The sequence below is a fragment of the Ensifer sp. 2TAB8 genome (genome assembly GCF_052115125.1).
Taxonomy (GTDB): domain Bacteria; phylum Pseudomonadota; class Alphaproteobacteria; order Rhizobiales; family Rhizobiaceae; genus Ensifer.
Map to the genome: position 1 here is coordinate 57,672 of NZ_JBFRGB010000017.1, position 108,248 is coordinate 165,919.

Annotated in this window: 97 protein-coding genes (1 of these 97 only partly in view); 42 read left to right on the plus strand and 55 right to left on the minus strand. The window is 62.7% G+C overall.

Annotated features, from left to right (window positions below):
* The 4 genes from AB4Z53_RS24530 to AB4Z53_RS24545 all read right to left on the minus strand — a co-directional run.
* Window positions 1-611: the 5' portion of an ABC transporter permease gene (locus AB4Z53_RS24530; RefSeq protein ID WP_223729687.1), read on the minus strand. The gene continues 208 nt to the left of window position 1, outside the view; the window shows 611 of its 819 coding nt (coding positions 1-611); the start codon lies at window positions 609-611; its stop codon lies off the left edge, out of view.
* Complete coding sequence (locus tag AB4Z53_RS24535; protein ID WP_113539530.1) at window positions 608-1,552, minus strand: ABC transporter permease; 945 nt, start codon at window positions 1,550-1,552, stop codon at window positions 608-610. The genes AB4Z53_RS24530 and AB4Z53_RS24535 overlap by 4 nt, the downstream gene beginning before the upstream one ends.
* 235 nt (window positions 1,553-1,787) lie before the next feature.
* On the minus strand, window positions 1,788-2,690 hold the full coding sequence (locus AB4Z53_RS24540; protein WP_441598226.1) for a LysR family transcriptional regulator: 903 nt from the start codon (window positions 2,688-2,690) through the stop codon (window positions 1,788-1,790).
* Between the two features lie 155 nt (window positions 2,691-2,845).
* Window positions 2,846-3,232, minus strand: a complete 387-nt coding sequence (locus tag AB4Z53_RS24545) for a hypothetical protein (RefSeq protein WP_113539529.1) — start codon at window positions 3,230-3,232, stop codon at window positions 2,846-2,848.
* A 395-nt stretch (window positions 3,233-3,627) separates the two neighbouring features.
* Here AB4Z53_RS24545 and AB4Z53_RS24550 point away from each other — a divergent pair, with 395 nt between their 5' ends.
* The 5 genes from AB4Z53_RS24550 (at window position 3,628) to AB4Z53_RS24570 (ending at window position 11,450) form a co-directional block, all read left to right on the plus strand.
* The gene (locus AB4Z53_RS24550; protein WP_441598089.1) at window positions 3,628-4,845 is read left to right on the plus strand and encodes an SfnB family sulfur acquisition oxidoreductase; all 1,218 of its coding nucleotides are present in this window, start codon (window positions 3,628-3,630) and stop codon (window positions 4,843-4,845) included.
* A 78-nt stretch (window positions 4,846-4,923) separates the two neighbouring features.
* On the plus strand, window positions 4,924-6,321 hold the full coding sequence (locus AB4Z53_RS24555) for an LLM class flavin-dependent oxidoreductase (RefSeq protein ID WP_441598091.1): 1,398 nt from the start codon (window positions 4,924-4,926) through the stop codon (window positions 6,319-6,321).
* Window positions 6,322-6,636: 315 nt separating this feature from the next.
* Window positions 6,637-7,839, plus strand: a complete 1,203-nt coding sequence (locus tag AB4Z53_RS24560; protein ID WP_441598093.1) for an HlyD family secretion protein — start codon at window positions 6,637-6,639, stop codon at window positions 7,837-7,839.
* A 48-nt stretch (window positions 7,840-7,887) separates the two neighbouring features.
* Window positions 7,888-9,498 (plus strand): DHA2 family efflux MFS transporter permease subunit, encoded by a 1,611-nt coding sequence (locus tag AB4Z53_RS24565; protein ID WP_441598094.1) that lies wholly within the window; start codon window positions 7,888-7,890, stop codon window positions 9,496-9,498.
* A gap of 158 nt (window positions 9,499-9,656) precedes the next feature.
* Complete coding sequence (locus AB4Z53_RS24570) at window positions 9,657-11,450, plus strand: PAS domain S-box protein (protein ID WP_441598096.1); 1,794 nt, start codon at window positions 9,657-9,659, stop codon at window positions 11,448-11,450.
* A 41-nt stretch (window positions 11,451-11,491) separates the two neighbouring features.
* Here the strand turns inward: AB4Z53_RS24570 and AB4Z53_RS24575 are convergent, their stop codons facing one another.
* Window positions 11,492-11,998 (minus strand): invasion associated locus B family protein, encoded by a 507-nt coding sequence (locus AB4Z53_RS24575; RefSeq protein WP_441598098.1) that lies wholly within the window; start codon window positions 11,996-11,998, stop codon window positions 11,492-11,494.
* A gap of 32 nt (window positions 11,999-12,030) precedes the next feature.
* On the minus strand, window positions 12,031-15,051 hold the full coding sequence (locus AB4Z53_RS24580) for an autotransporter domain-containing protein (protein WP_441598100.1): 3,021 nt from the start codon (window positions 15,049-15,051) through the stop codon (window positions 12,031-12,033).
* A gap of 647 nt (window positions 15,052-15,698) precedes the next feature.
* Between AB4Z53_RS24580 and AB4Z53_RS24585 the strand changes: the two genes are divergently transcribed.
* Both AB4Z53_RS24585 and AB4Z53_RS24590 read left to right on the plus strand, forming a co-directional pair.
* Window positions 15,699-16,793, plus strand: coding sequence for a sensor histidine kinase (locus AB4Z53_RS24585; protein WP_441598102.1), 1,095 nt, complete (start codon window positions 15,699-15,701; stop codon window positions 16,791-16,793).
* A complete protein-coding gene (locus tag AB4Z53_RS24590; protein WP_113539521.1) occupies window positions 16,790-17,593 on the plus strand; it encodes a LytR/AlgR family response regulator transcription factor in 804 nt (267 codons plus the stop codon). Before AB4Z53_RS24585 ends, AB4Z53_RS24590 begins: the two co-directional genes overlap by 4 nt.
* Before the next feature lie 53 nt (window positions 17,594-17,646).
* Here the strand turns inward: AB4Z53_RS24590 and AB4Z53_RS24595 are convergent, their stop codons facing one another.
* Window positions 17,647-18,540 (minus strand): LysR family transcriptional regulator, encoded by an 894-nt coding sequence (locus AB4Z53_RS24595; RefSeq protein WP_441598103.1) that lies wholly within the window; start codon window positions 18,538-18,540, stop codon window positions 17,647-17,649.
* 147 nt (window positions 18,541-18,687) lie between these two features.
* Here AB4Z53_RS24595 and AB4Z53_RS24600 point away from each other — a divergent pair, with 147 nt between their 5' ends.
* From AB4Z53_RS24600 to AB4Z53_RS24610, 3 genes are all read left to right on the plus strand, one after another.
* The gene (locus AB4Z53_RS24600; RefSeq protein WP_113539519.1) at window positions 18,688-19,299 is read left to right on the plus strand and encodes a glutathione S-transferase; all 612 of its coding nucleotides are present in this window, start codon (window positions 18,688-18,690) and stop codon (window positions 19,297-19,299) included.
* A 58-nt stretch (window positions 19,300-19,357) separates the two neighbouring features.
* On the plus strand, window positions 19,358-21,424 hold the full coding sequence (locus tag AB4Z53_RS24605; protein ID WP_441598105.1) for an FAD-binding oxidoreductase: 2,067 nt from the start codon (window positions 19,358-19,360) through the stop codon (window positions 21,422-21,424).
* A 68-nt stretch (window positions 21,425-21,492) separates the two neighbouring features.
* Window positions 21,493-22,713, plus strand: a complete 1,221-nt coding sequence (locus AB4Z53_RS24610; RefSeq protein ID WP_441598107.1) for an adenylate/guanylate cyclase domain-containing protein — start codon at window positions 21,493-21,495, stop codon at window positions 22,711-22,713.
* Between the two features lie 12 nt (window positions 22,714-22,725).
* On the opposite strand, the gene AB4Z53_RS24615 is transcribed toward AB4Z53_RS24610, so the two are convergent.
* Window positions 22,726-22,986 (minus strand): DUF6074 family protein, encoded by a 261-nt coding sequence (locus AB4Z53_RS24615; RefSeq protein ID WP_244495613.1) that lies wholly within the window; start codon window positions 22,984-22,986, stop codon window positions 22,726-22,728.
* 375 nt (window positions 22,987-23,361) lie between these two features.
* On the opposite strand from AB4Z53_RS24615, the gene AB4Z53_RS24620 reads away from it, so the two are divergent.
* The 3 genes from AB4Z53_RS24620 to AB4Z53_RS24630 all read left to right on the plus strand — a co-directional run bounded on the left by AB4Z53_RS24620 (window position 23,362) and on the right by AB4Z53_RS24630 (window position 27,606).
* Window positions 23,362-25,080, plus strand: coding sequence for an ABC transporter ATP-binding protein (locus AB4Z53_RS24620; RefSeq protein WP_441598109.1), 1,719 nt, complete (start codon window positions 23,362-23,364; stop codon window positions 25,078-25,080).
* 99 nt (window positions 25,081-25,179) lie between these two features.
* The gene (locus AB4Z53_RS24625; protein ID WP_441598111.1) at window positions 25,180-26,742 is read left to right on the plus strand and encodes a D-aminopeptidase; all 1,563 of its coding nucleotides are present in this window, start codon (window positions 25,180-25,182) and stop codon (window positions 26,740-26,742) included.
* Window positions 26,743-26,820: 78 nt separating this feature from the next.
* On the plus strand, window positions 26,821-27,606 hold the full coding sequence (locus AB4Z53_RS24630) for a pseudouridine synthase (RefSeq protein ID WP_441598113.1): 786 nt from the start codon (window positions 26,821-26,823) through the stop codon (window positions 27,604-27,606).
* 61 nt (window positions 27,607-27,667) lie between these two features.
* On the opposite strand, the gene AB4Z53_RS24635 is transcribed toward AB4Z53_RS24630, so the two are convergent.
* Window positions 27,668-29,512, minus strand: coding sequence for a TPR end-of-group domain-containing protein (locus AB4Z53_RS24635; protein WP_441598115.1), 1,845 nt, complete (start codon window positions 29,510-29,512; stop codon window positions 27,668-27,670).
* Window positions 29,513-29,846: 334 nt separating this feature from the next.
* Between AB4Z53_RS24635 and AB4Z53_RS24640 the strand changes: the two genes are divergently transcribed.
* The 6 genes from AB4Z53_RS24640 to AB4Z53_RS24665 all read left to right on the plus strand — a co-directional run bounded on the left by AB4Z53_RS24640 (window position 29,847) and on the right by AB4Z53_RS24665 (window position 34,677).
* On the plus strand, window positions 29,847-30,824 hold the full coding sequence (locus AB4Z53_RS24640) for a tripartite tricarboxylate transporter substrate-binding protein (protein ID WP_441598117.1): 978 nt from the start codon (window positions 29,847-29,849) through the stop codon (window positions 30,822-30,824).
* A gap of 225 nt (window positions 30,825-31,049) precedes the next feature.
* A complete protein-coding gene (locus AB4Z53_RS24645; protein WP_441598119.1) occupies window positions 31,050-31,511 on the plus strand; it encodes a tripartite tricarboxylate transporter TctB family protein in 462 nt (153 codons plus the stop codon).
* 10 nt (window positions 31,512-31,521) lie between these two features.
* The gene (locus AB4Z53_RS24650; RefSeq protein WP_113539511.1) at window positions 31,522-33,027 is read left to right on the plus strand and encodes a tripartite tricarboxylate transporter permease; all 1,506 of its coding nucleotides are present in this window, start codon (window positions 31,522-31,524) and stop codon (window positions 33,025-33,027) included.
* A 187-nt stretch (window positions 33,028-33,214) separates the two neighbouring features.
* The gene (locus AB4Z53_RS24655) at window positions 33,215-33,613 is read left to right on the plus strand and encodes a hypothetical protein (RefSeq protein ID WP_441598121.1); all 399 of its coding nucleotides are present in this window, start codon (window positions 33,215-33,217) and stop codon (window positions 33,611-33,613) included.
* 90 nt (window positions 33,614-33,703) lie between these two features.
* Window positions 33,704-34,408, plus strand: coding sequence for a Crp/Fnr family transcriptional regulator (locus AB4Z53_RS24660; protein WP_441598123.1), 705 nt, complete (start codon window positions 33,704-33,706; stop codon window positions 34,406-34,408).
* Between the two features lie 53 nt (window positions 34,409-34,461).
* A complete protein-coding gene (locus AB4Z53_RS24665) occupies window positions 34,462-34,677 on the plus strand; it encodes a hypothetical protein (RefSeq protein ID WP_113539508.1) in 216 nt (71 codons plus the stop codon).
* A gap of 31 nt (window positions 34,678-34,708) precedes the next feature.
* Here AB4Z53_RS24665 and AB4Z53_RS24670 read toward each other — a convergent pair whose 3' ends face one another.
* From AB4Z53_RS24670 to repA, 4 genes are all read right to left on the minus strand, one after another.
* Window positions 34,709-35,872, minus strand: a complete 1,164-nt coding sequence (locus AB4Z53_RS24670; RefSeq protein ID WP_441598125.1) for an RHE_PE00001 family protein — start codon at window positions 35,870-35,872, stop codon at window positions 34,709-34,711.
* Between the two features lie 1,289 nt (window positions 35,873-37,161).
* Entirely contained in the window at window positions 37,162-38,451 is a 1,290-nt protein-coding gene (gene repC / locus AB4Z53_RS24675) for a plasmid replication protein RepC (protein WP_441598126.1), read from the minus strand.
* 156 nt (window positions 38,452-38,607) lie between these two features.
* Window positions 38,608-39,621, minus strand: coding sequence for a plasmid partitioning protein RepB (gene repB / locus AB4Z53_RS24680; RefSeq protein WP_441598128.1), 1,014 nt, complete (start codon window positions 39,619-39,621; stop codon window positions 38,608-38,610).
* A gap of 3 nt (window positions 39,622-39,624) precedes the next feature.
* The gene (repA, locus tag AB4Z53_RS24685; RefSeq protein ID WP_419195889.1) at window positions 39,625-40,821 is read right to left on the minus strand and encodes a plasmid partitioning protein RepA; all 1,197 of its coding nucleotides are present in this window, start codon (window positions 40,819-40,821) and stop codon (window positions 39,625-39,627) included.
* A 320-nt stretch (window positions 40,822-41,141) separates the two neighbouring features.
* On the opposite strand from repA, the gene AB4Z53_RS24690 reads away from it, so the two are divergent.
* Window positions 41,142-41,318, plus strand: coding sequence for a hypothetical protein (locus AB4Z53_RS24690; protein ID WP_441598130.1), 177 nt, complete (start codon window positions 41,142-41,144; stop codon window positions 41,316-41,318).
* A gap of 132 nt (window positions 41,319-41,450) precedes the next feature.
* A complete protein-coding gene (gene hutC / locus AB4Z53_RS24695; protein ID WP_441598228.1) occupies window positions 41,451-42,230 on the plus strand; it encodes a histidine utilization repressor in 780 nt (259 codons plus the stop codon).
* Window positions 42,231-42,283: 53 nt separating this feature from the next.
* Here the strand turns inward: hutC and AB4Z53_RS24700 are convergent, their stop codons facing one another.
* The 4 genes from AB4Z53_RS24700 to AB4Z53_RS24715 all read right to left on the minus strand — a co-directional run bounded on the left by AB4Z53_RS24700 (window position 42,284) and on the right by AB4Z53_RS24715 (window position 46,296).
* A complete protein-coding gene (locus AB4Z53_RS24700; protein ID WP_441598132.1) occupies window positions 42,284-43,537 on the minus strand; it encodes an adenylate/guanylate cyclase domain-containing protein in 1,254 nt (417 codons plus the stop codon).
* A 139-nt stretch (window positions 43,538-43,676) separates the two neighbouring features.
* Entirely contained in the window at window positions 43,677-45,143 is a 1,467-nt protein-coding gene (locus tag AB4Z53_RS24705) for a sensor histidine kinase (RefSeq protein ID WP_441598134.1), read from the minus strand.
* The gene (locus tag AB4Z53_RS24710) at window positions 45,140-45,814 is read right to left on the minus strand and encodes a response regulator transcription factor (protein WP_113539501.1); all 675 of its coding nucleotides are present in this window, start codon (window positions 45,812-45,814) and stop codon (window positions 45,140-45,142) included. Before AB4Z53_RS24710 ends, AB4Z53_RS24705 begins: the two co-directional genes overlap by 4 nt.
* Window positions 45,815-45,915: 101 nt before the next feature.
* The gene (locus tag AB4Z53_RS24715; RefSeq protein WP_441598137.1) at window positions 45,916-46,296 is read right to left on the minus strand and encodes a hypothetical protein; all 381 of its coding nucleotides are present in this window, start codon (window positions 46,294-46,296) and stop codon (window positions 45,916-45,918) included.
* Window positions 46,297-46,330: 34 nt separating this feature from the next.
* Here AB4Z53_RS24715 and AB4Z53_RS24720 point away from each other — a divergent pair, with 34 nt between their 5' ends.
* Window positions 46,331-46,831, plus strand: a complete 501-nt coding sequence (locus tag AB4Z53_RS24720) for a hypothetical protein (RefSeq protein ID WP_441598138.1) — start codon at window positions 46,331-46,333, stop codon at window positions 46,829-46,831.
* A 3-nt stretch (window positions 46,832-46,834) separates the two neighbouring features.
* On the opposite strand, the gene AB4Z53_RS24725 is transcribed toward AB4Z53_RS24720, so the two are convergent.
* Window positions 46,835-47,239, minus strand: coding sequence for a hypothetical protein (locus AB4Z53_RS24725; RefSeq protein WP_441598140.1), 405 nt, complete (start codon window positions 47,237-47,239; stop codon window positions 46,835-46,837).
* Window positions 47,240-47,748: 509 nt separating this feature from the next.
* Between AB4Z53_RS24725 and AB4Z53_RS24730 the strand changes: the two genes are divergently transcribed.
* A complete protein-coding gene (locus AB4Z53_RS24730; RefSeq protein ID WP_441598142.1) occupies window positions 47,749-48,855 on the plus strand; it encodes a hypothetical protein in 1,107 nt (368 codons plus the stop codon).
* Window positions 48,856-48,863: 8 nt separating this feature from the next.
* Here AB4Z53_RS24730 and AB4Z53_RS24735 read toward each other — a convergent pair whose 3' ends face one another.
* The 14 genes from AB4Z53_RS24735 to AB4Z53_RS24800 all read right to left on the minus strand — a co-directional run bounded on the left by AB4Z53_RS24735 (window position 48,864) and on the right by AB4Z53_RS24800 (window position 63,678).
* Window positions 48,864-49,946, minus strand: coding sequence for an ABC transporter ATP-binding protein (locus tag AB4Z53_RS24735; RefSeq protein ID WP_441598144.1), 1,083 nt, complete (start codon window positions 49,944-49,946; stop codon window positions 48,864-48,866).
* Window positions 49,947-49,949: 3 nt separating this feature from the next.
* Window positions 49,950-50,996, minus strand: coding sequence for an NAD(P)-dependent alcohol dehydrogenase (locus AB4Z53_RS24740; protein WP_113539495.1), 1,047 nt, complete (start codon window positions 50,994-50,996; stop codon window positions 49,950-49,952).
* 47 nt (window positions 50,997-51,043) lie between these two features.
* Complete coding sequence (locus AB4Z53_RS24745; RefSeq protein WP_441598146.1) at window positions 51,044-51,865, minus strand: carbohydrate ABC transporter permease; 822 nt, start codon at window positions 51,863-51,865, stop codon at window positions 51,044-51,046.
* Entirely contained in the window at window positions 51,865-52,725 is an 861-nt protein-coding gene (locus AB4Z53_RS24750; protein WP_113539493.1) for a carbohydrate ABC transporter permease, read from the minus strand. The genes AB4Z53_RS24745 and AB4Z53_RS24750 overlap by 1 nt, the downstream gene beginning before the upstream one ends.
* Before the next feature lie 94 nt (window positions 52,726-52,819).
* Window positions 52,820-54,097, minus strand: a complete 1,278-nt coding sequence (locus AB4Z53_RS24755) for an ABC transporter substrate-binding protein (RefSeq protein ID WP_441598148.1) — start codon at window positions 54,095-54,097, stop codon at window positions 52,820-52,822.
* A gap of 228 nt (window positions 54,098-54,325) precedes the next feature.
* Entirely contained in the window at window positions 54,326-55,258 is a 933-nt protein-coding gene (locus tag AB4Z53_RS24760) for an AraC family transcriptional regulator (RefSeq protein ID WP_441598150.1), read from the minus strand.
* Between the two features lie 96 nt (window positions 55,259-55,354).
* Window positions 55,355-56,587 (minus strand): peptidase T, encoded by a 1,233-nt coding sequence (gene pepT, locus AB4Z53_RS24765; protein WP_441598152.1) that lies wholly within the window; start codon window positions 56,585-56,587, stop codon window positions 55,355-55,357.
* A gap of 133 nt (window positions 56,588-56,720) precedes the next feature.
* Window positions 56,721-57,527: a 4-hydroxy-2-oxoheptanedioate aldolase gene (hpaI, locus tag AB4Z53_RS24770; protein ID WP_441598154.1), complete on the minus strand. Its 807-nt coding sequence runs from the start codon at window positions 57,525-57,527 to the stop codon at window positions 56,721-56,723.
* 8 nt (window positions 57,528-57,535) lie between these two features.
* On the minus strand, window positions 57,536-58,339 hold the full coding sequence (gene hpaH / locus AB4Z53_RS24775) for a 2-oxo-hept-4-ene-1,7-dioate hydratase (protein ID WP_441598158.1): 804 nt from the start codon (window positions 58,337-58,339) through the stop codon (window positions 57,536-57,538).
* A gap of 3 nt (window positions 58,340-58,342) precedes the next feature.
* Window positions 58,343-59,212, minus strand: coding sequence for a fumarylacetoacetate hydrolase family protein (locus AB4Z53_RS24780; RefSeq protein WP_113539487.1), 870 nt, complete (start codon window positions 59,210-59,212; stop codon window positions 58,343-58,345).
* Window positions 59,209-60,645: a pyridoxal phosphate-dependent decarboxylase family protein gene (locus AB4Z53_RS24785; RefSeq protein ID WP_441598160.1), complete on the minus strand. Its 1,437-nt coding sequence runs from the start codon at window positions 60,643-60,645 to the stop codon at window positions 59,209-59,211. Before AB4Z53_RS24785 ends, AB4Z53_RS24780 begins: the two co-directional genes overlap by 4 nt.
* A 44-nt stretch (window positions 60,646-60,689) precedes the next feature.
* Entirely contained in the window at window positions 60,690-61,670 is a 981-nt protein-coding gene (gene hpaD / locus AB4Z53_RS24790) for a 3,4-dihydroxyphenylacetate 2,3-dioxygenase (protein WP_441598162.1), read from the minus strand.
* Between the two features lie 31 nt (window positions 61,671-61,701).
* A complete protein-coding gene (gene hpaE / locus AB4Z53_RS24795; RefSeq protein WP_441598164.1) occupies window positions 61,702-63,219 on the minus strand; it encodes a 5-carboxymethyl-2-hydroxymuconate semialdehyde dehydrogenase in 1,518 nt (505 codons plus the stop codon).
* 66 nt (window positions 63,220-63,285) lie between these two features.
* On the minus strand, window positions 63,286-63,678 hold the full coding sequence (locus tag AB4Z53_RS24800; RefSeq protein WP_441598165.1) for a 5-carboxymethyl-2-hydroxymuconate Delta-isomerase: 393 nt from the start codon (window positions 63,676-63,678) through the stop codon (window positions 63,286-63,288).
* 108 nt (window positions 63,679-63,786) lie between these two features.
* Between AB4Z53_RS24800 and hpaR the strand changes: the two genes are divergently transcribed.
* Window positions 63,787-64,275: a homoprotocatechuate degradation operon regulator HpaR gene (gene hpaR, locus AB4Z53_RS24805; RefSeq protein WP_113539482.1), complete on the plus strand. Its 489-nt coding sequence runs from the start codon at window positions 63,787-63,789 to the stop codon at window positions 64,273-64,275.
* A 20-nt stretch (window positions 64,276-64,295) separates the two neighbouring features.
* Here hpaR and AB4Z53_RS24810 read toward each other — a convergent pair whose 3' ends face one another.
* The 6 genes from AB4Z53_RS24810 to AB4Z53_RS24835 are packed head-to-tail and all read right to left on the minus strand — an operon-like array spanning window position 64,296 to window position 70,666.
* On the minus strand, window positions 64,296-65,306 hold the full coding sequence (locus AB4Z53_RS24810; protein WP_441598167.1) for a phosphotransferase: 1,011 nt from the start codon (window positions 65,304-65,306) through the stop codon (window positions 64,296-64,298).
* A 7-nt stretch (window positions 65,307-65,313) separates the two neighbouring features.
* Window positions 65,314-66,597: an aspartate aminotransferase family protein gene (locus AB4Z53_RS24815; RefSeq protein WP_441598169.1), complete on the minus strand. Its 1,284-nt coding sequence runs from the start codon at window positions 66,595-66,597 to the stop codon at window positions 65,314-65,316.
* 4 nt (window positions 66,598-66,601) lie between these two features.
* Window positions 66,602-67,957 carry an aspartate aminotransferase family protein gene (locus tag AB4Z53_RS24820; RefSeq protein ID WP_441598171.1) on the minus strand — a complete coding sequence of 452 codons (1,356 nt, stop codon included), beginning with the start codon at window positions 67,955-67,957 and terminating at the stop codon, window positions 66,602-66,604.
* Window positions 67,958-67,959: 2 nt separating this feature from the next.
* The gene (locus AB4Z53_RS24825; RefSeq protein WP_113539567.1) at window positions 67,960-68,622 is read right to left on the minus strand and encodes an HAD-IA family hydrolase; all 663 of its coding nucleotides are present in this window, start codon (window positions 68,620-68,622) and stop codon (window positions 67,960-67,962) included.
* A gap of 8 nt (window positions 68,623-68,630) precedes the next feature.
* A complete protein-coding gene (locus AB4Z53_RS24830; protein ID WP_441598173.1) occupies window positions 68,631-69,884 on the minus strand; it encodes a Tm-1-like ATP-binding domain-containing protein in 1,254 nt (417 codons plus the stop codon).
* Window positions 69,884-70,666 carry an IclR family transcriptional regulator gene (locus AB4Z53_RS24835; protein ID WP_441598174.1) on the minus strand — a complete coding sequence of 261 codons (783 nt, stop codon included), beginning with the start codon at window positions 70,664-70,666 and terminating at the stop codon, window positions 69,884-69,886. Before AB4Z53_RS24835 ends, AB4Z53_RS24830 begins: the two co-directional genes overlap by 1 nt.
* 298 nt (window positions 70,667-70,964) lie before the next feature.
* On the opposite strand from AB4Z53_RS24835, the gene AB4Z53_RS24840 reads away from it, so the two are divergent.
* Together AB4Z53_RS24840 and AB4Z53_RS24845 are read left to right on the plus strand one after the other, a co-directional pair.
* A complete protein-coding gene (locus tag AB4Z53_RS24840; protein ID WP_441598176.1) occupies window positions 70,965-72,416 on the plus strand; it encodes an APC family permease in 1,452 nt (483 codons plus the stop codon).
* Between the two features lie 97 nt (window positions 72,417-72,513).
* Window positions 72,514-73,992, plus strand: a complete 1,479-nt coding sequence (locus AB4Z53_RS24845; RefSeq protein WP_441598178.1) for an aldehyde dehydrogenase — start codon at window positions 72,514-72,516, stop codon at window positions 73,990-73,992.
* A 42-nt stretch (window positions 73,993-74,034) separates the two neighbouring features.
* Here the strand turns inward: AB4Z53_RS24845 and AB4Z53_RS24850 are convergent, their stop codons facing one another.
* Window positions 74,035-74,937, minus strand: coding sequence for a LysR family transcriptional regulator (locus AB4Z53_RS24850; protein WP_441598180.1), 903 nt, complete (start codon window positions 74,935-74,937; stop codon window positions 74,035-74,037).
* Window positions 74,938-75,114: 177 nt separating this feature from the next.
* Between AB4Z53_RS24850 and AB4Z53_RS24855 the strand changes: the two genes are divergently transcribed.
* A complete protein-coding gene (locus AB4Z53_RS24855) occupies window positions 75,115-76,842 on the plus strand; it encodes an amidohydrolase family protein (protein WP_441598182.1) in 1,728 nt (575 codons plus the stop codon).
* 163 nt (window positions 76,843-77,005) lie between these two features.
* Window positions 77,006-77,713, plus strand: a complete 708-nt coding sequence (locus AB4Z53_RS24860; protein ID WP_223729745.1) for a YczE/YyaS/YitT family protein — start codon at window positions 77,006-77,008, stop codon at window positions 77,711-77,713.
* A 76-nt stretch (window positions 77,714-77,789) separates the two neighbouring features.
* Here the strand turns inward: AB4Z53_RS24860 and AB4Z53_RS24865 are convergent, their stop codons facing one another.
* From AB4Z53_RS24865 to AB4Z53_RS24875, 3 genes are all read right to left on the minus strand, one after another.
* On the minus strand, window positions 77,790-79,043 hold the full coding sequence (locus AB4Z53_RS24865) for a sensor domain-containing diguanylate cyclase (RefSeq protein WP_441598184.1): 1,254 nt from the start codon (window positions 79,041-79,043) through the stop codon (window positions 77,790-77,792).
* A gap of 161 nt (window positions 79,044-79,204) precedes the next feature.
* Window positions 79,205-79,717 carry a flavin reductase gene (locus tag AB4Z53_RS24870; protein ID WP_223729747.1) on the minus strand — a complete coding sequence of 171 codons (513 nt, stop codon included), beginning with the start codon at window positions 79,715-79,717 and terminating at the stop codon, window positions 79,205-79,207.
* Window positions 79,718-79,725: 8 nt separating this feature from the next.
* On the minus strand, window positions 79,726-81,288 hold the full coding sequence (locus AB4Z53_RS24875) for a 4-hydroxyphenylacetate 3-hydroxylase N-terminal domain-containing protein (RefSeq protein ID WP_441598186.1): 1,563 nt from the start codon (window positions 81,286-81,288) through the stop codon (window positions 79,726-79,728).
* A gap of 95 nt (window positions 81,289-81,383) precedes the next feature.
* Here AB4Z53_RS24875 and AB4Z53_RS24880 point away from each other — a divergent pair, with 95 nt between their 5' ends.
* Window positions 81,384-82,256 (plus strand): helix-turn-helix domain-containing protein, encoded by an 873-nt coding sequence (locus tag AB4Z53_RS24880; protein ID WP_441598188.1) that lies wholly within the window; start codon window positions 81,384-81,386, stop codon window positions 82,254-82,256.
* 44 nt (window positions 82,257-82,300) lie between these two features.
* Here the strand turns inward: AB4Z53_RS24880 and AB4Z53_RS24885 are convergent, their stop codons facing one another.
* Genes AB4Z53_RS24885 through AB4Z53_RS24900 form a run of 4 tightly spaced genes read right to left on the minus strand, consistent with a single transcriptional unit; the run spans window position 82,301 to window position 86,265 of the window.
* Window positions 82,301-83,425 (minus strand): DmpA family aminopeptidase, encoded by a 1,125-nt coding sequence (locus AB4Z53_RS24885; protein ID WP_441598190.1) that lies wholly within the window; start codon window positions 83,423-83,425, stop codon window positions 82,301-82,303.
* A gap of 2 nt (window positions 83,426-83,427) precedes the next feature.
* Entirely contained in the window at window positions 83,428-84,258 is an 831-nt protein-coding gene (locus AB4Z53_RS24890) for an ABC transporter permease (RefSeq protein ID WP_441598192.1), read from the minus strand.
* A gap of 8 nt (window positions 84,259-84,266) precedes the next feature.
* Window positions 84,267-85,169 carry an ABC transporter permease gene (locus AB4Z53_RS24895; RefSeq protein ID WP_441598194.1) on the minus strand — a complete coding sequence of 301 codons (903 nt, stop codon included), beginning with the start codon at window positions 85,167-85,169 and terminating at the stop codon, window positions 84,267-84,269.
* A gap of 1 nt (window position 85,170) precedes the next feature.
* Window positions 85,171-86,265: an ABC transporter ATP-binding protein gene (locus AB4Z53_RS24900; RefSeq protein ID WP_113539464.1), complete on the minus strand. Its 1,095-nt coding sequence runs from the start codon at window positions 86,263-86,265 to the stop codon at window positions 85,171-85,173.
* Between the two features lie 162 nt (window positions 86,266-86,427).
* On the opposite strand from AB4Z53_RS24900, the gene AB4Z53_RS24905 reads away from it, so the two are divergent.
* The gene (locus AB4Z53_RS24905; RefSeq protein WP_441598196.1) at window positions 86,428-87,507 is read left to right on the plus strand and encodes a polyamine ABC transporter substrate-binding protein; all 1,080 of its coding nucleotides are present in this window, start codon (window positions 86,428-86,430) and stop codon (window positions 87,505-87,507) included.
* Window positions 87,508-87,583: 76 nt separating this feature from the next.
* Window positions 87,584-88,441: a MurR/RpiR family transcriptional regulator gene (locus AB4Z53_RS24910; RefSeq protein WP_113539463.1), complete on the plus strand. Its 858-nt coding sequence runs from the start codon at window positions 87,584-87,586 to the stop codon at window positions 88,439-88,441.
* 19 nt (window positions 88,442-88,460) lie between these two features.
* On the opposite strand, the gene AB4Z53_RS24915 is transcribed toward AB4Z53_RS24910, so the two are convergent.
* The 6 genes from AB4Z53_RS24915 to AB4Z53_RS24940 all read right to left on the minus strand — a co-directional run bounded on the left by AB4Z53_RS24915 (window position 88,461) and on the right by AB4Z53_RS24940 (window position 95,153).
* Window positions 88,461-89,759 carry an amidohydrolase family protein gene (locus AB4Z53_RS24915; protein WP_441598198.1) on the minus strand — a complete coding sequence of 433 codons (1,299 nt, stop codon included), beginning with the start codon at window positions 89,757-89,759 and terminating at the stop codon, window positions 88,461-88,463.
* Window positions 89,760-89,814: 55 nt separating this feature from the next.
* Window positions 89,815-90,774, minus strand: coding sequence for a GlxA family transcriptional regulator (locus tag AB4Z53_RS24920; RefSeq protein WP_441598200.1), 960 nt, complete (start codon window positions 90,772-90,774; stop codon window positions 89,815-89,817).
* Entirely contained in the window at window positions 90,774-91,769 is a 996-nt protein-coding gene (locus tag AB4Z53_RS24925) for an SLAC1 anion channel family protein (protein ID WP_113539460.1), read from the minus strand. Before AB4Z53_RS24925 ends, AB4Z53_RS24920 begins: the two co-directional genes overlap by 1 nt.
* A 226-nt stretch (window positions 91,770-91,995) precedes the next feature.
* Entirely contained in the window at window positions 91,996-92,757 is a 762-nt protein-coding gene (locus AB4Z53_RS24930; RefSeq protein ID WP_441598230.1) for a sulfite exporter TauE/SafE family protein, read from the minus strand.
* A gap of 28 nt (window positions 92,758-92,785) precedes the next feature.
* Entirely contained in the window at window positions 92,786-93,661 is an 876-nt protein-coding gene (locus AB4Z53_RS24935) for an MBL fold metallo-hydrolase (protein WP_441598202.1), read from the minus strand.
* On the minus strand, window positions 93,654-95,153 hold the full coding sequence (locus AB4Z53_RS24940) for an aminotransferase class V-fold PLP-dependent enzyme (protein WP_441598204.1): 1,500 nt from the start codon (window positions 95,151-95,153) through the stop codon (window positions 93,654-93,656). Before AB4Z53_RS24940 ends, AB4Z53_RS24935 begins: the two co-directional genes overlap by 8 nt.
* 101 nt (window positions 95,154-95,254) lie before the next feature.
* Here AB4Z53_RS24940 and AB4Z53_RS24945 point away from each other — a divergent pair, with 101 nt between their 5' ends.
* Window positions 95,255-95,737 carry an Lrp/AsnC family transcriptional regulator gene (locus tag AB4Z53_RS24945; RefSeq protein ID WP_113539456.1) on the plus strand — a complete coding sequence of 161 codons (483 nt, stop codon included), beginning with the start codon at window positions 95,255-95,257 and terminating at the stop codon, window positions 95,735-95,737.
* Between the two features lie 31 nt (window positions 95,738-95,768).
* Here the strand turns inward: AB4Z53_RS24945 and AB4Z53_RS24950 are convergent, their stop codons facing one another.
* Together AB4Z53_RS24950 and uxuA are read right to left on the minus strand one after the other, a co-directional pair.
* Complete coding sequence (locus AB4Z53_RS24950; protein ID WP_113539455.1) at window positions 95,769-96,461, minus strand: RraA family protein; 693 nt, start codon at window positions 96,459-96,461, stop codon at window positions 95,769-95,771.
* An 8-nt stretch (window positions 96,462-96,469) separates the two neighbouring features.
* Entirely contained in the window at window positions 96,470-97,660 is a 1,191-nt protein-coding gene (gene uxuA, locus AB4Z53_RS24955; protein ID WP_441598232.1) for a mannonate dehydratase, read from the minus strand.
* 201 nt (window positions 97,661-97,861) lie between these two features.
* Between uxuA and AB4Z53_RS24960 the strand changes: the two genes are divergently transcribed.
* The 10 genes from AB4Z53_RS24960 to AB4Z53_RS25005 all read left to right on the plus strand — a co-directional run bounded on the left by AB4Z53_RS24960 (window position 97,862) and on the right by AB4Z53_RS25005 (window position 107,886).
* A complete protein-coding gene (locus tag AB4Z53_RS24960; RefSeq protein ID WP_291161419.1) occupies window positions 97,862-98,605 on the plus strand; it encodes a FadR/GntR family transcriptional regulator in 744 nt (247 codons plus the stop codon).
* Window positions 98,606-98,716: 111 nt separating this feature from the next.
* The gene (locus AB4Z53_RS24965) at window positions 98,717-99,676 is read left to right on the plus strand and encodes a substrate-binding domain-containing protein (RefSeq protein ID WP_441598206.1); all 960 of its coding nucleotides are present in this window, start codon (window positions 98,717-98,719) and stop codon (window positions 99,674-99,676) included.
* A gap of 74 nt (window positions 99,677-99,750) precedes the next feature.
* Entirely contained in the window at window positions 99,751-101,295 is a 1,545-nt protein-coding gene (locus AB4Z53_RS24970) for a sugar ABC transporter ATP-binding protein (RefSeq protein WP_441598208.1), read from the plus strand.
* Window positions 101,292-102,284 carry an ABC transporter permease gene (locus AB4Z53_RS24975; RefSeq protein ID WP_441598210.1) on the plus strand — a complete coding sequence of 331 codons (993 nt, stop codon included), beginning with the start codon at window positions 101,292-101,294 and terminating at the stop codon, window positions 102,282-102,284. The genes AB4Z53_RS24970 and AB4Z53_RS24975 overlap by 4 nt, the downstream gene beginning before the upstream one ends.
* A gap of 107 nt (window positions 102,285-102,391) precedes the next feature.
* Window positions 102,392-103,177, plus strand: coding sequence for an SDR family NAD(P)-dependent oxidoreductase (locus tag AB4Z53_RS24980; protein WP_441598212.1), 786 nt, complete (start codon window positions 102,392-102,394; stop codon window positions 103,175-103,177).
* 19 nt (window positions 103,178-103,196) lie between these two features.
* The gene (locus AB4Z53_RS24985) at window positions 103,197-104,309 is read left to right on the plus strand and encodes a mannonate dehydratase (protein ID WP_441598214.1); all 1,113 of its coding nucleotides are present in this window, start codon (window positions 103,197-103,199) and stop codon (window positions 104,307-104,309) included.
* Between the two features lie 9 nt (window positions 104,310-104,318).
* Window positions 104,319-105,212: an SMP-30/gluconolactonase/LRE family protein gene (locus AB4Z53_RS24990; protein WP_441598216.1), complete on the plus strand. Its 894-nt coding sequence runs from the start codon at window positions 104,319-104,321 to the stop codon at window positions 105,210-105,212.
* Complete coding sequence (locus tag AB4Z53_RS24995; protein ID WP_441598218.1) at window positions 105,209-106,231, plus strand: hypothetical protein; 1,023 nt, start codon at window positions 105,209-105,211, stop codon at window positions 106,229-106,231. The genes AB4Z53_RS24990 and AB4Z53_RS24995 overlap by 4 nt, the downstream gene beginning before the upstream one ends.
* A gap of 42 nt (window positions 106,232-106,273) precedes the next feature.
* Window positions 106,274-107,116, plus strand: coding sequence for a fumarylacetoacetate hydrolase family protein (locus tag AB4Z53_RS25000; RefSeq protein WP_441598220.1), 843 nt, complete (start codon window positions 106,274-106,276; stop codon window positions 107,114-107,116).
* 20 nt (window positions 107,117-107,136) lie between these two features.
* Window positions 107,137-107,886: an SDR family oxidoreductase gene (locus tag AB4Z53_RS25005; RefSeq protein ID WP_441598222.1), complete on the plus strand. Its 750-nt coding sequence runs from the start codon at window positions 107,137-107,139 to the stop codon at window positions 107,884-107,886.
* A 116-nt stretch (window positions 107,887-108,002) separates the two neighbouring features.
* Here AB4Z53_RS25005 and AB4Z53_RS25010 read toward each other — a convergent pair.
* On the minus strand, window positions 108,003-108,248 hold a 246-nt coding region (locus AB4Z53_RS25010), incomplete at its 5' end, for an isocitrate/isopropylmalate family dehydrogenase (protein WP_441598224.1).

Consider the following 108,248-nt stretch of genomic DNA (forward strand, 5'->3'; position numbering starts at 1 on the left):
TCCGAGAGGATCGCCCAGCCGAACATCGAGGTCGCAAGCACCGTGATCGGCGCCACGCAGTTCGGCAGGATGTGGCGCAGCATCGTATAGATCTCACCATTGCCCATGACCCGCGACGCCTCGATGAACTCGCGCTCCCGCAGCGACAACACGGCGCCGCGCACCACGCGCGCCATCGACGGCGTGTAGGCGATGCCGAGCGCGAAGATGATGCCATACTGGTTGGCGCCGAAGACGGCGAGCAGACCGAGCGCAAGCAGGATGCCGGGGAACGCCAAAAGGGCGTTGTTGATCGCCATGATCACGCCATCGACCCAGCCACGCGCATAGCCGCTGACGATGCCGATGAACGTACCGAAGACGACCGCAAAGGTGACGGTCAGGAAGCCGATCCAGACGCTGGCGCGCGCGCCGACCATGAGCCGGCTCGCGACATCGCGGCCGAACTCGTCGGTTCCGAGCCAGTGCGCCGCACCGGGTGCTGCAAGGCGCGACGTGAAGCCGAGGGCCATCGGATCATAGGGCGTCCAGAACAGGCCGACAGCTGCGACGAAGACGAGCAAGCCGATCAGGCCGCCACCGATGACGCCGTTGAAAGTGAACTTTCTCATTCTGCCACCACCCGCGGATCGAAGAGAGGATAGAGAAGGTCGACCACGAGGTTGACGACGACATAGGAGAAGGCGACGAGCAGCAGGCAGCCCTGGATGACCGGATAGTCGCGCTGGAAAATGCCGTCGACCATCAGTCGGCCAAGCCCGGGGATGGTGAAAACCGTCTCGATGACGGCGATGCCACCGAGCAGATTGCCGAGGATCAGGCCGATCATCGTCCAGGTCGGGCCGAAGGCATTCTTGAAGGCGTGGCGCCAGAGAACAGCACTCTCCGAGAGACCTTTGGCACGGGCATGGGTGATGTAGTCGAGCCGCAGCACTTCGAGCGTTGAGGCACGCGCCATGCGGATGATCACGCCCATCTCGTGGATGACGAGCGTCATCACCGGCAGCACCAGATAGAGAAGGCCGGCCTTCCAGTTCTCCGAGATCGGCACGTAGCCGAGCACGGGCAGCCAGCCAAGCTTCAGGCCGAAGGCGAGCAACAGGAGGAGACCGAGCCAGAAGGTCGGGATCGACAAAAGCACGGTGGCCGTACCGACAAGCGCGAGATCCGTCAGGCTATTTTGCCGCCAGGCGGCAATGACGCCGGCCGGCACCGCGATGAGGCTCGCCAGGAACACGGCGATGACGACGATCTCGGCGCTGACGAAGAAACGGCTGACGACCAGATGCAGCACCGGCTCGCCGGTGACGATCGAGGTGCCGAAATCCCCGGAGAGGATGTTGCCGGCCCAGATGACGAATTGCTCCGGGATGCTGCGGTCGAGACCGAGCTCCGTGCGCAATGCGGCAATCTGCTGCGGTTCGGCCATATCGCCGAGCATCAGTGCTGCCGGATCACCGGGAATGAGGCGGATAAGCGTGAAGACGGCAACCGAGACGATAATGATCGTCGGTATCGCCATCACGAGGCGATTGAGAATGAACTTGATCATGGGTTCCCCGTACTGAGGCTGGCCACACGCGTTACCGCGATTCTCCAGCCCGCCGGCTTTTGTTATCGAAACTATGACCGAATGAAAAAAATGGCGCAATATTATGAGTAAACGTCATACGTCTATGACAACGACATGACACGCCGGACGAGCATCAAAGGGGCATTCGATGCGCAGTATAAAATAACTAAAGCAAAGGGTTACACGCCTCAGGCGCGCCGATCCGCCCAGCCGCTCACAGCTCGTGAACGGCAGCGACCTGGCGCTTCAGGCGGTCGATCATCGCCTGGGCGGCAAGCGACAAGGGAATGCCGGCCGCAGTCGCAACACCAAAATCCTGGGTCAGGTGCGGCGAGAATGGCCGAATCTCGATCGGCAGATGGCGGTGCAGATTGGCAAAGAAGCTGCTGATAATGGCGACCCCAAGACCATAGGCAGCGTAGGCGCAGGCGGAACTGTTGCTGTGGGTCTCGATCTTGACCTTCTGCGGCACGCCGGCCTTGCGGAAGATCTCGTCGAGCATGACGCGCGTCGGCCGGCGGCGGCCGATCAGGATCAGAGGGACGCCACGCAGTTCCTTGGGCGTGACCGTGTCGAGCGCTGCGAGCGCATGCCCCTTCTCCATCACACAAACGCTGACGCCCGTGGCGACCGCCTGCATTTCGATGCCGGCGCTCAATTGCCCCTCATAGCGCAGGAAACCGAAGTCGATGACGCGTTGCTCGACGAGGCGGGCGATCGCGACCGTCGTGTCGAAGAATGTCTCGATGCGCACGCCCGGAAAATCCTTGGCATAGTCGGCCAGCATCGCCGGCGCGAAGGTTTCGGACATGCTGTTCGGCAGGCCGATGCGCACGACCTCAGGGCCCACGGCGCCACTGCGCAGGTCCTGCGCCAGGTTGGTGAAACGGTCGATCCCGAGCAGAATGTGCTCGGCATCCTCGGCGAGTTTCATCGCCTCAGGCGTCGGGATCAACCGGCCCTTGTCGCGCGCGAAAAGCGTCAGCGAGAGGTCTTCCTCAAGCTGTTGCAGCAGCCGGCTGACACCGGACTGGCTGAGCCCCATGGTCTTGGCGGCGGCAATCGTCGACCCGGTCGCCAGAAGCGTGCGCAGCACTTCCAATTGTCGAAAATTCACGCCGCCCCCGGTTCGTTCGAACATCCGCTAGCTCCCGTATTTACGGGAAGCCGATCCAGCACGGAAGAGGTGTGAAAACAAGCGCGGCGAAATCGATCGCAGAACGGTTCGCTATGGGTGAGGAGCGCGCGAACGCGCTCCCCGTGGATCAGTGATCAGGCGTTGACGCGCACCGGATGGTTGAAACGCTCGGCGAAAACCTCGATCGAGCCGCGACCGAAGTCGCGCAACTGGCGCCTGGTCAAGACAGCCATGACCCGTGCCGCAGTCGACACGGTCATTTCATCGAGCGGACCGTCACCGCTCCAGGGCTTGTTCAGCCGATCCGTGACGATGCCGATAAGGTTTGCCGGCATGATGTCGGTGCAAGGTTTCATCCATTCGAAGACATCGCTGATCGGAAGCAGCTTGCCTTCGAACGCAACGAGCGGCTCGGGCATGCTTGCGCCCCAGTCGTCATAGGCCTCCAGAGCATCGCGAAACAGGTTCTGCAGCGTGATGGAGGCGTGCCCTTCATGTAGAGCAGGCAGGAAATTCGTCATTTGTGTCTCCTTCAGTGGTAAAGGCCGGGAAACGCGAATGGCCAATTCTGTCAGCATGTATTTGTGTTCATGCCGGGTGGCCGATACTCTGAGGCCACGCGACTGGTTAAACTGCAGGCGAAGACGCAATGCGCAAATCGGGTAATAGTTCCCTGAGCCGCAGCCAATTTTGGCGGGAAATTGGCGCGCATACCCGTCGCGTGCCTCGACCAAGGTGTTGTTCCACGGTCTCCCCCCGACTCGATATTACCGATCCAGCCCCGAAGGTAAACACCGGGTCGACATCGCGGCAGGAACGAAATACTCAAATCGATAATTTCTATAGAATATACTATCTTACCTGATCTGGCCAGATATTTCACTGATATGCACCTCAATCGACAGGGAGCAGTCACATGGGAACGATCTCGCGGCTATCCGAGAAAACACGAGCCCCGGCGCACCGGATCGAAAGCGAGGAAGAAGCGCTGTCGATCGCCCGCGCACTGGCGGCCGAGTTCGCAAAGCACGCCAACGAACGGGATACCGATCGTATCCTGCCCTTCGACGAGCTCGATGCGCTGGCGCAATCCGGCCTGCTCGCGATCACAGTGCCGCCGGAATATGACGGCATAGACGTCTCCAATGCGGTGCTGGCGGAAATCACCGCCATCCTCTCAGAAGCCGATTCCTCGATCGGGCAGATCCCGCAGAACCATTTCTACATTCTGGAGGCGTTGCGCACCGACGGCACCGGAGAACAGAAGGCCTTCTTCTTTGGCCGTGTGCTGGCCGGCGACCGTTTCGGCAACGCCCTTTCCGAGCGCGGCACGAAGACCGTCGGCGACTATGCGACACGGCTGACGCCCGATGGGCCCGGCTTTCGCCTGAACGGCCGCAAGTATTATTCGACCGGCGTGCTGTTTGCCGAATGGATCGTGGTCTTCGCCCTCGATCCGAACGAGAAGCTGACCATGTCCTTCTTGCCGCGTGGCGTCGAAGGATTGCAGATCATCGATGACTGGGACGGCTTCGGCCAACGCACCACCGGCAGCGGCACGACCGTGCTGCAAAACGTCTATGTCGCCGCCGATGCCGTTGTGCGCCACCATCGCGGCTTCGAGCGCCCGACGACGATCGGCTCCGTCGGCCAGATCATCCATGCCGGCATCGACCTCGGTATCGCCAGGGCAGCCTTCGCCGAAACGCTCGATTTCGTACGCAATCATGCGCGCCCCTGGATGGACAGCGGCGTCGAGCGTGCTGCCGACGATCCCCTGACGATCGCCCGCATCGGCCAGCTTGCCATCCGCCTGGATGCAGCAACGGCAACGGTCGAGCGCGCCGGCAAGAAGGTCGACGTCGCCCAGATCAACGGCACCGAGGAAAGCGTCGTCGAGGCGACGCTTGCCGTGGCCGCGGCGAAGGTTCTGACGACCGAGATCGCGCTGGAAGCGAGCAACACACTGTTCGAACTCTCAGGAACCGCATCGACCAAGATCGGCCTCAATCTCGACCGGCATTGGCGCAACGCCCGCACCCACACGCTGCACGACCCGGTGCGCTGGAAACATCACGTCGTCGGCAACTACCACCTGAACGGCGTCAAGCCGCCGAAGAACGGCGCGCTTTGATCCCATCGACCGCGCATGATCGGCCCGAAGCGCATCTGCGTTTCGGGCGATGCCCAACCTTGTCCGCAGGAGAGCTCCATGAGTCGCGAAATTCGGCTGAATGCCTTTGACATGAACTGCGTCGGCCATCAGTCGCCGGGGCTCTGGACCCACCCTCGCGATCAGTCCTGGCGCTACAAGGATCTCGATTACTGGGTGCATCTGGCAAAGACGCTCGAGCGCGGCAAGTTCGATGGGCTGTTCATCGCCGACGTGCTTGGGGTCTACGACGTGCTGAACGGCAACGCAGACGCGGCTCTTCGCCATTCGGCCCAGGTCCCGGTCAACGATCCATTGCAGCTCGTGCCGACGATGGCCTACGAAACCGCGCATCTCGGCTTCGGCCTGACGGCTTCGCTTTCCTTCGAGCATCCCTACACCTTCGCCCGCCGCATCTCGACACTCGACCATCTGACCAAGGGGCGGATCGGCTGGAACATCGTCACCTCCTACCTGAACAGCGGCGCCCTCAATGTCGGCCAAGCGCAGCAAGCGCGCCATGACGACCGGTATGATCTGGCCGAGGAATATCTGGAGGTTTGCTACAAGCTCTGGGAAGGGAGCTGGGAAGACAGTGCTGTCGTGCGCGACCGGGCAACCGGCATCTTCACCCATCCCGACAAGGTGCACCCGATCAATCACCGCGGCCGCCATTTCACCGTTCCCGGAATCCACCTGAGCGAACCATCGCCGCAACGCACGCCAGTGCTCTACCAGGCGGGCTCCTCAAGCCGGGGCAAGGACTTCGCCGGGGCACATGCCGAATGCATCTTCGTCGCCGCGCCCTCGAAGGCGGTGCTCAAGCGTTACGTCGCCAACGTCCGGGACGCGGCCCTACGCGCCGGCCGCAACCCGCGCGAAATCCTCGCCTTCAATCTGCAGACGGTGATCCTCGGGGAAACCGATGCCGAGGCGAAGAAGAAGTTCGACGAGTACCGCAGCCACGTCTCCTACGAGGGCGCGTTGGCATTGATCTCCGGCTGGACGGGCATCGACTTTGGCCAGTTCGCTCCGGACGAGCCTCTGCGCCACCGTTACACCAACGCGGTGCAATCGGCTGTCGAAACATTTACGACCATCGATCCGGACCGGGTCTGGACCGTGCGCGAGATGGCCGAATGGGTGGGCATCGGCGGCTTCGGACCGGTCTTTGTCGGCTCACCTTCGACGGTTGCCGACCTCTTGCAGGAATGGGTCGAGGACACCGATGTCGATGGTTTCAACCTCGCCTATGCGGTAACGCCCGAGACCTTCGAAGACGCCGTCGATCTGCTGGTGCCGGAGCTGCAGAAGCGCGGCGTCTACAAGACCGGTTACCGGGAAGGCACGCTCCGTGAAAAGCTCTTCGGCGCCGGGCCAAGGCTCGCGGCGCCGCATCCGGGTGCGGGTTACCGGGACCTTGCCGAAACGAGTGCGGCAATCGCGACATCGGCGTAGGGCAACTCGCAGACATGATCTCCGCCGGAGGCGGAGATTTGAGACGCCAAGTTGCTCGCTAGGTTTAAAGAGGTCGGCAAAGCCGGTAGCTTTGCCGACCTTGCTTGGCTGTCGCACCCCGATTCCGCTTGGGTCAGGTCAGGCCGCACGCGCTCTCACAGACGCCGCACCGGAGCTTTCGAATTAAGGAATACCGCTGCTTTCCAAATTTTATTGACAAGCAGGTTTCTTGCGCGCATTTTAGAAAGCAATAGTTTTCCTAATTTTGCGAACGGCGTTTTGGAGCGCCTGCCACACCGGCAAAAGGAACCTGCCATGAACCAGCACACGCCAGTCGCCATCATCGAAAGCCCCTCGCCGGCCGCGGAGGCAGTGCCGGCCATCCGGCTGCCGGAGCAGCTGCCGGCGATCCCGCCTGCGGTAGCGCCAGCCGAAAACATGCCCGGGAAGCGGCGGTTGCGTGGGCTGCTCTTCGCCTCCGTGGCCGTCGCCGCCCTGGCCGCTACCGCCGATTTCGGGTGGGGGTACTGGACGACAGGCCGCTTCCAGGTGTCGACCGACGACGCCTATGTGAAGGCTGACAGCACGACGATTGCGCCCAAGGTCTCCGGCCACATCGCCGAAGTCCTCGTGGCCGACAACGAACGGGTAAAGGCAGGGCAGATCCTCGCCCGCATCGACGATCGCGACTTCAAGGTGAGCCTCGAGCGGGCCATGGCCGAGGTCGAAGCAGCAGAAGCCAACATCGCCAACAAGCGGTCGGCCCTGGTGGCTCAGCAATCCGCTATCGACGCCGCAAAGGCGACCGTCGAGGCCGACAAGGCCGACCAGACCTTTGCCGAGCAGGACGACAAGCGCTACTCCGAGCTTGCCAGACAGGGCTTCGGCACCATCCAGAATGCCCAGCAGGCGGCCTCGCGCATTACGGCCGCCCGTGCCGCGGTCACGCGTGACACGGCGGCACTTGCCAATGAGACCAAGCAACTCGACGTGATCAAGGCCGAGGTCGCGCAGGCGAAGGCCGCACTCGACAGCGCCAAGGCGACGCAGAGCCAGGCCCGCCTGAACCTATCCTACACCGCGCTTTCCGCCCCCATCGACGGCGTGATCGGCAATCGCACCCTGCGGGTGGGCCAATATGTGCAGGCCGGCACCCAACTGATGGCGGTCGTTCCCACGGAGGCGGCCTACATCGTCGCCAACTACAAGGAAACCCAACTCACCGACGTCCATCCCGGCCAGGCGGTGACGATCGAAGTGGACACTTTCCCCGGACAGGTCTTCGAGGGTCACGTCGACAGCATCTCGCCGGCGAGCGGGCAGGAATTTGCACTGCTGCCGCCCGACAATGCGACGGGCAACTTCACGAAGGTGGTGCAGCGCATCCCGGTCAAGATCGTTCTTGACCACGGCGGCGCGCGATCGGTGACCTTGCGCCCGGGCATGTCGGTCTATCCGACGATCGATATCAAGCAGACCGCCGCCGAGGTCGCATCGACAACGCCAGGCACCTATTGAGGGCGGCGAGCCGCCCATCGCACCGGCCAGACATGGCAGGAGGGTATGATGTCCACCATTGCACACACGGCATCTTCCGGCGTGCTGCCGGTTGCTGATGTCCGGTCCGAAAAAGCAGGCACGACGGCCTGGATCGCAGTGCTTGCGGGGCTGATCGGCGCGTTCATGGCGATCCTGAACATCCAGATCACCAACGCCTCGTTGCTGAATATCGAGGGCGGCATCGGCACCGGTGTCGACAACGGCGCCTGGATATCGACCTCCTATCTCATCGGCGAGATCGTGGTGATCCCGCTTACCGACTATCTGAGCCGCGTGTTTTCGTTCCGACGCTACATCCTGGCGAATGCCGTCCTGTTCCCCATCTTTTCCGCGGCCTGCGCCTTCGCCCATGACCTCGGCTCGATGATCGTTTTGCGCGGTCTGCAGGGCTTTGCCGGCGGCGTGCTCATCCCCATGGCCTTCACCATGGTGCTGACCCGGCTACCGAAGGCGCAGCAGCCATTCGGCCTGGCGCTGTTTGCGCTGTCCGTCACGTTTGCACCGGCGATCGGCCCCACCATCGGCGGCTATCTCACCGAGAACTACGGCTGGCAGTCGATCTTCTTCGTCAACACGCCGCCGAGCATCGTCATGGTGGTTGCGCTCTACCTCACGCTCGAAAAGAAGCCCATGAACCTGCCGCTGCTGCGGCACGGCGACTGGGCCGGTATCGTCACCATGGCGATCGGGCTTGCGGCGCTGCAGACCGTGCTCGAGGAAGGCAACAAGGATGACTGGTTCCAGTCGCCGTTCATTGTCAAGCTCGCCCTGATCGCAGCCGTGTTTCTGGCCGCCTTCGTCGTCATCGAGCTCAAGGTCGAAAGGCCACTGGTCCAGCTGCGCCTGCTGAAACAGCGCAACTTCGGCGTCGGCGTTCTCGTCAACGTTCTGGTCGGCGTGGCGCTGTTCGGCACCGTCTACATCCTGCCGCAGTATCTGGGTCAGGTTCAGCGTTACAATGCCGAACAGATCGGTTTCGTATTGGCCTGGACCGGCTTGCCGCAGCTCCTCATCATTCCGCTCGTGCCGGCGCTGATGAAGCGCTTCGACGCCCGCTACATCGGCTTCGTCGGCATCAGCATCTTTGCGGCCAGCTGTTTCATGAACACCACCCTGTCACTCGACAGCGCCGGCGATCAGCTCTTCCTGCCCAATATCGTGCGCGCTATCGGCCAGGCGCTGGTGCTAACGCCGATCACGGTGATCACGACCGCCGGCATCGCGCCGAGCGATGCAGCCGCGGCCTCCGGCCTGTCGAACATGCTGCGCAACCTCGGCGGCGCGGTCGGCACGGCGATGCTCGCGACGGTGCTGACCAAGCGGGAACAGTTTCACTCCAACATCATCGGTCAGAACGTGACGCTCTACCGCGACGAGGTGCGCGACAGGATCGGCGATCTGACGCAGCATTTCATGGCCCATGGAGTCTCCGATGCCGCCGTCGCGCAACACAAGGCGATCGCAGCGATCGGCGCGACGGTCCACCGTCAGGCCCTGATACTGGGGTTCAGCGATACCTTCGCGGTCATCGGCACCGTGTTGGCACTCGCCGCAATCGCCCTGCTCTTTACCCGGAAGATCCAGCTTGGCGGCCCCGGGGCAGGGGGCGCCCATTGAGAAGCCGGTGCCCGCTATAGATGCATAGCGCCAGCTGCGCCTGCAGGCATTTCACTTTGCGTATTGACCCAGGTTTCTCAAAGGGTTGAAGTGCGCGGGCCATTCAAGCGAGGAACCTGACCCTGCACAGCAGCGCCCCTTCCATAGCAACGGGAGAGATGGATCGATTGATCCACTTTTACCGCTGGGTCGATAGCCCGCTCGGCCCGATCGAGGACTGGCCGCCATGCCTGGCGGCCGCCGTCGACATCATGTTGCCGGCGCAAGCGCAGATCGTGATGTTCTGGGGCGAGGAGTTCGTCGCTCTCTATAACGACGCCTACGCGCCCACCATCGGAGACAAGCACCCGCGGGCGCTGGGGCGGCCGGCCCGCGAAAACTGGGGCGAACTCTGGAGCGACCTCGAACCTTTGTTGCGGCGCGTGCTGGAGCGCGGCGAAACGGTGGTCGCGAAAGATCGCCCCTTCTACATCGAACGTCATGGCTATCCCGAAACTGCCTATTTCGATATTTCCTATTCGCCCGTTCGCGACGAGGAACAGAAGGTCCGGGGCGTTTTCTGCATCGTCAACGAAACGACGGAGCGCGTGAGGTTCGAAGGCGCGCTGCAGGCCAACGAGGAGCGGCTGCGCGCCATCTTCTCGCAGTCGGCCGCCGGCATCGGCCAGATGGACCTGACCGGCCGCTTCCTGCTGGTCAACAATCGCTTCTGCGAAATCGTCGGCTATAGCGAAGCCGAACTGCTGACGATGCGGATGCACGACATTACCTTTCCCGAAGACGTCGCCGAAAGCGCCCGCCGGTTCAAGACGATGGCGAGCACCGGCCAAAGCTACGAAATCGAGAAGCGCTACTTGCGCAAGGACGGCAGTCTCGTCTGGGTAACGAGTTCGGTCTCGGCGCTTCGCGACGAGCGCGGCAATTTTCGCGAAGCGGCAGCCGTCATCGTCGACATCACCGAGCGCAAGCGGGCCCAGGAGGTCGAGCGTCGCCTGGCGGCGATCATCGCGTCCTCCAACGACGCCATTCTCGGCATCGATCTCAGGATGAAGATTACGACGTGGAATGCCGGGGCCGAAAGGCTCTACGGCTATTCGGCCGAGGAAATGGTCGGCCGCTCCGTCATGACGCTCGTTCCCGAGGATCGCATCGACGAAGAACCCGCCATCCTCAGGCAGGTCAACGCTGGCCTCAAGGTCGAACCATACGAGACCAAACGCCTCCACAAGGACGGTCGAAGCGTCGATGTCCTGCTCAGCGTCTCGCCGATATACGACGCCTATGGCAGCATCGTCGGCGCCTCGAAACTGGCCCACGACATAACCGTGCGGAAGGAGGCAGAGCGCCTTCAGACCGTCCTGGTCGGCGAACTGAACCACCGCGTCAAGAACGTGTTTGCGACCGTGCTGGCCATTGCCCGACAGACGCTCGGTCGCAGCGATGCGACCGACGCCGAAGAGGTGCAGGCCTTCGAAGCGCGGCTGGTTTCGATGGCACGAGCCCACGACCTTCTAACCCACGGAAACTGGGAACGGGCGGAGCTGCAGGCGATCATCAACCAGGCGATCTCCCCCTACTCGCAGGAACGTTTTGTCGTCTCCGGCCCGCAGATTCAGGTACCGCCGCGGATGGTCGTGTCGCTGTCCCTGGCGCTGCACGAACTCGCCACGAACGCCGCGAAGTACGGCGCCCTTTCGACCGGCGATGGGCAGGTCTCAGTCACGTGGTCGCTGCAGGCCGGAACGACCACCCGGTTGTCGCTGCGTTGGCAGGAATCCGGCGGTCCGTTGGTAAAGCAACCATCGCGCAAGGGATTCGGTTCGCGGCTGATTCAAACCCTGTTGGCAGCCGAACTGAATGGCCAGGTGGAGATCAACTATCACCCCACAGGCCTGGTGTGTACGGTCGACGCAGCCCTGAAAGGCGGGTGGGACGAACCCACCGCGCCCTGACTGCGCATTGGCAGCCATCGAGCATCACGCAAGGTCGCGGCTTACGCCTTGCCGGTGAGCGCAAGCACGCGATCCAAAGCTGCGGCAAACCCCTTGAGCGATACCGAGAACGTCACGTCCTTCTCTGTATCGCTCGCAAAAGCGCCGATCTTCAAGGCCGTTCCGCTGCGCAGCAATGCGACCGTCCCTTCGGTAAACGTCAACGACACGATGCAGCCGATGGGCAGGCAGGTGCGGAAAGGCGTCGGCTTGCCGCCGGTCGCATCATCGACGCCGAGGGTGACGCCCTTTTCGAGATAAAGGCCAAAGGGAAGCGCGAGGCTCCCCGCCAGACCGGCGTTTTCCGCCGGCCGAAGCTCGAGTGTCAACACGTGCTGGCCACTCTTGTGGAACTGTCGCTGCGACAGGATGCAATGCTTCTTGCCCTCGATCTCGGCGCAGGCGACGCTCCAGTCCTCATAGGTTTCGGAAAGCTCGGATGGCGCGGCAGCCTTCCCGGCCGCCGCGTCCTCTCCGTAAAGCGGGCTGATGGCGACAAATGTCGCCATCAGCATTGTCGATAGCCAGACGAGCCGGCGCATCAGAAGCGCACATCAAGCTTGGCATCGACCGCGTTCTGCGTCGTGCCGGAGCCGAACTGTCCGGTATAGGTGATGCCGAGGCTCGCATTGCCGGTCAGCGCGAAATCGATGCCAGCCTCGATGATCGCCGCGTCTTCGGCAATCGGTGTGCCGGCAACCGAGAAGGCGCTGCCCGTACCGAACGCCATGGTCGAGAACGGCGTCGTGTCGCCGAAGGCGTGCTGCCAGCCGAGTATGCCGCGCACCTTCGCATCCGTCGCGCCGAGGGCGAGCGGTGCGGAGGCACGAAGACCGAGCGTGGTGAAGGTCGTGTCGGTCGTGTTGCTCTTGCTCGAGAGTGCCGCCGCAGCACCGCGCTCGGTGAAGCCATCAGTGTGCAGGCTGACATAGGCGAGATTCGCAAATGGCTCGAGCGCGACGCTCGGCAGGTCGATGCGGTAGCCCACTTCGCCGAAGGCCTGGAAGGTGCCCGCGTCATAGTCGGCCTTCAGCTGATCGCTGAAGCCGGGGAAAGCGACGCTGCGCGACGTGTTGATCGAGTGCCAGGTGTAGGCGAGGCCAGACCGTAGCGCGACATCGCCCCAACGACCGCCACTGTAGACACCGAGGTGGTAGTTGTCGCTGTCGCCGCTGGAAGCACGGTTGTCGACATCAAAGTTGGTTCGGCTGTAGCCGGCCATGATGCCGACGAGCGCATTATCCGAAACCGCTGCATCGAAGCCGGTGATGAAGCCGCCGGTCGACTGGTCGAGGCCGCCGGCATTGCCGTTGCCGTCCGTGTTGGTCCAGGAGCCGAACACCTGACCCCAGCCGACCATCGCCGGCGGCGCGGCGGGAACGGCGTTGACGGCAGCAACGGCACCGGTGGTGATCTTGTCTTCCGGGCCGTAGGCAAGAACCGGAACGCTCGCGGCCCCGACATCGCCGAAAGCGTCGCGAATGCGGTTGTTGGCGGCATTGCGCAGCAGGCTGCTGTCGTTGATCAGTGCCGTCTGCGCCGAAGCGTGGACTTCGCCGGACAGGAGGTCGAAGGCACGGCGTGCAGCATCGCCATCCTGCAGAATGAGGGCGTTGTAGAGCGCGAGCGACGGACCGCTCTGGCCGAGGGTGTTGAGGGCGAGTGCCGTCCGCCGCTGATTGCCTGTCGAAGCTTCGCCTTCGAAGACGCCGGGTTCGGGCTCGCCGGGCTTTGGCTCTCCACCCGGCTCGCCCGGCTTGGGTTCTTCACCCGGCTTCGTGCCGCCGTTCTTGACCTTGATCTTCAGGTCGACCTGCTTTTCCTTCTGGTCGAGCGAGACTTCGAGGAAGGCAGACTTCGAGATCGCATCGGCGAACTTGCCTTCGATCGCCCGGTCGGCGGTCAGGATGGTATAGGTCTGGCTGGTCTTGTAGCTGGTGTTGGCGTCAAGCGCCGTTACCTGGACATTGGTACCGCTGCCGATCTTGGCGATGCCGCTGTTCTCGTTGGTGCCGATGCTCTTGACGACGATCCGGTCGGAGCGGCCGTCGCCGGCGATGTCGGCCTCGTAGATCGAACCGCCGGCCATATCCAGCCGGCCCATGATCGTCAGCGTGCCGGTCGAATTGTTGCCGGGCGAAATGATCGCATTCTTGTCGATAAACGTGTCGCCAACCGTGCCGGAGCCACCGAGCCTGCCGAAAGAGGTCGAGTTCGGATCGCGGATGCGGTTCATCTCGCCGAACACGTTCACCTCGTTGGTATAGAAGCGATCGCCCTCTACCCGTCCCGTCTCGCCATCGACGATCAAGGTGCCGCCGCTCACTTCGAAGCGGGTCTCGCTGTAGTCCACCGGGCCGTTGTCCGGATCGTTGTCGATCGTGTCGAGGTTGCTTTTCAGGACCAGCTTGCCGCCGGAGACGTTCACCTTGCCGTAGAACTTCGACAGGTCGCCGCCAACGATGGTCTCACCGGAGAAGTTGGTGATCGTGCCCTTGCCGACCATGGTGTTGGCGAACTCGTAGCCCGTGTTCGTATGGTTGAAATTGACGTAGCCCCTGCGCGGGCCGAAATCGATCTTGGCCGAGGAATTCACCGTGCCTGCCGCCTGCGCCTGCTGGGCGATGGGCTCGGCGATGTTGTTGAGATCGACCTTTCCGCCGATCGTCAGATTGCCCATGCCCTCATTGTTGATGCCGCCGACGCCCGAAAGCACGATGTCGCCGCCAACTGAAAGCTTGGCGCCGTTGGCGACCGAAAGATTGGCGCGACCAGCCTCGCCGATCGTCAACGTGTCGGCAACCTTGAGCTCGCTGCCCGCGCCATCGATGACGGCCTGGATGGTGTCCGTGCTCTCGTCCTCACGCAGGATCGCGGTGTTGGTTGAAACGACAGCGCCCTTTTCGACGGTAAAGCTGTCGCCGATCGTGAGTTCACCGGTGTTGACCCAGCGCGTATTGTCGCCGGTGACGAGCACCGTGCCGTTTTCGAAATAGGCCTTCTTGGTGTTGACGAGACCGCCATCCTCGAACCGGACCGCGGCGGTGTTAAGCGTCAGCCCACCAACTGCTATGCCGAGATAGTCGGTGGCGAGAATGGAGCCGGCGCCGCGCACCACAAGCGTTCCATCACCCTCCTGCAGGGAGCCGACATAGGTCTCCTTGGCAGAAACTTTGCCGCCGTTCTCGATGATCAGCGTGCCCTTGCCGCCATAGATACCGCCTTCGAAGCCGCCGATGAAGAGCATGCGGTCGCCGTTGGGATTGGCATCGACGATGTCCCAGGTCGAGCCCGGTCCGGAGACGACCACCGTGCCGATGCTGCCGCGACTGTCTGCGATGTAGCCATCGGTGCTTTCAACCTTGGCGCCATTGTTGATCGTCAGCGTCGCGCCGCCAGGCCCGCCGCGGATCACGAGATTGCCGTTGATCGTATGGTCGCTGGACCACGTCGTGTCGTTTGGAACCAGCAATCCGGCCGCCTTTGCCGGCGACGCTGCGAACGGCGCCGCCGCCAGCAGCATCGAGACAAGGCCGGCCCGGCCGAGCGCGGTCGAGCTCAAAAGGTTGATCCTCAAAACGTCCGCCTTCGCACAGGTATTCAATGTCTGCCCCTTTTCCTTTGCATCGATGGGCGCGCCACTCCCAAGCGAACGGATTCGCCGGGAAGGCGCGGGTCATGGGCCGGCTATAGCAAGCTCGCGAAGAGGGAGAATTCGGCTTTCTGCAAACGGCAAATTGCAGCGCTGAAGGGCTGTGGCTTTCTGCAAACGGCTTGATTTTGCCGACGAGCGTCAATCGACAAGCGTACCGCCCTGGCGGATAAAACCTTGCATGGCACGAACGAATGGCACGGTTTCAACGGATGAAGCCGAGTATGCCGCAGGTGTTCACCAGGCGACGCTTTCCTTCGGCCGGCAACGGCACCGGGCTCAAGAACGTCGCCGACCGCATCAATGCGCGTTTCCCGAAAATGGGCCCTTCACATCCGGACTTGTAGCTCCGTGCCGGTGTCGCGCATCTGCCCCAGGCCCTTGCGGGTCCCATGCCCTGAGCCTGGTTCGAAGCAGCAACCGCGCATGCCAACCGACACTCGCATCCCGCGAACGGCGCGCAATCGCGACCGAAGCGCCGGGGCTTTCTGCAAACGGCTCGAATTCGCCGACGAACGGCAATCGACATCGGCGCCCGCTTGAACCATAAAAATGGCATGAAACCAGAGGATGAACCGAAATCAGCAGGCGAAAGCGCCTATGTCGCCAGCGTCCGGCGCGCAACGCTCTGGCTCGGCTTCCTCTACTGGTTCGTCGAATTCCTCATCAGCAGCATCCTGTGGGGCATACTCGGGATCGATCCGATCATGTCGGCGCCGGGCAAACTGCTGCTGATGATCTGCGGCATGACGCTTTCCTATGGCATCGCTGCGGCGATGTTCAGCGTCCGGCATCAGCACATCGCCATCAAGATCGTCGTCGGCTTTGCGACCTCCCTCGTGGCCGCCTTTGCCAATACCGGCGTCGACTTCATGCTCTATCTTCTCATCCTGCGCCCCGATCCGATCACGATCGACTGGACCAGCATCGGCTATACGCTCGTCTACAGCATGGCGACGTTCGTGGGGTGGTCGTTCTTCTTCGTCGCACTGCTCTACAGTTTCGAGCTGCGCGAACGCGAGCGCCGCCTGGCGATCACGCGCGAAGAGGCACTCGCCGCGCAAATGCGGGCGTTGCGCTACCAGGTCAATCCGCACTTCCTGTTCAACACGCTGAACTCCATCACCGGGCTGATCGAGGAAGGACAGACCGTTGCGGCAACCCGCATGGTGATGTCGCTTTCGAACTTTCTGCGCACAACGCTGGAACTCGATCCCTTGCACGACGTGCGGCTTGCGGATGAGCTTGCCCTGCAAGCCGGCTACCTTCACATCGAAGGCGAGCGTTACTCCGACCGGATGAAGCTCAGGATGGACATTGCCAGCGGCCTGGAAGAGGCACTGGTGCCGAGCCTGATCCTGCAGCCGCTCATCGAAAACGCCGTCAAGCATGGTGTCGGCCGTTCGCCCGAACAGGTCGAGATCGTCATCAGCGCGGCCAAGGTCGGCCACGCCCTCGAAATCACCGTCGAGAACGATATCGCTGCAGAGGCCGATGCGGTGCGGCGCCAGACCTCCAGCACCGGGATCGGCCTCAAGAATGTCGCCGATCGCGTCCAGGCGCGCTTTCCCKGGGTCGGCGCCTGTGTATCCGGACTCGTGACGCCGAGGCGTTTCAGAGCTGCAATCACAATGCCGCTGAGGCTTGCATGAACGAAATACAGACAATTCCTCTCTCGGTCCTCATCATCGACGATGAGCCGCTCGCCAGGCGACGCTTGCTGCGGTTGCTCGGCGCATTGCCAGGTGTCGAAGTGCTGGGAACGGCCGGAAACGTCCAGCAGGCCTGCGGCCTGATCGCCGAACTGCAGCCGGACGTGATCCTGCTCGATATCCAGATGCCCGGCGGCACCGGCTTCGACATCCTGGAGCAGGTGGGCAGCAACGCGCCCGCGGTCGTCTTCGTGACCGCCTTCGATCACTATGCGCTTCGCGCCTTTGAAGCGGCCGCCGTCGACTATGTCACCAAGCCGATCGAGACCAGTCGCCTGCGCACCGCGATCGAGCGGGCACGCGTGGCGATCGCGGCACGGACCAGCAGCGAGCGCGTGATGGAGCTGAATGAAACCGTGCAGTCTCTACGGCAGGCGCTGCGCAAACACGAAACCCAATCGGCCGATCTCTGGATCAAATCCCGCGGGGAATTCGTCCGCATCGCGCTCGACCGGGTCGTGCGCTTCCAGGCGGAGCGCGACTATGTGCGCATCCACATCGAAGGCCGGTCCTATCTGCATCACGAAAGCCTGGCTTCGCTGGAACGCCGCCTCGACCCGGCGGCGTTTCTACGGCTTCACCGCAGCTCGATCGTGCGACGTGACTGTATCGTCGGGTTGAAACAGGCCCCCTTCGCAGCCCTCATCGCTCTCCTCTCCGACGGCAGCGAAATTCGCGTTGGACGAACCTATGCGCGCCATGTCCGACCAACCGCCGGTGAGCGTCCGCAAGGGGACTGAAGACGGCGCGGAACCAGCGGCTGGTCTGTGTGGCGCAAAGAGCGTAGCGCGCTTCAGCGCAGGACCCCGCGCAGCCGCGGCGCCGCGAAATCCACGAAGGCCCTGAGCTTCATCGGCACCAGGCCCTGCGGCAGATAAACCAGCTGCACCGGCAACGGCGGGTGCTCGAACACCTCCAGCAAGGGAACGAGCAACCCTTCAGAAACCGGACGCGCCACCTGATAGGAAAGCACCCGTGTCAGGCCGAGGCCGGCGATGGCGGCATCGACTGCCGATTCCGCCGTGTTGACAATCAGCCGCGACCGGATCGGCACCGCCAGTTCGCGCCCATCGTCGAGGAAGCGCCAGACATGGGCGGCGGTGACGTTTTCGAAGGTGATGCAGTCGTGCTCGGCGAGCGCGTTCGGATGGCCGGGCGCGCCGTGCCGCGCCACATAATCCGGGCTTGCATAGACCACACGGCGGACCGTACCGAGCTTGGTCGCCACCAGATTGCTGTCGGGAAGATTGCCGATGCGGAGCGCCACGTCGATGTGGTCGTCGACGAGATTGGCAAATCGGTCGCCCAGCGCCAGCCGCATGTCGATCTGGGGATGGGCCTTCAGGAAGTCCACGACGACGGGAAGGACGTGCAGGCGGCCGAAGACGATCGGCGCGGAGATGGTCAGATCGCCCTTCACGGCACTGTATTCGCCGGCAGCCACTCGTTCCGCCTCCTCGACCCGCGCCAGGATTTCCTTGGCGGCCTCGACATAGGCGCGGCCGGCTTCGGTCAAGAGGATCTTGCGGTTCGTGCGGGTGATCAGCTGGGCGCCCAGATGCGCCTCGAGCTCCGAGACCTTCCGGCTGACCGTGGCAAGCGGCATCTTGAGCTGCCGCGAGGCCGCCGACAGGCTGCCGCTGTCGACGACGGTCAAAAGAACCGTCATGGCGTCGAGACGATCCATTCTTCCTTCCAAAAAACGGGAATCAGACTATCAATTCCGCAGTCTACTGCCAAAAATTGGAAAGTCATAGATTGATCTCGAAGGCGGTTCATCCCGAACCGTCGGAGGGCCGCGACGGTTCTCACGCTCTTCGAGGGACATCTTCCAATGAAACTCTATCGCCATCCGCTGTCCGGCCACTCGCATCGGGCTCAGCTCTTCCTGTCGCTGCTCGGCGTGCCGCACGAGCTGGTCGACGTCGACCTCAAGGCCCGGGCGCACAAGGAGCCGGAGTTCCTGAAGCTCAACCCCTTCGGCCAGGTTCCGGTTCTCGACGATGACGGCACCGTCATTGCCGACAGCAACGCCATCCTCGTCTATCTCGCCAAGAAGCTCGGCCGCATCGATTGGCTGCCGGAAGATCCGGCCTTGGCCGCCAAGGTGCAGAAATGGCTCTCGGTTGCCGCCGGCGATATCGCCTTCGGTCCGGCGGCTGCCCGGCTCGTCACGGTGTTCGGTGCCAATCTGCGGGCGGAAGAGGCCATCGCCCGGGCGCATCGCGTTCTGGCGCAGATCGATGCGGAACTGAACGGCCGCGACTTCCTGCTCGGCGCCCGGCCGACCATCGCCGACGTTTCCCTCTACAGCTACGTCTCCGCCGCCCCAGAAGGCAATGTCGATCTTTCCGATTACCCCCAGGTCCGCGCCTGGCTTGCCCGTATCGAGCGTCTGCCCGGCTTCGTCGGTTTCCAGAAGACGGCCGTCGGCCTCGCCGCCTGATGAACCGGCCCGGGGCGACCACGGTGCCCCGGGCCTTCCCCCAACGAGGTTTCAGATCATGCCGGACAATGCACAACAGAAGCGGCCGGACTCTCCCTGGCACGAAGGCGAGCTCGCGATCCAGCGCAGCCTCGGCGTCGCCGAGCGCATGGACGCGACGGGGCGCAATTTCGTTCGCAGCTTCATGCCCGAGCAGCACCAGCAGTTTTTCCCGATGCTGCCGTTCGCCGTCTTTGGCGCCGTCGATGCCAAGGGCGACGTCTGGGCGACAATGCGCGCAGCAGGCCCCGGCTTCATGCAGGCACCCGATGCCTGGAACCTTGACGTCCGTCTACCCCGTGATCCCGATGATCCGGCAGATGCCGGCATGGAAGATGCACACTCGATCGGCATGCTTGGAATCCAGCTTGAAACCCGGCGTCGGAACCGGCTCAACGGCGCGATCCTGCGCGATGGCGACGACGGTTTCACCATTCGCGTACGCCAGAGCTTCGGCAACTGCCCGCAATATATTCAGCTTCGGCAGTTTTCCTTTTCCCGCGATCCTCATCAACCGGCATCGCAACGGCCGATCCGCAGCGCGGCTCTCGATGAGCGCGCCCGGACGATCATCGCCAATGCCGACACCTTCTTCGTCGCCTCCTATGTCGATCTTGACACCGGCGAGCGGCAGGTCGATGTCTCCCATCGCGGCGGCAAGGCCAGCTTCGTCGAGATCGGCGAGGAGGACGTTCTGACGATCCCCGATTTCTCCGGCAACCTGTTCTTCAACACGCTCGGCAACTTCATGGTCAATCCGCGCGCCGGCCTGCTGTTTGTGGACTTTGCGACTGGCGACATGCTGCAGCTGACCGGTAGCGCCGAGGTCATCCTGTCTTCGCCCGAGGTCGCCGCATTCCAGGGCGCAGAACGCCTGTGGCGATTCCGGCCAGAACGGGTCGTCTATCGCCAGGATGGCCTGCCGCTTCGCTGGGCCTTCGATCAGGACGGTTGGTCGCCCAGTCTGCTGACGTTGGGCGATTGGGGACAGGCGAAGGTGCGCCTGCAGGCCGCAGCCCTGGCCGAAGAATGGCGGCCATTCCGGGTTGCGCGCATTGAAGAGGAAAGCTCGACGATCCGTTCGCTCTACCTCGCGCCTGACGATGGTCTCGGCCTGATGACGCATCAGGCCGGCCAGCACCTGCCAATCCGGCTGAAGATCGATGCAAACGGCAAGGCTGTTGTCAGAAGCTATACGCTCTCTTCCGCCCCGACCGATGCGCTCTATCGCATCAGCGTCAAGAAGGACGGCACCGTCTCTCAGCACCTGCACGAGCTGAAGCCGGGCGACCGGATCGAGGCGCGCGCACCGGCCGGCAGCTTCACCATCGATGGCACGCAGCGGCGTCCGGCGGTGTTGATCGGCGCCGGCGTCGGCATCACCCCGATGATTGCGATGCTGCAGCATATTGTCCATGAGGGGCGCCGCAAGCGCCGCACCCGTCCAACCTGGCTTTTCCAGGCCGCCCGCACGCGTGAGGAGCGCGCTTTCGACCGGGAGATCGCCGCACTGGTCGAGGAGGGCCAAGGCAATATCCGTTTCATACGCGCCCTCAGCCAGCCGGAGACCGCGACCGAGGGACAGGACTATGACGTCGCCGGCCGCATCGACCTCACCCATCTCAAGGCCACCCTGCCCTTCGACGACTACGACTTCTATCTCTGCGGCCCAGCAGCCTTCACGCAGGCGCTCTATGACGGTCTGCGTGCGCTCAACATCGCCGATGCCCGCATCCATGCGGAAGCCTTCGGGCTGTCGTCTCTGACCCGGCGGCCGGACGGCGGTTCTGCCCCGGCGATGGAACCGGCGGCAAGTGCCCCCGTTCACGTCGTCTTTGCCAAGTCGAGCAAGGAGGCGCGCTGGCTGCCGGGTGAAGGCACCTTGCTCGATCTGGCGGAGGCGCGAGGGTTGAACCCGGAATACGGCTGCCGCAACGGCAGTTGCGGCACCTGTCGGACACCGGTGCTGGAGGGCAAGGTAACCTATCCCTCGCAGCCCTCCTTCCCGGTCGCCGAAGGCGAAGCGCTCATCTGTTGCGCCGTGCCGGCGGAAAGCGAGGCGGGCAAACTGCATCTTTCGCTCTGAGCCCTGGTTCGGCTATGGATGTTGCACCACATCATCATGCAATCGACCTCGGCCGAGCGGGATGCGCCATGAACGACCAACAGCTACGCGATATCGTGCTCTGGCTTTCAGAACAGGGCCTGAAGGGACTGGACGAGCCGGAGCTGTTTGCCGGCTTCTGCGAGCAATGCCGGGCAGCCGGTCTCGATCTGGCCCGCGCACTCGGCCTGATCGACACGCTGCACCCCGAATTCGAGGGACGCGCCTTTCAGTGGAACGATGAAAGCGACATCACCCCGGAAGTCATCCAATATGGTTCGACCACCACGGGCGAGGCGCTGCTGAACTGGCAGAACTCGATCTTCTACCACATGCTGCGCGACCGGACCGCCGAGCGCCGCATCCGGCTTTCCGCCGACGAAGGCACGACCTACAACATCCTCAACCGGCTGAAGGACGAGGGCCACACCGACTGTGTCAGCATGATCCACCACTTCACCGACCAGGGCCGCGTCGGCGAGATGGACTGTTTCTATTCCTATTGGACGACGCGGAGCGACGGCGGCTTCAGCGAGGATGACATCGCAGCGCTCCGGATCCTGTTGCCGACGCTTGCGCTGGCGGTGAAGGCCGGCTCATGCGTGCGCATCATCAGCACGCTTGCCGATGTCTATCTCGGCGCTGACGCCGGCCAGCGCGTCGTCAAGGGCAGCATTGCCCGCGGTTCGGCCGAGCGCATCGAAACGGTCATGTGGTTTTCCGACCTGCGCGGATATACGCGCATCTCCGACACCGCCGCACCCGACGAGATCATCCCGCTTCTCAACGATTATTCGGGAACCGTGATCACCGCCATTCACGACCATGGCGGCAGCGTGCTGAAGCTGATCGGCGACGGTGTTCTGGCGATCTTCAATGCCGACGATCCGGGAACCGCCTGCGCTAACGCAATCGCCGCCGAACGGCAGTTGCGCCGTATGCTCGCGGAACTCGATACCCGCCGGCAGGACGAGGGCAAGCCGACCACCGAGGTCTATCTTGGGCTCCATATCGGCGAAGTCTTCTATGGCAATATCGGCAGCCAGACCCGCCTCGATTTCACCGTGGTCGGGCCCGCGGTCAATGAGGTAAGCCGCATTTCCTCGATGTGCCGTTCGGTCGAGCGGCACATGATCATGTCGTCTGATTTCGTCGAAGCCTGCCCGCCGGAACATCAGGTCCATGCGGTGTCGCTGGGCCGATTCGCGCTGCGCGGCATCGCCCGGGCAAAGGAACTCTTCACCTGGGATCCGGAACTGCCGATCAACTGAAGAAGCGAGCCGTTACTGGCTCATCACTCCCTGAGAGACGCGCGAGAGGTGGCGGTGCTGTAGCTCGGCCTGAACCTCACCCTGGAAGTCCATCACCTGCCGGCGAACCTCGTCTTCCGAGCAGCCGCAGGCAAACAGTTCGTCGGCGAGAGCGCGGCAGCGGCGGCGCCAGAATTGCAGGGCTTCGGCACCATGCAGGTCTTCAAGCTCGGCGGCGGCGGTGCGGATAGCGGTCAATCTCCTTGCCACCGGAAACGGAACGATCGTACTCACATCGGATTCCGTGGCTTTTACTGATTGATTGGCTGCCATCGTCTCATTCGCCCCCTAGAGCTTCGTGCGTTGACGCGAACGCATGAAGACGCCTCACGCTTGTCGATATGTCGAGCGCCCCACACGCCTCCGATGTCCCCGATCGAAGGCGAAGCACTCTGCTGATTTCCTTTTCTACGAAGCTTATGGTTAACGTTTCCTTCCCGCCGACCCCGACAAATGCCGATTGACCTTTTACGAGACGGAAGATGTCGCCCTCGTCAAATACACGACACGGTTTTCCGCTTTTCTGGGTTGGTTTCCGGCACAAAACATGACATTGGAATTCATGTTTATACCGGCCCTTGGTCGCCGCCCCCCAGTGAGTGCACCTCCATGTTGAAGCGTTTCTTCGCGTTTTACCGCCCCTATCGCGGCCTGTTCATTCTCGATTTTTCCTGCGCAGTACTGTCCGGCCTGCTTGAACTCGGCTTCCCAATCGCGGTGAAGCTGTTCGTCGACCAGCTCTTGCCGAGCCAGGAATGGACGCTGATCCTCTTGTCCTCAGCCGGCCTTCTGCTCGTCTATCTGCTCAATACGGGCCTGATGGCGACGGTCACCTATTGGGGCCACATGCTGGGCATCAACATCGAAACGGACATGCGACGGATGGCCTTCGACCATCTGCAGAAGCTCTCCTTCTCGTACTTCGACAACCAGAAGACAGGCCATCTGGTCGGCCGCCTGACGAAGGACCTGGAAGAAATCGGCGAAGTCGCCCACCACGGGCCGGAAGACCTGTTCATCGCGATCATGACCTTCATCGGCGCGCTGTTCTTGATGCTGATGGTGCACTGGCAGCTGGCGCTGATCACCGCCGCCGTGGTGCCGCTGACGGCCTGGGTCACCAGCCGTTATGGCGGGCGAATGACCCGCAATTTCCGCAGCCTCTACGGCCGGATCGGCGACTTCAACGCCCGCATCGAGGAGAATGTCGGCGGCATGCGGGTGGTGCAGGCCTTCGTCAACGAGGCGCATGAGCGCAGCTTGTTTGAGACCGACAACCAGAACTACCGCCGTACCAAGCTCGAAGCCTATCGCATCATGGCTGCCAGCACGTCGCTCAGCTACATGAGCATGCGGCTGACGCAGCTGATCGTGATGATCACCGGCTGCTATTTCGTGCTGACGGGCGAACTGACGAACGGCGGCTTCGTCAGCTTCCTGCTTTTGGTCGGCGTGTTCTTCCGCCCGGTCGAGAAGATCAATTCGGTCATCGAGACCTATCCCAAGGGCATCGCCGGCTTCAAACGCTTCCTCGAACTGATGGAGACCGAACCCGATATCGAGGACCGGGCGGGTGCTGCCGACGTCGCCGGCCTCAAGGGCGACATCACCTATCGCGGCGTCTCGTTCGGCTACAGCGCCGAAAAGCCGATCATCCAGGACATCGACCTGACGATCCATGCCGGCGAGACCATCGCCTTCGTCGGCCCCTCGGGCGCCGGCAAGACGACGATCTGCTCGTTGCTGCCGCGCTTTTACGAGGTCAGCGAAGGTTCGATCACGGTCGATGGCACCGACATCCGCGACATCACGCTTTCGTCGCTGCGCGGCCAGATCGGCATCGTTCAGCAGGACGTGTTCCTCTTTGCCGGCACCATCCGCGACAACATCGCCTATGGACGGCTCGGGGCCAGCGAAGAGGACATCCTGGATGCCGCGCGGCGTGCCAAGCTCGACGGCATGATCCAGGCCTTGCCCGAGGGCATGGACACCGTGATCGGCGAGCGCGGCGTAAAGCTTTCCGGCGGGCAGAAGCAGAGGCTGGCAATCGCCCGCATGTTCCTCAAGAACCCGGCGATCCTCATCCTCGACGAAGCGACCTCGGCGCTCGATACCGAAACGGAAAGGGCGATCCAGCAGTCGCTGGCCGAACTCTCCAAGGGCCGGACCACGCTGATCATCGCGCACCGGCTGGCTACGATCCGCGATGCCGATCGCATCGTCGTCGTCGACAGCAGCGGCATTCGCGAGCAGGGGCCGCACGACACGCTGCTTGCCGCCAAGGGCGCCTATAGCCGCCTCTATCACGCGCAGGCAGGCGCCGGCTGATACGACCGTGGAGCCGCAGGCATTGCATGCGGAAGGAGGGGGCGATACGAACGATGTAAATTCGCCCCCTGCCCTCCGTCCGATCGATCCTTCAGCGCCATGAACACTCCTGATCTTTCCGTCCTTGAACGCGCCATCGCGGCCTTGCCGCAACACTACCCGGGACCGGGCGGCGTTGCCGGCGTGGTCAGGGATGGCGAGGTCCTCTTCCGACATGCCTGGGGCTATGCCGACTTGGCGGCCCGCAAGCCGATGACGATGGCGACGCGGATCCCGATCTGCTCGGTCACCAAGCAACTGACCTGCGCTGTTCTGCTGGATACGATCGGCCATCCACAAAAGCTCGACCGCGCACTCGACGCCTATCTGCCCTTGCTTGAAGGCAAGCGTCCGACCGCTGCGCACCTCTGTCACAACCAGTCCGGACTTCGTGACTACTGGGCGTTGACGGTGCTCCAAGGCGCCAGCCACGACGGCATCTTCCGGCGCGAGGATGCCCGACCGCTGCTCTCCAAGGCGCGCTCGACGCATTTCGAGCCCGGCACCCGTTATTCCTATTCCAACGGCAACTTCCGCATTCTCGCCGACCTGATCGAGGAGCATACCGGCCGCTCGATGGCGGAACTCTATCAGCGCTCGGTCTTCGATCCCGCGGCGATGCAGACCGCCGCCCTGACACCGGACACGAGCCTGCCGCCGGACGGTATCGTCGGTTACGAGGGTAACGAGACGACGGGCTATTTCGAGGCGCTCAACCGCATCTACTGGGCAGGCGACGCCGGTGTTTCCGCCTCGCTTGACGACATGCTGGCCTGGGAGCGTTTCGTCGACAGGACACGTGACGATGCGGACGGGCTCTACCGCCGCCTCGCTGCCCCGCAGACCTATGCGGATGGCCGCCCGGCACCGTACGGTTTCGGCCTCGCACACGAGACGATCGGCGATGCCGTCATCAGCGGCCACGGTGGCGCGCTCCGCGGTTTCCGCTGCCGCAGGCTCTATGCCCCCGCGGAACGCCTCTCGGTCGTGGTAATGTTCAATCACGAAGGCGATGCCCATGCGGCGGCCGTGGCGCTGATGAAGGTCGCTCTCGGYCACACGGATGCCGAGGCCGCGTCAGGAAGCTGGGACGCTGAGGACACCGGAAGCTATCTCGATCCGGAAACGGGCCTCGCCCTGGTTGCCAGAGCTGCCGGACCGACCCGCGTCGAGCTGCGGTTTGCGACCTCTCCCGAAACGCTTTCCGTCAGCGCCGACGGCAGCGCCCGCTCGGCCGCAGTGACCCTGACACCGCAGCGCGCTTCGATACGCATGGAACGGCCTCGCGAAAATCTGACGGTGAGCGCGGACCGCGTCTCCGGGACGGCCCTTCCCGATATCGCCGGTCGCTACCATTCGGCTGAGCTCGACGCCCATCTCGATATCGTCTCCACCAATGGCATCTTCTACGGGGGCTTCGACGGTGCGCTCGGCACCGGCGCGATGCTCGCCATGCGACCGCTGGCCGAAGACGTCTGGCTGCTTCGCTGCAAGCGCTCGATGGACGCACCGGCACCGGGAGACTGGACCGTGCTTGTGCGGCGTGATCCGCAAGGCAACGTGGCCGGCCTCACCATCGGCTGCTGGCTCGCCCGGCGGATCGACTACACGAAGATCGGCTGATGCCGCGAGTGAGGCGGCAACGCCAAGCAAGGTGCTCAGTAACGGCCACCACATGATCAGGAACCGGAAGACCACAGCGTGAAGCAAAAGCGACCCACAGCCGCTCGAGATACCGGCCGCCGCCCCGCGGCAGATGCCGGCAAGCGCGTGACGGTTGCCCGTGCGCTTTCAAAGCTCGGCTACTGTTCGCGCACACAGGCCGAAAAGCTCGTGCTCGAGGGACGCGTCGGCGTCGGTGGACGCAAGGTCACGGACCTTTCGCACTGGGTCGATATCGACAAGGATCGCATCACCGTCGACGGCAAACCGGTGCTTGCCGAAGAGAAGATCTATCTGATGCTGAACAAGCCGCGCGGACTGGTGACCACCCGCCACGACCCGGAAGGCCGGCCAACCGTGTTCGATTGCCTGAGCGATATCGACACCGCGTTCCTGTCGCCCGTCGGCCGCCTCGACAAGGCAAGCGAGGGCCTTCTGCTTTTCACCAACGACACGGTGCTCGCCCAGCGCCTGCTCGATCCTGAAACTCATCTCGGCAAGGTCTACCACGTGCAGATTGCCGGGCAGATCGGTGACGCTCATCTCGAACGGATGGTTGACGGCATCGAGGAAGGCGGCGAGATGCTGCATGCCGCCCGCGCCGTTCACCTCCGGGGTGGCGACAAGAACACGTGGATCGAAGTGGAGCTCGAGGAGGGCCGCAACCGCCAGATCCGCCGCATGCTCGATGCGCTCGGCTTCGAGGTGCTGCGTCTGCTGCGGGTTTCTATAGGGACGATTACTCTTGGCGAATTGCCTAAGGGCGCGAGCCGCAGCCTGACCAGCGAGGAAATCGCCTATCTGAGGCAACGCACCGGTCTTTGACTGCGAGCTGGCAGCGGCCCCACATCACCACGATCTCGGGTGAATACGTTCGGCCTCGGGGCTATACCGAATCCTCATTCGGCTCGTCCCTTTCAGACGAGGGTAGTCTCGCGAAGCGGGCCCTCACCGCGCGCATGATCCGTGCGAAGCGCGGGAGTGAACGCAGGCTATCCAGGTCATTGTCGTTTTCCATCCACACCAGCAACTCCCGGCTCATCTTCAGCGCGATGCGCTCGAGCGCGTCCAGAGCCGCTTCGGCGTCGCCGCTGATCGCCCAGGCACAAACCAGGTTTGCCTGCAGCTGAATATTGTCAGGCTCCAGCAGACTGGCGCGCGATGCCCATTCGCTTGCCCTCTCGCGATCGCCAAGGAGGGCGAGGACACCGGCACCGTGCCCGATTGCGCCGCTATGATCCGGTTCGGCCGCCACGATGCGCTCGATCCTGGCCAGAGCCCGGCGACAGGCCTCCAGTGCCGCCTGTTCGTCGCCCTTGCCCTGGTAGCATTGGATCGCCATGGCAGCAGCGTTGTAATCCGCAGGCGCCAGCGCTGCGGCCCGCTCGAAGTGGCGGATGGCGTCATCGTAGCGGCGCTGCATGATGAAGGTTCGCCCGGCGGCGAGATTGGTGGCGTAGTCGTCTGGCTCAAGCTGCAGGGCAATGGCGCATTGCCGCTCCGCCTCCCCAAACTGTCCTCGGTATAAAAACTGCAACGCCTTTGCGGCATGAGCGCCGGCGAGGCCGGGGTCGAGTTCGAGAGCGCGATCGATTTCCAGCTCGCCCGTTTCCCCACCACCGATGCTGCGCGCGAGACGATTGAGGGTTTCGCCAAGAAGGGCCCAGGCCCGTGCATCGTCGGGCTCCAGTTCGGTCACGCGGCGGCAGAGCCGGATGATCAACGGCAGGTGTCGTTCGGATCCGGTGATGTTGTATTCACGCGCCAGGAGAAACAGCTTGTACGCCTCCGGATCGGTTGGCGCCTTGCGCTCCAATGCCTGGCGCTCCGCCGGCAGGAGCTGAAGCCGGAGTGCCTCGACGACGGCGCTCGCGAGGTCAGACTGCAGCAACAACACGTCCTTGATGTCTCGGTCGAAGCGCTCGGCCCAGACCGTTGCCTCGTTTGCCCCATCGATCAGCTGCGCTGCCAGGCGCATGCGGTCTCCGGCCTTACGCACGCTGCCTTCGAGGATGTAGGCGACGTTCAGCTGCTGTGCGACGACCCGCGCGCATTGTGCCTTCATGCCGAAAGAGGTCGCCCGCGAGACGACCGAGAGCGCCGAGAGCTTGCTGAGGTCGATGATGATGTCCTCGGTCACGCCCGCGCTGAAATAGTCCTGCTCCGGATCGCCGCTCATGTTGGTGAAGGGCAGGACACAGATACCGATCCGTTCGCGCTTTCCTTTCGCCTCTGCCGGCACCCCGGGTTGGACGGCGAAAGCGCGGACGGGACGCTCGATGTTCTTGAGGGACATCGGCCCGAGATCATCGAGTCTGATGTTCAGCTTTCCGGCGACGTGCTCCCGGACCGCTTCGGAGAGGATGATGCCGCCGGGCTCGGCAAGCGTCTGCAGCCGCGCCGCGATATTGACCCCTTCCCCAAAGAGATCACCGTCTTCGACGATCACATCACCCAGGTTGAGCCCCATGCGAAAGCGGAGCGATGGATCGGTTGCCGTGGCCACCCCGTGAAGCGCCATCGCGCAGAGGGTCGCGTCGACCGCGCTTGCGAATTCGATCAGGGCGCCGTCGCCCATCAGCTTGACGACACGGCCGTGGTGTCGCGCAAGCGTCGGATCGAATGCCGCAAAGGCCGCCTTGACGCGGGCGAGGGTACCGGCCTCGTCACGCCCCATCAGCTTGCTGTAGCCGGCGATATCGATACAGAGAACAGCGGCCAGTTTGCGCATCCAACCATTCCCATGGGCGAGTGCTCACTGTGAAGGCTCGGCCTCCACCGAGGTGTAGTGCAACACACCCGAACGCTGGAAACAAGCGAGGGCATCCGCGCGTCCTTGAACACAACCGGGCACACCGCATCACCGGATGATGGGTGGAAATCCACCCATGCGATCGGCCGCATGTTTCCAAATCCACCCAAATCAAAGCCCGCGCCTGACAAATACGCGCCGTGGCCGCGCTAAGCCGTTGTCTGCGCAAAGTTTGCGCTTGCAAATGGGGCACCCAGAACCGGCGCGGGAGGAAACCTTGCCGGCTGGCCGATATTTCATCCGGGAGGAAGAGATGAAAACCTTGAATGCCCTGCTCGGCGCTGTTGCCGCCCTGTCGCTTTTCGCCGTTTCCGCCAATGCGCAGACCTACCCCGAACGCTCGATCACCATGGTCGTGCCCTTCTCCGCCGGTGGCCCGACGGATACGGTTGCGCGCCTGGTCGCTGAATCCATGTCCAAGGATCTCGGCCAGCAGATCATCGTCGAGAACGTCGGCGGCGCTGGCGGCACGCTTGGCGCCGGCCGCGTCGCACAGGCCGATCCGGATGGCTACACCGTACTGCTGCACCATATCGGCATGGCGACGAGCGCCACCCTCTATCGCAAGCTCGCCTATGACACGCTCAACTCCTTCGATTATGTCGGCCTCGTCACAGAGGTGCCCATGACCATCGTCGCACGCAAGGACCTTGAGCCGACCGACCTGAAAGGTCTCGTCGACTACGTCAAGGCGAACAAGGACACGGTCACCGTCGCCAATGCCGGTATCGGCGCCGCGTCGCATCTCTGCGGCATGATGTTTATGAGCGCCGTAGAGACGCCACTGACGACCGTGCCCTATAAGGGGACTGGTCCCGCGATGACCGATCTTCTCGGTGGCCAGGTCGACATCATGTGCGACCAGACCACCAACACCACGAAGCAGATCCAGGGCGGCACGATCAAGGCCTATGCCGTCACCTCGCCTGAGCGCCTGAAGGTCTTCCCGGACCTGCCGACGACCGCCGAGGCCGGTTTGCCGAGCCTTCAGGTCGGCATCTGGCATGGCATCTACGCCCCGAAGGGTACGCCGGCCGAAATCACCGAACGCCTGTCGAAGTCACTGCAGGTTGCGCTCAAGGATCCGAACGTCGTCGCCCGCTTCGGCGAACTCGGCACGGCACCCTCGTCGGACGCCGATGCCACCCCGGCTGCGCTGAAGGCGAAGCTTGAAGGCGAAATCGCCCGCTGGAAGCCGGTGATCGAAGCAGCCGGCCAATACGCCGACTGATAGACGGCTCGCCGCGCCGCGCACCGGTTCACCCGGAAGCGCGGCGCCTGTGACATTGGGACTGCTGCGACGGCACCCGGAGAGGGATCAAAAGCCGTCAACTGCCGTTGACAGCTGTCAACCTGCCTCCCAATGCGCGAACCCGGCACAAAGCCGGCAATGCCAATGCGGGAGGCCGTCAGACACGCCTCGGCCGGCTGCCCCGCCAGAACATATGGGGATACGATGAAATCACTCTCCTTCGACACCACCAATGCGCTCTGCGGCGGGATATTGACAGCGGTCGGGCTGTGCTTCGCCTGGCAGGCCTTCAATCTCGAACTGGGCACCGCCTTTCGCATGGGCCCTGGCTATTTCCCTCTGGTCCTCGCGCTCATCCTGACGCTGCTCGGCGTCGTGATCCTCGTGCAGTCCACCCGCGTTCAGGGTGAGCCCATAGGCCCGATCGCATTGCGCGGCATGGCCTTCATTCTGCCGGCGCCCGTCTTCTTCGGTCTCACGGTCCGCGGCCTCGGCTTCGTACCGGCGCTGTTCTTCACGGCATTGATCGCCTGTTTCGCTTCCGGTCGGATGAAGCCACTCATGGCGCTGGCTCTTTCACTGGCGCTGACGGCCTTCTCGGTCGCGGTGTTCAGCTATGGCCTGGGTTTGCCGTTCCAGCTCTTTGGCCCTTGGGTCCGGTTCTAGGAGACGCGCGATGGAACTCTTCAGTAACCTTGCCCTCGGCTTTGCGACCGCCGCATCCCCTGCCAACCTGCTCTTCTGCCTGATCGGCGTTCTGCTCGGCACCTTGATCGGCGTGCTTCCTGGCATCGGGGCCACGGCGACCATCGCCATGCTGCTGCCGATCACCTTCCAGCTTGAGCCGGTCTCGTCGCTGATCATGCTGGCCGGCATCTACTACGGCGCCCAGTATGGCGGTTCGACTACCGCGATCCTGATCAACATGCCGGGTGAATCCTCCTCGGCGGTCACCGCAATCGACGGCTACCAGATGGCCCGCAAAGGCCGTGCCGGCGCGGCGCTTGCCATTGCAGCCCTTGGCTCATTCTTCGCCGGAACCGTCTCGACGTTTCTCGTCGCCGTCTTCGCGCCACCACTGACCGAGATCGCGCTGCAATTTGGCGCGGCCGAATATTTTTCGCTGATGATCGTCGGCCTCGTTTCCTCGATCGCACTCGCCCATGGCTCGATCACCAAGGCCCTGGCCATGGTAGCACTCGGCCTGCTGCTCGGGCTGGTCGGCACCGATATCTACTCCGGTACGCCGCGCTTCACCCTCGGCATCCGCGAATACGCCGACGGGCTGAATTTCGTGGCGCTTGCGGTCGGCGTTTTCGGCATCGCCGAGATCCTGCGGAACCTTGAAAACGAGCGCACCCGCGAAGTGCTGATGGCGAAGGTCACCGACCTGATGCCGACCCGTGACGACTTCAAGCGCATGTTTGCGCCGATCGTGCGCGGCACCATCATCGGCTCGGCACTCGGCATCCTGCCGGGCGGCGGTGCAATCCTTGCCGCCTTCGCCTCCTATACGGTGGAGAAGCGGGTCTCTGATCGTCCTGAAGAGTTCGGCCATGGCGCCATCGCTGGTGTCGCCGGTCCGGAAAGCGCCAACAATGCCGGCGCCCAAACCTCGTTCATTCCGCTCCTCACCCTTGGCATACCGGCCAACCCGGTCATGGCTTTGATGATTGGCGCGATGATCATCCAGGGCATCGTGCCCGGTCCGAACGTTGCCACCGAGCAGCCGGCGCTCTTCTGGGGCATCATTGCCTCCATGTGGATCGGTAATCTGATGCTGGTGGTCCTGAACCTGCCCCTGATCGGGCTCTGGGTGAAACTGCTCAAGATCCCCTACTACGTGCTGTTCCCGATCATCATGGCGTTCTGCTCGATCGGCGTCTACAGCGTCAACTCCAACGTCTACGACCTCTATGCCGTCGCCTTCTTCGGCCTCGTCGGCTACCTGCTGTTGAAGCTGCGCTGCGAACCGGCGCCGCTGCTGCTCGGCTTCGTGCTCGGGCCGCTGCTCGAGGAAAACCTCCGCCGGGCCATGATCCTGTCGCGCGGCGACCCGACGACCTTCGTTACCCGGCCTATCAGCGCCATCCTGCTTCTGATTGCGGCCCTGGTGCTCATCGTCGTGTTCCTGCCGAGTGTAAAGGCCAAGCGCCAGGAGGTTTTTGTCGAGGAAGACTAATCCCGCCAGCCATTTTCGCGACATTATCACTATATATCAATAGCTTAACACGCCGCACATCCACCCGGATGCGCGGCGTTCTCGTAACTGCGGCATTCTGCCCCTGCGCGGTTTGCCACATTGAGATTTGTCAAGCCGCTCGCCTATCTCTGCCTCAGCGAAGAAGAGATGAGAGCGAGCCCGAGCGATGACACGTCGCGCGAAATCGAGATGGGACAAGGCCCTGAGCACGCTGTGCGCCATGGCTCTTTTCCTGCTGGGTTTCGCACACCTCGGCCCGGCTCTTGCCTTCTCCCCGATCCCGGCATCCGACTACGCCCTCTACGCCCTTCCAGACGGAACGCTACCCGACTTCTGTCAAACCGGCCTTGACGGCGACGGCAATGAGAAGCCGACGCAGAAGCACGTGTGCAGTGCCTGCCGGTTCTTCTGGGCGCTGCTGACGCTACCGGACGACACTGTCGGCGAGCGCCTGCAAGGGAGCCTATCGCCCACGGTCGTAGCGACAGCGGCGCAGCCGGGGCCGCAGGTTCATTCCCCGAATGCCAGTCCGCGAGGGCCACCCAAGGCCGTTGCCAGGCTTTGAACCTGCGTTGACAGCTGTCAACGCCCTCCTTCGATGTCGGATGGCAACGAGGCACGATGCCTCGTCGTATCCGCAATGCGGACTTCTCCCATGCCCGAAACTCAATCCGCTGCCGCCCCTATTGTGGCCCCTCCCCTTGCGCCCTTGCCCCGCCCACCGCGGCTTCCTGCGCGCAGCCGCGTGGTCGGTGAAAACTTCACTCTGCTCTTTGAAGGCGGCCGCAATCGCTCGCTCTTTCGCGTGCTCGACGGCTGTATCGTTCTCTCTCAGCTGCTCGACGACGGTCGCCGGCAGATCACCGATGTGCTCGGTCCTGGCCGGCTCTTCGGCTTTACGGTCGATGGACGCAACATCGCCACGGCGGAGACCTTGAGCATTGCCCGTATCGAATCCCTGGGCGATGCCGAACTTCACGCGACCAATCCGGCGATCGCCAGCGAATTGAAAACCACGCTGCATCGGTTGCAGGCGCATGCCACCTTGCTCGGTCGCAAGACCGCCGCTGAGAAGGTAGCAAGTGCATTGGTCGAGCTATCGCGCCTGTTCAATCGCAGCGGCCGGAACGCCGTCCCTGCCCGTCTGAGCTTCCACCTCCATCTCACACGGGCAGATCTTGCCGACTGGCTCGGCCTTACCGTCGAGACCGTCAGCCGCTGTCTCAACCGCTTCAAGCGCGAGGGCCTGATCGATTTCAGCCACCCGAAAACCATGCGCCTGCTCGACCCGGAGCGCCTCGAAGCTGCTGCCGGCTTCACACGGCAGCGATCGGGCAGCGGTACACGTCCCCGAAACTGAAGACCTCCGACGGTCCATCCCCACCCGGACTGCCCCCAAGGAAAGGAAGAACAATGATTGCAAGACTTGTCTATAACGTGCCGGTGTTCGGCTGGATGCTGAAGGAAGCCATACAAGGGTCGCAGACGGCAAAGGTGCTGTTTCTGATCAACTGCGCATTGATCTGGCTGCTCGCGATCGTCGCCTTCGGCTACCCGGCGATCATCATCCCGGCGCTAGCTCTCGTTCCAACCGTCTTCGTGCTGCTGATCCTGATCACCATGGGCTGATGGCGCACATGCCCCTTGGGCATGCCGCCGCCTATAGCACACCCCAGCCGCGGTAGCGTCCGCGGCCGGTCATTTCGCGGATGCCAAGTTCGCGCACGAGGTTCAATGCGCCGCGTGGCGTGACGCCGACATGCTGGGCGACCAGCGCGGCTGAAACGATCGGCCGCGACAGGACCAGTTCGATCAGCGCCGGCAGGCTGCTGTTGGACCGCCGATCGCGGATACGCATTTCCATCTGCGTCTTTGCCAACGACAGTCGGTCGAGTTCCTTCAGGCCCAAATCCGCCGTTACCGTCATCGCTTCCAGGAAGGCGCTCCATCGCATCACCGGATCCTGTGAACGCCGTCGCTCATGGCGCACGACCTTCTGGCCGGCATTGAAGGTGAGGAGATGCGAAGTCACCTTACCGCGTGATCTCAGATAGGCGCCAACGAGCAGTGAGCCTAACCAGTGCTGCCGTCGCAGCGGTTCGATCCGCTCCCAGGCGTCGAAGAGAAGCGCAGCACCCAGGCTGGCCGGCAATTGATCTGCCGTCGCCATCGCGTGGCGCCATTCGTCGATCCGAGCGTCTTCGTCCCAATCCTCATCAAAGAGCAGGCCCAGCTGTCCCATTGGCTCCTGTGCAGTTACCTGGGCCGCACGCTCGGCGACTTCGAGCACATCCTTGTCGTGCGCTTCCAGCAGCTGTTGTGAGCGAGCGATCGCCGCATCGATCGCCGCAAACTCGGCGGCCATCGGATTGGTGTCTTCCTCTTCGTGCGCTTCAATCCGGTCACTATCCGTGGCGGAAGACGTCGGCTCCAGTTGTCGTGTCTCCGCAGAGGTATCGCTGGCATTGGCCGGCGCGACCTGTTCTCCCCGAATGGCAGCAAGACCGTGGGCTGAAAGTGCCCAGTGAGGTTCGCCGAGCCAGATGCGCCGCCGCGCGCGTATGACCGAATGAGCAATCGTCAATTCATGCGTTGGGGCACGGGCGTCCATATGGGCATCGTGCAGCACGAGATCCTCGACATGGACAAGTTCACCGGCAACCCAAAGCGCAGCCGCAGCATCAAAGAAGTGGCCCCGTTCCCGAAAACCATCTTCCACCGCATGGCGATTTGTTCGTTCATCGAGCCGCGCCAAGGCATCTTCCGCTGAAATCAGCAGCGGAAGGATCATCGGATGATAGGGATCGGGAATCTTGTATCGCATTTCAAACTAAGGATGTTGACGCAGAAACGGAACGTAACACGATATTCGTTTCCGTCACAGAGGCAGGGCGTCAGGCCGAAATATCTAGACTATTTTGGATCGCGCCTGGCCAACCTGGTAGCACGGGCAACGCCTGGCATCATCTAGGACGCCCATTCCTTAGGCACCATGGCGTGCATCGTGCGCCTCGTTTGGGCCAGGAGCAAGACCTCGGTGAGTGCTCTCTGCCAATCTCATGTTCCAGGCGTGTCTATTGTTGACAGCTGTCAACGCACCGCTCCTTGGTGCTGGTTCTGGTGCGTTACACTCAGGCAATTGTACCGCGTCCGGGCGGGCGCGGTACACGCGATCGCAAGATCGGTTGATCTGCGTCCTTGATCGTCTGCTCTGTCATTGGAGAACACCCAACCGAGCAGATGTAGGCTTTGCTCAATCGCTCGCGTATGCGAGCACGACGGCAATTCCTTCGTTCGCATCGAGCAAGCTTGCAAGCCGATCAATGAACCCAATCGGTATGGGAGTCTAATGCACGACTCTATGAGATAGCTGCAACAGGTCAGTACATTTGAGCGAGGTCTCTGGGGTAGCGTCAGAGACGTGCTGGCGCAGAACGCCGCCTCCGATAATGGTTGTACTGGTATGGCCGATGCGAGCCCTCTAGCCTTAGGGTTATCCGTCCGCCGTTCTGCTGCATAGCGGCTGCACCAAGCGTCGTCAAAAATTCTCGGCTGGTTCGGGCATGACGGAAAGAGCGAGAAGGACCGATCTATCACAGATCTCGTACGGAAAAGTTCCGCTGCCGACGTGAGGCGTTTCTCAGTCCCGCCGAGCCCGAAAGTCGCCTTGCATTGATGCGTCCGCACCTCTCCGTTGCCCGATGTCAACACCGGCGTTTAGAGAAGCAGAAGCCTAAATCCGGCGCCCTTCGGATCACAATCGATCTTCGAACTCAGCTCCAAGCACAGCCGTTCCAGTGGGCGGCGCCTTCGTGTTCTGAGGGACGCCTACACGTCCGTAGCACTCCATCATAGCCTCGACGCCAGCCCAATCCGAGCGACGGAAGAAAACAGCTACTTTCCTTCCGAAAGGGATAAATCATCAATGTTTTCTTGGAGATGGTGATGATTCAAATTGAATCTCTGACTCTAGAATATTGCAGAGATATCAACGAATCCTTGCATCTCCAGTCTCCTGCATTTGTCCGCCTTATACAAGACGCGCTGCCGCAATCGAAGTAGCCGCATCAAACCGTATCCTGTGTCCCAGCGATATCGGGCATCTCCCTCTATTCATGCAACACCCGACGCCTGGGCACGTAAGCGTGCCGATAGCATTGCCGAGACCGCGAAGGATTGGCTCTTTGCACGACGCGTGAGGTCACGCAGATAGGCTCCGGCTGATTGTATGTGCTCAGCTCGCTCCAGAAGGCACGCAAGCACTGTCGCGGTTGTTTCCGGCCCCAGTGTAGCGCAGGCTTCGTTGTAGACGTCTGGGCTGATCCCAAGCATGTTTTTGACGACGGTTGTGGCCGTGAAGAGATCGCGCCAGCTGTCGACACGACCGGACGGGCCGTAATCGCGGATTTGCGGGCAGGCTTTCAAGACCAGCGGTAGCGGTGCTGCAGAGTTCAGGGCAGGCGACGCCGGCTGGTGGGTGCGACGTGCTGGCAGCGCCGATGTTTCGATACTTGCAGGCGGATTATCCGTATTCTGGTCCATCTCCGGTAGATCCGTCGATGCATTGGGCGAAAATCTCACCTCCGCTCTTTCATCAGCCGGTTCAGATTCAGAAAGATAATCGGATTCTGAATTCTGTATGTGCCGCTCATTTTGGCGTTCATTGGCAGCCGTATTTTGTGTTTTCAGTAGATTTTCCAGACGATTAGTCAGTTCGTCCTGTAGCTGGACGAGAACCGGAAGGAGGCGCTCGATCTCAGCGATGGAAGGTTTGCGCGAGAGCGACATATAAGCAGCCTGGCAGCGCGTTTCCGCCTCTTCTGCGTAGGCGACGTCAGATTGGCGCAACAAATCGACCAGCTTCGCAACGTCTCGACGGCAGAGGCTCATGCGTTCCCGCATCATCTGAAGATATCGCCGGTCCGCTTCCAGACGAGTGGACTCTGCTTCGAACTCGGCTGCGCGAGAGAGCAACGGAGCAAGATCGAATCCGAATGCCTGGCCGATCGCCCCCTTGCGGTCGCGGCGAGCGTAACGCTTACCGTTCGGGCTATCGCGCCGGAGAATGAGGCCAGCCTCGACCAGCGTGGCAAGATGCCGCCGTAGCGTCGTCTCGGCCATGCCGTGCGTTCTCAGAGAGAGCTGAGCATTGGACGGAAACACGACGAGGCCGTCGGCTGCCGCAAGTTCCGTCTTCGGGTAGAACGACAGCAATGCGTTCAAGACGGCAAGCGAACGATCGGACACACCAAGGCTGGACTTGGCGGCGCAAACCGTTCGAAATAATTTCCATTTGTCGACCTTGCCTTCGTCGACGGCCGAAGCGCTGGAAAGTTGGTGTGCCAACATCCCAAGCGACATCGCCCGCCGCCCGAAGGGCGTCGTGACAATCCCACAATCCATTCGCCTTCACCTTTTTCAAGGCAAAAGAAATCCGTTCGCCGAAACGACGTTGAAAACTCTTGACACCGATTCGCGGAAATGGGATTCTCTAGTTGCTACACGAGAGAAGGGTTTCCGCAGCGCTAGTCGTTCGGAAGCCTTTTTCTTTTGCTCTGTTTAGTCTCCTGTTTCCTCTTGATATTCGAGGTACAGAGATTTGAGCCTCTGCCTCACGAAATCTGCAAAACCCGGCGCCTTCTTCCTGTTGAAGGACAGCGTTGTCTCGTCATCCGTTTCGCGGATCCGGACCGGAGTTGTATCGTCGGGCGCTACCCATGCGGTGGCTCTGGTGCGCGCCCTGGAGGTGCTCAGGAAGGCACAAAGCGCATCAAAACGCTGATCGCTTCCCGCCGCCTGGAATTGTTTTTCTTTCACAAAGACGTCTGCGGCTTCGCCTTTTCCTGCTTCAGCAAGCAGCTCGGCGAGGTCGAACCAACGGCGACGACCGACCGAAGGTGCCGGCCCAATAGCCTCGATCAGCGAGGTTGGTAGCCGACGAACGACGGAAATCATCTTGGAAACTGCGGCCTTGTCGACGCCGAGCGAGGACATGATGATCTCGCGGGAAAAACCGCGGTCCTCAAGGCGAGTGGCAAACAGCGACCGCTCGATGAACGACAGATCCGTGCGGGTGTTGTTTTCCTGCCCCTGAGAGACGACCAGTTGTTCGTCGCTGAGATCGCGGACAACCGCGCGCACCTTGCCGCCGAGCGTGCGTGCGGCGGCCAATCGGCGATGACCGTAAGCGACCTGGTAGCGCCCATCGGTTTCCGGGTGCGGACGCACGAGGATCGGAACCTGTTGACCGTGCTCACGTATCTGTTCTGCAAGAGCGGATTGCGCGTCTGCCCCGATTTCGAGGCGGTCGACGATGAAAGAGGCGTCGATGAGCGCGGGGTCGAGATCGACGATCGTCAACCCTTCAGCAAGTTGACGCTCCAGTTCCTGGGCGCGCTCAACTTTCTGAGTGATGTTCGAAAGCGACCGAGTGATGCCGCCGACGGCACTTGCTGGCCGTGCGCCCACACTTAGACCGGCGATTGGCCGGCCCGTGGCCAAGCGTTCCAGCGCCGCTTTCGCGTCGTTCCCGGCTGTGTCGTCCGTAATCCCGATCAGATTCTTGCGGGCCATGGATTACTTCCTCCCCCAAACCTGGCGGATCAGTTCTTCGATCTCGCCATTGACCTGGTTCAGAGAATCCATGGCGCGGTCGTAGGTGCCGCGGACGAATTGCGAGCGCTCGACTTCATAGAGCGTCTGCTTCGTCACGCCGGCATCGGAGATAGCCGTCGACTTCACCATCGCGCTCTGCAGCATGCGATTGCCGAAAATGGCGCGCATGAAGCCGGTCATCTGGCTTTGCGGACCGTCATTCGGTTCGAATCGTGTGCCGAGATAGCGCATCCAGTCGTAACTTGTACGACCTCCGGCTTTTTCGACGACACTCATCAACTCGCTCGTCATTGACAGGAACTGCGACATCGACATGACATCGAGCATTTGCGGATGCACGGTGATGAGCACGGACGTTGCGGCGCAGAGCGCCGACATGGTGAGAAAGCCAAGCTGCGGCGGGCAGTCGATGACGACGATATCGTAGAAACTCTCGATTTCCGCCAAAACGTCGCCAATTCGTGCGAAAAACAGGGTCTCGGCGGCGCCACCCATCATCATCGCCTTCGGGGTCTCGTGCTCGAACTCCATGAGCTCGAGATTACCGGGGATGAGGTGAAGGTTCGCGGTGTAGGTCGAACGGACGATGTCGGCGATCGGCCGCGGCTCGTCGTAACGGATCGCGCCGTAAAGCGTTTCGCCCTCGCCAACGTCCAGTTCCGGCTGATGGCCGAAGAGGGCAGAGAGCGAAGCCTGTGGATCAAGGTCGATCGCCAGGGTGCGATAGCCGCGAAGGGCCAGATATTGGGCAAGGTGAGCGGATGTCGTCGTCTTCGCCGATCCACCCTTGAAATTCATGACCGATATGACTTGAAGCTTCTCGTCGCCGCGACGGTGCGGGATGTATTTCCCGGATTTGCCGCCGTCGTCGAGAACGCGACGGATGCGCTCGATATCTTCAACCGCGTACATGCGCCGACCGTTTGACAAGGGCGCCGGGCCGTGGCCCTCTGAGGCCACCTGCCTCAGGTAGCCTTCACCGATTCCAATGAAGGCGGCGGCCTCGGCAGGGCTGAAGAGGCGCATTGCCTTTTGGGCCTGTGGAGGAAAGATCTTTTTTTGATGCTGCTGCAGCTGATGCGCCAGTTCCAAAGCATCGGCAGCCAGAAGCGTCGGCAGATGCTCCTGTTCGTCGTGACCTTGAATTTTCTGTTGCAACATTGGGTTCCCCGAAAACTGCGCAAATATCGTCATATCGGAACAATATGCGCAGCTGCACTATGCTCCGATTCGGTTCGGATTTACAAACGCATAGCGATTTATACCCAAGGGGCTGTTTCGGCGGCTAACGAACCGATTTTCGCCCCCGGTTGTCCGCGGACAACCGTCTGATTGCGGCGGGCCACAGTGGCGCGCGCCGCCATCTTCGCAGGCCACAAAAGAAGATCTAAAAGAGTATAGAATTTATAGACTATTGACAGGCGGGCTGATTGTGTCACGATTGTGTCTATCAGAGGCCTGACGCGAGAAGGTTCGATATGTTCTATCTAGGTGGAATGACCCTTGGGTATCTGGCGCCACCGCCGCCGAAGGCGACGCGGCAGTCGAGAGTGGAGATTGCGCCGGCTCCGGTTGAGAAGGCGGAGTACGAAGAGTCTGATCGCAATCAGGAATGGGCGCGGGCATTCCTGACGCCTTGGCATCTCCTCTATTGATCATCTGGTGAGTGAATTGCGAACGTTGACAGCTGTCAACATCGTGCCGAAGTGTCCGTGGCTATGGTGGAAAAGCGCGAAACAGCGAGAGAAGGGCTGTTTCGCCGCTGCGAAATGATTAAGTTCGGTGTCATGGACACCAAGCAAGACCGAACCGTTTCGAACATTCAGCCCGACGATGCTGTCGACAATCAAGGGCAGACCTTGTCCTTGCACCAGCGGATACTCGGGGACGTGGAGGGGCGCATCCTTTCCGGAGAATGGCCGCCGGGCCATCGTATTCCATTCGAACACGAACTGACGGAACAATACGGCTGCTCACGGATGACCGTGAACAAGGCGCTGACTGAACTCGTCAAGCGCGGATTGATCGAGCGCAGACGCAAGTCCGGCAGCTATGTCACCTTTCCGCAGGTGCAGTCGGCGGTGATGGAAATCCACGACGTCAAGCTCGAAGTCCAATCTTTGGGGCTCGACTACAGTTTTCAGCTGGGCGAGCGAAAGGTGCGCAGTGTCGAGAGCCGCGACGTCGAACGGCTGGACCTTCCGACCTCGGTGAGGCTGCTGGATGTTACGTGTCGGCATTTTGCCGGCGGGCGCCCTTTTTGTTTCGAGGAACGCCTGATCAGCCTAGCGGCGGTGCCGGAGGCGGAGGCGGAACTGTTTGAAACCGCGGCGCCTGGTTCGTGGCTGCTCGGCAAGGTGCCGTGGAGTACGGCAGAACACCGCATCCGGGCCGTTGCGGCGAACAAGCTGGCGGCACAGGCGCTCGACATTTCGACCGGCACCGCCTGCCTGGTCATCGAGCGCCGTACTTGGAGTGGCCGTGCGCCGGTGACGCATGTCCGGCTGACCTATCCCGGCGATCGCCACGAACTCGTTGCCCAGTTCGCGCCGAGCCCCATCGGATAGCCGGCTAACACATTTCTCCATGCCGAGTCCGACAGTTGTCCGCGGACAACCGGCTATTCTCCAACGACGCGCAAGACAGGGGCCGGGCCGTTGCCGGAAAAGGCGAAGACTTCGATCGGTTCGCCTATCCCTCTGACGGGATAGGCGCCGAGATGCTCCATGCTGGATGCGCATCCGGCCAGCTCCACGAAGGCCCGCGACAGAAGCACCGGTCGCTTCGTTTCCTTGGTCAGGCTCTCAAGCCGGGAGGCGATATTGACCGCGGGGCCGATCACCGTGAAGTCCAGCCGGCGGCGTGAGCCGATATTGCCGTACATCACGTCACCGACGTGGACTCCGATCCCGTAACCAAAGGGTTCGCGGCCCTTTTCGAGGTTGTCCTTGTTGAGAAGAGCGATTGCCGCTTCCGCCTCGCGGATCGCTTGCAACAGGTTTTCGGCGGCATTCGGGTTGCTGAGCGGAAAGATCGCCAGCAGGCCATCGCCCATGAATTTGAGGATCTCGCCGCCATGCCGCTCGATCGGTTCCGACATCGCGTCGAAATAGGCATTGAGCAGATCGATCACGTCGTCGCGCGGCCAAAGATCCGAGAGCTTGGTGAAGTTTCGCAGGTCGCAAATCAGAATGGCTGCGCCGACGGTAACCCCGCTGCCACGCGTCGTGGCGCCGGCAAGAATCTGCTCGCTGGCATGTGGGCCAACATAGGTTTCGAGCAGCGTCCGCACGAACCGGTTTTTCAACCGGATTTCGCTGACGAGGGCCAAAGCGGGTAGAAGGTCCAAGAGGAAGGCGATGTGCTCATCCTCGAATCCGCCCTTTCGGTCGGTGGCGAAGGTGACGACATGGCGTTTGCCAAGCGTGTGTTCGAGCGGCCAGGCTATGTATTCGGTCAGCCCTTCGCCCTTCAGGTCGACATAGAGCGAGTTTTGGGAATGCTCTTCCGTCAGGGCCTCCAGGTTCGTGCGAACCTCCGCGCCGCCGTTGTTGATTATGTAGAGCGGGCTCTTGAGGTAGAGCGCGGTGTTCTGGGTGCCATAGTCGTAGAGGTCGATTTCACCCTCGGCCAAGCCCTGGCGCCAGAGGATACGGGCGCCGAGCCACTGCGGATGATTGATCCGGAAATGCAGCGTCGAACGCGCAACCGGGACGCCGGCTGCCTGCAGCCGCTCGCACATTTCAACGAGGATGTTGTCGATGAACCGCTCGTTGCGCGTTTCGATGATCAGCCAGTCGAGCACGCTCCGGCGTCGAGCCGGCCAGTGTCCTTCCTCAAGTGAAGGCGAGGGGGCTTGCGAAGACATCTGCATTTGCAATTCTCCATTCTGGTCGAACTCTCAGCCGTTCTCCCGGCGAACGTTCGCGATGCGTCGTTGCAAATGTGGAGCATCAGCGGCGCCTTGATAAGGGGGAAGCCGAAAGCTTTTGAGAAAACGGCCAGGCGGCGGGCTACGCGGATGCCGGTGCCGATTGCTGCGCTGCGCATCCGCCGTCGAGTGGCAATTGCAGCCGAACACGAGCACCCCGCCACGGACCGGCAAGGATGTCGATCCGACCGCCGTGCAGGCGGGCGATCTCCCGTGCCAGGTTGAGCCCCAGACCGGCGCCGGTAGAGCGTGGACGCAAGCGATAGAAAGGCTCGAAAACGCGCTCGCGCTCCTCTGCAGGAATTCCGGGGCCTTCGTCCTGGATTTCGAGGCCGCCCTCGGCATTGACCAGCACGGTGATCGTGCCGGTGCCGCCGCCATGCTCGATGGCATTGCGCAGGAGATTGGCGACGGCCTGCTCGATCTGGCGTGGCCGCGCGCTGACGGGAGCCTTCGGCACCGCGGTTTCGAACGCAAGCTCGTAGCCAGCCTCGAACGCCAGCGGCGCAAAGTCAGCAGCGATGGTTCTTGCCATCGCAACGAGGTCCACCACCTCCAGGGCACCACCGGCGTGCTCGAGCACCTGTCGATCGAGGAGCTGTTGGGCGAGATGCGAAAGACGTTCGATATCCAGCTTTAGGCGGGTGCTTTCGGGTGCTTCCTGCAGCAGCTCGGCACGGGTTCTGAGGATCGCGATCGGGGTACGCAACTCGTGCGCAGCGTCGGTGAGAAATCGGTTGCGCTGGTCATACCCTTCGCCTAGCCGCGCCAGCGCCTTGTTGAAGGCCTGCACTAAAGGTGCGATCTCGGTCGGTACCTTTTCGGTTTCGAGCTGAACTGCGCGATTGTCGATGTCGATGCGGCCGGCCTGGTCGGCGGTCGAAATGAGGCTCGCCAGGGAGCGCCGAACGACGGCCGGCGCCGTGACCAGCGTGGTTACGCCCATCACCAGAATGATCGGCAGCAGAAAGCAGAGGATAAGCAGCGCGATCATTGGTACGACCTCGGTCCAGGTCGTCGTGCCGTCGAGGTCACGCGCCATGTCGACATTAACGCTGATCTGCACGTCCAGCGGACCATTGTCGCGCCGCGAAGTAACGGTCGAGGCGATAATCTGGACGCGGCCGGCGTCGGTGTCGGCATTGTGGAGGACCGCGTCCGGCAGCGTACCGCCATCATCGAAGAGCAGCTTCGCGCCTTCGACCCGTCGCATCAGTTCGCCACCGCTTTCCTCGTAGGGAGAGGGAACATTCCCCTGTCGGAGAACCTGGCCAGCGCCGTCGCGGATGATGAACCAGAGATTGGGATGAGCTTGGCGTAGCTCCCGTAGCTCTTCCGTCTCCCGGACCATCAATGCGCCGCCCGTATCGCGCCCGACGGCGCGGTCGAGAACATCTACTGCCGCTTCGTTGTCGACGAGCAGGCGCGGCTGAGCGATGAACATTGCCAGGAAAAGCAGGCCAATGAAGACAAACAGGGTTGCCGCCTGAAGCAGGATGAGGCGGCGCACCAGCACCCATTGCAGCGAGCGGGGTCGAGCCTTCGTCATGTTGTCGCGCGCAGGAGATAGCCGAGGTTGCGGATGGCTCTGATCTCGACGCCGGCACCGACGTCTTCGAGCTTGCGGCGTAGGCGCGACAGATGCGAGTCGAGCGCATTGGACTCGATCTCGTCGTCCATGGCGTAGACCGATTCCTCTAAAGTCGCCCTGAGCACGGTACGGCCGGGGCGACGCATCAAGGCTTCGAGCGCAAGGCGTTCTCTGCGCAGGAGATCGAGCGGCTTGTCATCCACTGCTGCTTCACGGTGGTGGAAGTCGTAGATAAGCCGTCCGACCTTGGTCTGCTCGGCTTTCAATGAGACCGGGCGGCGGGCGAGCGCCCGCAGCCGGGCCATCAGTTCTTCGACGGCAAACGGCTTGGACAGATAGTCGTCGGCACCGGCATCGAGCCCGGCGACCCGGTCGTTGATCGATCCCAAGGCCGTCAGCATCAATATCGGCGCCCCGACCCCGAGACTGCGCAGTTTCGGTATGAGGTCCAGGCCTTCGCCATCTGGCACGCGGCGATCGAGCACGACGACATCGTAGGGCCAGAGTTCCGCGACGGCCTCGGCATCGGCCAGTGTCGAGACGTGGTCAACGATTACCTGGCGCCGCTCTAGCGCCGCCTTCAGGGCCGAGGCCATCTCCGGCTCGTCTTCCAGCAGCAGGATGCGCATGCCAGTTCTCCCGATCGCCCGTATCTCTGAGCGGAAAATATATATATGAATTCAAGGCGTTAGGACAATTTCCATCCGCCCCGTGAGAGAGGCGGCAGCCATCATTCACATTCCAGCTTCGGCTGACGGAAGTTGGTAATGTACCAGCGGCCTTGCTGCATCCGGGCATAGAAGGTGTAGAAGCACTCCTGTTCCTCGACATAGCCCGGCGTCGTGTACTCCTCGTAGCGCATTCCGCGCCGAGTGTCTCTGATTTCACCGCTCGACGTGCCGGAGACGACATTCGTCGAGATCTTGCGCCATTGGTAGGCCCGCTCGTTCCAGCTGAGATCAAGGATGTTGGTGGGCGGACCGTAATCGATGATGACGGATTCGACCGGTTGGCCGATATAGGTTTTCATCGTGTCGGAAGCGCAACCGGTCAGGAAAACGGTGGTGGCGGCGAGGCATGCGAGGGCGCGGCGCCCTTTGCTGAAGAACATGACGGATCCCGGTTTTCCGCGGCCCCGAGCATCCATGCGGAAGCGCAAAAGCCTGCAGTCGTTCAATGAGTTGCCGCTTCTCCGGATCGATCGTGAGACCGGAGTGGTGCAGCGATACCGGGTTGCTAAGGCTGCAAGATTACAGGGACATTGCGAGGGCGCGGCGCTGATCGCCGGGCGTGAATTCACGAACCGGATCAGGACAACGGAGGCATTTGCATTGGACGGAGATTTTCAGAACGACCACGACAAGCGCGGCTCGTACGAAACGATCCTCAGCGTTCTGTGTTACGCTTTCGTTGAAATTCGAGCGACCGATAACCTGCTGAAGGCCCAGTTCCTTGCGGACGTTTTTCACAACGCCCCGACCGGTATCGCCGTCGGGCGCAGGGCTGACGCTATTGAGGCCGAAGTCTACGGCAGAGCAGACAGGCTTCAATGCAGGCCCCAAATCGAGGCAATGTTTGAATCCGCCAGGGAAAACGCTGCGCGATCGAAGTTGCGAGCGGCGGGAACCGAAAACGACGCGTCGTGAGCGTCAGGCTGCGCGGTTCGCTTTGTTCCGCGACGCACCTTCCTTGGCATCGGCCGCGTAGACCAGACCTGGCAATAGGATCCATTCGCCGGAGCGGAGCGCCAGCACGTCAAATCCGCCGCCAGGCAGGCGCGGTGCCACCCCGACGAAACGGTAGCGCAGGCCGTCGCGGTCGGACACAGAGTCGCGGATGGGCCGGCCGGCGAGATAGCCGATGACAGCGCCTTCGAATTCGACATCCGCCAGCATGAAATATTCCGTCGGCAGGCGGCGGCTCGCTTTGGCGGTGAGTTTGAACCCGTTCCTGAATTTCATTGTCTCGCTCGTTGTAAGACGTTTCCGGAACCGGGGAGGGCCGGTGCCGAGGCTTCTATGCCGTTGTTTGGTCGTTGCCTGCAGACGCATCACGGATCGTCGTCCACCGACGGCAGTCAGATCGCGCTCAGTGATGCTGGCACGTGCCGCAATTGGGCGATGTTCCCGGCGGCACGGCGCGTCTCAAGCCATCGAAAAACGGCGCTAAGAAGGCGGAGCCATCGGGGACCAATGCGGCATTTGCGCCGGTTGCTGTTAGCGCGAGCCAAGATAGGAAATCGCCTGGGAAGTTGGGACCTGCGCATAGGGAACCCATAAAGACCGAAACTAGCGGGTTCAGACAGCGCCTCCAGCGTGCAGGCGGAAGTCGCATCTCGGATCGGCCGCATCAAAAAATCTTGCCGGCACAGATATATCGCTTCTTTCGGCCATATTCTCGACACCGAGATTGTTGACCTCTCCGGCAGGCTGGGACCACCCGGCGCTCTTCGAGCGCCCGCTCTTGCTTTCTTCCGGGGAGGCGAGGGCGGGCGTTTTGCGCCTATTGAAAGATCATCCTCTTGTCATTCGACAAACCTTCCGGGCACGTCACGAGACGAATTGTGCTGCACTTTCCGGGCTTTGAGCCCCTGGATGCCGTCAAGCACCAGGCACGCTACAAACGATCGGCGGAAAAGACCGCCAAGCTTTACGACTTCGAGGTCGAGGTGGGACCGGTACAGATCGAAGGGCCCAGCCGCTACTTCGACGTGGACAGTCAAGGCGTCGATTGGCGAACGATGACCCGCGTCTACGTCTTCGATCACAATGAAATCGTGAGAAGGCTGAACGGCCGGTCGACGTTGCACAGAATGGCAGCGGGCTACCTGAACGCCGCGCGCGTGGTCTGGGAAGGCGGTGCCTTGTCCTACTTCCGGCATGCGTGGCGCTTCGGGTTGTTCTTCCTCTTCCCGTTCCTGCTCATCGCGATCGGGATGGGGCTGAGCCTGCTGATCGCCACCGCTCCCTACTGGCTTGGGCTGGATCCTCCACTTCTGGCCCTGAGCGCAATCGTTGCTTATGTCGCCTTCTTCAAGCTCTTTCTCCCCTGGACCGAGAGATGGCATGCCCTACATCTCTTTTCCGACTGGGAACTGGCCGTTGCTGTTGCCAGATTCGAAAAACAGTATTTGAAACAATGGGTTGAAGAGGGCTTAGTATCCGCGCAGGCAGCGTTCAGCGAGCCGGCTGACGAATATGTCATCACYTCCCACAGCATGGGCGCCAGCGTTGCCACACAGGTCCTCGGCGCCTTGGTGGAAAGGGAGCCGGATTTGTTCGAGCGGAAGCGGATCATCTTCGTCACGCTCGGCGGCGCGATCCTGCAATGTGCGCTGTTGCGCAGTGCCGAGGTTCTTCGGACCCGCGTCGGCGCCATTGCCCATGTGAAGGAAATCTTCTGGTTCGACGTCCAATGCCTGACGGATGCGATCAATTTCTATCGATGCCAGGTCGTCGCGCTCGCTGGACACCCTGACGCGCCGCAGCCGCCGATCGTTTTCATACGGCTCAGGCACATGCTTTCGCCGGAACGCTATCGCAGGATCAAGCGCGATTTCCTTCGGGTTCACCGGCAATACGTGCTCGACGCCGACGTTCGCGCGCCCTTCGATTTTACGATGATGACGGCCGGACCTTTCTCGGCCGCCTCATTCGCCAATCCAAGCTGAAGAAGGCCTCAGGATTTCAGCAGGGAGATGCCGCTTTCGCGGTCGAACAGATGCAGGCTCTCCGGTCCGATCGAGAAGGACACGGCATCGCCCGGTTTCGGACTTCCGCCCGCCTTGACCAGAGCGCCGATTTCCTTGCCGGCGAAAAGGAAAGTCACCAGCGCATCGTTGCCGTGAAACTCGACGAGATCGGCAACACCCGACATGTGACTGGAGCCCACCTCCGCGATCTTGAGATCGGCGGGGCGGATACCGAGCACCAGTTGCTGACCATGGCTCAGGGTGAATTTTTCATCCGAGACCACGAAGTTGCCGCCGGCGCTGCGCAGTAACCAGCCGCCTTCGGTCTTCTCGGCCGCGACGTCGATGAAGTTCATGTTGGGCGTGCCGATGAAACCGGCAACGAACAGGGTGCGCGGCCGCTCGTAGATTTCGGCGGGCGTGCCGACCTGCTCGATCGCGCCGCCCTTCATCAAGACGATCCTGTCGGCGAGCGTCATCGCCTCCAACTGGTCGTGCGTCACATAGATCGTCGTGGTCTTCAGCTTCTGGTGCAGTCGGGCGATCTCGACACGCATGTGATTGCGCAGCTTGGCATCGAGATTGGACAGCGGTTCGTCAAAGAGGAAGACCCGCGGCGTCTTGATCATCGCACGGGCGATCGCGACGCGCTGCTGTTGGCCGCCGGACAATTCGGTCGGCTTACGGGCGAGATAGGGCTCGAGGCCAAGCGTTGCCGAAACAGCGCGGATGCGGATGTCGATCTCCGCCTTTGAGACTTTCATGCGCTTCAGCCCGAAGGCGATGTTGTCGTAGATCGTCATGTGCGGGTAGAGCGCATAATTCTGGAAGACCATAGCGACGCCGCGGTCGCGCGGCGGCAGGTCGTTCACCGTCCGGCCACCGATCGAGACGGTGCCGCCGGAGATATCCTCGAGGCCGGCAATCATGCGCAGAAGCGTAGACTTGCCGCAGCCGGATGGGCCGAGAAACACGATGAATTCGTGATCGGCGACATCGAGGTTGAAATCCCTGATGACATCAACGGCACCGTATTGCTTGTCGACGTTGGAACAGACGATGTTCGCCATGGCTCAATCCTTCCCACTGTCCATGCGGATCTGCAGCTTGATGTCGGTCGGCCGCGCGGAAGCGGCGCGTTCGAAAGCCCGAATGCTGTCTTCGAACCGGAACGTGTCGGTGATCAGCGGCTTCAGGTCGACCTTGCCCGACGCGATCAACTGCAGCGCGCGGTCGAAGATGTTGGCGTATCGGAACACCGTTTCGATGCGGACCTCCTTTGAGATCGCGCCCGGTACGTCGAACTGGACGGCCTCGACCGGCAGGCCGACCAGCACGATGGCACCGCCCGGGCGCACGAGATCGAAGATACCGGAGAACGCCTTGGCACTGCCGCTTGCCTCGAAGACGACATCGGCGCCCCAGCCGCCGGTTTCAATAGCAATCACATCGGCAAAGGAACGCTCGGCGATGTTGACCGGGGTGATGCCCGGATATTGCGCGGCGATCGCCAGTTTCTCGGCGCTGAAATCGGAGATGAAAACGCGGCTGCAGCCGCCGGCAAGGGCTGCCAGCGCCACCATGATGCCGATCGGCCCGCAGCCGATGACCGCGGCGACATCGCCGGGCGCGATCCGGGCGCGGGCGGCAGCCTGCATGCCGATCGCGAAGGGCTCGACCATGGCGCCTTCGGCAAAGGAGACGTTGTCCGGAAGCTTGTAGCTGAAGGCGGCCGGATGGATGGCGAAGGGCGCCAGCACTCCATGCACCGGCGGCGTCGCCCAGAAGCGCACCTTCGGGTCGACATTGTAGATGCCGAGCTTGGAAGCGCGGGAGGTCAGATCCGGAACACCCGGCTCCATGCAGACCCGGTCGCCGACTGTTAGCGTTTCGACGTTGCTGCCGACCGCGACCACGGTGCCGGCCGCTTCGTGGCCGAGCACCATCGGCTCGCGCACCACATAGGGGCCGATGGCGCCATGGGTGTAATAATGCACGTCGCTGCCGCAGACGCCGACCGTGTCGATGGCGATCTTGACGTCATCGGGGCCGAGTTCCAGCGGTAGATCGATCTCGCGGAGCGAGAGCACGCCTTTTTGCTCGAGGACCAACGCTTGCATGAAGGATTTCCTTGTTTTCAGTGTCTTGGTTTTCGCGGTCTTGGGTTTCATTGGGTCTTGCGCTTGAAGGCGCTGTTGAGCATGCCGCTTAGAACCCCGATGAAGAGCAGGGGCGGGATGGAGAGCAGCACCACGGATGCGTTGAGGATGCCCCAGGGCACGTCGCGGCCGAGCTGGGTCAGTTCCGAAGCGACGATCGGCAGCGTCTTGGCGTCGGATGTCGTCAGCATCAGTGCGATCAGGAACTCGTTCCAGACGAGCACGAAGGCAAAGGCGACGGCTCCAATCAGCGACCGCAGCGCGATAGGCAGCGCGATCAGGAAGAAGATCGCATAGGGGCCGTAGCCATCGACGCGAGCGGCCTCCTCGACTTCCTTCGGCACCCGGGCGAAGGCCGGGACGCTCAGCCAGATGACGGTCGCGAGCGTCAGCAGCGAATAGGTGACGATCATCGACAGGCGGGTGTCATAGAGGCCGAAATCGAGCCAGATCACCATCAGCGGAATGGCGATCGCCACAGGCGGCAGGAAGCGCAGCGACAGGACGAAGAACTGGATGTCGCGCGACCAGCGGTTGGGATAGCGCGCGATGGCATAGGCGGCGGGTAGACCAAGGGCGGCACCGATCAGCACCGAGGCGCCCGAAATCAGCAGCGAATTGACGAGGCCGGCAAAGACGCTTTCGCGACCAAGCACGTAGGCGAAGTTGTCGAGTGTCGGCTCGAAGAAGAAAAGCGGTGTCGGCGTCACGATGTCGACGCGGTTCTTGAAGGCGTTGAGCGCGGTCCAGAACATCGGAAACACGGCCGAGAAGGCGGCACCGGCAAGGATCAACCGGCCAAAGAGGCGGCCAAGGGCGTGGGCGGTCATCACTGAACCCTCTTCCAGATGAAGGTGAAGGCGATCGACGTGGCGATCATCATCAGAACCGCCATGCTGGAGGCGTAGGAGATGCGGCCGGACTCGATGAAACCCTGGGAGAAGGCGTACATGTCGAGCGTTTCGGTCGTGATCCCCGGTCCGCCGCGCGTCATGACGTAGATCAGATCGAAGGCGCGCAGCGACTCGATCATCTTGACGAAGGCGAGCGAGATCAGCGGCGCCTTCAGCATCGGAAGGGCGATGAAGGCGTAGACCTCCCAGGTGCGGGCGTGGTCGAGGCGGGCGGCTTCGAACGGCTGGGGCGGTAGCGTTTCCAGGAGCTTCAGCACGATGACGGCGAAGAACAGTCCCCATTGCCAGACATCGACCAATGCGACCGTTGCAAGTGCCGTTGCCGGATTGGAGAGCAGGTCGAGCGGCTGGCCGGTGATCGCCTTATAGGGATAGGTGGCGATGCCATAGAGCGGATGGAAGGCGAACTTCCAGACGAAGGCGGCCGAAACCCGCGGCAGGATCACGGGCACCAGGAACAACAGCGCCAGCAGATTGCGCGTGCGCGGCGACGCGCATTCGAAGAGCAGAATGCCCAAGCCCACGGCGATGACGAGGGTCATGCCGACGGTCACCGCTTCCCAGGTCAAGGAGACGCCGATGGCGTTGACGAAGCGGCGGTCCGAGAACAGGTCGATATAGTTGGCGAACCCGACGAAGCTGCCGTCCGGACGGCTGAGTTCCCGGTTCTGGAAGGATATGTAGATCGCATAGGCCGTCGGCACGAGGGCGAGAACGGCAAGGATCCCCATGGCCGGGGTAAGGAATACCGCCGGCAGGCTGTTTTTCTGCTTCATGTGATGATGTCCTACGGCTGAGCGCGAGAGGCGCTCCCGATGGTGCGGGCCACCGGCGGCGTTGCCGACCGATGGCCCCTTGGGAGGAAGCGGCTCACTGGCTGCGGGCAACCAGGTCCTTGGCGAAGCCGTCGAGTTCGTCGAGGCCTTCCTTGATGTCGGTGCGCGTGCCTGTGATCAGCTCTTCGAGGATGATGCCCCAGCGGTCGCCAAGATCAGGCCATTGCGGGTTCTGCCAGAAGTTGACGGCGGTGACCTTGCCGGTATCGGCGAGCGCCTGGCCGAGATCGGGACCATAGAGTTCCGCAAATTTCGGGCTGGTCATGATGCTGGTACGGTTGAGCTCGCTGAACTGGTTCGCTTCAAGCCGCCGTGCCTCGTTCTCCTTCGAGGTCGCCCAGGCGATGAACAGACCGGCGCAGGCCTTGGAGGCTTCATCCTTGTTGGCCTTCATGCCGATCGCGAGACCATGGCCGTAACCACCGCCCGTCAGCGGTGCCGGCGGCGGCAGGTAGCCGACCTTGCCTGCGACCTTGGACGACTTAGGATCGATCGCCATGCCGACGAGCGGGGTGGATTCGATCAGCATCGCCACCTGGCCGGAGGTAAAAGCACCGACCGCCTCGTCCCAACCGCCAGTCTGGCTGCCCGGTGCCGAGTACTTGAAGAGTTCGAGATAGGTTTCGGTCGCCTTGACCGCCTGTTCGCCGTCGAAGACGGGCGTCTTGCCGTCGAACCAGTTGCCGCCGAACCCCTTGAAGAAGGGCATCCAGCGCCAGACATTGGCGCCGGAACCACGCTGGCCGCGCAGCGCCGTGCCGTAGATGCCCTGGTCGGGCCGGTTGAGCTTCTTCACCGCAGCAATGTATTCGTCGAGCGTCTTCGGCGGCGTGATGCCAGCCGCTTCCAGCAGGTCCTTGCGGTAGACCATCAGGTCGCCGCCGCCGGTGATCGGCGCAAACCAGACCTTGCCGTCATAGGTCGCAACCTTCTGCCGGCCGGGATCGAAATCGGCATAGTCGTAGTCCGCGGGATAATAATCCATCAGCGGCGCGACCCAGCCGGCGGATGCAAACAGCGCCACATTGGCTTCGTCGATGTAATAGACGTTGTACTTGCCGATGGTCGAGGCGTCGGCCTTGGTCTTGGCGCGCCGGTCGTTTTCATTGAGATAGTCGATCTCGAAGGATGCGCCACCGGATAGCTTCTCGAATTCGGACTTGTAGTCTTCGAGAAGCGTCAGCCCGTCGCGCGGCTGGGCGAGCACCTTGATCGTGCCCGAGCATTCGGCAGCGACCGCAAGCGTCGTCAGGCCGGTGGAAAAAAGGCATGCGAAGGCGATGCTCGAAACGAGCGTCTTGGCTTTTGTCATTTTGAAAAGACCTCCCCAGGTCTGCGATGCGCGCCGGATACTCCTCAGATCCGGTGCGTTTTCCTCATAGCGAACCGTTTCGCTGGGGCCGATGATAGGCTCTGTGGCGCACCGAACTAGCGTGCGCGATGCGGCTATTCTGTACTTTCTTGCGAAATATCTCCGCATGCCAGTCGTTTGCAGCGCAGCAAACGCAAGGATTCATCGTTTGGGTCGAGTGAGGCGTGCCTAGGAGCGGGACGTTCGGCGCTGTCCAGTCAAGCGCCGATAGGCCGACGGCGTCATCTTGTGCTGGCGCAGGAAGGTGCGATTGAAATTGGAGATGTTGAGGTAGCCGACCTCAAAGCAGATATCGGTGATCGGCATGTCGGTTTCGGCGAGCAGCTTGCAGGCCTGCCAGATGCGCAGCTTGTTGACGTGGTCGGTAAAGGTGTTGCCGGTGTTCTTCTTGAAGAAACGGGAAAACGCAGTCTCGCTCATGCCGGTACGCCTGGCGAGGTCGACAAGGTGGATTTCCGTGGCAATGTTCTCGTAGATGAAGGCCAGTGCGCCGCGCAGCACGTCGAGCGACTGCTGGTCGAGTTCCGGCGCGAACTCCGGCGAGGAAAGCAGCTCGTATTCCTCGGTGTTGACCAGAAGATCGAGCAACTGGATGAACAGCGTGAGGCGCGAAAGCCCTTTCAGGCTGCCCATGCGTTCGATCAGATCCGCGCCCTTGGTGCAGGCTTCACCATGAAACACCAGGCCGCGTTCGGCTCGGGTGAAAAACGCTTCGAGCTCTGCGAATTCAGGCAGTGTGTCGGTGATTTCGCGCATCCGGTCCGGGTGAAACTGGATGACGATATCGCGTCCTTCGATCACTTCGCCGGGTTCCGTGACCGTCACCCAGTCATGCGGCAGGTTGCTGCCGATGACGGTCAGATATCCCGGACCGAACTGGCCGATATGATCGCCGACGAAGGCGAGGCCTGATGCGTTCCGGATGAGATGAATCTCGATCTCCGGATGGAAGTTCCAGACATTGCGCTCCCAAGGGTAGTTATCGAGACGCCAGAGGAAGGTCTCGTTGACGCCGGTGACGATGTGCTCGAAGGTCGGCGGGTTGGTCGCGAGCGAAGCGGGCTTTGCCGATGCACGCTTGGAGCCTCGCGCCGTCCTCATCGCCTGAACCTCGCTCGCCTCGTGGCTATCTGTCGTCTCCTTGGAGAAGAGGGCGGCTGTCTACTGCGCCCGAGCTGTCCGTTTTCTGGAGTTGTCTCAGGCGCGCTCCGCCCAGATCTTCGCCAGTTCGACCAACGTCTTCACGCTCCGCTCCATGTCCTGGTGGCTGACCCATTCGAGCGGCGAGTGGAAGGCGTGGCCACCGGCGAAAAGGTTGGCAGAGGGCAGGCCCATGAAGGAGAGCCGCGAACCGTCGGTGCCGCCGCGGATGCTGCCGCGCACTGGCTGCATGCCGGCGCGGCGGATCGCCTCGATGGCATGCTCGACGATCTCCGGGTGACGGTCGAGGATGGCCTTCATATTGCGATACTGCTGCTTGACCTCGAAGCTGTAGGTCGAGCCCGGATAAGCCGTCATGACGTCCTTGACGATGCCTTCGAGCATCGCTTCCTTCGAGGCCAAGCCCGCCTCGTCGAAATCGCGTACGATGAGGCCGAGCTGCGCCTTGTCCATCGAGCCGGTCACGCCGGTTGGATGCACGAAGCCGTCGCGACCCTCGGTGCCCTCGGGCGAAACCTCGCGTGGCAGCCGGCTAATGATATTGCCGGCGATCTTGATGGCGTTTTCCATCTTGTCCTTGGCAAAGCCCGGATGGATCGCCACGCCATGAATGACGATCTCGACGCCATCGGCAGAGAAGGTCTCATCCTCGATATGGCCGGCGGTTTCGCCGTCGACCGTATAGCAGAACTCGGCACCGAGCTTCTTCAAGTCGACCTTGTCGACACCGCGGCCGATCTCCTCATCTGTCGTGAAGAGCAGCTTGATCGTGCCGTGCTTGATATCGGGGTTGTCGATGAGGACCTGCGCGGCTGTGACGATCTCCGCAAGCCCGGCCTTGTCGTCGGCGCCGAGCAGCGTCGTGCCGTCGGTGGTAACGATGTCATTGCCGATCTGGTCGTTGAGGACAGGATGGTCGGCGACTCGGATCACCTGCTGCGGATCGCCTGTGAGCTTGATATCTCCGCCCTGATAGTTGCGGACGATCTGCGGCTTGACGTTCGTACCGGTGAAATCCGGTGCCGTGTCCATGTGCGAGCACCAGCAGATTACCGGCACCGGCTTGTCCACGTTCGAAGGAACGGTGGCGTAGACATAGCCGTTTTCATCGAGATGGGCGTCGGCAAGGCCGATCGCCAGCAATTCCTCGACGAGCACCCGCCCGAGGTTCTTCTGCTTTTCCGTGGAAGGCTGCGTCTTCGACTTGGCGTCGGACTGGGTGTCGATGACGACATAACGGAGGAAACGGTCGAGAACGGTATCGGTCATGAGCGGGATCCAATGAAGGTGGGCGTCAGACCGCTATACCCCCAGACCGAGTCAAGGGAAAGACTGTGACCGCCCAACGCATGCGGACGACCGACTTGACTGGCCCCTTGGATCGCGGCGCAGACGATGCCGGTCAGTAGGTTTTGCCGGGCGTCGTCTCGGTCTCGCCCCTGGTACCCTTGAACTCCGCGGCCAGCTTCGAGGTTGCGCCGACCAGCAGACTGACGTCGTTGCCGACGGCGACGAAGGTCGCCCCGAGTTCGAGGTAGCGGCGGGCAAGGGCTTGATCCGAGGTCAGGATGCCGGCCGCCTTGCCGTGCGATTGGATGCGAACGAGCGCCGCTTCAACTGTTTGCTGCACCTCCGGTGCGCTGGGTTTGCCGAGGAAACCCATATCGGCGGCGAGATCGGCGGGGCCGATGAACACGCCATCGACGCCGTCGGTCGTGGCGATCTCGTCGAGCGCGGCAAGCCCGGCGCGGCTTTCGATCTGCACCAGCAGGCAGACTTCGTCATTGGCGGTCTGCAGATAGTCAGGAATGCGATTGAACGCGGATGCCCGGGCAAGGGCGGCGCCGACGCCGCGCACGCCATGGGGCGGGTAGTGCACGGCGCGCACCAGGGCGCGGGCCTGTTCGGCGCTTTCAACCATCGGCACCAGAAGCGTCTGCGCGCCGATATCGAGGATCTGCTTGATCATCCAGGTCTCGCCGATCGGCGGGCGGACGATGGCATGGCTTGGCGAGGCCGAAAGTGCCTGGAGTTGCGCTGCCAGAAGCGGCACGTCGTTGGGCGCATGTTCGGCGTCAAGCAGCAGCCAGTCGAAGCCGGCGCCGCCGCAGACCTCGGCCGTATAGGGATTGGCAAGCGCCAGCCAGAGGCCGATCTGCGGACGCTTCTCGGCAAGGGACTGTTTGAACGGATTGCGCGGAGCGGGCATGGTCGGTCCTATTCGAAGAAGCAGCTGACAGTGCCGGATGGTCCGAAATCGGCGACGATGGTGTCGCCGTGACGAGCCTCGACCGGGCGGATGAAGGAGCCGGCCAGCACGATCTGTCCTGCGTTGATACGGTCTCCGTAAAGGGAGAGACGATTGGCAAGCCAGGCAATGCCGCGGGCCGGGTGGTTGAGCACGCCGGCGCCGAGCCCGGTCTCTTCCACTTCGGCATTGCGTGAGACGATGGCGCCCATCCAGCGCATGTCGATCGCATCGGGCCGCATCTGCCTTCCGCCAAGCACGATGCCGGCATTGGCGGCGTTGTCGGAGATGGTATCGACGATCGTGCGCGCCTGCTTCGTTTCAGGATCGACCCGCAGGATGCGGGTATCGAGGATTTCGAGCGCCGGCGTCACATAGTCGGTGGCATTCAACACGTCGAAGACGGTGACGTTGGGGCCGGCAAGCGGCGCCTTCATCACGAAGGCGATCTCGGCCTCGATGCGTGGCTGAATGAAGCGGCTGCCCGGAATGCGCGCGCCGTCCTCGAACAGCATATCGTCGAAGAGTACACCGGAATCGGGAATGTCGATGTTCAGCGCATATTGCATCGCCTTGGAGGTGAGGCCGATCTTCCAGCCGATTACCCGGCGTCCGGCGGCGATCTTCTTCTTCACCCAGGCGGCCTGCACCGCATAGGCGTCGTCCATGGTCATTTCAGGGCGCTGGAGCGACAGCAGTCCGGTCTGGACGCGTTCGCGTTCGGCGGTATCGAGTGCCGTCGCGGCCGCCTCGATCTGGATCTTGTCGAGCATGGTTCAGGCCTCGTCGGCGACAGGGTTGATGAGCGTGCCGATGCCTTCGGCTGCGACCTCGACGACATCGCCCGGCTTCAGCCAGATCGGCGGATCGAAGCGGGCGCCGGCGCCGGTCGGCGTGCCGGTGAGGATCACGTCGCCGGGAACCAGCGTCGTGAAGGTCGAGACATAGTTGATGATCTTGCGGAAGGAGAAGATCATCCGGCTGGTACGGTCCTGCTGGCGCACCTCGCCGTTCACCCGGGTTTCAAGTTTGATATCGGCGAGTTGGGCTTCGTCAGTGAAAGGCACCAGCCAGGGGCCGATCGAGCCGGTGCGGTCGAAGTTCTTGCCCTGGGTGACGTTGAACTTGGCGTGGCGCACCCAGTCGCGGATCGTGCCTTCGTTTGACAGCGACAGTGCAGCGATATGGTCGAGTGCGCTCACCTCGGGAATGCGTCGGCCGCCCTTCCCGATGACGATGACGATCTCGCCTTCATAATCGAGCTGAGGGCTTTCAGGGGGGCGGATCAGCGGCTGGCCGTGCCCGGTGAAGGAGCGCGGAAAACGGATGAAAAGCGAAGGATTGGAAGGTGCCGCCTGGCCGTCCTTGTATTCTTCGTTGCGGTCGGGGAAGTTGACGCCGACGCAGATGATCTTTTCCGGCGCCGGCACCGGGATCTCGTAGCGGATCTCGTCGAGCGAAAGCTCGGCCGTCAGCCCCGCTGCTTCATCGGCAAGCCGGGCAAGGGCGCTGGCTTCGATCACTTCACGCAACGTCGGCCACGTCGTTCCGTGCCGCTTCGAAAGGTCGATGATCCCATCGCCAGAAACGAGACCGTAGCCGGTTCTTCCGCCGGCCGAAAAGGTTGCGAAACGGGGATGGTTCATAGTGCGGCCTCCGTGTTCTGCCGGTGTTTGTTCAGCGCGGCGGCGACTTCGGTGATTACCTTGAAGGCGGTGTCGGCATCTTCCTCCGTCATGTCGAACTGGCCGGCCTGGAAGCGGATTGCGACGTGGCCGTCGACGCGGGTCTGGGTCAGGTAGATACGGCCGTCGTCATTGATCGCGTTGACCAGCGCGATGTTATGGGCGTCCGCATCGCCCAGGCTGCGATGACGGAACGAAAACAGCGACAGCATCGGCGGCGTGACGATCTCGAAATCCTTGTGGCTGCTCAGCCGTTGCGCCAGTTGCTCCGACCAGCGCACATGGTTTCGGATCATCGTCTGCAGTCCTTCGAGGCCGTGGAAGCGCAGTAGGAACCAGAGTTTCAGCGCGCGGAAACGCCGGCCGAGCGGGATCGTCCATTCGGAATAGTTGATGATGCCGTCGCGGCCGTGGGTCTTCAGGTATTCCGGCTGGATCGCCAGCGTCTTCACCAGATCATCCGGGCTGCGGATGAAATGCGCCGAGCAGTCGAACTGTGCGCCCAGCCACTTGTGCGGATTGAAGACGATCGAATCCGCCTGCTCGACGCCCGCCCAGAGCTCGCGAAACTCCTCGCAGATCATCGCGGCACCGGCCCAGGCAGCATCGACATGGACATAGAGACCGTGCGTATGGGCGACCCGCACGACCTCGGCGATGTCGTCGCAGGCGCCAGTGCTGGTGCCGCCGGTGCAGGCGATGACGCCGGCCGGCATGAGGCCCGCCGCCTTGTCCTTAAGGATCGCCGCTTCGAGTGCTTGGCAGTCCATCGCGCGTCGCGGTCCCTTCGCCGGGATGCGCACGAGGTTTTCCTCGCCGACGCCCGAGACCCAGATCGCCCGGTCGATCGAGGTGTGAACCTGGTCGGAAGAGTAAATGCGAAGCTGCGGCTGGCCGGCGAGGCCTTTCTTGTTGCCTTGCCACCCAAGTGCCTTTTCGCGCATGACAAGCACGGCCGAAAGCGTCGCCGAGGAGGCGGAATCTTGGATCACGCCGGAGAAGCCTTCGGGCAGCCCGATCGCCTGGCGTAGCCAGTCGATCACTTTTGTCTCAAGTTCGGTCGCCGCCGGTGAGGTCTGCCAGAGCATGCACTGTGCGGCCATGGCGGTGACGAGATATTCGGCAACGACGGAAACCGGGGCGGCGTTGGCTGGAAAATAGGCGAAGAAACGCGGATGCTGCCAATGGGTCATGCCGGGCAGGATGATCTTTTCGAAATCCTCGAAAATTGCTTCCATGTCCTCGCCGGTCCGTGGCGGCTGTGCCGGGATCTGGGCGGCAATGGCGCCCGGCGCCGTCTGTGCCCGCACCGGGCGGTCGCGCAGCGACGCGCGATAGTCGGCACCCCATTTCGCCGCCTTCAGCGACCATTCTCCGAAACTCTTCTGATCCACCCTGATCCTCCGTCAGCCTTAGATTTGTGCCCTGTTGCCAAACGTCACGGCGCGACGATCGGTTGCGCCTTGAGGATCGAGTCCCTCGCCTCGGCACCCGAGAAGGAACTGCCTTCCTCGAACCAGGATTTTGGTGCGGGCGCGCCCCAAAGCGTCTGGCGCTGCGGATCCTTCAGGTCCCATTTGATCGGTTCGAGATCGGGATCGACGGTCTGGTAGTCGGAGCAATAGATCTCGATGCGGTGGCCGTCCGGGTCGCGGACATAGAGGAAGAAGGCGTTGGAGATGCCGTGCCGGCCCGGGCCGCGCTCGATGTTGGCAAGCCAGCCGGAGGTCGACATCAGGTCGAGCAGGTCGATGATGTTGAGTGGCGTCGGCACCCAGAAGGCGGTGTGGTGCAGGCGCGGCCCGCGGCCGTTGGTAAAGGCGATGTCGTGCACGCCGCCCTTGCGGTGGGTCCAGGCGGCCCAGAGACGCCCTGTCTCCTCGTCGGCGGTATATTCCGTCACGCGGAAACCGATCTCGTTGTAGAAGGCGACCGCCTGATCGACATTGGGCGAGAAGCAGTTGAAGTGATCGATGCGCAGCGGCTTCACGCCGCGATAGAGCGCGTATTTCTGGTGGATCGGCGGCAGGCGGTCCATCTTCGAATAGAATTCGAGCGGGATGCCCTGCGGGTCGCGGGTCCGGAAGGTGCGCGACTGATAGGGACGGTCGATCCATTCGACCGGCAGGCCCTTGGTTTTAAAGAAGTGGGCCGCCTTGTCGAGGTCCTCGTCGCCATAGACCTTGAAGCCGAGGTCGCGCGCCTCTGCCGTCGCCGCCTTCTTCAGGATGATGCAATGGTGGCCGCGCTCCTCCATCGCTCGCAGATAGATGGTGTCCGCCGTCTCGTCGGTAACCTGCAGGCCAAGCACGTCGACATAGAAGGCGCGGGATTTGGCGAGATCGGTGACGGCGAGCTCGACGTGGCTCAGCCGCACGATGTTGAAGAGCGGGTGAAGGTTCGGTTTCGGCAAGGGCATTGATGTCTCCTCCAGATGTCTGCCAGCGCGCTCAGCCGCCGAGCTTGGCGATCGCATGCGCCGAGCTGGCAAAGGCGATGTTCTTGGTTTCCATGTAAAAATCGAACGACCAGTCGCCGCCGTCGCGGCCGATGCCCGAACTCTTGACGCCGCCGAAGGGTGTCGGCAGGTGGCGCACATTCTCCGAATTTACCCAGATCATCCCGGCTTCCAGATGATCGGTGAAGCGGAAGGCGCGGGTCACGTCCGAGGTCCAGAGATAGCCGGTCAGGCCGTATTGTGTGTCGTTGGCAAGCGCCAAGGCTTCAGCCTCGTCCGCAAACGGGATGGCGGTCAGCACCGGCCCGAAGATTTCTTCCTGGGCGATGCGCATGCCGTTGTTGGCGCCAGTAAAGAGCGTCGGTGTCACGTAGCATCCGCCGCCCGGACCGTCGAATTTCTCGCCGCCGGCGGCCACGGTCGCACCTTCCTCGCGGCCGATGCGGATGTAATCGAGCACCTTCTTCTCATGCACGGGGTGAATGAGCGGCCCTACGACGGTTTCGGGGTCGAGCGGATGGCCGACCTTGATGCGCTTCGCCTTCTCGGCAACCAGTGCCGTGAACCGGTCGTAGATGCTGTCTTCGACCAGCATACGCGAGGAGGATGTGCAGCGCTCGCCGTTCAGCGAATAGATCATGAAGACGGCGGCGTCGGCGGCGCGTTCGAGATCGGCGTCGGCAAAGACGATGACAGGGTTCTTGCCGCCAAGCTCGAAGTGGACGCGTTTGAGCGTGTCGGCGCCCTGCTTCATGATCATCGAGCCGGTGCGGCTTTCGCCGACAAAGCCGATCGCCTTGATGTCCGGGTGTTCGGTGAGTGCCCGGCCGGCATCCTCGCCGAAGCCGTTGACGAGGTTCCACACACCCTTCGGCAGGCCGGCTTCCTCGGCGATCTCCACCAGCAGCCGCGCGGTCAGCGGTGAGAATTCCGCTGGCTTGTGCACGACCGTGCAGCCGGCGGCGAGCGCCGGGGCGATCTTCCAGGTCGACAGCATGAAGGGCGTGTTCCACGGGGTGATGATGCCGACCGGGCCGATCGGCACCCGAGTCGTCATGTTGATCTGGTTTTCGCCGCGCAGCACCTTGCCGTCGCGCGCCTCCGGCGCCCGGTCGGCAAAGAAGCGGAAGTTTTCGGCACCGCGCAGCGCCGCCTTGGCCATGAACTTCAGCGATTGCCCAGTGTCCATGCACTCGACGAAAGCGATCTCCTCGGCGCGCGCGACGATCGCGTCGGCGATTTTGTGCAGGAGTTTCTTGCGCGTCTCGCCGGGCATTGCGGCCCATTCAGCAGATGCCGCCTTCGCGGCCTTGGCGGCGCGGTCGATATCTGCCGCCTTGCCACGCGCGATCTTCGCCAGCGGCTTCAGGTCGATTGGGGAGATCGTCTCGAAGGTCTCGCCATCGAGCGAAGGGACCGCCTCGCCGTTGATGTGGTTGAGTACGCCTTCGCTTTTGAAGCGGGCAAGGTAGCGTTCCGCCTTGGCGAGGTTTTCGTCGAGCTTGGACATAGTGTTCTCCAATCCTGGCGCAGACTGTCGCCGCGCACTGCTGCCTTTTTTGTGGGAGGACCGCGCTCAGCCTTTGGAGGCGCGCAGCCGGGGGTGAATGGCGTTTTTCTTCCAGCTCAGCTCCGGATCAATCTCACGGATTTCGAGGCTCAGGGCGAAATGCGGTGTGGCGAAGAGCTCGGAAAGTTCATCGCTGACGGCCTCGAAAATCGCCTCGCCGGTCGCCTTCTTTTCAGCTTCCGTGCGGCCACGTCCGATGCGGAAGGACATGTCGATGAAGCCATTCTCGGGCATCAGGTCGGCGATCGCATAGTCCTGGTTGCGGATCGTGCGCACCCTGACGGCGCCGAGCTCGAAAAGGCCGGTGCCGAGGATCGTCTTGTGCACGGTCCGGCAGAGGCGGGCAAAGTCGACCTTGGTGTCGAGGTTGCCCGAATATTCGATTGTTAGATGCGGCATCTTTCCTCCCGATGCGCTCTCATATACTTAACACGTTAACGAAATTGATGACGGTGTCAAGCAGCGCGCCGTCTCCGTCCCTGCCTGCCGATTGCGGAACGAAAGAAAATGTCGGATAGAACGCCCATGAGCCGTGAGAAAACCAAGACCGATCTCGGTCCCGACGCCCTTTTGCCGCACAATACGCGCCGATCGCTGCCGATCGCGCTGCTGCGGGCGCGTGAAGCGGTCATGGCGCATTTCCGCCCGATGCTCGCCCGCCATGACATTACCGAACAGCAGTGGCGGGTGATCCGCATCCTCGCCGAAGCCGGCCGGGTCGATGCGTCCGAGATGGCCGACAAGGCCTTCATCCTGGCGCCGAGCCTGACGCGCATCATCCGCTCGCTCGAGGAGCGCGGCCTGATCACCAAGCACAAGGACGCCGATGACGGCAGGCGCGTTCTGCTCGAGATCGCGCCGGAGGGCATGCGGGTGATCGCCGATGTCAGCCCGGAAAGCCGGGCGATCTACGAGGAGCTCGAAGCGCGCTACGGCCACGACCGCGTTGAAGTCCTGCTCGATATGCTCGACGAACTCGCCAGCCTCAACGACTGAGTTCTGCGACAGCGCCCCCATCATCTGAAGCCCAATTCTTCGGCAAGCGCAAGCGTCTCGTCGGCGTAGCGCAGGACGCGTTCGCGCGCGCCCGGCAGCTCCGGCCGCGCGGCGAACCAGCCGATATAGGTGAGGCTGCGAAGCACGAGAAACTGCGGCAGGCAGGAGAGCGCCTCATCCGTGAGGTTGCGCCGGCTGCGATAGCCAACGATGAGGGCGGCCTCAATCGTGACATAGGCCGGCTCGTGCCGGTTCTTCAGAAGCGCCGTGGCGATATCGAACAGGCGAAAGCCGTAACAAGCATCGTCGAAATCGATGAAGGTCACGCCTTTTTCAGTGACGAGCACGTTTTCCCGGACCAGGTCCGCGTGAATGAGACCGAAGTCTTTAGCCGGAGTCGGAAGCTTTGCAAGCTGCTGCGCGAGATCGTTCCGCAAGACTGAAAGCGCGGCGATCTGGGCCGAAGACAGGCCCTTGCAGTCCCAGAACCGGCCCCACAAGGGTTTCTCGCCGAGCAGGCCGTCAGCATGCCAAGCCGGCCTGATGAAACCGTGCGGCGCTACCCAGCGGTCCGCGAGCGTGTGCATCTCGGCCATGGAGGCGCCGAGTGTCGAAAAGATCTGGGCGAGCCTTTCGGGCGCCTGGGCTAGCGGTTTCCCACTCTCCCCCAGTGGTGCGCCTTCCATCCAGCCGATGACGTCGGCGTGCTGTGCTGCAAACGCTCCTTCTGCCGGCAGGGCAACCAGCAGGTTCCAGTTCATTGCTGCGATCGGCCGCGGCACCGAGAGCCCGCCGTCGCCGAGTGCTGCCATCCATTGCAATTCCGAGCGAAGGGCCGTTTCGCCGTGATAGCCGGCGCGGTGCAGCCGAAGGGCTGCCGGGCGGCCATCCGCGAGCCGAACGCGAAACACCGCGTTTTCCCGGTATTTCAGCAGCTCCGGCTGCTGATCGGCGACACCCCAATGGACGAGCGCCTGACGCGCCCGATCGTCGAGTGCATCACGAAAGAGTTTGGGAAGGTCGGCGACCATCGTCGGCTCACAGACCCGAAAGTACGTCGTCGATCATCGACAGCATGAGATCGGCATTGTCACGGGTGAAGGGCATCGGCGGCCGGATTTTCGTCGTGCATTGGTGGATGCCGAGCTTGCCCATCAGTACGCCGCGCTCCCGCATGTCGTTGATCACCCTCGTCGCGAGATCACTTGCGGGCGTTTTGGCTTCACGATCGGTGACGAGTTCTGCGCCGAAGAACAGGCCGCTGCCCCTGATGTTGCCGATCACCCCATGTTTGTCGGCAAGTCGCGTTAGACCCGACTTGGCATAGGCGCCCACGGTGGCGGCGTTCTCGATGAGCTTTTCGTCTTCGATCACGTCCAGCACGGCCACGGCGGCGGCGCAGGATACGGGGTTGCCGCCGAAGGTGTTGAAATAGCGAAATGCCTTGCGGAAGGCGTTGATCGTGTCGGCACCCGCCACCACGCCACCGATCGGATGACCGTTGCCCATCGGCTTTCCGAGCGTGACGATATCGGGGACGATGCCTGCCTTCTGATGTCCCCACATATGGCCGCCTGTGCGGCCGAAGCCCGGCTGGACTTCGTCGGCAATGATGAGGCCACCGGCCTTTCTGACGGCGGCAACGGCGCCATCGAGAAAGCCTGACGGTAATTCCGGAAAGCCCTCATTGGCAAAGAAGGGATCGATGATCAGCGCCGAGAAGCCGTGCGGGCTCTGCTCAAGCGAGGCGATCGCCTCTTCTACCTTGGCGGTGAAGGCCGCGGCAAAGGCGGCGCCCGGCTCGTGCCCAAGCGGCCGGTAGCTGTCCGGCGCCGGCACGTGGCGCACATGGCCGCCAAAGCCGCCGACCGGCGGCATGCGGGTCGAAAGCTGCGACACGGCCGTGGTGTTGCCGTGATAGGTGTGATCGGTTGCGATCACACCGGTTTTGCCGGTCATCGCCTGGGCCATGCGCAGCGCCACGTCGTTCGCCTCGCTGCCGGTGCAGGTGAGGATCGCCGTGTCGAGGCTTTTGTCGAAGGTGGCGGTCAGCCGTTCGACATAGTCGAGAATGCCTTCGTGCAGATAGCGCGTGTGGGTGTTGAGGGTCGACGCCTGTCGGGCGATCGCCTCTGTCACCCGCGGGTGGCAATGGCCGACATGCGGCACATTGTTGTAGCAGTCGAGATAGCGGCGGCCGTCGGCGTCATAGAGCCACACGCCTTCGCCGCGCACCAGATGCACCGGCTCCTCATAGAACAGCGACATGTTGCGCCCGAGCAGCCGCTCGCGGCGCGTGATCAGATCCGCGTTGTCGGCCATCTCGTTATCCTCTTGCAGCGGTTAGGCCGGTGTCCAGCGCCGAGAGGATACGGGTGACATCGCTGGCCGTGATGATCAGCGGCGGCGACAGGATGACATTGGCGCCTGACGTGCGCACCATGACGCCGGCGTCATAGGTCACGTCCTGGACCTTCTGCACCACATCCTTCGCCGCACCGCTCTTCTTGTCGCGGTCCGAGACCAGTTCGAGCGCGCACATCAGACCTTTGCCGCGCACGTCGCCGATCAGCGCGTGCCGATCCTTGAGTGCTTCGAGGCCGGCCATCAGCTCCTCGCCGCGCGCGCCGGCATTCGCAGCCACGTTCTGTTTGCGCGTCTCCTTCAGCGTTGCGAGCGCTGCGGCCGCACCGACCGGATGCCCGGAATAGGTGTAGCCGTGACCGATCGATCCGGCGGCCGTCTTGTTGTTTTCGAACACTTGCGCGACCTTGTCGGCGATCATCACGGCGCCGAAGGGATAGTAGCCGTTGGTGATTGCCTTGGCGGTCGACATGAAATCCGGCTTGACGCCAAAGAGGCGCGAGCCCGTCCAGGCGCCGGTGCGGCCGAAGGCGGTGATCACCTCGTCGGCGATGAGCAGGATGCCGTGTCGGTCGCAGATCTCGCGCATCAGCGGCATGAAGGTCTCGTGTGGCACGATCACGCCGCCGGCGCCGAGCACCGGTTCCATGATCAGTGCAGCGATCGTATCGGCGCCTTGGAAGGCGATCTCGTCTTCGAAGAGCCGGGCGATTGCCTTTGCGATGACGGCGCCATCGGTCGTGTCGAACGGGTTGCGATAGGTATAGGGCGCCGGCAGATGGAAGACGCCCGGAAGCAGTGGCTCGTAGTTGCGGCGGAAATTGGCGTTGCCGTTGACTGAGGCGCCGCCGAAATGGGTGCCGTGATAGCCCTTCTTCAGCGCAACGAACTTGGTGCGCTCCGGCTGGCCGTTGAGCTTGTGATACTGGCGGGCAAGCCTGAGGCAGGTCTCGACCGAGTCCGAACCGCCCGAGGTGAAGAAGGACCGGGTGAGGCCATCCTCGCGGAACCATTCGGTGAGCTCGTAGGAAAGCTCGATCAGCGGCGAATTGGTGGTGCCGCGGAAGGTCGAATAGTAGGGCAGCTCGTCGAGCTGGCGGCGGATCGCTTCCTTCACCGGTTCGCACGAATAGCCGAGATTGACGTTCCAGAGACCGCCGACGGCGTCGAGCACCTTCTTGCCGTGGATATCGACGATCTCGACACCTTCGCCGGCGTTGATGATGCGCGGCGGCGTTGCCTGCATCTCGGCTGGATGCGCCATCGGGTGCCAGAGATGGCGGGCGTTGTTCTCGATGAGGAAGTTGGTTTCGCGCATGGTCATGCTCCTGTCAGTTCGAGGCCAAGCATCCGAAGTGCTCTGGCATAGCTCTCAGCGGGACGGGTCACGTCGAAATGGACGTGAGGCAGGCCGACGGCCCGCGCACCCTCGATGTTCTTCAACTGGTCATCCACGAAGACGCAGGCCTCGGGCGGCAGATTGAGCTGGCTCAGCACCAGTTCGTAGGCGCGCGGATCGGGCTTTAGGATATTCGTGTAGGTGGCGTCGACGACCGTCTCGAAAAGCTCGATCAGCGGGAACCGCTCGCGGAAGGCGACGCCGTAGAAAAGGTCGAGTTCGTTGGAGAGGATGGCGAGCCGAATGCCCGCCCTGTGGGCGGTCAGGATCGCGTCGCGTGCCTCGGGCCGCAGCACCAGTTCCGGTTCCGCCCCACGCGCCCGCTGCACGAAGGTCTTCATGTCTGCCCAGTCCTCGCCGAGCAACTGTCCCACCTCGCGGGTGCGTGTCGTCCAATAGTCCCGTTCGGTGATCTCGCGCCGCTGCATGGCGGCCCAAAGAGGATCGGTTGCGGGATCGAAAGGGCCGCGCCAGGTGAGCGTGCCCGGCGCAAGGCCGAGTGCGCGTTCGGTGACATCGTGGGTCTCGAACAGCGTTCGGGTGACGACGCCGCCGAAGTCGAGGATCAATGCCTTATCGGTCATGCCGTTCGTCATGGCCGGCCCTCGGGCACGATGCCGCGCGCCACCCAGTCGTCGAAAATGGCGAGCGCTACCTTCGAAAATTCCAGCGCGTTGATGTGGCTGTCGACCTCATGCAGCGCGACGCCTGAGGGGATCTGGCGGCGCATCTCGTCGATGAAGGCGTCGAGGGCTTCCGGCTCATGCAGCGGCTCGTCCGGCTGGTCCCATTCCTGGATGCCCCGAAGTGGCAGGATGAAGGCGACTTCGGCGCCGGTGCCGGCAAGTTTGCCGCCGATGACGCGGGCGATCTCGCGCCGCCCTTCAGCCGAGGTGGTCACTGAGCCGAGCAACCGGTTGTGAGCATGGTAAGGGCGGTCAGCGAAGGCTTCGGGAACCGGTTGCCAAGCTGGGAGGTCAACCATGTCGACGGCCCCCGGCGCGACGATCTGCGGGATGCCGGAGCGTCCGGCATTTTCCAGCCGGTCCGGCCCTGACGTGACGACCGTACCGTGATGATGGTTGCTGACCTCCTGGATGCAGAAATCGAAGACGGCGGTGAAGCCCTTCTGCGCGGCAATGGCCTCGAAGGCGCGCCCGCCCATGCCGGTCGAGTGGAAGACCGCGACGTCATAGCCGCGACGTTCGAGTTCGGGCTTGAGGTATTTCATGTATTTGAGGCAGCTCGAGCCGAGCGAGGTCATGCCGATCAGCGGCCGCGATCCATCCGGCTTTGTACCGAAACGGGCGGCACCGACAACGGCGCCGCAGGCCTGGGAAAGCACCGAGCGGCAGATGCCATTGAGACCGTAGAGCCCGCCGGCCCAGAGGATCATCATCAGGTCGGGGGCGATGCGCTCCGGTGGAAGCAAGTGCGAATAGGCAATCGTCGAGACGATGAATTTCGGCACGCCGAGCGGCAGGGCAGCGGCAACATCGAGCGCGAGATCGGTGCCCATGGAGCCGCCGAGGATGATGACGCCATCGGCCTGGCCGGCCTCATAGAGCGAGCGGGTGAGGGCGGAAGCACCTTCTGCCATCAGCGCCATGGCGCTGTGTTCGTCACCGCTAGATGCAATGGCCGCGATCGAGACTCCCGCCGCTTCGGCGATGTCGTGGCGGGAATATTCGGGCTGGTAGGGGGGGTCCCCGAGAATGCTGACATCCATCATCACAGGCAATCCGCCGGCATCGCGGATGACGGACGCCATGAACTGGAGTTCGTCGCATTTGGTGTCTCCCGTACCCACGACCAGGATATTGGGGAGACGGTTCATTGCATTCATCAGCCGGCCCTCCTTGCCAGCGGATCGGCAGCAACCTGCTCCAACCCGAAAAGTCTTTCGGAAATGCGTCGGGCGGCAGCCATTGCGGCACGGCCCATCTGTTCCACCGTCTCCTTGTCGGCCCGTGTTGCGGGGGCGGCGATCGCGATCGCGCCAACCGGCGTGCTGCCGGGCGCTCGGATCGGGGCGGCGACACTGACGACGCCGGTTTCGAGCCCGTGATGGCAGATCGAGTAGCCGCGCCGGAGCGTCTCGCCGAGTGTCTGGCGCAGCGCCGCCGGGTCGGTCAGCGTGTGGTCGGTGAAGGCTTGAAGCGGCGTCGACAGGGTCGCGTCGATGTCCTTCTGCGGGCAGAAGGCGAGAAAGCCGAGGCCGGACGCCGTCGCATGGAAAGGCAGGATGCTGCCGACGTCGACGATGACGCGATGGGCGCGCTGTGAATCCTCGACGTGAATGGTCGACAGGCGGCCGGCTGAGTATTCGGAGAGGTGAACGGTCTCGCCCGCAAGGCCCGCGAGTTCCCGCGCAAACGGCGTCGCGACGCTCAAGTACGGAAAGCGCGTCTCGCGGATGCGGGCCAGCCGCACCGGGGCGCCGCCAAGCCGATAGCGCCGCGTTTCCATGTCCTGTTCGACGAAGCCGTGTTTTTCCAGTTCGACGAGAAAGCGCCGGGCCGTCGCCTTGTCGAGTCCGCAGTGGCGGGCGATGTCGCTCAAGCCCGCTTCCTTCTCCAGGCGCGAGATCGCGTCGAGCAAAGTCAGGGCCTTACCGATGGTGCTCATCCATTCCTCCGTCGTCGAGCGCCCCGTCAGTCCTCTCGCCTGTTCCCTCCTAGGGAGCGGTAGGCCCGCTCTCCCGGTCGTTTTGGGTCGAGATACTTAACATGCGAAATAACTTGACGGGGCCAGATGCAATTTGCAAGTCTATATTTGAAGCTTAGGTTCAAATAATGAACCGAAAGACTTGCGCGGCGAAGACAAAAAGCAAGCCCCGCGCCTCAAGTTCGCTTCAGGGAGCAGCCGCCGGAGAGAAGGACCGGAGGCGAAAAGGCGTTCGCGCCAGCAAGGGGAGCTTAAGACCATGACCAATTCACCCGCGCCCGTGACCGGGGCGAACCAATTGCGCAAGAACGCCCTCGGCGTCGGCGCCGTCACCTTTCTCGTCGTTTCCGCCGCTGCACCGCTGACCGCGGTTGCCGGCGGCGTTCCACTGTCGATGATGCTCGGAAACGGTGCGGGCATTCCCGGCACCTTCCTGATCGTCACGCTGATTTTGCTTCTGTTCTCGGTCGGCTATGTCGCCATGGCCCGGCATATCCGCAATGCCGGCGCCTTTTATGCCTATACGGCGCAGGGCCTCGGCGGGCTGATGGGCGGTGCTGCCGCGATGATTGCGATCCTCGCCTATAACGCCATGCAGATCGGCGTCTTCGGCCTCTTCGGCGCGGCAACGGCCGGGCTTTTCGCCGGCTTGGGGATTGATCTGCCCTGGTGGGTCTGGACCTTCGTCGGCATCGCCGCCGTCGGCATTCTCGGCTATCGCCGCGTCGATCTCTCCGCCAAGGTGCTGACCGTCCTCGTCATCCTCGAATATCTGGTCGTGCTCGTCATCGATGTCGCGATCCTCGCCAAGGGTGGTGACGGCGGTTTGGGCACGGTCTCGTTCACCCCCTCGGCCATCCTCTCCGGCTCGCCGTCGATCGGCATTCTCTTCTGCTTTGCCGCCTTCATCGGCTTCGAGGCGACGACGATCTATAGCGAAGAGGCCCGCGATCCGGAGAAGACCGTGCCGCGCGCGACCTACATTTCCGTGCTGATCATCGGCATCTTCTACATGTTCACTTCCTGGCTGATGGTGAACGCCGCCGGTGCCGACAAGCTGGTGCCGGAACTGCAGGGCCTTGCCGATCCGACCACTTTCCTTTTTGGCCTCGCCGAGCGCTACGCCGGTGGCTGGCTGCCGCCGCTGATGAACGTGCTCTTCGTCACCAGCCTCTTTGCCGGCGTGCTGGCGTTCCACAACGGTGTCGCCCGCTACCTCTACGTCGCCGGCCGCGAACGCCTGCTGCCTGCCCCGATCGGCGTCACGCATCCGGTCTATCACAGCCCGCATGTGGGCTCGCTGATCCAGACGGTCATCGCCATTCTCGTCGTCGCGCTCTTTGCAGCGACGGGTCAGGATCCGGTGCTGGCGCTGTTCTCCTGGCTGACCAACGTCGGCACGCTTGCGGTCATGACGCTGATGGCCTTTACCGCCTTTGCCATCGTCGCCTTCTTCAGCCGCAATCCCGGACTTGAAACGAACCCGCTGGTCACCAAGGTCATTCCTGTTATCACCGGCTTGATCCTCGTTGCCGTCATCATCGCGATCGCGGCCAATTTCGGCGATCTCGCCGGCGCTACCGGCATGCTCGCCGTGTTCCTGCCGGGGCTGGTGGTGATCTTCGGGGTCATCGGACTCTTTCTGGCGGCATCGCTGAAATCGGGCAGCCCGATCGAGTTCGCCCGCCTGGGCGCCGGCCAGGAGGTCTGATCGCCGGTGCGCGGATTTCCGTCCGGATCGGCCTATCTTCTAGATTTGGGGACGGTGGCTTGCCGCCGTCCCCGCAAGTCAAACGGGACCAGACATCATGCAGGATAAGATCGACCAGTTGCGCAACCTGCTCGTCGCGGGGCAGAAGCTGTTCATCGGCGGCCGCTGGCAGGAGAGCTTGTCCGGTCAGGCTCTCGACGTCGTCTCGCCGATCGACGGCAGGCATCTGACGACGATTGCCGATGCGGGAGCCGGGGATGTCGATGCCGCGGTCCGGGCGGCTCGCGCCGCTTTCGAAAAGGGAAGCTGGTCGAAGGCTGCCCCGGCGCAACGCAAAAAGGTCCTGACCCGCATTGCCGAGATCATCGAGGCGCAGGCGCTGGAACTGGCCGTTCTCGGCGTGCGCGACAATGGCACCGAGATTTCGATGGCGCTGAAGGCCGAGCCCGGCAGTGCTGCCGGCACCTTCCGCTACTATGCCGAGGCGCTCGACAAGGTCTATGGCGAAATCGCGCCGACGGCCGACAACATCCTCGGCCTCATTCATCGCGAGCCGATCGGCGTGGTCGCCGCGATTGTGCCCTGGAATTTCCCGCTGATGATCGGCGCCTGGAAGATCGCGCCGGCGCTCGCCGCCGGCAACTCGGTGGTGCTGAAGCCCGCCGAGGGGGCCTCGCTCAGCCTGCTCAGGCTTGCCGAAATCTGTGCCGAGGCCGGCCTGCCGGAGGGCGTGTTGAACGTCGTCACCGGCCGCGGAACGACGACGGGCGAGGCGATCGGTCTCCATGGCGATATCGATGTTCTGGCCTTTACCGGTTCCGGCGGCGTCGGTCGTCGGCTGCTCGAATACTCGGCGCGCTCGAACCTGAAGCGCGTCTATCTGGAACTCGGCGGCAAGTCGCCGAACGTCGTCTTCGCCGACGCACCCGACCTCGACCAAGCCGCGCGCATTTCCGCCTATGGCATCTTCCGCAACTCCGGCCAGGTTTGTGTCGCCGGCTCCAGGCTTCTGGTCGAGCGCTCGATCCACGAAGCCTTCTCGGAGAAGGTGGCGGCGATTGCGGCGGGCCTGAAGATCGGTGACCCGCTGCTTCTTTCGACCGAGGCCGGCGCCATCTCCAGCGATGTGCAACTGCAGAAGAACCTCGAATTCGTCCGCGAGGCCGAAGGCGAAGGCGCGCGCCTGCTTTGGGGCGGCAAACGTATCCTTGAGGAGACCGGCGGCTATTACATGCAGCCGACCGTCTTCGACGTTCAGCCGGAGATGAAGCTGGCGAAGGAAGAGGTCTTTGGCCCCGTCCTCGCGGTCATTCTGTTCGACGACGAGGCGGACGCGTTCCGGATCGCGAACGCGACCGACTACGGTCTCGCGTCGGCCGTCTGGACGGCAAACCTGTCGCGCGCGCACCGCATGGTACGCGGCATCCGTGCCGGTGTGGTGCACGTCAACACCTATGGCGGCACCGACAATACGGTGCCGCTCGGCGGTGTCAGACAGTCCGGCAACGGTCACGACAAGTCGCTGCACGCGCTCGACAAATACACCGATCTGAAAACGGCCTGGATTCAGCTCTGACCCGGGACGAGAAACCGTGTCGGCGTTGGGCCGGGTAGCCGGCTATTCCATCGTCGTCCGCAAAGCCCGGATGATCTCCTCGGCAAACATCGCGGCGGCGAGGCCGTGGCCGCGCCTTTCCCGCTGCACCAGCGAAAGCACGTTCTTCGCGAAGGTCCGGTCGCGGATCTGCAGATAGGTCAGAACGCCGTTTCGCTGTTCCTCGGTGATATCGAACTTGCTGAGGAAGGCGATGCCGTCACCGGCCGCGGCCAGGAACTTCATCGCCTCGATCGAATTGGTGAGATAGCTCGGCTCGACCGTCAGCCCGGCCTGAGCAAAGGCGTCAGCGACGATGCCATGAATCTGCATCGACTTGTCGGCAAAGATCAGCGGGTATGGCTGACAGTAGGCGAGCGGCAATGATTCCATGCCGGCGAGCGGATGTTCCGGAGCAACGACCGCCCCGAGGCGGGTGTCCATCTTCCAGAGTGTCTCGATCTGCGGCGTCGGCGGGAGACTGAAGGCAAAGCCGAGGTCGGCCTCGCCGTCGGCCACCGCCTGAACGATCTCGCGCGCAAACATCACCCGGATCGTGATCTTGAGACGCGGGTGGCGGGCTCCGAAGATCGCAGCGACCTTCGGCACGATGCCGCCGGCAAGGCCGTTCATGGTGGCGATGATCACCTCGCCGCTCTGCAGCGCCTTGATGTCGCGGATCTCGGCCTCGACCTGGCTATATTCCTTCATCGTCCGGCGCACATGCGCAACAAGGATTTCGCCGGCCGGCGTCAGCCTGAGGCCGCGCGGCAGCCGCTCGAACAGCGGTTCGCCGATATCTTCCTCAAGCTGCAGCACGTGCTTGTTGATGGCCGAGGCAGCAACGTTCAGCCGTTCGCTCGCCCCGCGGATCGAGCCTGAGCGCGCCACTTCGTCGATATAGCGCAGCACACGTGAATGCAGCATGGTCTTCCCCGGATTGAGCGTTCTCGAAAAGCGAACAATACGAGCAGAAAATACTGCTTTTCGGAAGCGGTGCAATGACTTCTTATGGTTGGCGAGGGGCGCGCTGCCGGCACCGCACTCGCTGAGTATGGCGGGTTATCGGCAGGCGCCGACGACTACGAAAGTGGAGGATTATTCGTGAACCAGACTGAAGCCGCGCATTACGAAAAGGTGCGCGCCATCTTCGATATCCTGAACGGCGAGAGGGAAGCGGATCTTCTCCTGAAGAACCTGAACATCCTCGATGTCCACGGCGAGACCGTCTACCAGGGATCCATTCTTGTCTATGACAAGCGCATCGTCGCGCTCAATCCGGACGAGACCGTCTTGAAGGTCAGGCAAGTCTTCGATGGCAAGGGTCTTTACGCGATCCCCGGCCTGATCGACGCGCATATCCATTTCGAATCCCAGCTCGCGCATCCGACGGCACTCGCCGAGGCGATGGTGCCCTGCGGCACGACGACGATCTATGCCGAATGCCTGGATCTGCTCAGCGCCGCCGGCAAGGAAGGCATCGAAGCCGCCGAAAGCCTCTTCCGGGACTATGAGCAGTTGCCCTACCGGCTCTATGCCTTCGCGCCAGGCAAGAAGACGGCGGCATCGGTGACGGAAGCCGTGCTCAACATGGAACCGGTGATCGGCCTCGGGGAATTCGAACACTTCACCTACAGCTCCGGCAACGACGACGATTTCCGCAAGGCGGCCTGGGTTCGCGCCAAGGGCGGCTTCATGAACGGCCACTGGGGCGTCACCGCGCTTTCGGACATGATCCTCAACTACCTGCCGGCAATCGGCGTTTCCAACAATCACGACGTCTGGAACGAGAAGGACATCGAGAAGAGCATTCGCTACGGTTTTCCGACCCACATCAAGTTCGGGGTCGGCAGCAGCGAGGTGATCAAGGTGCTGCTGCGCGCCATCGTCGACCGGAAATGGCCGACCGATAATTTCATGTTGTGCACCGACAACATCTCGATCGAGCGCCTGCTGACCATGGGCCACATGGACTGGATCATTTCGCTGTGCGCCGAGATGGGCATCAACCCGATCCACGCGATCAAGATGGCGACCTACAACACCGCACGTTCGTTCCACATGGAAGACAAGATCGGTTCGCTGACGCCCGGCCGCTTCGCCGATATCGTCTTGACCGACAGCCTGTCGAAGATCAATCCGCTCTACGTGTTCAAGGATGGCGAACTGGTCGCAAAGGACCGCAAGCTGCTGAAGAATGCCGAGATCGACTATTCCGGCATGTGCAAGGACGGCGTTACCGGTCTTGCCGATCTGACCCCGGAGCAACTGGACATCGTGCCACTGGAGGTGTCGGAAGACGGCACGCAGGCCAAGGTCTATCTGTTCGATGTCTACGGACGCGGCCATGCCAAATTCTACCAGGAGATCTGGGTTGCGCTGAAGGATGGCAAGGTCGTTGCCGAGCACGAGGGCAAAAAGCTGAGCCGGCTGTCGGTCGTTCAGCGCTATGCCGACGGCAAGCGCCACGTGGTGAACGGGCTGTTCAAGGGTGTGCACGTCGATCATGGCGCGGTGGCGACCTTTTGGCCGGCACCGAAGCCCTATTTCGTCGTCGTCGGCCAGGACAGCGCCGAGATGTGCCATTGCCTCAAGCGGGTCGATACCCATGCCGGCGCCTGCATCGTCACCGAGGACAAGGTGGAGAAGGCCGTCATGCCGCTCGAGATCTACGGGGTCATGGCGAACATGAGCGTCGAGCAACTGACGGCCAGTGCCGCGGCGATCGATGCGGCGCTCGAAGCTCTCGGCAACCGCAACGAAGGCGAACCGGTGGTCAACAAGCTGCTCAGCCTGTTCATCTCGTTGCATCGCTTCCGCTTCATGGCCTAGAGCCGTTCAGAAAAGCAGACGGGCGTTTCGGCGTCCGTCTGCCTGGAAAGTGGCGTGCTTCCGCGACAATGGCCGGACATGCCGAAGGATTAAATGGCGCATCGCTGAGGGGGCGATGGGCAGGCGGGGTAAGAAGCTCCGCATCGTTTCGAGGGAGGAAACAATGGCACACAATGCGGCGGAAGCCGAAATCGTCGATACCGGCAGCCTGACGCGGCGCTGGATCATGTATGTCGTCGGCATCTATGTGCTGACCTTCGGCGTCAGCCTGGCGATCCGGGCCGGCATCGGCATTTCACCCCAGAGCAGCCTGACGCGGACCATGACACTGGTCTATCCGCCCTTCAGCCAGGGCACCTACAACTTCATGCTCGAACTGATCATGCTGTTTCTTACCTATCTGGTCCTGCCCAAGGACTTCAAGCTCAAGAACTTCGCGTCGCTGATCCCGGCCTTCGTGCTGGCGGTCTTCCTGGACTTCAACCTGGGGATCACCGAGTTCATCAAGCTCGAGGCCTATCCAGTCCGGGTGGCATTGCTGGTCTTTGCCGACGCGGCGCTCGCCTTCGGCCTGTTCCTGATGATCCGCGCCAATCTCGTGCTGATGCCGATCGACATGTTCGTCAACACGATCTTCAAGCGCACCGGCTGGAAGTGGGGCAACATCAAGACGGGCTTCGACTGCACGCTGCTGGTTCTGTCGGCCTGTATCGGTCTACTCTTCCTCGCCGAGGTCAAGTTCATCCGCGAAGGCACGATCCTGAACGCGATTCTCGTCGGTCAGTACATCAAGCTCTACTTCTTCCTGTTCAAGAAGTTCCAGGGCAAGGCGGAACCGTCGCCGAAGGGACTGGAGGCTGCCGCGAAGTAGCATCCCGCGATGATGCAAGAGGGGGTGCCCAACCGGCGCCCCTTCGTCAGTCATAGTGATCGATGCTCTTGAACGGCTATCCGAAGGCGAGTTCGAGGTTCTGCCGGTCCCGAGCCACCACCTGGCACTTGGTTTCGAAGCCATCGCCGGCGACCACCAGAACGAGTTCCGGCGGTATACCGGCTGAGTTCGAAACCGTAACCGCGGCACCATCGGCACCAAGCGAGCGGATTGTGCATTCCATCTTTGAGTGTCTGTCGTCGAAAAGAATGGTGCCGGCCTTCAGTACACGCTGACGGGGGCCTAGCGGGTAGCCGACTTCGAGGCTGCTCCACTCGACGCAGCGGTTCCGCCCTCCGGCCTTGGCGAGATACATCGCCGCGTCCGCTTGGGCGAGCAATGTGCCGATATCCCTGCTCTTGAGCGACAGCGCGGCCGTGCCGAAGCTTGCGGTGACTGCGAGCTGACCAAATTCACCGTGGATCGTTTGCGCGGCAATGGCCGCCCTCAGCTTTTCAGCAGCGGCCAGCGCGCCTGTCGCGTCGACATGCGGCAGCATGATGGCGAATTCCTCGCCGCCGAGCCGTCCGAAGAGGTCGCTTGCCCGCAGTTTGGACTGGCAGATCGAGGCAACGGCCCTCAAGACGTCGTCCCCGGCCGCATGCCCGTGCGTATCGTTGACCCGCTTGAAATGGTCGACGTCGAGGACGATGCAAGACACGTCGTGTTGGTGCCGTATGGCGAGCGAGACCAGCTTGTCCGCCTCCTCGCGGAAGGCCCGTCGCGTCAGCGTTCCCGTCAGCCCATCCGTCGCGGCCGACCGGAGCAGATCGATCCGGTCCATCGCCACGCCCGCAAGTTCCGTCAGGATCGTCAGATCCTTGCCCGTGAAGTGTCTCGGCGCGCGGTCGATCGCGCACACGGTTCCGACCGTGTGTCCGTCCTTGGTCTTGAGCGGGACGCCCGCGTAGAACCGGATATGTTCCGGACCGGTCACGGCCGGATGCTGTGAAAAGCGCGGGTCCTTCGTGGCGTCGTTGACGACCAGGGGTTCGTCGGAGGCGACGACGTATCGGCAGAACGTATCTTTGCGCGGAGCCTCGTCGGCCGAAAGTCCGGAGCAGGCCTTGTACCATTGGCGATGTGCATCGATGAGGGAGACGATGCCGATCTCGATGGCGAAGACCTGCTTGATCAGCCGCACGACGCGTTCAAGACCTTCATCCCTGGGCGTGTCGAGAATGTCGAGGTGTCCAAGGGCTGCGAGGCGATCGAATTCCCTGCCTTTGGCGTCCGCCGTCGGCCGTCCGGCTGGCTCTGCAACCACCATTCCGTTTTCCTTTCTCACTGCGCGTCAGGCAAATAGACGCGTTTCACGGAAAAAACAAAAGGCGCTGAACAGCAAGTGGATGTGGATTGCGTCGGCTCTGTGGCGAAAGCCGACATTGTGAGACCACGTTTGTGGCAGGGCGGCGGATCCTCCGCCTTTGTTTAGCCGCCGAAACTTCCGAGCTGGGTCGGCACGTGCACATAGTTGCGGTCGAAGTAGAGCAGCGCGTTGCCGTCGCTGCGCGAACGGATGCCGACAACGCGGCCGATCAGGATGTGATGCGTTCCGAGCAGCCGCGCCTCGGAGAGCTCGCAGTCGAGCGAAACGATCGCATCCTTGACCGCGAAGCTGCCGGAGGTCATCTCCACCCAGTCGGCCGCCGCATAGCGGGCCGCCATATCCTGCGTCGCGCCGGCGAAATGGCCGGCGAGGTCTCGGTGGTCGTGGCTGAGCACATTGACGCAGAAGCGCCTGTTGTCGATGAACAACCCGCATTGGGTGGAATTCCGGTTCATGCAGACGAGCAGCGTTGGCGGCTCGTCGGTTACCGAGCACATGGCGGTGGCGGTGAACCCGCCGCGTCCGGCGGGTCCGTTTGTGGTGATGACGTTGACCGGCGCACACACCCGCGCCATCGCATTTCGAAACTCGGTCTTTGAAACGAGCGGTTCCATCATGCGCCTCACTCCGCTGCCCTGCGAAGGGTGACGTTGTCGTCGAACGGCGGCAGCCAGGTTTTGCCGGTCCAGCCGTTCTCGTCATAGTCGGCCATGCACTGGTCGACGAGCGCCTCCATCTCCTTCAGCCGGCCGCCGCGCTCGGCCCCCTTCAGGACTTGCAGCCGCACTTCCTCCGGCGCGCCGGCATAGTTGAGTTCGTAGAGCGCATGCCGTCCGCCGAACTCCGTTCCCGTCGCATCCCACAGCAGCTTCATGATCTTGATGCGCTCGATGTGGCCCATGTCGTTCGAGCCGCGCACATATTGCGCCAGGTAACGATCGATCTCCGGATTGCCGAAGTCGCGCGCCGAGGACGGCAGGTAGATCAGCCCGGAGGCGACAACCTTGCGGATCGTCTCGACGACGCGCGGATAGGCCTCGGACATGAAGGTGCGATAGGAAAGGGCGGCTTCTAGATTGGGAAGCACCGCGCCGTCGGCCCAGGGAATGGGGTTGTGCGCCATGGCGTTGGAGAAGCTCCAGAACATGTGGCGAAGCGCGATGACCTCGCCGAGCGCCGCCTGGTTGCCGCGGAACGCATCGCCCCCGGTGGCCCTCAAGGCCTTGGCAAGCAGGCCTGCAAGGAAGTCGAGCTTCACGGCGAAACGGGTGCAGCCCTGGAAGCAATAGCCGTGCATGAAGCCGGAGGCGGGATGGAAGGACAGGATCTTGGCGGCGTCCCTGAGGACCAACACGTCTTCCCAGGGCACGAAGACATTGTCGAGCACCAGGATCGCGTCGTTCTCGTCGAAGCGCGACGACAGCGGATAGTCGAAGGGGTGGCCGACCGCATTGGCGGTCTGCTCGTAGGAGACGCGACAAAACATCTTGATGCCAGGCGCATTCATCGGGACGATGAACATGACCGAAAGCGAGGGGTCCTCCGTCACCGTCGCCGAGCTTTGGGCGAGGAAATTATAGTGCGTCAGCGCCGAGGAGGTGGCGACGACCTTGGCGCCCGAGACATAGATGCCGGCGTCGGTTTCCTTGGTGATGTGAACGAAGACGTCTTTCACCGCGTCCGCCGGCTTATGCCTGTCGATCGGCGGGTTGACGATCGCGTGGTTCATGAACAGCGCCGCTTCCTGGGCGCGTTTATGCCAGGCAAGCGCATTGTCCGTGAAGGGGCCATACCAGTTGGCATTGGCGCCGAGCGTGTTCATCAGCGCCGCCTTGTAATCGGCGGTCCGGCCCATCCAGCCGTAGGACATGCGCGCCCATTCGGCGATTGCGCCCTGCTGTGCGGCAAGGTCGGCGGGCGAGCGGGCGACGCGGAAATACTTGTGGGTGTAGCCACCGGAGCCGGTGTCGGTCGGCGAGGTCAGGATGTTCTTCTTCGCGGGATCGTGCAGGGCGTCATAGAGCCTTGCAAGCGAGCGGGCGGAGTTGCGCATGGCGGGGTGGCTGGTGACGTCGTGCACGCGCTCGCCGTTGATATAAACCTCGCGCCCGTCGCGCAGGCTTTCCAGATACTCGGCGCCGGTGAAGGGCCGCGTCCGGTCGGCGCGGAAATCCTCTGCTCTCATTTTCTCCTCCCTTGAGTTTCGTCAAGGCTAGGCGTTGAAATCGTCCGCTGCCATGGACAGAATGGCAAAATGACTTGGACTTTTTCCGGTGAAACATGACCGACACCATCCCCAGCTTCTTCGTTTACGGCGAACCGGAGCAACAGCTCGAACCGGGGTTCTTCCACGTCGAGACAGTCATGGCGCGGCGAGCTCTGCATCAGGGAGAGGTGAAAGCGCACAAGCACGACCAGATGGGACAGATTACCTTCTGGCTGAGCGGCCGCGGCACCTACTTCATCGATGACAGGCCATTGGACTTTTCCGCACCGGCCGTCAGCTTCGTGCCAAGCGGCATCGTGCATGGCTTTTCCGTCGATCCACAGACCAGCGACGCCGTCGTCGTCTCGGTCGCCGACGGAGCGTTGCTCTCCATTCGGGAGAACACGACGCTGGCGCTCGATAGGCCCACGATGATCCGTGGCGATGGCAAAGACCGGGATTGGTGCCGTCTTGCCGAGTTGCTCGAAATCGTTGCTGATGAATATGCGGGCGGTGCGGCCGGCACCCAACAGATGCTCGCGTCCCTGGTTGCCGCCGTCCTGACCCAGATCGCCCGCCTGGCATCCGCCATGTCGGTCGGCCAGCAGACTGAGGCAGCGCTGGCAACGGAACTTCGTCGGCTCATCGATGTGCACTTCCGCGAAAACTGGACCGTCGGGAAATACACAGACGCGCTGGCGACGACGCCGCATCTCATCGCGAAGGCCAGCCGGGACGCCTTCGGCATGCAGGTCAAGGAACTGATCAACGAGCGGCGCCTGCTGGAGGCAAAGCGCCTGCTGCTCTTCACCGTGCGGCCGCTCGAGGACATCACCTATGAGATCGGCTTTGCCGATCCCGCCTATTTCTCGCGCTTTTTCCGATTGCGCGTGGGAGAGGCGCCCAGCGACTGGCGCCGGGCGCGGGTGAGTTCCAGCGCCGGCTAAGTGAGCGGCTCCGGGGAAAGCTCTCTGGTCACGGTGGCTGCCGGCTATCGGCCATAGGCCCGCATAACCTCCATCAGAGGCTCATGCTGGATCGCCTGGATCTTGAAGCGGTCATGCGGCGTGCCGCCGGAGTCCTCCGCTGCGATCATCGCATTGACCACTGCTTCCTCGACGCTGTCGACGGTTGCGAGATAGACCGGATCGAGCAGTTCGTCGTTGACGATCTCCAGCGACAGGCGCGGCGGCGCCTTGTGCGCCATCGGCTGTGTGTTGGCGGTCGAAAAGGCGAGGAAGATATCGCCGGAATTGTTGCCGCCGGGCGTACCGTTGCGGCCGATGCCGATCGCTGCCCGTCGCGCCAGACGCTTCAACTGATGCGGCGCCATCGGCAGGTCGGTGGCGATCACGACGATGATCGAGCCGCGCTCCTGCATCTGGCTTTGCGGCGTGCCGTCGCGCATGTGTTCGCCGACCGGAACGCCGCGGATGGTCAGCCAGTCACGCTGGCCGTGATTGGCCTGGACCAGCGTACCGATCGTGTAGTCGCGGCCACCGAATTGGACGACGCGCGACGCCGTTCCGGTGCCGCCCTTGAAGCCATAGGCGATCATGCCGGTGCCGCCACCACAATTGCCTTCCTGAACCGGACCTGGCATGGCGCTGTCGAGTGCCGCGCGCACGTCGGCTTCGGTGATCGGCTGACCGTTGATGTCGTTCAAGACCCCGTCATAGGTCTCGGCGACCACGGGCATCAGCCAGAGGAAATCATCCGTGTCATAAGTCGATTTGTAGCGCTCCAGCATCCATTGGATGGTGGCGTGATGCGTCATGCCGACGGCGTGGGTGTTGGTGATCATCACGGGCCCGAGGAAGAAGCCGCCATCTTCGATCCAATGGGTGCCGGTCATCTCGCCGTTGCCGTTGAACCGGTGCACGCCGGCATACACCGGGACCGGCGTTTCCGACTCGACATGCGGCAGGATGGCGGTGACGCCGGTGCGAACCGGCCGCTTGCGGCCCGGGCGCGGCGTCTGCTCCTCGATGGTGCGGAAACCGACGGCGATGCCTTCGACATCGGTGATGGCGTTGAAGCGACCGGTGCGGCCGGAAAAGGGCAGGCCGATATCGCGGGCGCGGGCGCTGGGGGGCGTAGAGGTTTTGTCGTTCATGATCATTTCTGCCGGGAGCGAAGGTAAAGGCCGAGCGAGGCGACGACGAAGGAGAAGGTCAGCATCATCACGGCGATGGCGTTGATCTCCGGTTTGATGCCGCGCCGAAGCATGGAGAAGATGAACATCGGCAGCGTGGTGACGTCGACGCCGGCGATGAAATAGGTGATGACGAGATCGTCCATCGAGATGATGAAGGCGAGCAGCGCGCCGCCGACGATCGCCGGGAAAAGCTGCGGCAGCACCACCCGGCGAAAGGTCATCCATTCGTTGGCGCCGAGGTCGGCCGACGCGTGTTCCAGCGTGCGGTCCATGCCGGCAAGGCGGGCCGAGACGACGATGAAGACGTAGGAGATCAGGAAGGTGCACTGGCCGATGATGATCGTCGTCAGGCCGAGATTGATGCCGGAATTGACGAAGAAGATCAGGAGCGCGATGCCGAGCACGATATCCGGCATCAGCATCGGCATGAACATCACCACCCGATAGAAGCGTTGGCCGACGAATTCGAAGCGATAGAGGGCAATCGCGATCGCCGTGCCAAAGACGGTCGCAATGGCTGTGGTGGAGGCGGCGATGACGAGGCTGTTCCACACCGCCTGCAGCAACTGCCCGGTCGATTCGATGTAGAGCGCACTCTCGGAGACTTTGGTCTTGAAGCCGAGAACCTGCGCGTACCATTCGGTGGTGAAGCCCGTCCAGGTCATCATGTTCACCGGATTGGCATTGAACGAATAGACGGCGATGACCACGAGCGGGATGTAGATGAAGGCGAWGAACAGGCCGGTGTAGGCAAGCAGGCCGCCGGTGAAAAAGGATCGAGCGATCTTCATGGGGCGCCTCACCGTGCCAGTGCCGCGGCGGCGGCATTGCGCCGTCCGGAGATGATCACATGGGCGATCATCATGATCAGCATGATGCTCATCACCATCATCGCCAGCGCCGCACCGAAGGGCCAGTTGCGGGCAGCGAGGAACTGCTGTTCGATCAGGTTGCCGAACATCATCACCTTGGCGCCACCAAGCACCGCCGGCACGACGAAGTTGCCGAGCGCCGGGATGAAGACGATGACGGCGCCGCCGGCAATGCCGGGCGCGGTCAAGGGCAGGATGATGCGCCAGAAGGTGCGCACGGGGCCGGCGCCGAGATCGAGCGAAGCGCGCACCAGCGTCCAGTCGAGTTTTTCGACGCTGGCGTAGACGGGCATGAACATGAAGGGGATGAACACATAGGTCATGCCGAGGATGATCGCGCCCTTGGTATAGATCAGATCGAGCGGCCGTTCGATCAGGCCCGTGGATAGGAGCACTTCGTTGACGAGGCCGGTCTGACGCAGGATCAACACCCAGACGAACAGGCGGACGATCAGGCTGGTGAAGAAGGGCAGCGTGATCAGGAACAGGCAGAAATTCTTCCAGCGCTCGGATAGCCGGGCGATGCAGAAGGCCGCGGGGTAGCAGACGAAGAGGGTCGCGAGCACCGTCAGGGCGGCGATCTCGATCGAGCGCAGGAAGATCGCGATGTAGATCGGATCGAACTCCTCGAACATCGGATCGGCGAAGCCGAGAATGCGGCCGAAATTATGCGGGTAGAAGGTCCATTCCACCCCGCCATAAAGGCCGGGTGCGAGGAAGCTCGTCACGATCATGATCGTGAGCGGACCGAGGAAGAAGACGGCGAGAAAGGCCGAGACGGGCCCGAGCAGGAGCGCAAGCTGGAAGCGGCGGCGACTGGCGATCGTCATCTCACGCAGCCCCCGTGTTCGCGCCGATCAGGTGCACGGCGGCGGGATCGTAGGCAAGCCGCGCCTTGCGGGTCTGCTCGACCGTGCCGACGAGATTGCGGCGGTTGGCCGGGACCTCGGCCACGACCTTGCGGCCTTCGGCGGTGCGGCCGAACAGTTCGAAGGTGGAGCCGACGAAGACGATCTGGTCGAGATCGACGTCGATCGTCGGAAAGGGGGCGTTATCCTCGGCGAGGAAGAACTGCTCCGGACGGATCAGCGCTGTCGCCTGTGTCGAGATTTTCCGGTCGCAGGGCTGGTGGCGGATCGCCATGCCGTCAGCCGTCATCAGCCGGTCGCCGTCGAGCCTGCCTTCGAACAGATTGCTGGCGCCGATGAAGGTGGCGACGAAGGTGTTGACCGGATGGTCGTAGATGGCGCGCGGCGTATCGAGCTGCTGGATGCGCCCGCCTGACAGTACCGCGACACGGTCCGACATCGTCAACGCTTCCTGCTGGTCATGGGTGACGAAGATGAAGGAGATGCCGAGCTCGTTCTGCAGCGTCTTGAGCTCGATCTGCATCGCCTGGCGCAGGTTCTTGTCGAGCGCCGACAGCGGCTCGTCGAGCAAAAGCAGCTTGGGCCGGGCGATGATGGCGCGGGCGAGCGCCACGCGCTGCTGCTGGCCGCCGGAGAGCTGGCGCGGCTTGCGTGCTTCCATGCCTTCGAGCCCGACCATCTTCAGGGCGCTCGCGACCTTTTCCCGACGCTGCGGTTTGGCGACGCCTGCAACCTCCAGCGAATAGGCGACGTTTTCGCCGACCGTCATATGCGGAAACAGGGCGTAGTTCTGGAAGACGGTGTTGACCGGGCGACGATAGGGCGGTCGGTCCGTCATGTCCTCGCCGTCGATCAGGATCGAGCCGCCGTCGAGTTCGACGAAGCCGCTGATCGCCTGTAGCAGTGTGGTCTTGCCGCAACCGGACGGGCCGAGCAAGGTCAGGAACTCGTTGCGGCGGACATCGAGATTGATTCGGTCGAGAGCGGTCACGGTGCCGCCTTCCGGAGTGGCAAAGGCCTTGCTCGCCTCCACCAGCCGGACGATGGAATTCTGCATACTTCTGTTCCCCAAAATGTTATGCAAATAACGCTTGTGCGTTTTCGATATATGGATACCATTTGCCTATCGGAGTCAACGGCCACGAGAAGCCGTGATCCGGAAGCGGCCGGCAAAGGCCGTGCCAGGCCGTCCGGCCAGAACCATCAGAGGAGAATTTCGATGACGATGATAAACGGGACGACCCGCGGAGGCAGGAGAGCTTTCGCGACCCGTGCACGCACTGTGGCACTTTCCCTGGCGGTGCTGACCGCCCTGTTCGGGACGACGCAAGCAGCCGAGCTCAACATCTACAACTGGGGCGAATACATCAATCCGGCCGTGCTGAAGAAGTTCGAGGAGGAGACCCAGATCAAGGTCAATCTCTCGACCTATTCCTCCAACGAGGAGATGCTGGCGAAGATTCAGGGCGGCGCCACGGGCTACGACATCGTCTTCCCGTCGGTACATATGCAGGACATCATGGCCAAGCTCGACCTGCTCGAAAAGACCGACATCAACGCCTATGAGGGCTTCAAGAACATCGACCCGACGTTCCTGCGCGCCAAGAGCGACCCGAAGGGCGAATATTGCCTGCCCTATGCGTTCGGGACGGTCGGCATTCTCTACAACCGAACATTGCTCGGCAAGGACGTGACCGGCTGGCGCGACCTGATCGAGACGGTGAAGGCCAAGGGTCTGAAATTCACGCTGCTCGACGACATGCGCGAGGTGCTGTCGGTCGGCCTCATCCTCAATGGCCACAAGGTCAACTCCACCGACCCCGCCGAATTGCAGCAGGCGGCCGATACGATCATCGCCATGAAGCCTGATGTCGCTGCCTTCACCTATGACACCCGCCCGATGGTCGCGGCCGGCGATGTCGCGGCCGGTCACTTCTTCGTCGGCTCGATGGTCGACGTCTTCGCCAATCCGAAGGATCTCGGCTACGTGATCCCGGAGGAAGGCGCGACGATGTACCAGGAGGATATCTGCGTTCTGAAGACCGCGCCGAACAAGGAGAACGCCATCAAGTTCATGCAGTTCTACACCCGCCCGGAAGTGGCCGCACTCAACATCGAGCAGCAGACGAACGGCACGGCCAACGTGCCTGCGCGACAATTGACCCCCGAGCAGATCAAGAATAGCAAGGAAATCAACCCGCCGCCGGAAACCATGCAGAAGCTGCAGATCTTCGAAGATCTCGGCCCTGCCGTGCGCCAGCTCGATCGGGTCTGGACCAAGGTGAAGACGGCGCAATAAACATGCGATGCGATGGAGCGGGATATGCGGCGCAATCTTGCCGGTGTCCCGCTTCGATCATGCAAGGGGAGGGGACGTGGCACAGCGAATCCTGAAGCTGGTGCGCAGCGACGAGCTCAGACGCTCGAAATCGGACAAGCTCATCGCCAACTACATCGAGCGTAATCTCGCCGACATTCCCTTCGAGACGGCACGCTCGATCGCGACCCGTCTCGAGGTTTCGCCGATGACGGTCGGGCGCTATCTCCGGCGCATGGGCTTCGACGGTCTCGACGAGCTGAAACTGGAGCTCAGGCGCGACGGCTCCAACAATCCGGCCTGGCAGGTGAAGGGATCGGTCGGCCGGCTGCGTGACGACAATCGCGAGGGCAAGCTGCTTGCCGGTCTGATCCAGCAGCAGATCGACAATCTCGGCATGATCTACGAGCTGACGACCGCGCCGGAATGGCAGCAGGCGATCGATGCGTTGATCTCTGCCAGCGAGGTCTATGTCGCGGCCTATCAGAACGTGCGCGGCATCGCGCAATATTTCGCCAGCCAGCTTTCCTATACCCGGTCGCGGGTGCAGTTCGTCGACGGCCTCAACGGCACCTATGCCGAGCTGCTCGACGGCTCCGTCGAGGGTCGGGTGCTGTTTCTGCACGACGTGCGCCGCTTCGCCGCAAAGGCGCGGCCCTTGGCGGAGGAGGCGCGCCGGGCGGGCGTCAAGGTTATACTCTTCACCGACGAGTTCTGCCCTTGGGCGCCCGAGGTTTCCGACATCTGCCTCATCGTGCCCGGTTCCCATGGTCCACTCTGGGATGGGGCTGCGACGACGGTCGCGGTCATGGACCTGCTCTTGAGCAACGTCATCGTCGTGCTCGGCGACGAGGTCGGCGAGCGTGTGGCGCAGCTGACCCGATTGCAGAACGTTTTCGGCGACTTCGAGGATTGAAGACCGCCGCCTCTGATGCTCAGCGACCCGTCGTCTTCGGGATATAGTCCAGCCCGATGTCGATGGAGGCCGGCCGCCCGTCGAGGAAGAGCTCGCCGATGCGCGGCGCCGTTCTGGCGATGACCTTGCCGGCCTTGATGACGAAAAGCCGGTTCGGCTTCAGCCGCAGGGCCTCGCTGACATCGGCTGCCTGCAGCAAGACGAGATCGGCCTTGCAGCCGACGTCGAGGCCGTAGCCTTCAAGGCCCATGGTTTTGGCCGCATTCACGGTGATGGCGTCGAAGATCTTGCGCTTGTCCTCGATCCCGCCCATCTGCGTCACATGGATGGCCATGTGAGCCACTTCCAGCATGTCGCCCGATCCCATCGAGTACCAGGGATCCATGACGCAGTCGTGCCCGAAGGAGACGTTGAGGCCGGCCGCCATCAACTCCTTCACCCGCGTCATGCCGCGGCGCTTGGGATAGGTGTCGTGGCGTCCCTGCAGCATGATGTTGATCAGCGGATTGGGGATCACGTTGATCTTGGCCTCCGCCATCAGCGGAATGAGTTTGGAGACGTAGTAGTTGTCCATCGAATGCATCGAGGTCAGATGCGAGCCGGCGACGCGGCCTTGAAGACCGAAGCGGACCGTCTCAGCCGCCAGCGTCTCGATGTGGCGCGACATCGGATCGTCGGTCTCGTCGCAATGCATGTCGACCGGCAGGCCACGGTCTGCGGCGATCCGGCAAAGCGCTTCCACCGAGCGGGCGCCATCTTCCATCGTGCGCTCGAAATGCGGGATGCCGCCGACGATGCCGATGCCCATGTCGAGCGCGCGGTTCAGTGACGCCTCGCCGTCAGCCGCGCGAAAATAGCCGTCCTGCGGGAAGGCGACGAGCTGCAGGTCGATATAGGGCGCGATCTTCTCTTTCACCTCCAAGAGCGCTTCGGCCGTCACCAGCCGCGGATCGGACGTGTCGACGTGGCTGCGGATGGCAAGAAGGCCCTGGCTGACCGCGAGGTCGCAATAGTGCAGCGCCCGCTCGACCAGCGCCTCCTTGGTCAGCAACGGGCGCAGTTCGCCCCAAAGCGCGATGCCTTCCAGCAGCGTGCCGGAGACGTTCATACGCGGCAGGCCGAGCGACAGCGTCGCGTCCATGTGAAAATGCGGATCGCAGAAGGGCGGGCTGAGCAAGCGGCCGGTGGCATCGATTTCGCCGCCGGCCGTTGCGACAAGAACCTTCTCGATCGCGGCGATCTTGCCGCCTTTGACGCCGACATCGAAACCCTGTCGCCCGTCCGGAAGGTTGGCGTTGCGGATGATCAGATCGAACATGATTGGCTGCTCCCGGTGTTGCGGCGTCAGAAAACCGGATCATTGCGGGTGACGCTTATGACCCGAAGCTCTTGCGGTAGGCGGCCGGCGAGGTGCCGAATCGGCGGACGAAGGAGCGACGGAAGGCGACATCGTCATGGAAGCCGATATCCGTGGCAATCTTTTTGAGCGGAATGGTGGTGTCTTCGGCAAGCCTGCGCCCTTCCTCAAGCCGCATGCTCTCGACGTAGTCGGCGGGCGTCATGCCCACATCCTGTTTGAACTGCCTGGAGAAGTTCCGCTCGCTCATGCCGGTGCGTCTGGCGATCGCTGCGACACCGAGGTCGGCAGAAAGGTTGTCGGCGATAAAATCCTGCGCTGCGCGAATGGGTGTCTTCTGCGCGACCTGGCCGGCGAGTAGGCTGCTGAACTGGGTCTGGCCGCCCGGCCGCTTGAGAAAGACAACCAGCTCACGCGCGACCTTGAGGGCGACCTCGAGGCCGAGGTCCTTCTCGACGATGGCAAGGGCCAGGTCGATGCCAGCCGTGACCCCGGCCGAGGTCCAGACATTGCCGTCCTTGGTGAAAATCCGGTTGGGCTCGAGCTTCACGTCCGGGAAGCGCTTGCTGAATTCTGCCGCTTGCGACCAATGCGTCGTTGCACGTTTGCCATTCAGCAAGCCCGCTTCGCCAAGAACGAAGGCGCCGGAGCACACCGATCCGAAGCGGCTGGCGCGGGCGGAAACCTCCTTGACCCATTCCAGGAGTGAGGCCGGTAACGGCCGTTCTTGAATGAGCGGATCTCCGGCAACAAGCAGGGTATCTACATCGGAAATCCCCTGCTCGATCGAGCGGTCAGGAACGAGGGCGAGCCCCGACGATCCTCGTACGGGGGTGCCAGAAGTGCTGATAACCTCCACCGAGTAATAATCGGTGCCACTCTGCCGGTTGGCCTCCGCGAAGACGTCGGACGGTCCGATGACGTCGAGAAGCTGCACCCCCTGCATCGCGACGATGGCGACCTTGTGAACGGCCATTAGCGAACCTCGAACAGTTTCCCGGTCAGGACAATGCTGGCCGTCCGATAGAAAACGACCGTGATGGCGCCGGTAAGCAACAGGAAGAACAGCCCGGCCAGCCCGGTGAGGATAGCGCTGTCGACGAACGCGGCATACCGGAAGAAGGCGATGGACAGGGCCGCGAGCGGGAAGCTTATGGCCCACCAGCCTATGCTGAAGGGAATATGCGAGCGGAACACCATCGGCGAAAGGACGAGCATCAGAAACAGCGCAAAGTAGAACAGGACGGTGGCGAAAAGGTCGACCGAGCCCGTGACATTGGTATAGGCGAGGAACCCGACGGCGAAGGGCGCGACGAGAACCATCAATGACGGTCGGGCAAGCGGGGGAAGAGGGTCTTCGTGGCGCAGCCGCGAGAAGATGAGCGCAACGAAGACCGCGGCGATGACGCTGCCGACCGAAAAGGCGAGCATGTTGATCTCATGCGCCCAGGAGAACGGCATGGCGTGGCCGGTGACGGCGATGTCCAAGGTTGCGACCCCCGGAATAAGAAGCGGCGGAAGGGTCGTATCGCGCGACTGCTGCCGCCCGAGAAATCCTCTGGCAACGACATAGGCAAGCGCGAAGGTCAGAGCCGACGCGGCGGTCCAAACGGTTTGAGACAGCAGCGCGTTGTAGCGGTTCAGAAAGGCCGACTGCAACAGCAGTCCGATAGCGACGGTCGCAAAAAAGTTGCTTTGGACGGGATGGGCGAACTCTGCGGCGACCGAGGTCGGATGGCGGTACCACTTGATAGCGTAGCCCGCGGTGAGGCTGACAAAGATCAAGCTGGCGAGAAAGCCAACATATTCGCCGGGTACGGCCGGCATGCCGGTCGCCTTGGCGGCTTCACGCCACGCAAGGCTGAGGCCGGTGATGCCCATGACCGAGCCGAAAAGATTGATTGGAAGCTGCGAGATCGAGCGCGTGGCCAGTGGCGTGCAGTTCGAAATGTTGATGCATTGAGCGGTCATCGGCTTGCTCCTGTCCGAAAAGGTACTGACAGGATTAAAACACGCCACTTCTTCGTCTTAAATAGTGCAGATAGGATGATATCAGACAGCCATCGAACGTTTTCGGCCAAGGGGGTCTTGGGGAATGGCTAGGGGCCGCAGGCTATCCGCGCGTTAGCTTTTCTCGCTGCTCACCCTCGCATGTCACCAAGTCGCGAGCGATGCGATCGCCATCAGGGTTCAGTCGTCATGGTGCTATGTAGCTGCGCCAGAGCACATAGAGGCTGACGGAAAAGATGATGCCGCGGAAGATCTGCGTCAGCGCGTCACGGTGGGTGGAGAGCCGGCTGGAGATGATGGTGCCGACAATGCCGCCACCAATGCCGCCGGCGATGAAGTAGCCGGCGATGCGCCAATCCACCAATCCCGAGGCTGCGTAGTTGATCGCCGTCGTCAGGCCGAAGGTGCCGACGGCGAGAAGCGATGTGCCGACCGCATTGATCAGCGGCATGCCGGTCGCAAACAGCAATCCGGGAACGATGAGGAAACCGCCGCCGATGCCGAAAAAGCCGGAACAGGTACCGGTCAAAAGGGCCGTCAGGCCGGTCTTGCCATGCGTCCCTAGCGAAAGCGACTGGGGTGTTGCCGCCGTGTCGCATTTGACCTTCCGCATGGCGAAGCTGACGAACATCATCACCAGGCCGAAGAGGAACAGCAGCCGCTGGCCGTCGATCAGTTTGCCGAGGCTGGAGCCGAAAAAGGCGCCGAGCGAGCCGGCAACGGTGAAGATCAGCGCGCAGCGCCACCAGAGATGGCCGCGAAGCGCGTGGCTGATCAGGTTGAGGTAGGCGTTGGCCGAAACCGCGAGCGCGCCGGTGCCGAGCGCGGTGTGCACGTCGCGGATGCCGACGACATAGATCAGGAGCGGCGTCGCGAGGATCGAGCCGCCGCCGCCGATCAGGCCGAGCGTGAAGCCGGTGAGCGAACCGGAGCCGATCGCAAGCAACATCTGCTGGAAGGGATCCACCACGATGCCCCTACCCCCAGACCGAGCCGGGAAGCGCGTCGAGCGGTATCTTCAGGTAACGCCGGCCATTGTCCTCGGCGGCCGGAAGCTCGCCGCCGCGCACGTTCACCTGCAGCGCATGCAGGATGAGCTTGGGCATCGGCAGGGTGCGGTCGCGTGCCTCGCGCAGGTTGACGAAATCGGCCTCGGTCTTGCCGGCGATGTGCGGGTTCGCGGCCCTCTGCTCGGCGACCGTGCTTTCCCAGCGCGCCTCGCGGCCGCCAGGGCGATAGTCGTGACCGGTAAAGAGCCGGGTTTCGTCCGGCAGCGCCAGAATGGCCTGGATCGAGCGCCAGAGATCGGCAGCACTGCCGCCCGGAAAATCGGCGCGGGCGGAGCCGCTGTCGGGCATGAACAGTGTGTCGTGGATGAAGGCAGCGTCGCCGATCACATAGGAGATCGAGGCGAGCGTATGTCCGGGCGAATGGATGACGCGCGCCTTGAGTTCACCGATGCGGAAGCTCTCGCCGTCAACAAACAGCCGGTCCCATTGCGAGCCGTCGCAGGCGAAATCCGGCCAGTTGTAGATCGTCTTCCAGATCCGCTGCACGCCCTTCACATGCTCGCCGATCGCCGTCGGCGCGCCGGTCTTCGCTTTCAGATAGCGCGCCGCCGAGAAATGGTCGGCGTGGGGATGGGTGTCGAGGATCCACTCTGCGGTCAGCCCCTTGGCCGCGATATGATCGAGGATCGCATCGGCATTGCGCGTGCCGGTCGAGCCCGACTTTTCGTCGAAATCGAGCACCGGGTCGATGATCGCGCATTTGCCGGTCGCCGGATCGGCGACGACATATTGGATGCTGCCGGTGCGGGGATCGTAGAAGCCGGTAACATCAGGCTTATGCATAGGCGAGAGCCTCCTCAGCCGTTGCACACGGAAAGAAGATCGCGCGGGCGGGGTCAAAATCGTAGTCGGCTTCGAAACTGGGCGCGTCCACGGCCAGCTGCGTGACGCAATCGAGGATGTATTTCACCTTCTCTTCCGAAAGCAGGACGCTGAAGTTTAGCCGCGTGAAGCCCGGCTTCTCGATTTCCTCGCCGGCGAGGATCGCCTGGCGGATCTGCTCGGAGTGTTCGGGATCGATCGACAGCAGCCGGTGAACGTAAGGCCCGGCGCAGGCGCATCCGCCGCGCGCCTGGATGCCGAAGCGGTCGCTCAGCATGCGGGTGACGAGCTGCTGGTGGACGTAGCCACCTTTGCCATTGCGGATGCGGAAGGAGAAGATCGGCAGACGATCCGGCTCCTGCAGGCCGAGCAGCTCCAGCTGCGGGATGGCCTTCCAGGCGGCAAACGCCTGTTTCGCCAGCTCGCGGTTGCGGCGTCCCATCTGCTCAAGGCCGATCGCATGCTTGACGATGAAGGCAAGGGCCGCGCGGATGTCGCCAACGACATTCGGCGTACCGGCTTCCTCGCGGGCCTCGAGGTTGGCGCTGTAGTCGTGGGTATCAGGCGAGACGAATTTCACAGTGCCGCCGCCCGGCCAGGTCGGCTTGTCGGTCGTGACGCCGTCGCGGCGAACGATCAGGATGCCGGAGGCGCCCGGGCCACCGATGAACTTGTGCGGCGAGACGACGATCGCGTCGATCTCGGCACCTGAAACAGGAGACATGGCAATCGGAACATAGGGGCCGGCGCCGGCATAGTCCCAGATCATCTTCGCGCCGGCGGTTTTGACCATCCTGGTGATCGTGGCCACGTCACTGGTAATGCCGGTGATGTTCGACCCAGCCGAGAGGGTGCAGATGGTGAGATCAGTTTCGCCAAGGCGGAGCGCCCGTTGGAGACCGCCGAGGTCCGGTCCGCCCGATGCGCATTCGGCGAGTTCGACGATTTCGGCGCCGCTCTCGCGCCAGGGCAGAATGTTGGAATGGTGCTCATAGGGGCCGATGATGACCCGGACGTGCTTTCCTGCCGCCACGGTTTCGGCAACGCCGAACAGCTTGACGAGTCGGTTGATGCCGGAGGTCGCGCCGGAGCCGGTGAAGATGACCGCATGGTCAGCCGTCGCGCCGCAGAATTCGCCGATCAGAGCGCGCGCTTCACGGCGCATCCGGGTCATGAAGCCCCCGCAATAGGAGGCTTCCGTATGGCTGTTGGCGTAGTAGGGCAGGACCTCGTCGAGCACGAAGTTTTCGATCACGCGCAGTGCCCGGCCGGAAGCGACATAGTCGGCATAGACGAGCGCCTTCATGCCATAGGGACCGGCGATCTGCGCCTTCGCGCCGACGAGATCGTCGCGCAGGTTGGCAACCACGCCCGGGCCGTTCAAAGCCTGACGGAAACGGGCGAGGGGTGTAAGGGTCTCGCAGGGCTGGTGGTGGACGGCGGGGGCAATCATCTCGCTGACTCCTCGGAGCGAACATTGACAGCGATTATATTCCCCTTCATGGTCAAAAAATTCACCTATCTTCCTGCAGCAGCGGCGCCACATTGGGTCAAATGATCGACGAAACATCAAAAATCGATAGTTTTGATATGAAGATCATGACGTTGCTGCAAAAGGATTCGAGCCTCTCGCAGCGTGAGTTGGCCGAGAGGGTGGGACTGTCGCAAAATGCCTGCTGGCGGCGCCTGCAGCGCTTGCAATCGATCGGCATGATCCGGGGTTCGCACTGCGACATCGATCTCAGTGCCTTGGGGCTGGATCTGACGGTGATCGTCATGATCCGCACGCGTCATCACTCCAAGGAGTGGAGTGACGGATTCCGCCAGCATGTCGAGCGGCTGCCGGAAGTGATCGACTTCTACAGGATCGGCGGGGACTGGGACTATCTGATCAAGGTGGTGACCCGTGGCATGGGCGGCTACGACGCCTTCTATCAGAAGCTCATCACGAACTTCGATCTCGCCACGGTCACAGGCTTCTTCTCCATGGAGGCGATCATCAACAACCGTCCCGTGGATCTCAGCCGGTTGCGGTGAGGCGCCGGCTCCCGGGCCTCACCTGCTTGGGTCACATGACGCCGAAGCGTTCGAACGCCTCGACGGTGCTCATGCCGGCTTCGATCGCCAGGCGCACCTTGCTTTCGGTTTCGGCCTTTTCCAGCGCCAGCGCGATCGCTTCCCGCTCGGCCTCGCGCGGAATGACGAGCACGCCGTCGCGGTCGCCGAAGAGGATATCGCCCGGCCGGATGCGGATGCCGCCGATCTCGATCGGGATGCCGTAGTCGACGACCTTGCCGCGTGGTCCCTGGTCTTGTGCGTAGGATCCGTAGCAGAAGGTCGGGAAATCGAGCGCAAGAATGCCGGCGCTGTCACGGCAGTAGCCATCGCAAATCGCACCCGCAGCCTTCAGCTTCAGCGCCCGCGTCGACATCAGTTCGCCCCAGACGGCATAGCGCGGCGAGGAGCCGGAGCAGACGTAGATCTCGTTTTCCTTCAGGCTGTCGAGCGCATGGAACATCAGGCCGAAGGGCTTGGCGCTGAATTCCGAATGACCGCCGGCTTCCGCCGTCGCGAAGAAATCGGCCTCGAGCACCGGCATCGCCCGCCCGACTGCGACCATGTCGTCGCGCAGTGCCTTGATCTGCGGCGGCAGGAACTGGTGCTGCAGGCCCATCGTGTCGAGAATGTCGCCGACCACGGCCGTGAACAGCCGGCTGCGCATGGCGGCAAAGAGTTCGGTATCGTCTTCAAAATGTTTCATGTCTTCCCTCAGGCCTTGTGCGCTATGGCGGTCGCGATGCCCTGCATGACGCCTCTGATTTCTGCGAGACCCTTCAAGCGCCCGATCAGCGAATAGCCGGGGTTGATGCGCTCCTTGCCGATGTCGTCGGCAAGGAGATGCCCGTGGTCGGGCCGAAGCGGGATCTGCCAGTCGGCGCGCCCCTCGCGGACGCGGCGCTCCTGCTCCTGCATCAGCGCCAGGATCACCGCCGGCATATCGCTCGATCCGCCGAGATGGTCGGCTTCGTAGAACGAGCCGTCATCCTCGCGTTGGACATTGCGCAGGTGGGCGAAGTGGATGCGCGGGCCGAACTCGCGCACCATGGCCGGCAGATCGTTTTCGGCGCGCGTGCCGTAGGAGCCGGTGCAGAAGGTGATGCCATTGGCCGGACTGCCGACGGCGGCGAGGATGCGCCTGACGTCGGCCGGCGTGGAGACGATGCGCGGCAGACCGTAGAGGGAAAAGGCAGGGTCATCCGGGTGGATACAGAGCCGGATACCGACTTCCTCGGCGACCGGCACGATCTCCCTGAGGAACCGCGCCAGGTTGGCGTGCAGGGAGTCGGCGGTGACGCCGTCATATTCCGAGAGGGCTGCGAGGAAACTCGCCCGGTTGAATTGGCGCTCGGTCGCCGGAAGACCGGCAATCAGATTGCGCTCGATCCGGTCGATTTTCGCCTGGTCCATCTCGTCGAAACGCTGGCGGGCGGCGGCGATCTGCTGCTCTGAGTAGCTGTCCTCCACATGCGGACGCTTGAGCACGAAGAGATCGTAGGCGGCAAAGTCGACCGCATCGAAGCGCAGCGCATAGCCGCCGTTCGGCAGGGGCTGCATCAGCTCCGTGCGCGTCCAGTCGACCACCGGCATGAAATTGTAGCAGACGATGCTGATGCCCGAGCGCGCCAGGGCGCGAAGCGTATCCTTGTACCAGCCGATATAGCGGGCGCTTTCTGATGTCGCGAGCTTGATCGAGTTGTGCACCGGAATGCTCTCGACGACGCTCCAGCGCATGCCGGCCGCTTCGATCAGCGCCTTCTGCTCCAGGATTGCTTCATCGGACCAGGGCGAACCGTCGTAGATGTGGTGCAGCGCCGAGACGATCCCCGTGGCGCCCGCCTGCCGGATGTGGCCGAGCGGCACCGGATCGTTTGGCCCATACCAGCGAAAGCACTCTTCCATCAGTCTCATGCAGAACTCCTACCCGCTTCCGTGGCTATTGTTGGACCACGCCCGACAATAATGTCCCATTGGTCCAACAATTCAAGCCTTGAAACGACGAATTCGCGCGAAAATCATCGCTTATCCCGAAGTCCTCAAATTTTCACTTGACGGAAACCGCAATCTGGACCAACAAATAAAACATCGCAGGGAGGATGGTGAGTGAGCAGTTCGGTACGGGAAGAGGCATTGTCGGGCGTCGAGGCCGTGGAGCCGGGAAAGACCTCGGCCGTCGATCGCCTAGTCGAGCAGATTCGCGACATGATCTCCGAGCGCGGCCTCGGTATCGGCGACGCGCTGCCGACCGAGCGTGATCTCGGCGAACAGTTCCAGGCTGGCCGCAACACCGTGCGCGAGGCGCTGCAGGTGCTGCGCGCCTATGGCATGGTCGAGACCCGCCCGAAGGTGGGCGCCGTCATCAGCGGCGGCCATGGCGAGGCGATCCGCCGGCTCTTTGCCTTCCATAACGGTATCTCGCCGGACTCGTTTCATGACCTGCAGGGCTTCCGCCGCATTATCGAAACCGGTGTCGGCGAACACATCATCCTGACGGCCAGCGACGCTGATTTCGACCGGCTGGATGCGATCAATGCCCGCATTCTGGAGGCCGAGAGCGTCGAAGCGGCGGCACAGTGCGATTATGAGTTCCACTCGGCGATCGTCGAACTCTCGGGCAACCGCACGACGCTCGCCGCCTACCACATGCTGCGTTCGGTGATCGAGGAAGTCATGCGTCTCGGCAAGGCCGAGCGCCCGGTGCACGCGGCGACCTTCGAGGCGCATGCCGAGATCATTCGGGCGCTGAGGGCCCGCGACCGGATCGCCTATGTCTACCTGATGAGCCGTCATCTGGAGTTCGGCATTCGCTTCGTCGATGCCCCGCCGGGCGGCCTGCAGCCACGATAACATTTTTGGAGATTTGGCCCGACCGCGCTTCAGGCGGTGCGGGCCACCATTTGCCGGATTTTCGCCCGTTGATCCGGCGGCACGAACAGGGCACTTGGGAGGAGAACCAATATGACCAACATGAAACGTCTGGCGCTTGCAGCGCTGCTTGCCACCGTCAGCTTCGCACCGGGCGCGGCATTTGCTGGCGGCAAGGCGATCGCCGGCATCGTGTTCCAGCAGGACCAGTATTTCCGCGGCATCCAGATCGGCATGGAAAAGGCGGCGGAAGCTGCCGGCGACGAGCTTCTTGCCGGTAACAGCGACAGCAAGCTGGAGAAGGAAGCGCAACTGATCGACACCTACATTGCCCGCGGCGTGAACTCGATCGTTGTGGCGCCGCTCTCGGCCGATGCCTCGGTGCCGGCGCTGAAGAAGGCACGTGACGCCGGCATCACGGTCGTCACTTACGGCACCTCGGCCAATGGCGATGTCGCCCAAGCGACGGTAACGAGCTCGGACCGCGATATCGGCATCGGCACCGGCAAGGCGGCGACCGACTTCCTGAAGACGCTCGGCAACGGCGGCAAGGTCAAGATCGGCACGCTTGCCTTCAAGGCGCTCCTGCCCGAACAGTCGAACGCCCGCGTCGACGGGTTCCTGAGCGTCGTCAATGATCAGGTTGATATCGTCGCCCAGCAGGACGCCTGGCTTGCCGAAAAGGCGCTGGCCGTCGCCAGCGACATGCTGACTGCCAATCCCGATATCCAGGTGATCTACGCCGCCAACGAGGGCGGCACGATCGGCGCCGTACAGGCGGTCAAGAAGGCAGGCCTCGAAGGCAAGGTCTTCGTGTTCGGCACCGACGGTTCCGAGCAGCTCGCCAACATGCTCTTGAACTCCGACAACGTGCTTCAGGCAACGACCGCGCAGCAGCCGCTCGAAGTCGGCAAGCAGGCGATCGAAGCGGCGCAGAACCTGCTCGACGGCAAGAAGATCGAGACCAAGGTCAACGTGCCGGTGCTGCCTCTGACACGCGCCGATACGCAGGCCGTCGCCGCCTACAAGGAAGGCCTGAAGGCCCTGAAGTGATTGGGTTCTGACGTCAGCCGAGCGGCGGGACATCGCGCCCGCCACTCCCTCGTCTTGCACAGCAGGAAATCCGCATGAGCTATTCGCAACCGAGTTCAGCCGCGTTGCAAGGGGTGCAGGGACGGCTGGACTTTCGGGCCGTGACCAAGCGTTACGGCCCGACTGTCGCCCTCTCGGAATTCACCCACAGCTTCGCCCCCGGCCAGGTGCATGCCCTGATGGGCAAGAACGGCTCGGGCAAGTCGACGCTCGTCAAGCTTCTCGCCGGCGTCACCGAGCCGACATCCGGCACGATCAGCGTGAATGGCGAGGATCGCCATTTCACCTCGCCGCACGATGCGTTTGCCGCCGGCATCGTCACCGTGCACCAGGAGCTTTCGCTGGTGCCGGAGCTTTCCGTCGGCGAGAACATCTTTCTCGGCCGGCTGCCGCATCGCCGCCGCGCCGGCTTCAGCGTCGTCGACTGGGCGGGCTTGCACCGCCGCGCCGGCGAGTTGCTCGCCGACATGGGGCTTGCGATCGACTCCCGCCAGCCTGTTTCGGCGCTCAGCGTCGGCCAGCAGCAGGTGGTGGAGATCGTCAAGGCGATGTCCTTCAACCCGTCGATCCTGCTGCTCGACGAGCCGACCTCTGCGCTGGCGTCGCGCGAGGTCAAGCAGCTCTTCGCGCTGATCGAGCGGCTGCGCGCCCGCGGCGTGACGATGATCTACATCACCCACCGGATGAGCGAGCTTTTCGAGATCGCCGACACCTGCACGGTGATCCGCGACGGTCACTATATCGGCGCCGTCGAGATGAAGGCGACGACGCCGTCGGCGATCGTCGGCATGATGTTCGGCGATGCCGCCCGTGCGACGCGTCCGCCACGGCGCACGCTCGATCGCACCAGGCCGGTGCTCGAAGTGCGCGATCTCAGCCGCTCGGGGCATTTTCAGAATGTTTCTTTCGATCTCTATCCCGGCGAAATCCTCGGCATTGCCGGCCTGCTCGGCGCCGGGCGCACGGAGCTGATGCGGGCGATCTTCGGCGCCGATCGGATCGATGGTGGTAGGGTCACATTCGATGGTCGCGACATGACCGGCGCGAGCCCTCGCGACATGCGCAAGGCGGGGCTCGGCTACACGCCGGAAAATCGCAAGGAGGTCGGCCTGGTGCAGTCGCTTTCGACCGCCGACAATCTCTGCATGGCGAGCCTCGGCCCGATCTCCAACAGGGGCTTCATCTCGCGCCGGCGCGAACAGCCGCATGTGCGCCGCCAGATCGCCGATCTGCACATCAAGTGCGGCGATCCGGAACTGCCAGTGTCGTCGCTGTCGGGCGGCAACCAGCAGAAGGTGGTGATCGGCAAGTGGCTGAACCGGCAGCCGTCGGTGATGTTCTTCGACGAGCCGAGCCGCGGCGTCGACGTTCAGGCCAAGCGCCAGATCTTCGACATCATCTGGCAGAAGGCGGCCGACGGTCTCGCCAGCCTCTTCGTCTCGACGGAACTCGAGGAGGTGCTGGAAGTCGCCGATCGCATCCTCGTCATGCATCACGGCGCCGTCGTCGCCGAGGTGGATCCGACGAAAACCGACCTGACCGAACTTTACGGCCTGTGCATGGAAGGGGCCAAGCAATGACACTCGTAAGCCAGACCACGGAAGGCGGCGGGCAGAATACGCCGCTCAAATTCCTCAAGACCTACCCGATGGAGATCATTCTCGCCGCTTTGGTGATTTTCCTGATCTTCGTCGCACCGGGCTTTGCCTCCACCAGCAACGTCTTGAACGTGCTGCGCACGGTCTCGATGCTCGGCATCATCGCCTTCGGCATGACGGCGGTCATCATCAGCGGCGAGATCGATCTCTCCGTCGGTGCGGGTGCTGCACTTGCCGGCTGCATCGTCGCCTGGTTTGCCGATCGCTTCACCGATGTCTTCGGCGACTGGGGCGCGGTCACGGTGGGTTTTGCCGCCGCGTTGCTGCTCGGCTTCTCGCTCGGCTATCTCACCGGCCGTTTCCGGCAGTGGTTCAACGTGCCGACCTTCATCACCACGCTGGCGCTTTTCGCAGCACTTCGCGGTGTCGCCAATTTGATCACCGGCGGCTTCCCGATGTCGTCCTTCCCATTCGGTTTCGATTTCCTTGGCGGCGGTTACCTCTTCGGCATCCCGTTCCCGGTCTACATCTTCGCGCTGACCTTCGCGGCCATGCACTTCCTGATGAAGTACACGAGCTTCGGCCGCGAGGTTTATGCCGTCGGCGGCAACATGGAGGCGGCACGCCTCTCCGGCATCGACATCTGGAAGGTGAAGGCGCTGACGCTGGGGCTGACGGGCGCGCTCACCGCCGTCTCCGGCACGCTGATCGCCTCGCAGATCGGGGCCGGCACCGGGACGACGGCGACCGGCATGGAGCTCGACGTGATCGCGGCCGTGATCATCGGTGGCACCTCGCTCTTCGGTGGCAAGGGCCGCATCTGGGGCACGCTGATAGGGGTGTTGTTCCTCGGCTGCATCTCCAACGGCATGACGCTGATGAATGTCAGCGAATATTGGCAATACGTCGTGCGCGGCGGGATCATCCTTGGCGCCGTGCTCCTGAACCAGGTTCTGGAACGGGTGCGCTGAGACCGGCGCGGGGTGTCCGCATCCCGCTCCCCTTATGACTAACGATCACGCTCATGATCTCGGGTCGACGCAGGCCTGGATCATCGCGATCCATCGCGGAGACAATCATGACTGAATTCAAGGGAAAAATCGCGCTGGTCACCGGCACGTCCGGCATCGGGCTTGCCTCGGCGATCCGACTTGCCTCGTCGGGCGCGACCGTGCTTGCCTGTGGCAACGATGTCGCCACCAACGAGATCTTCGACCGCATAGCCAAAGAGCGCGACTTGCCGATGTCGACCCGACTGACGGACGTCGCCGTGGAAGCAGAGGTTGAGGCGGCCGTGCGCGAGGCGGTGCTTCGCCATGGCGGACTGGACATCGTCGTCAACGCCGCCGCCGTCCATCCCTATGGCACGGTGCTTGACACCAGCGCCGAGACCTTTGCGCGCTGCCTGTCGGTCAATGTCGGCTCGATCTATCTCACCGGCCGCTTCGGCATTCCCGAAATGATGAAGCGCGGCGGCGGCGCGATCGTCAACATCTCCTCGGTGCAGGGCCACGCCTGCCAGCAGAACGTCGCGGCCTACGTCGCTTCCAAGGGGGCGATCCATGCGCTGACCCGGGCCATGGCGCTCGACCATGCGGCCGCCAAGGTGCGGGTCAATTCGGTCAGCCCCGGCTCGGTGCGCACGCCGCTGCTGGCGCTCGCGGCACGCACCTATGGCGGCGAGGGCGTGAGCGAAGCGGAAGCCTTTGCGCGCTTCGGCGCTGCGCATCCGATCGGCCGCATCGGCGAGCCGGAGGAGGTGGCCGAGCTGGTCGCTTATCTCGCCTCGGATCGCGCCGCCTTCGTTACGGGCTCGGACTTCCGCATCGACGGCGGCCTCACTGCCGGCATCGGCGTCAAATAATCGGACAGGAAACGACAAGATGAAAATCGGCCTTGGGCTCTACCGGGAGCAACTCACCCCGGATAACTTTCAGTTTGCCTTGCAGGCGGGCGCGACCCATGTGGTCGCGCATCTCACCAACTATTTCGCCGGCAAAGATCCAAAGATCGACAGTGGCGACCACGGCGGCTGGGGTGATTGCTCCGGTGACCGTCTCTGGACTTACGAAGAGCTGTCGGCGCTGGTGAAGGACGTGCGGGCCGGTGGGCTGGAAGTGGCGGCGATCGAGAACTTCTCGCCGCGCTTCTGGCACGACGTGCTGCTCGACGGGCCTGAGCGCGCCCAGCAGATCGAGGGGCTGAAGCAGCTCATTCGCGACGCCGGCCGAGCCGGCATCCCCTGCATCGGCTACAATTTCTCGCTTGCCGGCGTCTATGGCTGGACCCGTGGACCCTATGCCCGAGGCGGCGCCGAATCCGTCGGCTTCGGCGTCGAAAACAGCATCGCCCCAAGCCCGGATGCGCCGATCCCGGACGGCATGATCTGGAACATGCGCTATCGTCGCGGCGTCGCCGGCGCTGCCTCCGTTTCCGTCAGTTCGGCGGATCTGTGGGAGCGCCTCAGCCACTTCCTGAAGGAGGTCGTCCCGGTCGCCGAGGAGGCGGGCGTCGTGCTCGGTGCCCACCCGGACGATCCGCCGGCCGAGGAACTGCGCGGCACGGCGCGGCTCGTCAACCGTCCGGAGAAATACGATCGGCTGATGTCAATCGTTGACTCGCCGTCGAACGGGCTCGAACTTTGCCTCGGCTCACTGCAGGAGATGCCGGGCGGCGACATCTACGAGCATGTCCGCCGCTTCGCCCGTTCGGGACGCATCGGCTACATCCACTTCCGCAACGTGCGCGGAAAGATGCCGCGTTATGTCGAGACCTTCGTCGACGAGGGCGATATCGACATGGCGGAGATCATCCGCATCCTGCGCGACGAAAACTACCAGGGCGTGATGATCCCCGACCATACGCCGGCCATGACCTGCGGCGCCTCCTGGCACGCCGGCAAGGCCTTCGCGCTCGGCTACATGAAGGCACTGGTGCAGAACGCCGAGGCGCTCGGACCCTCGCGCTCGATCCCGACAAGCATCGCAGCGGAATAGGAGGCGGAGATGGCCCGTGAGCTTGTCTGTGTCGCACCCGTCGGCGACCGCTGCGGCGAGGGTGCCGTGTGGTCGGCGGACGAGGCGGCGGTCTACTGGACCGACATCAACCGCTTTCTGATCCACCGTTATGACGAGGCGACGTGCGCGGTCAGGACGTGGCTGTTTGAGGAGCCGGTGGTGGCGATCTCGCTGACAGACGAAGCCGGTCGCCTGCTCGTCGCTCTCGGTTCGAAGCTCATCTGGTGGTGGCCGGAAACCGACCGGCGGCAGGACCACGGCTTTGCCTTGCCCGGCGCCCCACGCGTCCGCCTGAATGACGGTCGCGCCGATCCAGTCGGAAATTTCTGGGTCGGCTCGATGAAGAACAACGTCCTTCCGGATGGTCAGCTTGGCGACGTTGCGCCGGGCGAAGGCATCCTCTACCGGATCGCGCCGGACGGTGCCGTCACCGAATGGCGGGCCGGCCTTGGGATTTCCAACACGCTCTGCTGGAGCCCGGATCGAACCACCTTCTATTTCGGCGATACGCTGGCCAACGAGATCTACGCCTTCGACTATGATGCGAAGGCGGGGGCGATCTCCGGTGAACGGCACTTCTTCACGCGTTTCGACCGCGGCTCGCCCGACGGTTCCGCGATCGACAGCGAAGGCTTTCTCTGGAACTGCCGCTATGGCGGAAGCTGCATTGCTCGGGTTGCGGCCGATGGCAGCCTTGCCGAGGCGATCGATATGCCGGTCACCAACATCACCACCTGCACCTTCGGCGGTGCCGACCTGAAGACGCTCTACATCACCACGGCCGGGGGAGGGCCAGCCGAGCGTCTCGCCGGCAGCCTCTATGCCATGCGCGTCGAAGTACCCGGAATGCCGGAAAACCGGTTCGGGGTGGCAAGCCGGTGAGCGCGGAGACCACGCGGCGCGCCCTTGCCTGGGCGCATGGCTGCCTCTCGGTGCAGTCGCTCGGCGGCATGCTCGGCCCGACGCTGTTCCTGCTGCCGGATGGGCGCCAGGTCAGCCCCTTGCACGTTGCGCCCTGGGGCAAGGACCCCGAGCGCGAGACACTGCCGGAAATTTTGAAAGAATTGCGTGGCGAGTGGCCCTGCGTGCCTTTCGGCAGCGACACGGACCGCACGCTTCCTGCAGGCTGGTTCGTAGACGGTGAGAGTTTCGCCGGCGCCGCCGTGCCGCATGGCCATAGTTCCAACGCCCATTGGGCGTGGGGCGCCTGCGACGACCGCCAGATAACGATGGAGTGCCGTTATCCGGAGAACCATCCGATCCGCTTGCTTCGCCGGCAGGTCGTGCCGGACCCCTACGCGGCCGCCGTCGACATCACCCTGGAGATCGAAGCACGGCGCCCGTGCCGCCTGCCGATCGGCCTGCACCCGACATTCCGGCTCTCGGGCCGCTCCGGTTCGGTAGCGATCGAACCCGGTACCTATGATCAAGTCTGGAGTTTTCCCGGCGATGTCGAACCGGGCGCGGCTCTGTTCTCGCCTGAGCGGCAGTGGCCGTCGCTCGGCAAGGTCGAGACGCGTCGCGGTGTGACCATCGACGCGTCTCAAGTGCCGCTCGTCGAAGAGACCGAGGACCTGCTGCAGCTCACGGGTATCGATGGTGGCCTTACGCTCCACTACCGCGACGAGGGGTTTCGCGCGCGGCTGAGCTGGCAGAAGGAACATTTTCCGAGCCTTCTGCTCTGGTTCAGCAACCGCGGACGCAAGGCCTATCCCTGGAACGGGCGACACGTGGCGCTCGGCGTCGAGCCGATCGCTTCCACCTTCGATCTCGGGCCGGCGGTCTCCACGTCCGACAATCCAATCGCGGCATCGGGCGTTGCGACGGCGATTGCCTTCGAACCCGATCAAGCTTTCACCACTCGCTATCGGCTTTCCGTCGAAGCCGCTCCGGTCGGCTGAGCCGTCGCTCGCCCAGCTATTTGCAACTGAAAGGCCAAGAGAATGAAATTGTTGCGTCTCACCGTCGACGGCTCCGCCGTGCCCTGCATCCTCGATGGCGAGGGCAAGGCGCGGGACGTGTCTTCGCTCGTTAAGGACTTCGCGGCGGAGACTTTGCCTGGTGTCTTGGCAGTGCTCTCCGGCGCCGATTTCGCGGCGCTCCCTGTGATGCCGGTGGTCGATGCGGACATCCTGCCGCCTGTCGCAAGGCCCGGTACGATCTGGTGCGTCGGCCTCAACTACTCCGACCATGCGGAAGAGGCGGGACTGCCAGTGCCGTCCGAACCGATCCTCTTCAACAAGGCGGCCGGCACCTATTGCGGCCCGAACGCGCCGCTTCTCCACTCCGAGAAAATGTCGAAGCTGGACTGGGAGGTCGAGCTCGGCATCGTCATCGGCAAGCGGGCGCTCAACGTATCGCGCGCCGAGGCTATGGACCATGTCCTCGGCTACACGATCGTCAACGATGTCTCCGAACGTGCCTGGCAGATGGAGCGCGGCGGCCAGTGGGTGAAGGGCAAGAGCTTCCCGAATTTCTGCCCGACGGGGCCCTGGCTTGTGACCCGCGACGAAGTGCCGGATCCGCAGGCGCTGTCCATGTGGCTCGACATCAACGGCGAGCGCATGCAGGCGGGCACGACCGCCCGCATGATCGTCGATGTCGCGACCATCGTCTCCTACATGAGCGAGTTCTGCGTGCTGGAGCCGGGCGATCTCATCTGCACCGGCACGCCGCCGGGTGTCGGCATGGGCAAGAAACCGCCGCGCTACCTGAAGCCCGGTGACGTGGTGGAACTTGGTATCGATGGCCTCGGCCGCCAGCGCCAGGTCGTTCAATCCCTCTAGACATGTGGAAGGATCTCACCATGAAGGAAAAGTCGGGACGATTGGCCGGGCGCGTCGCCGTGGTCACCGCGGCCGGCCAGGGCATCGGCCGCGCGGTTGCCGAACGACTGTTGGCCGACGGTGCTGTGGTCCACGCCAGCGACATCAATGCCGAGCTGCTCGCCACCCTCGAAGGGGCCACGACGACGCGGCTCGATGCAACGGATCACGGGGCCGTCAGCGCTTATTTCGAAGCCTTCGATCGGGTCGATATCCTCGTGCATGCGGTCGGCTACGTGCATCAGGGCACAATCGAGGAATGCTCGCCCGCCGACTGGCGGCGCTCGGTGAACATCACGCTCGACAGCGCCTATAACGTCATCGCCGGCGCAACCCCCAAGATGAAGGCCAATGGCGGCAGCATCATCACCATCGGATCGGTTGCCTCCTCGATCAAGGGTTTCCCGCGGCGTGCCGCCTATGGTGCTGCCAAGGGTGGCGTCATCGGTCTCACCAAGGCGGTGGCTGCTGACTACGTTTCTCAGGGCATCCGCTGCAATTCGGTCTGCCCCGGCACTGTCGCTTCGCCCTCCCTGGAAGAGCGCATCGGCGAACTCGGCGAAAAGCTTGGAAGCCGGGACGAGGCCTACCGGTCCTTCATCAGCCGCCAGCCGGCCGGCCGCTTCGGCACGGTGGAAGAGGTCGCCGCCATCTGCGCCTTCCTCGCCTCGGACGAGGCCGCCTTCATCACCGGCCAGGCCATCAACATCGACGGCGGCATCACGATTTGAGCCGCCGCTTTCCCACAGGGCCGTGAAACGCAAAACACCTCCGGATGCGCTCCGGAGGTGTCTGTTTTCGTAGGCCTGTTGGCGTCAGTGTGACGCCGTTCGGGATCGGTCGTCGCTTAAGCCGAGAGCGCCTTGAACTCGGCGAGGATGGCGTCGCCCATTTCGGTCGTGCCGACCTTCTTCGCCCCTTCGGCCATGATGTCGCCGGTGCGAATGCCCTGGTCGAGCACGTTGGCGATCGCCTTTTCGAGATTGTCGGCTTCCTTCACGAGGTTGAAGGAGTAGCGCAGGCACATGGCAAACGACGCGATCATCGCGATCGGGTTGGCAATGCCCTTGCCGGCGATGTCCGGCGCCGAGCC

Coding starts and splice junctions, on each gene's coding strand:
- AB4Z53_RS24635 (WP_441598115.1), bottom strand. CDS start 29,512: ATGCGCAAACTGGCCGCTGTTCTCTGTATCGATATCGCCGGCTACAGC.
- AB4Z53_RS24990 (WP_441598216.1), top strand. CDS start 104,319: ATGGCCCGTGAGCTTGTCTGTGTCGCACCCGTCGGCGACCGCTGCGGC.
- AB4Z53_RS24880 (WP_441598188.1), top strand. CDS start 81,384: ATGACCGACACCATCCCCAGCTTCTTCGTTTACGGCGAACCGGAGCAA.
- AB4Z53_RS24865 (WP_441598184.1), bottom strand. CDS start 79,043: ATGGTGGTTGCAGAGCCAGCCGGACGGCCGACGGCGGACGCCAAAGGC.
- repB (WP_441598128.1), bottom strand. CDS start 39,621: ATGGCCCGCAAGAATCTGATCGGGATTACGGACGACACAGCCGGGAAC.
- AB4Z53_RS24645 (WP_441598119.1), top strand. CDS start 31,050: ATGAAATCACTCTCCTTCGACACCACCAATGCGCTCTGCGGCGGGATA.
- AB4Z53_RS24780 (WP_113539487.1), bottom strand. CDS start 59,212: ATGAACCATCCCCGTTTCGCAACCTTTTCGGCCGGCGGAAGAACCGGC.
- AB4Z53_RS24975 (WP_441598210.1), top strand. CDS start 101,292: ATGACACTCGTAAGCCAGACCACGGAAGGCGGCGGGCAGAATACGCCG.
- AB4Z53_RS24830 (WP_441598173.1), bottom strand. CDS start 69,884: ATGAATGCAATGAACCGTCTCCCCAATATCCTGGTCGTGGGTACGGGA.
- repC (WP_441598126.1), bottom strand. CDS start 38,451: ATGGATTGTGGGATTGTCACGACGCCCTTCGGGCGGCGGGCGATGTCG.
- AB4Z53_RS24980 (WP_441598212.1), top strand. CDS start 102,392: ATGACTGAATTCAAGGGAAAAATCGCGCTGGTCACCGGCACGTCCGGC.
- AB4Z53_RS24850 (WP_441598180.1), bottom strand. CDS start 74,937: ATGCTGCATTCACGTGTGCTGCGCTATATCGACGAAGTGGCGCGCTCA.
- AB4Z53_RS24620 (WP_441598109.1), top strand. CDS start 23,362: ATGTTGAAGCGTTTCTTCGCGTTTTACCGCCCCTATCGCGGCCTGTTC.
- AB4Z53_RS24915 (WP_441598198.1), bottom strand. CDS start 89,759: ATGTTCGATCTGATCATCCGCAACGCCAACCTTCCGGACGGGCGACAG.
- AB4Z53_RS24740 (WP_113539495.1), bottom strand. CDS start 50,996: ATGCAAGCGTTGGTCCTCGAGCAAAAAGGCGTGCTCTCGCTCCGCGAG.
- AB4Z53_RS24885 (WP_441598190.1), bottom strand. CDS start 83,425: ATGAACGACAAAACCTCTACGCCCCCCAGCGCCCGCGCCCGCGATATC.
- hpaI (WP_441598154.1), bottom strand. CDS start 57,527: ATGCCCGCTCCGCGCAATCCGTTCAAACAGTCCCTTGCCGAGAAGCGT.
- uxuA (WP_441598232.1), bottom strand. CDS start 97,660: ATGGAAGAGTGCTTTCGCTGGTATGGGCCAAACGATCCGGTGCCGCTC.
- AB4Z53_RS25000 (WP_441598220.1), top strand. CDS start 106,274: ATGAAATTGTTGCGTCTCACCGTCGACGGCTCCGCCGTGCCCTGCATC.
- AB4Z53_RS24965 (WP_441598206.1), top strand. CDS start 98,717: ATGACCAACATGAAACGTCTGGCGCTTGCAGCGCTGCTTGCCACCGTC.
- hutC (WP_441598228.1), top strand. CDS start 41,451: ATGGACACCAAGCAAGACCGAACCGTTTCGAACATTCAGCCCGACGAT.
- AB4Z53_RS24600 (WP_113539519.1), top strand. CDS start 18,688: ATGAAACTCTATCGCCATCCGCTGTCCGGCCACTCGCATCGGGCTCAG.
- AB4Z53_RS24825 (WP_113539567.1), bottom strand. CDS start 68,622: ATGACCGATAAGGCATTGATCCTCGACTTCGGCGGCGTCGTCACCCGA.
- AB4Z53_RS24970 (WP_441598208.1), top strand. CDS start 99,751: ATGAGCTATTCGCAACCGAGTTCAGCCGCGTTGCAAGGGGTGCAGGGA.
- AB4Z53_RS24895 (WP_441598194.1), bottom strand. CDS start 85,169: ATGACGATCGCCAGTCGCCGCCGCTTCCAGCTTGCGCTCCTGCTCGGG.
- AB4Z53_RS24985 (WP_441598214.1), top strand. CDS start 103,197: ATGAAAATCGGCCTTGGGCTCTACCGGGAGCAACTCACCCCGGATAAC.
- AB4Z53_RS24565 (WP_441598094.1), top strand. CDS start 7,888: ATGTCCACCATTGCACACACGGCATCTTCCGGCGTGCTGCCGGTTGCT.
- AB4Z53_RS24720 (WP_441598138.1), top strand. CDS start 46,331: ATGCGGAAGCGCAAAAGCCTGCAGTCGTTCAATGAGTTGCCGCTTCTC.
- AB4Z53_RS25005 (WP_441598222.1), top strand. CDS start 107,137: ATGAAGGAAAAGTCGGGACGATTGGCCGGGCGCGTCGCCGTGGTCACC.
- AB4Z53_RS24670 (WP_441598125.1), bottom strand. CDS start 35,872: ATGCGATACAAGATTCCCGATCCCTATCATCCGATGATCCTTCCGCTG.
- AB4Z53_RS24640 (WP_441598117.1), top strand. CDS start 29,847: ATGAAAACCTTGAATGCCCTGCTCGGCGCTGTTGCCGCCCTGTCGCTT.
- AB4Z53_RS24705 (WP_441598134.1), bottom strand. CDS start 45,143: ATGACGAAGGCTCGACCCCGCTCGCTGCAATGGGTGCTGGTGCGCCGC.
- AB4Z53_RS24870 (WP_223729747.1), bottom strand. CDS start 79,717: ATGGAACCGCTCGTTTCAAAGACCGAGTTTCGAAATGCGATGGCGCGG.
- hpaE (WP_441598164.1), bottom strand. CDS start 63,219: ATGTCCAAGCTCGACGAAAACCTCGCCAAGGCGGAACGCTACCTTGCC.
- AB4Z53_RS24570 (WP_441598096.1), top strand. CDS start 9,657: ATGGATCGATTGATCCACTTTTACCGCTGGGTCGATAGCCCGCTCGGC.
- AB4Z53_RS24555 (WP_441598091.1), top strand. CDS start 4,924: ATGAGTCGCGAAATTCGGCTGAATGCCTTTGACATGAACTGCGTCGGC.
- AB4Z53_RS24935 (WP_441598202.1), bottom strand. CDS start 93,661: ATGCATAAGCCTGATGTTACCGGCTTCTACGATCCCCGCACCGGCAGC.
- AB4Z53_RS24655 (WP_441598121.1), top strand. CDS start 33,215: ATGACACGTCGCGCGAAATCGAGATGGGACAAGGCCCTGAGCACGCTG.
- AB4Z53_RS24710 (WP_113539501.1), bottom strand. CDS start 45,814: ATGCGCATCCTGCTGCTGGAAGACGAGCCGGAGATGGCCTCGGCCCTG.
- AB4Z53_RS24815 (WP_441598169.1), bottom strand. CDS start 66,597: ATGGCCGACAACGCGGATCTGATCACGCGCCGCGAGCGGCTGCTCGGG.
- AB4Z53_RS24550 (WP_441598089.1), top strand. CDS start 3,628: ATGGGAACGATCTCGCGGCTATCCGAGAAAACACGAGCCCCGGCGCAC.
- AB4Z53_RS24920 (WP_441598200.1), bottom strand. CDS start 90,774: ATGGCCGTTCACAAGGTCGCCATCGTCGCGATGCAGGGGGTGCAGCTT.
- AB4Z53_RS24860 (WP_223729745.1), top strand. CDS start 77,006: ATGGCACACAATGCGGCGGAAGCCGAAATCGTCGATACCGGCAGCCTG.
- AB4Z53_RS24700 (WP_441598132.1), bottom strand. CDS start 43,537: ATGCAGATGTCTTCGCAAGCCCCCTCGCCTTCACTTGAGGAAGGACAC.
- AB4Z53_RS24690 (WP_441598130.1), top strand. CDS start 41,142: ATGTTCTATCTAGGTGGAATGACCCTTGGGTATCTGGCGCCACCGCCG.
- AB4Z53_RS24950 (WP_113539455.1), bottom strand. CDS start 96,461: ATGAAACATTTTGAAGACGATACCGAACTCTTTGCCGCCATGCGCAGC.
- AB4Z53_RS24755 (WP_441598148.1), bottom strand. CDS start 54,097: ATGACAAAAGCCAAGACGCTCGTTTCGAGCATCGCCTTCGCATGCCTT.
- pepT (WP_441598152.1), bottom strand. CDS start 56,587: ATGACCGATACCGTTCTCGACCGTTTCCTCCGTTATGTCGTCATCGAC.
- AB4Z53_RS24840 (WP_441598176.1), top strand. CDS start 70,965: ATGACCAATTCACCCGCGCCCGTGACCGGGGCGAACCAATTGCGCAAG.
- hpaH (WP_441598158.1), bottom strand. CDS start 58,339: ATGCTCGACAAGATCCAGATCGAGGCGGCCGCGACGGCACTCGATACC.
- AB4Z53_RS24900 (WP_113539464.1), bottom strand. CDS start 86,265: ATGCAGAATTCCATCGTCCGGCTGGTGGAGGCGAGCAAGGCCTTTGCC.
- AB4Z53_RS24560 (WP_441598093.1), top strand. CDS start 6,637: ATGAACCAGCACACGCCAGTCGCCATCATCGAAAGCCCCTCGCCGGCC.
- AB4Z53_RS24595 (WP_441598103.1), bottom strand. CDS start 18,540: ATGGATCGTCTCGACGCCATGACGGTTCTTTTGACCGTCGTCGACAGC.
- AB4Z53_RS24590 (WP_113539521.1), top strand. CDS start 16,790: ATGAACGAAATACAGACAATTCCTCTCTCGGTCCTCATCATCGACGAT.
- AB4Z53_RS24545 (WP_113539529.1), bottom strand. CDS start 3,232: ATGACGAATTTCCTGCCTGCTCTACATGAAGGGCACGCCTCCATCACG.
- AB4Z53_RS24905 (WP_441598196.1), top strand. CDS start 86,428: ATGACGATGATAAACGGGACGACCCGCGGAGGCAGGAGAGCTTTCGCG.
- AB4Z53_RS24575 (WP_441598098.1), bottom strand. CDS start 11,998: ATGGCGACATTTGTCGCCATCAGCCCGCTTTACGGAGAGGACGCGGCG.
- AB4Z53_RS24760 (WP_441598150.1), bottom strand. CDS start 55,258: ATGAGGACGGCGCGAGGCTCCAAGCGTGCATCGGCAAAGCCCGCTTCG.
- AB4Z53_RS24610 (WP_441598107.1), top strand. CDS start 21,493: ATGAACGACCAACAGCTACGCGATATCGTGCTCTGGCTTTCAGAACAG.
- AB4Z53_RS24925 (WP_113539460.1), bottom strand. CDS start 91,769: ATGACCGCTCAATGCATCAACATTTCGAACTGCACGCCACTGGCCACG.
- AB4Z53_RS24745 (WP_441598146.1), bottom strand. CDS start 51,865: ATGACCGCCCACGCCCTTGGCCGCCTCTTTGGCCGGTTGATCCTTGCC.
- AB4Z53_RS24845 (WP_441598178.1), top strand. CDS start 72,514: ATGCAGGATAAGATCGACCAGTTGCGCAACCTGCTCGTCGCGGGGCAG.
- AB4Z53_RS24820 (WP_441598171.1), bottom strand. CDS start 67,957: ATGCGCGAAACCAACTTCCTCATCGAGAACAACGCCCGCCATCTCTGG.
- AB4Z53_RS24650 (WP_113539511.1), top strand. CDS start 31,522: ATGGAACTCTTCAGTAACCTTGCCCTCGGCTTTGCGACCGCCGCATCC.
- AB4Z53_RS24945 (WP_113539456.1), top strand. CDS start 95,255: ATGATCGACGAAACATCAAAAATCGATAGTTTTGATATGAAGATCATG.
- AB4Z53_RS24735 (WP_441598144.1), bottom strand. CDS start 49,946: ATGGCGAACATCGTCTGTTCCAACGTCGACAAGCAATACGGTGCCGTT.
- hpaR (WP_113539482.1), top strand. CDS start 63,787: ATGTCGGATAGAACGCCCATGAGCCGTGAGAAAACCAAGACCGATCTC.
- AB4Z53_RS24835 (WP_441598174.1), bottom strand. CDS start 70,666: ATGAGCACCATCGGTAAGGCCCTGACTTTGCTCGACGCGATCTCGCGC.
- hpaD (WP_441598162.1), bottom strand. CDS start 61,670: ATGCCCTTGCCGAAACCGAACCTTCACCCGCTCTTCAACATCGTGCGG.
- AB4Z53_RS24660 (WP_441598123.1), top strand. CDS start 33,704: ATGCCCGAAACTCAATCCGCTGCCGCCCCTATTGTGGCCCCTCCCCTT.
- AB4Z53_RS24535 (WP_113539530.1), bottom strand. CDS start 1,552: ATGATCAAGTTCATTCTCAATCGCCTCGTGATGGCGATACCGACGATC.
- AB4Z53_RS24715 (WP_441598137.1), bottom strand. CDS start 46,296: ATGTTCTTCAGCAAAGGGCGCCGCGCCCTCGCATGCCTCGCCGCCACC.
- AB4Z53_RS24750 (WP_113539493.1), bottom strand. CDS start 52,725: ATGAAGCAGAAAAACAGCCTGCCGGCGGTATTCCTTACCCCGGCCATG.
- AB4Z53_RS24800 (WP_441598165.1), bottom strand. CDS start 63,678: ATGCCGCATCTAACAATCGAATATTCGGGCAACCTCGACACCAAGGTC.
- AB4Z53_RS24810 (WP_441598167.1), bottom strand. CDS start 65,306: ATGGTCGCCGACCTTCCCAAACTCTTTCGTGATGCACTCGACGATCGG.
- AB4Z53_RS24875 (WP_441598186.1), bottom strand. CDS start 81,288: ATGAGAGCAGAGGATTTCCGCGCCGACCGGACGCGGCCCTTCACCGGC.
- AB4Z53_RS24940 (WP_441598204.1), bottom strand. CDS start 95,153: ATGATTGCCCCCGCCGTCCACCACCAGCCCTGCGAGACCCTTACACCC.
- AB4Z53_RS24665 (WP_113539508.1), top strand. CDS start 34,462: ATGATTGCAAGACTTGTCTATAACGTGCCGGTGTTCGGCTGGATGCTG.
- AB4Z53_RS24605 (WP_441598105.1), top strand. CDS start 19,358: ATGCCGGACAATGCACAACAGAAGCGGCCGGACTCTCCCTGGCACGAA.
- AB4Z53_RS24930 (WP_441598230.1), bottom strand. CDS start 92,757: ATGTTGCTTGCGATCGGCTCCGGTTCGCTCACCGGCTTCACGCTCGGC.